Annotated in this window: 95 protein-coding genes, 1 tRNA gene, 1 other RNA gene and 1 pseudogene; 32 read left to right on the top strand and 66 right to left on the bottom strand. The window is 42.6% G+C overall.

Annotation, left to right across the window (positions count from 1 at the left end; all coding sequences use genetic code 11):
• Nucleotides 1-421: 421 nt before the first annotated feature.
• The 3 genes from AB5935_RS04725 to AB5935_RS04715 are packed head-to-tail and all read right to left on the bottom strand — an operon-like array spanning nucleotide 422 to nucleotide 3,080.
• Nucleotides 422-700 (bottom strand): helix-turn-helix domain-containing protein, encoded by a 279-nt coding sequence (locus AB5935_RS04725; protein ID WP_008772024.1) that lies wholly within the window; start codon nucleotides 698-700, stop codon nucleotides 422-424.
• 12 nt (nucleotides 701-712) lie between these two features.
• Nucleotides 713-2,758, bottom strand: coding sequence for an AAA family ATPase (locus AB5935_RS04720; RefSeq protein ID WP_008772025.1), 2,046 nt, complete (start codon nucleotides 2,756-2,758; stop codon nucleotides 713-715).
• Nucleotides 2,721-3,080, bottom strand: coding sequence for a helix-turn-helix domain-containing protein (locus tag AB5935_RS04715; RefSeq protein ID WP_038611244.1), 360 nt, complete (start codon nucleotides 3,078-3,080; stop codon nucleotides 2,721-2,723). The genes AB5935_RS04720 and AB5935_RS04715 overlap by 38 nt, the downstream gene beginning before the upstream one ends.
• A gap of 395 nt (nucleotides 3,081-3,475) precedes the next feature.
• Between AB5935_RS04715 and AB5935_RS04710 the strand changes: the two genes are divergently transcribed.
• Together AB5935_RS04710 and AB5935_RS04705 are read left to right on the top strand one after the other, a co-directional pair.
• Complete coding sequence (locus AB5935_RS04710; protein WP_038611246.1) at nucleotides 3,476-4,825, top strand: MATE family efflux transporter; 1,350 nt, start codon at nucleotides 3,476-3,478, stop codon at nucleotides 4,823-4,825.
• A 28-nt stretch (nucleotides 4,826-4,853) separates the two neighbouring features.
• Nucleotides 4,854-5,666: a helix-turn-helix domain-containing protein gene (locus AB5935_RS04705; RefSeq protein WP_038611248.1), complete on the top strand. Its 813-nt coding sequence runs from the start codon at nucleotides 4,854-4,856 to the stop codon at nucleotides 5,664-5,666.
• Between the two features lie 38 nt (nucleotides 5,667-5,704).
• Here AB5935_RS04705 and AB5935_RS04700 read toward each other — a convergent pair whose 3' ends face one another.
• From AB5935_RS04700 to AB5935_RS04675, 6 genes are all read right to left on the bottom strand, one after another.
• Nucleotides 5,705-6,553, bottom strand: a complete 849-nt coding sequence (locus AB5935_RS04700) for an RteC domain-containing protein (RefSeq protein WP_038611251.1) — start codon at nucleotides 6,551-6,553, stop codon at nucleotides 5,705-5,707.
• Nucleotides 6,554-6,587: 34 nt separating this feature from the next.
• Entirely contained in the window at nucleotides 6,588-7,193 is a 606-nt protein-coding gene (locus AB5935_RS04695) for a hypothetical protein (protein WP_038611254.1), read from the bottom strand.
• Entirely contained in the window at nucleotides 7,190-8,338 is a 1,149-nt protein-coding gene (locus AB5935_RS04690) for a GyrI-like domain-containing protein (protein ID WP_038611257.1), read from the bottom strand. Before AB5935_RS04690 ends, AB5935_RS04695 begins: the two co-directional genes overlap by 4 nt.
• Before the next feature lie 116 nt (nucleotides 8,339-8,454).
• Nucleotides 8,455-9,126, bottom strand: coding sequence for a zinc ribbon domain-containing protein (locus tag AB5935_RS04685; RefSeq protein WP_120053244.1), 672 nt, complete (start codon nucleotides 9,124-9,126; stop codon nucleotides 8,455-8,457).
• Nucleotides 9,127-9,174: 48 nt separating this feature from the next.
• Complete coding sequence (locus AB5935_RS04680) at nucleotides 9,175-9,822, bottom strand: HAD family hydrolase (RefSeq protein WP_038611260.1); 648 nt, start codon at nucleotides 9,820-9,822, stop codon at nucleotides 9,175-9,177.
• 2 nt (nucleotides 9,823-9,824) lie between these two features.
• Complete coding sequence (locus tag AB5935_RS04675; protein WP_038611264.1) at nucleotides 9,825-10,424, bottom strand: sugar O-acetyltransferase; 600 nt, start codon at nucleotides 10,422-10,424, stop codon at nucleotides 9,825-9,827.
• Between the two features lie 127 nt (nucleotides 10,425-10,551).
• Between AB5935_RS04675 and AB5935_RS04670 the strand changes: the two genes are divergently transcribed.
• Nucleotides 10,552-11,394, top strand: a complete 843-nt coding sequence (locus AB5935_RS04670) for an AraC family transcriptional regulator (RefSeq protein WP_038612578.1) — start codon at nucleotides 10,552-10,554, stop codon at nucleotides 11,392-11,394.
• A gap of 127 nt (nucleotides 11,395-11,521) precedes the next feature.
• Here AB5935_RS04670 and AB5935_RS04665 read toward each other — a convergent pair whose 3' ends face one another.
• The 46 genes and pseudogenes from AB5935_RS04665 to AB5935_RS04440 all read right to left on the bottom strand — a co-directional run bounded on the left by AB5935_RS04665 (nucleotide 11,522) and on the right by AB5935_RS04440 (nucleotide 59,901).
• On the bottom strand, nucleotides 11,522-12,148 hold the full coding sequence (locus AB5935_RS04665) for a hypothetical protein (protein ID WP_120053247.1): 627 nt from the start codon (nucleotides 12,146-12,148) through the stop codon (nucleotides 11,522-11,524).
• Nucleotides 12,149-13,093: 945 nt separating this feature from the next.
• On the bottom strand, nucleotides 13,094-13,714 hold the full coding sequence (locus AB5935_RS04660; protein WP_007838037.1) for a sugar transferase: 621 nt from the start codon (nucleotides 13,712-13,714) through the stop codon (nucleotides 13,094-13,096).
• Nucleotides 13,711-14,316 carry an acetyltransferase gene (locus AB5935_RS04655; protein WP_007838039.1) on the bottom strand — a complete coding sequence of 202 codons (606 nt, stop codon included), beginning with the start codon at nucleotides 14,314-14,316 and terminating at the stop codon, nucleotides 13,711-13,713. The genes AB5935_RS04660 and AB5935_RS04655 overlap by 4 nt, the downstream gene beginning before the upstream one ends.
• A gap of 11 nt (nucleotides 14,317-14,327) precedes the next feature.
• Entirely contained in the window at nucleotides 14,328-15,473 is a 1,146-nt protein-coding gene (locus AB5935_RS04650) for a glycosyltransferase family 4 protein (protein ID WP_007838041.1), read from the bottom strand.
• On the bottom strand, nucleotides 15,470-16,228 hold the full coding sequence (locus AB5935_RS04645; protein WP_007852552.1) for a YdcF family protein: 759 nt from the start codon (nucleotides 16,226-16,228) through the stop codon (nucleotides 15,470-15,472). The genes AB5935_RS04650 and AB5935_RS04645 overlap by 4 nt, the downstream gene beginning before the upstream one ends.
• 8 nt (nucleotides 16,229-16,236) lie before the next feature.
• Complete coding sequence (locus AB5935_RS04640; RefSeq protein WP_244058045.1) at nucleotides 16,237-17,010, bottom strand: hypothetical protein; 774 nt, start codon at nucleotides 17,008-17,010, stop codon at nucleotides 16,237-16,239.
• Nucleotides 17,011-17,101: 91 nt separating this feature from the next.
• Entirely contained in the window at nucleotides 17,102-18,211 is a 1,110-nt protein-coding gene (locus AB5935_RS04635) for an EpsG family protein (RefSeq protein WP_007838047.1), read from the bottom strand.
• 2 nt (nucleotides 18,212-18,213) lie between these two features.
• Nucleotides 18,214-19,230, bottom strand: coding sequence for a glycosyltransferase family 2 protein (locus tag AB5935_RS04630; RefSeq protein WP_038609207.1), 1,017 nt, complete (start codon nucleotides 19,228-19,230; stop codon nucleotides 18,214-18,216).
• Nucleotides 19,227-20,378, bottom strand: a complete 1,152-nt coding sequence (locus tag AB5935_RS04625; RefSeq protein WP_007838051.1) for a glycosyltransferase family 4 protein — start codon at nucleotides 20,376-20,378, stop codon at nucleotides 19,227-19,229. Before AB5935_RS04625 ends, AB5935_RS04630 begins: the two co-directional genes overlap by 4 nt.
• Entirely contained in the window at nucleotides 20,375-21,409 is a 1,035-nt protein-coding gene (locus tag AB5935_RS04620; protein WP_038609210.1) for a glycosyltransferase family 2 protein, read from the bottom strand. The genes AB5935_RS04625 and AB5935_RS04620 overlap by 4 nt, the downstream gene beginning before the upstream one ends.
• Nucleotides 21,406-22,317, bottom strand: a complete 912-nt coding sequence (locus AB5935_RS04615) for a glycosyltransferase family 2 protein (protein ID WP_007838055.1) — start codon at nucleotides 22,315-22,317, stop codon at nucleotides 21,406-21,408. The genes AB5935_RS04620 and AB5935_RS04615 overlap by 4 nt, the downstream gene beginning before the upstream one ends.
• Nucleotides 22,299-23,492 (bottom strand): glycosyltransferase family 1 protein, encoded by a 1,194-nt coding sequence (locus tag AB5935_RS04610; RefSeq protein WP_227191512.1) that lies wholly within the window; start codon nucleotides 23,490-23,492, stop codon nucleotides 22,299-22,301. Before AB5935_RS04610 ends, AB5935_RS04615 begins: the two co-directional genes overlap by 19 nt.
• Nucleotides 23,435-24,130: pseudogene (locus AB5935_RS04605) on the bottom strand (glycosyltransferase family 32 protein); the annotation flags it as partial. The gene AB5935_RS04610 and the pseudogene AB5935_RS04605, both read right to left, overlap by 58 nt.
• A 10-nt stretch (nucleotides 24,131-24,140) precedes the next feature.
• The gene (locus AB5935_RS04600) at nucleotides 24,141-25,418 is read right to left on the bottom strand and encodes a glycosyltransferase (RefSeq protein ID WP_007838061.1); all 1,278 of its coding nucleotides are present in this window, start codon (nucleotides 25,416-25,418) and stop codon (nucleotides 24,141-24,143) included.
• Nucleotides 25,390-26,826, bottom strand: a complete 1,437-nt coding sequence (locus AB5935_RS04595; protein WP_038609215.1) for a hypothetical protein — start codon at nucleotides 26,824-26,826, stop codon at nucleotides 25,390-25,392. Before AB5935_RS04595 ends, AB5935_RS04600 begins: the two co-directional genes overlap by 29 nt.
• Nucleotides 26,827-27,142: 316 nt before the next feature.
• Nucleotides 27,143-28,168, bottom strand: a complete 1,026-nt coding sequence (locus tag AB5935_RS04590) for a glycosyltransferase (RefSeq protein WP_007845051.1) — start codon at nucleotides 28,166-28,168, stop codon at nucleotides 27,143-27,145.
• Nucleotides 28,156-29,067 carry an SP_1767 family glycosyltransferase gene (locus AB5935_RS04585; protein WP_007845050.1) on the bottom strand — a complete coding sequence of 304 codons (912 nt, stop codon included), beginning with the start codon at nucleotides 29,065-29,067 and terminating at the stop codon, nucleotides 28,156-28,158. The genes AB5935_RS04590 and AB5935_RS04585 overlap by 13 nt, the downstream gene beginning before the upstream one ends.
• On the bottom strand, nucleotides 29,048-30,136 hold the full coding sequence (locus AB5935_RS04580) for a glycoside hydrolase family 88 protein (RefSeq protein WP_007845048.1): 1,089 nt from the start codon (nucleotides 30,134-30,136) through the stop codon (nucleotides 29,048-29,050). The genes AB5935_RS04585 and AB5935_RS04580 overlap by 20 nt, the downstream gene beginning before the upstream one ends.
• Nucleotides 30,133-31,278 (bottom strand): polysaccharide pyruvyl transferase family protein, encoded by a 1,146-nt coding sequence (locus AB5935_RS04575; RefSeq protein WP_007845046.1) that lies wholly within the window; start codon nucleotides 31,276-31,278, stop codon nucleotides 30,133-30,135. The genes AB5935_RS04580 and AB5935_RS04575 overlap by 4 nt, the downstream gene beginning before the upstream one ends.
• Nucleotides 31,275-32,255 (bottom strand): glycosyltransferase family 2 protein, encoded by a 981-nt coding sequence (locus AB5935_RS04570; protein WP_007845044.1) that lies wholly within the window; start codon nucleotides 32,253-32,255, stop codon nucleotides 31,275-31,277. The genes AB5935_RS04575 and AB5935_RS04570 overlap by 4 nt, the downstream gene beginning before the upstream one ends.
• Nucleotides 32,256-32,293: 38 nt before the next feature.
• Nucleotides 32,294-33,439, bottom strand: a complete 1,146-nt coding sequence (locus AB5935_RS04565; protein ID WP_007845042.1) for a glycosyltransferase — start codon at nucleotides 33,437-33,439, stop codon at nucleotides 32,294-32,296.
• Nucleotides 33,436-34,584, bottom strand: coding sequence for a glycosyltransferase (locus AB5935_RS04560; protein ID WP_007845040.1), 1,149 nt, complete (start codon nucleotides 34,582-34,584; stop codon nucleotides 33,436-33,438). The genes AB5935_RS04565 and AB5935_RS04560 overlap by 4 nt, the downstream gene beginning before the upstream one ends.
• Nucleotides 34,565-35,488 carry a glycosyltransferase family 2 protein gene (locus AB5935_RS04555; RefSeq protein WP_007845038.1) on the bottom strand — a complete coding sequence of 308 codons (924 nt, stop codon included), beginning with the start codon at nucleotides 35,486-35,488 and terminating at the stop codon, nucleotides 34,565-34,567. Before AB5935_RS04555 ends, AB5935_RS04560 begins: the two co-directional genes overlap by 20 nt.
• 188 nt (nucleotides 35,489-35,676) lie before the next feature.
• Nucleotides 35,677-35,877, bottom strand: a complete 201-nt coding sequence (locus tag AB5935_RS04550) for a glycosyltransferase (protein WP_227191514.1) — start codon at nucleotides 35,875-35,877, stop codon at nucleotides 35,677-35,679.
• A gap of 34 nt (nucleotides 35,878-35,911) precedes the next feature.
• Nucleotides 35,912-37,186 carry a polysaccharide ABC transporter ATP-binding protein gene (locus AB5935_RS04545; protein ID WP_038609218.1) on the bottom strand — a complete coding sequence of 425 codons (1,275 nt, stop codon included), beginning with the start codon at nucleotides 37,184-37,186 and terminating at the stop codon, nucleotides 35,912-35,914.
• Nucleotides 37,187-37,214: 28 nt separating this feature from the next.
• Complete coding sequence (locus tag AB5935_RS04540) at nucleotides 37,215-38,060, bottom strand: ABC transporter permease (RefSeq protein WP_022185931.1); 846 nt, start codon at nucleotides 38,058-38,060, stop codon at nucleotides 37,215-37,217.
• Nucleotides 38,061-38,078: 18 nt separating this feature from the next.
• Nucleotides 38,079-39,083 carry an endonuclease/exonuclease/phosphatase family protein gene (locus AB5935_RS04535; protein WP_038609221.1) on the bottom strand — a complete coding sequence of 335 codons (1,005 nt, stop codon included), beginning with the start codon at nucleotides 39,081-39,083 and terminating at the stop codon, nucleotides 38,079-38,081.
• The gene (locus AB5935_RS04530; RefSeq protein WP_007843782.1) at nucleotides 39,070-39,789 is read right to left on the bottom strand and encodes a tyrosine-protein phosphatase; all 720 of its coding nucleotides are present in this window, start codon (nucleotides 39,787-39,789) and stop codon (nucleotides 39,070-39,072) included. Before AB5935_RS04530 ends, AB5935_RS04535 begins: the two co-directional genes overlap by 14 nt.
• A 23-nt stretch (nucleotides 39,790-39,812) precedes the next feature.
• Nucleotides 39,813-42,224 carry a GumC family protein gene (locus AB5935_RS04525; protein ID WP_007852528.1) on the bottom strand — a complete coding sequence of 804 codons (2,412 nt, stop codon included), beginning with the start codon at nucleotides 42,222-42,224 and terminating at the stop codon, nucleotides 39,813-39,815.
• 12 nt (nucleotides 42,225-42,236) lie between these two features.
• Nucleotides 42,237-43,046 (bottom strand): polysaccharide biosynthesis/export family protein, encoded by an 810-nt coding sequence (locus AB5935_RS04520; protein WP_007838105.1) that lies wholly within the window; start codon nucleotides 43,044-43,046, stop codon nucleotides 42,237-42,239.
• Between the two features lie 21 nt (nucleotides 43,047-43,067).
• Entirely contained in the window at nucleotides 43,068-44,756 is a 1,689-nt protein-coding gene (locus AB5935_RS04515) for an ABC transporter ATP-binding protein (protein ID WP_007838106.1), read from the bottom strand.
• Nucleotides 44,753-45,805: a nucleotidyltransferase family protein gene (locus AB5935_RS04510; RefSeq protein ID WP_229057220.1), complete on the bottom strand. Its 1,053-nt coding sequence runs from the start codon at nucleotides 45,803-45,805 to the stop codon at nucleotides 44,753-44,755. The genes AB5935_RS04515 and AB5935_RS04510 overlap by 4 nt, the downstream gene beginning before the upstream one ends.
• A gap of 39 nt (nucleotides 45,806-45,844) precedes the next feature.
• On the bottom strand, nucleotides 45,845-46,114 hold the full coding sequence (locus AB5935_RS04505) for a PqqD family protein (protein ID WP_007838108.1): 270 nt from the start codon (nucleotides 46,112-46,114) through the stop codon (nucleotides 45,845-45,847).
• Nucleotides 46,115-46,350: 236 nt separating this feature from the next.
• On the bottom strand, nucleotides 46,351-46,632 hold the full coding sequence (locus tag AB5935_RS04500; RefSeq protein WP_007838109.1) for a PqqD family protein: 282 nt from the start codon (nucleotides 46,630-46,632) through the stop codon (nucleotides 46,351-46,353).
• Nucleotides 46,629-47,069: a S24/S26 family peptidase gene (locus AB5935_RS04495; protein WP_007845024.1), complete on the bottom strand. Its 441-nt coding sequence runs from the start codon at nucleotides 47,067-47,069 to the stop codon at nucleotides 46,629-46,631. Before AB5935_RS04495 ends, AB5935_RS04500 begins: the two co-directional genes overlap by 4 nt.
• Before the next feature lie 18 nt (nucleotides 47,070-47,087).
• Complete coding sequence (locus tag AB5935_RS04490; protein ID WP_007852523.1) at nucleotides 47,088-47,963, bottom strand: hypothetical protein; 876 nt, start codon at nucleotides 47,961-47,963, stop codon at nucleotides 47,088-47,090.
• Nucleotides 47,964-47,975: 12 nt separating this feature from the next.
• The gene (locus AB5935_RS04485; RefSeq protein ID WP_007838112.1) at nucleotides 47,976-49,082 is read right to left on the bottom strand and encodes a radical SAM protein; all 1,107 of its coding nucleotides are present in this window, start codon (nucleotides 49,080-49,082) and stop codon (nucleotides 47,976-47,978) included.
• A gap of 35 nt (nucleotides 49,083-49,117) precedes the next feature.
• Entirely contained in the window at nucleotides 49,118-50,221 is a 1,104-nt protein-coding gene (locus tag AB5935_RS04480; protein WP_032936523.1) for a radical SAM protein, read from the bottom strand.
• Between the two features lie 455 nt (nucleotides 50,222-50,676).
• Nucleotides 50,677-51,072 carry a hypothetical protein gene (locus AB5935_RS04475; RefSeq protein WP_038609225.1) on the bottom strand — a complete coding sequence of 132 codons (396 nt, stop codon included), beginning with the start codon at nucleotides 51,070-51,072 and terminating at the stop codon, nucleotides 50,677-50,679.
• A gap of 340 nt (nucleotides 51,073-51,412) precedes the next feature.
• Nucleotides 51,413-51,802, bottom strand: coding sequence for a hypothetical protein (locus AB5935_RS04470; protein ID WP_038606346.1), 390 nt, complete (start codon nucleotides 51,800-51,802; stop codon nucleotides 51,413-51,415).
• 300 nt (nucleotides 51,803-52,102) lie between these two features.
• The gene (locus AB5935_RS04465; protein ID WP_007838116.1) at nucleotides 52,103-53,248 is read right to left on the bottom strand and encodes a DegT/DnrJ/EryC1/StrS family aminotransferase; all 1,146 of its coding nucleotides are present in this window, start codon (nucleotides 53,246-53,248) and stop codon (nucleotides 52,103-52,105) included.
• A gap of 20 nt (nucleotides 53,249-53,268) precedes the next feature.
• Nucleotides 53,269-54,495 carry an OmpA family protein gene (locus AB5935_RS04460; protein WP_038606351.1) on the bottom strand — a complete coding sequence of 409 codons (1,227 nt, stop codon included), beginning with the start codon at nucleotides 54,493-54,495 and terminating at the stop codon, nucleotides 53,269-53,271.
• A 28-nt stretch (nucleotides 54,496-54,523) separates the two neighbouring features.
• Nucleotides 54,524-55,696 (bottom strand): hypothetical protein, encoded by a 1,173-nt coding sequence (locus AB5935_RS04455; protein ID WP_170267622.1) that lies wholly within the window; start codon nucleotides 55,694-55,696, stop codon nucleotides 54,524-54,526.
• 13 nt (nucleotides 55,697-55,709) lie between these two features.
• Nucleotides 55,710-57,668: a polysaccharide biosynthesis protein gene (locus AB5935_RS04450; RefSeq protein ID WP_007838121.1), complete on the bottom strand. Its 1,959-nt coding sequence runs from the start codon at nucleotides 57,666-57,668 to the stop codon at nucleotides 55,710-55,712.
• 6 nt (nucleotides 57,669-57,674) lie between these two features.
• The gene (locus tag AB5935_RS04445) at nucleotides 57,675-58,220 is read right to left on the bottom strand and encodes a UpxY family transcription antiterminator (protein ID WP_007843813.1); all 546 of its coding nucleotides are present in this window, start codon (nucleotides 58,218-58,220) and stop codon (nucleotides 57,675-57,677) included.
• Between the two features lie 484 nt (nucleotides 58,221-58,704).
• On the bottom strand, nucleotides 58,705-59,901 hold the full coding sequence (locus AB5935_RS04440) for a site-specific integrase (RefSeq protein WP_007838127.1): 1,197 nt from the start codon (nucleotides 59,899-59,901) through the stop codon (nucleotides 58,705-58,707).
• A 484-nt stretch (nucleotides 59,902-60,385) separates the two neighbouring features.
• Between AB5935_RS04440 and corA the strand changes: the two genes are divergently transcribed.
• Entirely contained in the window at nucleotides 60,386-61,426 is a 1,041-nt protein-coding gene (corA, locus tag AB5935_RS04435; protein ID WP_007843815.1) for a magnesium/cobalt transporter CorA, read from the top strand.
• 24 nt (nucleotides 61,427-61,450) lie between these two features.
• Here the strand turns inward: corA and AB5935_RS04430 are convergent, their stop codons facing one another.
• Nucleotides 61,451-61,921, bottom strand: coding sequence for an Lrp/AsnC family transcriptional regulator (locus AB5935_RS04430; RefSeq protein WP_008652383.1), 471 nt, complete (start codon nucleotides 61,919-61,921; stop codon nucleotides 61,451-61,453).
• Nucleotides 61,922-62,112: 191 nt separating this feature from the next.
• On the opposite strand from AB5935_RS04430, the gene AB5935_RS04425 reads away from it, so the two are divergent.
• The 9 genes from AB5935_RS04425 (at nucleotide 62,113) to AB5935_RS04385 (ending at nucleotide 71,559) form a co-directional block, all read left to right on the top strand.
• Nucleotides 62,113-62,538, top strand: a complete 426-nt coding sequence (locus AB5935_RS04425) for a hypothetical protein (RefSeq protein ID WP_007843817.1) — start codon at nucleotides 62,113-62,115, stop codon at nucleotides 62,536-62,538.
• 143 nt (nucleotides 62,539-62,681) lie between these two features.
• Complete coding sequence (locus AB5935_RS04420) at nucleotides 62,682-63,326, top strand: DedA family protein (RefSeq protein ID WP_007838133.1); 645 nt, start codon at nucleotides 62,682-62,684, stop codon at nucleotides 63,324-63,326.
• Nucleotides 63,327-63,365: 39 nt separating this feature from the next.
• Nucleotides 63,366-64,013 (top strand): DUF47 domain-containing protein, encoded by a 648-nt coding sequence (locus AB5935_RS04415; protein ID WP_368327338.1) that lies wholly within the window; start codon nucleotides 63,366-63,368, stop codon nucleotides 64,011-64,013.
• A 16-nt stretch (nucleotides 64,014-64,029) separates the two neighbouring features.
• On the top strand, nucleotides 64,030-65,049 hold the full coding sequence (locus tag AB5935_RS04410) for an inorganic phosphate transporter (protein ID WP_007838138.1): 1,020 nt from the start codon (nucleotides 64,030-64,032) through the stop codon (nucleotides 65,047-65,049).
• 133 nt (nucleotides 65,050-65,182) lie between these two features.
• A complete protein-coding gene (locus tag AB5935_RS04405; RefSeq protein WP_007843819.1) occupies nucleotides 65,183-65,545 on the top strand; it encodes a hypothetical protein in 363 nt (120 codons plus the stop codon).
• Between the two features lie 48 nt (nucleotides 65,546-65,593).
• Nucleotides 65,594-67,753, top strand: coding sequence for a TonB-dependent receptor (locus tag AB5935_RS04400; protein ID WP_038609229.1), 2,160 nt, complete (start codon nucleotides 65,594-65,596; stop codon nucleotides 67,751-67,753).
• Nucleotides 67,750-68,244: a DUF4625 domain-containing protein gene (locus tag AB5935_RS04395; protein WP_007852494.1), complete on the top strand. Its 495-nt coding sequence runs from the start codon at nucleotides 67,750-67,752 to the stop codon at nucleotides 68,242-68,244. The genes AB5935_RS04400 and AB5935_RS04395 overlap by 4 nt, the downstream gene beginning before the upstream one ends.
• 267 nt (nucleotides 68,245-68,511) lie before the next feature.
• The gene (locus AB5935_RS04390; RefSeq protein WP_038609232.1) at nucleotides 68,512-69,798 is read left to right on the top strand and encodes an O-acetylhomoserine aminocarboxypropyltransferase/cysteine synthase family protein; all 1,287 of its coding nucleotides are present in this window, start codon (nucleotides 68,512-68,514) and stop codon (nucleotides 69,796-69,798) included.
• 261 nt (nucleotides 69,799-70,059) lie between these two features.
• Nucleotides 70,060-71,559, top strand: coding sequence for an L-lactate permease (locus AB5935_RS04385; RefSeq protein WP_022185742.1), 1,500 nt, complete (start codon nucleotides 70,060-70,062; stop codon nucleotides 71,557-71,559).
• A 35-nt stretch (nucleotides 71,560-71,594) separates the two neighbouring features.
• Here the strand turns inward: AB5935_RS04385 and AB5935_RS04380 are convergent, their stop codons facing one another.
• On the bottom strand, nucleotides 71,595-71,978 hold the full coding sequence (locus AB5935_RS04380; protein ID WP_007838147.1) for a DUF3037 domain-containing protein: 384 nt from the start codon (nucleotides 71,976-71,978) through the stop codon (nucleotides 71,595-71,597).
• Nucleotides 71,956-72,738, bottom strand: a complete 783-nt coding sequence (locus tag AB5935_RS04375) for a HipA family kinase (protein ID WP_007843829.1) — start codon at nucleotides 72,736-72,738, stop codon at nucleotides 71,956-71,958. Before AB5935_RS04375 ends, AB5935_RS04380 begins: the two co-directional genes overlap by 23 nt.
• Nucleotides 72,739-72,978: 240 nt before the next feature.
• On the opposite strand from AB5935_RS04375, the gene AB5935_RS04370 reads away from it, so the two are divergent.
• The 8 genes from AB5935_RS04370 (at nucleotide 72,979) to AB5935_RS04335 (ending at nucleotide 82,901) form a co-directional block, all read left to right on the top strand.
• On the top strand, nucleotides 72,979-73,152 hold the full coding sequence (locus tag AB5935_RS04370) for a histone H1 (protein ID WP_005843810.1): 174 nt from the start codon (nucleotides 72,979-72,981) through the stop codon (nucleotides 73,150-73,152).
• A gap of 148 nt (nucleotides 73,153-73,300) precedes the next feature.
• Nucleotides 73,301-77,698, top strand: coding sequence for a DUF5113 domain-containing protein (locus AB5935_RS04365; protein WP_008652373.1), 4,398 nt, complete (start codon nucleotides 73,301-73,303; stop codon nucleotides 77,696-77,698).
• 29 nt (nucleotides 77,699-77,727) lie between these two features.
• Nucleotides 77,728-78,456, top strand: coding sequence for a DUF5932 domain-containing protein (locus AB5935_RS04360; RefSeq protein WP_007843833.1), 729 nt, complete (start codon nucleotides 77,728-77,730; stop codon nucleotides 78,454-78,456).
• Nucleotides 78,446-79,153, top strand: a complete 708-nt coding sequence (locus AB5935_RS04355; protein ID WP_007838162.1) for an AbgT family transporter — start codon at nucleotides 78,446-78,448, stop codon at nucleotides 79,151-79,153. Before AB5935_RS04360 ends, AB5935_RS04355 begins: the two co-directional genes overlap by 11 nt.
• A 78-nt stretch (nucleotides 79,154-79,231) precedes the next feature.
• Nucleotides 79,232-79,305 (top strand) — tRNA-Arg (locus AB5935_RS04350).
• A 142-nt stretch (nucleotides 79,306-79,447) separates the two neighbouring features.
• Nucleotides 79,448-79,570 carry a left-handed beta-roll domain-containing protein gene (locus AB5935_RS04345; RefSeq protein ID WP_080597217.1) on the top strand — a complete coding sequence of 41 codons (123 nt, stop codon included), beginning with the start codon at nucleotides 79,448-79,450 and terminating at the stop codon, nucleotides 79,568-79,570.
• A gap of 407 nt (nucleotides 79,571-79,977) precedes the next feature.
• Nucleotides 79,978-81,375, top strand: coding sequence for a glycoside hydrolase family 28 protein (locus AB5935_RS04340; protein WP_007838166.1), 1,398 nt, complete (start codon nucleotides 79,978-79,980; stop codon nucleotides 81,373-81,375).
• 176 nt (nucleotides 81,376-81,551) lie between these two features.
• Nucleotides 81,552-82,901, top strand: a complete 1,350-nt coding sequence (locus AB5935_RS04335; protein WP_368327337.1) for a mechanosensitive ion channel family protein — start codon at nucleotides 81,552-81,554, stop codon at nucleotides 82,899-82,901.
• A gap of 531 nt (nucleotides 82,902-83,432) precedes the next feature.
• On the opposite strand, the gene AB5935_RS04330 is transcribed toward AB5935_RS04335, so the two are convergent.
• Complete coding sequence (locus AB5935_RS04330; protein ID WP_008652358.1) at nucleotides 83,433-85,085, bottom strand: AMP-binding protein; 1,653 nt, start codon at nucleotides 85,083-85,085, stop codon at nucleotides 83,433-83,435.
• A gap of 6 nt (nucleotides 85,086-85,091) precedes the next feature.
• Nucleotides 85,092-85,667: a helix-turn-helix domain-containing protein gene (locus AB5935_RS04325; protein WP_007838175.1), complete on the bottom strand. Its 576-nt coding sequence runs from the start codon at nucleotides 85,665-85,667 to the stop codon at nucleotides 85,092-85,094.
• 204 nt (nucleotides 85,668-85,871) lie between these two features.
• Here AB5935_RS04325 and AB5935_RS04320 point away from each other — a divergent pair, with 204 nt between their 5' ends.
• A complete protein-coding gene (locus AB5935_RS04320) occupies nucleotides 85,872-86,474 on the top strand; it encodes a riboflavin synthase (RefSeq protein ID WP_005843829.1) in 603 nt (200 codons plus the stop codon).
• Between the two features lie 133 nt (nucleotides 86,475-86,607).
• Here AB5935_RS04320 and AB5935_RS04315 read toward each other — a convergent pair whose 3' ends face one another.
• The 4 genes from AB5935_RS04315 to AB5935_RS04300 form a co-directional block, all read right to left on the bottom strand.
• A complete protein-coding gene (locus AB5935_RS04315) occupies nucleotides 86,608-87,936 on the bottom strand; it encodes a YihY/virulence factor BrkB family protein (protein WP_007838176.1) in 1,329 nt (442 codons plus the stop codon).
• A gap of 25 nt (nucleotides 87,937-87,961) precedes the next feature.
• An RNA gene (gene rnpB / locus AB5935_RS04310) (RNase P RNA component class A) lies at nucleotides 87,962-88,331 on the bottom strand.
• A 276-nt stretch (nucleotides 88,332-88,607) separates the two neighbouring features.
• Nucleotides 88,608-88,895 (bottom strand): chaperone modulator CbpM, encoded by a 288-nt coding sequence (locus tag AB5935_RS04305; RefSeq protein ID WP_007838178.1) that lies wholly within the window; start codon nucleotides 88,893-88,895, stop codon nucleotides 88,608-88,610.
• Nucleotides 88,896-88,910: 15 nt separating this feature from the next.
• The gene (locus AB5935_RS04300) at nucleotides 88,911-89,882 is read right to left on the bottom strand and encodes a DnaJ C-terminal domain-containing protein (protein ID WP_007844996.1); all 972 of its coding nucleotides are present in this window, start codon (nucleotides 89,880-89,882) and stop codon (nucleotides 88,911-88,913) included.
• Between the two features lie 46 nt (nucleotides 89,883-89,928).
• Here AB5935_RS04300 and AB5935_RS04295 point away from each other — a divergent pair, with 46 nt between their 5' ends.
• From AB5935_RS04295 to AB5935_RS04280, 4 genes are all read left to right on the top strand, one after another.
• The gene (locus tag AB5935_RS04295; RefSeq protein ID WP_007843842.1) at nucleotides 89,929-91,938 is read left to right on the top strand and encodes a sensor histidine kinase; all 2,010 of its coding nucleotides are present in this window, start codon (nucleotides 89,929-89,931) and stop codon (nucleotides 91,936-91,938) included.
• A gap of 4 nt (nucleotides 91,939-91,942) precedes the next feature.
• The gene (locus AB5935_RS04290) at nucleotides 91,943-93,685 is read left to right on the top strand and encodes a bifunctional metallophosphatase/5'-nucleotidase (RefSeq protein WP_007838181.1); all 1,743 of its coding nucleotides are present in this window, start codon (nucleotides 91,943-91,945) and stop codon (nucleotides 93,683-93,685) included.
• Between the two features lie 3 nt (nucleotides 93,686-93,688).
• Nucleotides 93,689-94,027, top strand: a complete 339-nt coding sequence (locus tag AB5935_RS04285; protein WP_007838183.1) for a hypothetical protein — start codon at nucleotides 93,689-93,691, stop codon at nucleotides 94,025-94,027.
• A 131-nt stretch (nucleotides 94,028-94,158) separates the two neighbouring features.
• The gene (locus AB5935_RS04280) at nucleotides 94,159-96,492 is read left to right on the top strand and encodes a TonB-dependent receptor (protein WP_007843845.1); all 2,334 of its coding nucleotides are present in this window, start codon (nucleotides 94,159-94,161) and stop codon (nucleotides 96,490-96,492) included.
• Between the two features lie 88 nt (nucleotides 96,493-96,580).
• On the opposite strand, the gene AB5935_RS04275 is transcribed toward AB5935_RS04280, so the two are convergent.
• The gene (locus AB5935_RS04275) at nucleotides 96,581-98,692 is read right to left on the bottom strand and encodes a KamA family radical SAM protein (protein ID WP_368327336.1); all 2,112 of its coding nucleotides are present in this window, start codon (nucleotides 98,690-98,692) and stop codon (nucleotides 96,581-96,583) included.
• A 319-nt stretch (nucleotides 98,693-99,011) separates the two neighbouring features.
• On the opposite strand from AB5935_RS04275, the gene AB5935_RS04270 reads away from it, so the two are divergent.
• Genes AB5935_RS04270 through AB5935_RS04255 form a run of 4 tightly spaced genes read left to right on the top strand, consistent with a single transcriptional unit; the run spans nucleotide 99,012 to nucleotide 107,878 of the window.
• Nucleotides 99,012-102,323, top strand: coding sequence for an MGH1-like glycoside hydrolase domain-containing protein (locus tag AB5935_RS04270; RefSeq protein ID WP_007838188.1), 3,312 nt, complete (start codon nucleotides 99,012-99,014; stop codon nucleotides 102,321-102,323).
• Nucleotides 102,324-102,374: 51 nt separating this feature from the next.
• The gene (locus AB5935_RS04265; RefSeq protein WP_038609235.1) at nucleotides 102,375-105,131 is read left to right on the top strand and encodes a glycoside hydrolase family 78 protein; all 2,757 of its coding nucleotides are present in this window, start codon (nucleotides 102,375-102,377) and stop codon (nucleotides 105,129-105,131) included.
• A gap of 57 nt (nucleotides 105,132-105,188) precedes the next feature.
• A complete protein-coding gene (locus AB5935_RS04260; protein ID WP_038609238.1) occupies nucleotides 105,189-106,529 on the top strand; it encodes a glycoside hydrolase family 28 protein in 1,341 nt (446 codons plus the stop codon).
• 8 nt (nucleotides 106,530-106,537) lie between these two features.
• Nucleotides 106,538-107,878 (top strand): alpha/beta hydrolase family protein, encoded by a 1,341-nt coding sequence (locus AB5935_RS04255; RefSeq protein ID WP_038609240.1) that lies wholly within the window; start codon nucleotides 106,538-106,540, stop codon nucleotides 107,876-107,878.
• Between the two features lie 461 nt (nucleotides 107,879-108,339).
• Here the strand turns inward: AB5935_RS04255 and AB5935_RS04250 are convergent, their stop codons facing one another.
• Nucleotides 108,340-111,477, bottom strand: a complete 3,138-nt coding sequence (locus AB5935_RS04250) for an ATP-binding protein (protein WP_038609243.1) — start codon at nucleotides 111,475-111,477, stop codon at nucleotides 108,340-108,342.
• 315 nt (nucleotides 111,478-111,792) lie between these two features.
• Between AB5935_RS04250 and AB5935_RS04245 the strand changes: the two genes are divergently transcribed.
• Nucleotides 111,793-112,629 carry an AraC family transcriptional regulator gene (locus tag AB5935_RS04245; protein WP_007838194.1) on the top strand — a complete coding sequence of 279 codons (837 nt, stop codon included), beginning with the start codon at nucleotides 111,793-111,795 and terminating at the stop codon, nucleotides 112,627-112,629.
• Between the two features lie 92 nt (nucleotides 112,630-112,721).
• Nucleotides 112,722-113,312, top strand: a complete 591-nt coding sequence (locus AB5935_RS04240; RefSeq protein ID WP_007844979.1) for a DUF417 family protein — start codon at nucleotides 112,722-112,724, stop codon at nucleotides 113,310-113,312.
• The last annotated feature ends 390 nt before the right edge of the window (nucleotides 113,313-113,702 follow it).

The raw sequence follows: 113,702 nt of genomic DNA, 5'->3' as shown, positions 1-113,702 counted from the left end.
CCTTGATTGTTCATGGTACAAAGGTGCAAATTTTCTATAGAATTAAAGAATTTTCCCCCTGATTTATCGGGTGAGCCAAAAAAGAAGCGTGAACTTACACTGCTCCACTACGAGGTACTGGCATACCTAAATGACGAAACAGGCAAGCCCACGCTATGACGAAGCATAGCATAGACATTGCGCTGAAATCTCGTCATTTTTGAAAAGTGCCAGTTTTCGTAGTGAGATATTCGGCGAACGAATATGTTATATATAAAGACGAAATCACGACCGAAGCCGTTCAATCGCCGCTTATTCTCTTATTTACTTTTGCAAAGGTAGCGAAAATCAATGAAATAACCTTGCAAATCAATGAAATCCTGCCATATCATAATTACACGGCAGGATAACGGAAAGCATAAACGCTCTATTTGTAATATGTTTAATCTATCCGTTCACGGATTAGCCTGTGTATGTCGCTTGCCCGGTAGAAATATTTCCCGTCCAGCATGATATAGGGCAATATGCCTTTCTTGCGGTAACGCTGCAAGGTCTTGGTGCTTACTTTCAGCATAAAGCACAAATCCTGATTGTCAAGCAGTTTTTCACCGTTCAGGTAATTGTGTTCACTTAACAGACGGTCTATCTTCCTTTCCTGCATATCGAACCTGTCCATGATACGCTCCATCCATGCCACGAAGTTTTCTTTATCTATATACATAATGTTACCGGATTAAATAAGACCTATCATAAAATAACTTTGGTTTGCCGGGTCTTTAACGATAATGTCCCGTTCACGCATGAAGCGGATATAACTCTTTGCGGTACGCTCCTTTACGTCCAAGACCTGCTGCAACTGTTCGCAAAGGTCTATATAGGTGATATGTGTCTGCCGCCCGAAGATGTCACGGGCTACGTTCACCAGTTCCCTTTCCTTGCGCTTCTCCTTTTCCTCACGGGGCTTTTCCCCCTTGTACACGTGCATCCCGGCTTTCTTGTCCCACGCAAAGAGCATCAGCGGAACGTCCAGCGGACTACCGTCACGCACTTTCAGGGCTTTCACCACCGACTGCGTGGGTTCTTCGTCTTTCTCTATTGAAAGGATAGTAGCCGCCTTGCGTTGCAGTTCGCTGCCCAAATGCCCCCGTAACTTTAATCCATTAGGGACGAAGTGCAGCACACACAGAATACACGTGTTATAGATGCCTGCCAACCGATAGAGTTCATCTATCACCGCCACGCTTTCCGCTTCATCGTTGGCACTCTTTACAAGGTCGGCGATGCCGTCAATGACAACCAACTGGATGCCACCGTACTGGTAGTAGAACTTATCCATGCTCTGCACAATGGCGTGTAAACGCTCCTTGCGGGACATACCCGTCAGGCAGAACGCTTTCAGTTCTTCCGGTTTGTCCTGCTGTTTGGCTCTTGCCAGCAGGTTGCTTACATTCTTGAACAGCTGCACTTCCGACTGTTCGGTGTCATAGAGCAAGACCGCCTTGTGCCTGCCGTTGGTCGTTACCTGTATGCCCAGTGTATCAGTTTCCGTACCAGCCGGGCAGATGCAGCCCGCCACGATTGCGGCTACATAGTTGCTCTTTCCCGTTCCCTCGCCCCCGGTGATGCCGAACAGGTTGCCTTGCGTTCCCAATGGAACATCGCCCGCCGAAATGATAACCTGCGCTTTGGCGGGTGGGTTATTGAAATCTATCTCGCATGATTTTAGCATAATCAATGTGTCGCTATACAGGTTGTCTAAAAATTCGATAAACAGTTTTAGGAAATCTTCACGGGTGTTTCCGGCTTTGAAGTAGTCGGAAATGTCCTTTTCCTCTTTCGTACCCGGAAGCGGCAGGAGCAGGCGTTTCACTCCAAATTCTTCCAATAGTTTTTCCTGCTTGCATGAACTTTCCCTGCCCGTCTTGTCCATATCGAAAAGCAGAATGATATGCTTAAAGCGGAACGTCAGCCGATAGACCAGCGTGGGCGGTATCGTCACCGTTTCGCTGTTGAAACAGATAGCGTGAAAACCGTGTGCCGCCAGCGAAAGCACGTCTTTCTCGCCGCCCGTGATGAATAGCGTATCGCCTTTGGCTGGCAGTTGCTCCAGCCCGAAACAGTAGTTCTCGCCGAAACTGCCGCCGTAGAGGAAGCGGGGCGTGGAGAACGGGCGGTACAGCTTGATGTACTGTTTGCCCTTGTAGCCGTACATGGGTTCTGCCACCGATGAAGTGTAGGTGTACGGTTTGCCCTCTGCCGTTTCGCTGTCGTATTCCCGGAGCGAGCAGACCTTGTAACGTTCCAGCAGTTCGGGCGTGATGCCGTACTGCTGCCAATACACCAGTTCGGCAAGCGGGAATTTTTGTTCCCGGAACTGGTAGGGCTTGACGGGCTTTTCGGGTGCTTCTTCGGTTTTGTCCGGTACTGTCCGATTGTTTGTTGTTGTCGGAATGGCTATCGGAGTTCCTGCCACCAGTCCCAATCCCAAATCCCGGTCGATAATCTCCAGTATCTCCACGAAGTCAGCCGCACGGTTGCAATCCAATCCCTTCAGCTGCCCCACAAAGAAAAAGCAGTCGCCGCTGTAATTGTCGTTACCGAAGTCCTTCATCTTGTACATACCGCTATGGCGGTCGAAGTAGATGTTGCACGATGCTTTCTTATCCAGATAAAACGGATTAAGAAAATTCCGACCAATGCGCCAGTTGCCGGGTAGATAGTGCTTGAACACGGACAATCCGCTATTTGTCCTGCTTAGAATTTCGTCTTTCCTTAACATAAGCCTTGTGATTTGCAACTAAATTACGCATACATTCATCATTGCTTTTTATCAGCCGTTCTTCCAACAGGCGTTTCAACTCGCCTATCTTGTAATAACAACGCCCTCCAATATTGGAATAGGCGATAGTTCCATTAGCCCGTAAGCGTTGCAGGGTACGGTCGCTGATTTGAAGAAAGGTGCAAACCTCGTAACTGTCCACCCAAATTTCATCCTCATTCGTCCTGCTTTCGTCCAACTGGTTGAAGATGAAGTTTGCAATGGCGGTAATCTTATTGTCCAGTTCCTTGTAGGCTTTGGACTCGAATGTTATAATCTCCATATTGCTAACTTATTGATTTGCCGCAAAGTTCAGAAGAAGAAATAACCTAAAAGTCATGGTTGTACCTATCATGGTATTACTTTTTTTGAAGCTATTTTAGGGGAATATCGGCGTAAAAGCTTCCCAAAAATGTCATTTTCAAAGTATATTTCACCATAAAAAGAAAATACCATATTGGGGTGAACATGGTACTTCTACATATTGGAATACAGTAATTTATAGTTCATATCATTTTCATCCTTTTTTGAACCAACGTGAAATTGTCAAGAAACGGTTGCTAATATCTTGTAAGTATCGTATTTGCTTCTTGGATGTCATATAAAAACATCCATGTCGTTTTTATACAATTTGATATGAACCAAGTTAAGTAACTTTGCCGGATAAATGAAATGAGTATGAATATTACCTATATATCAATTTATAAAACCAGTCTGCCTGTATTGGTTAGTTTATTAATGGAATACTTGATAGGTTTTACCGATACAGCCTATTTAGGAAGAGTTGGAGAAACCGAATTGGCTGCATCAGCTATAGCTGGTACTTATTATATGATTATATACATGATTGGATTTGGGTTCAGCATAGGAGCGCAAATCTTAATAGCCCAATATAATGGGAACCAACAGTATAAAGAAACTGGAAAAATTCTCTCACAAGGCATATTGTTTTTGCTGATAATCGCAGCAATAGTAATATTGCTTTCTTCTATAATTTCACCAATTATATTAAAATCGATTATAGATTCTGAATCTGTACTCCAAGCAGTTTTGCAATATCTTGATTGGAGAATCTATGGTTTCTTTTTTTCTTTTACAATTATCATGTTTAGAGCTTTCTATATCGGAATAATACACACTTCCGCATTAAAGCTCAATTCCATAACTATGGTAGCAATTAATGTTATTCTGAATTATATCTTAATATTTGGAGCATTAGGTATTCCCGCATTAGGCATTTCTGGAGCAGCCATAGCGTCAGTCATTTCCGAAGCGGTTGCGGTAATTCATTTTATCATATATACCCAAAAGAACGTAAGTTCTTGCAAATATGGATTAAAAAGGCGAATAACCATAGATTGTACAATATTTAAAAAGATGCTATCTATTTCTATTTGGATGATGTTACAGCATGGATTAGTATTTGGCAGTTGGTTCGTTTTCTTCATTACAATGGAGCATTTTGGGGAGAGGTCATTAGCTATTACGAATATTGTGAGAAATATTTCGTCCTTTCTTTTTCTTTTCGTACAAGCTTTTGCATCTGTTGTTAGTTCTTTGGTTGGAAATCTCATAGGAGAGAATAAAAGTAGCTCTATTCTATATGTGTGTAAAAAAGTAATATTCTTATGTTATATGACTATTTTACCGATAATGTTACTGTTTCTGTTTTTCCCTTCATCTGTTTTGCGGATTTATAGTGACAATACAATATTGGTGTTTGAGGCTATCCCTACATTAAAGGTTATGCTGACTTCTTACTTGATTGCTGTACCTACATTCGTATTTTTTAGTGCAGTTTCGGGAATAGGTCATACTGTCGCTTCTTTATTGATAGCATTTATATCTTTAGTCGTTTACATAGTATATGTGGAAACAATTAGTCATTTTAGTTCGAGTGTCCCACTATTGTGGACATCGGAGCATGTTTACTTTTCATGCGTGTTTATACTTTCTCTTTATTATATACACCATTGGTGGATGAACTTTATCAATCAAGACAAAAAATTAATCACTAATATTTCTTAGAATCAGAGTTGATAATTATCTTTGTTATATGTATAAAGAGTATTCCCCATGTAGCGTATTAGCTCCTTTTATCTATCACTTTTGGGAATATAAAGGAGAAACAAGAAGTGGATTGAAATTCAACATTCCACCTCATGGTTGTTCTGACCTTGTTTTCATCGTGGGCAATGCCGCAGATTGCATCAGGAATAGCCTGATAATGAAACCTTATCATTCCTATTTCTTTGGACCGATGAATACATTTACAGAATTGGTTGCTCACACAAACTTCATTCATATTATAGGAGTACGGTTTCGCCCATGCGGACTTTTTCAATTTATAGAGATTCCGTTAAACGAATTGGCAAATCAAGGGATTGACAGCCAAGAATTTCCAGTTCTTTTTAGTCAATCTTTCATATATCAACTCTGCGAATCCAATCAAAATCCGATTGATATTATTGAACATGAATTGGTTAGACAAGTGTACAAAAACAACATGGACACAGAAAAGCAAATATCTTATGCTGTTTCCTTGATTAGTAGGCAGAAAGGTATTGTTTCGATTAAGGAGTTGGCAGCAGAAGCATGCTTATGCCTACGACAATTTGAGCGGAAGTTTAAATTTTACACAGGTTATTCGCCCAAAGAATATAGTAGAATCATCAAGTTTTGGAACGCTATTCACCTTTTAAAATCCAATACTTCATTCGATAACCTTTTGTCTGTCGCTATCCAAGCGGGATATTATGATACACCGCACCTATATAGGGAAGTAAAAAGACTTTCAGGCAATACGCCCAATGCTTTTCTTTCACTCCCAACAAATGAAAAAGTAGAAGTGTTGCATTTTGAATTATAGAAATACAGCAACAATGCTTTTTGTAATTATTTGTTGTGCTAACATTTCATATCATCCTCATTCATCCGTTTAATCAGGCTATCTATAAGATGATGAAGATATGCCGTCTGGTCTTTTCTCTCTTTCATGGCTATATAAGAAGCATAGTAATCGCCTAAATCTACTTGAAATACCGTACTAAGAAATTTCATCATTTCCTTTATTTCTACATTGCCGTTATTGATGTCGCCCGCAGATACAAGGGCATACCCTAATTCTATCAAAAAGACTTTTTTACCCGTGAAACGGAAAGGATATTTCAGATACTTTTGAAGATTGTCTTCTATCTGATTGTTAGTTTCCAGTTTCACTAATCGTTTGTTCAGATAAATACGCAGCATTTCATTGGCTATAATCTTAGCCACTTTATAGTCATATCCGGTTGAAAAATTCGGGTCTTTGTCGAATTGTGCGCTATCGGTGCATAAGCGTAAATCTGCATTCCCACGAACAAAATAATATTCATCGTACACCGTTGAATGTGAACGGTAGTATTGGTAAAAGTCCAAGTTGCGATTGAAGAAATAGGTCAGATTATCCAGTTCCCGATTGATATAACTTCTAATTACTTCATCGCTACCATTAGGACATTGTGTTTCTATCCGATAAATCTTATAGAAGAATAATAATCGGGCAAGTATTTCCGGTTTCTGCATCTTGAAGAATAGTATTTCATCCTCTTTGGTTGGAAAGACATAGGTTTGAACTCTCATCCTTAAATCATTAAGTATGCTTTGTAACTTATGCACCATTGAAAGAGAAGTTTCGATAATATCATAGCCGTAGAGGTCGATTTCTGATATATCGACCTCTATTAGCTCTAATATCTTATCTACTTCTTCTTTCATTGTATAAGTAGTTCATTTTATTTATTTCATTCGATTACTGTTCTTTTGATATATAAGGAGGATAATCATCTTTAGACAATCTTTTTTCCAATGTGTCAGGGGATATATCCCAAAGCGTTGGCAAATATTCAAATATGACTTTCCCGTTATCAAGATAAAAACGAACTTTGGAATGAAAGGCGACTGGTTTATATTTATCTTCCCCTATGGGATTATCTCTATATAGCAACTGATTTTCTTGCCATTTCAGTTCTTTCCCGTCAAAAGTCACATCAAATATTCCACAAACTACGGCTTCCATTGTGGAATCTTGAACTGTGGTTGAAACACAGCGCATATAACCTGTGATTTGCTTTGTGCTTTTCCGCATTGCCAATTCATAACAAAACACACTTGTTCCTGTGTAATCTTTGGCTATGGTGGTCCTTGTTCCTTTATCATCCAAATTGTAAACCAGTTCTTGGGTGACAGTTGTCATATTGAACTTAAAGCCGTTTTCTGTTGTTACCAAATTTGAGAATGTCATTTTGTCGTTATACACGCCTTCCAAATTTCCGTTCTCTAATTTATAAACTGCACCAGTAAGCAATGTTTTGCCAATGATATTCTCTCTTAAAAATTGAATTATTTCGTTTTTCATTTTATCTTTTGTTTTGCTTCAATGGGTAAATAAATTTCTGTCACCAATTCTTCCGTGCTGGTTTTATCGGGAGTATTGGCATATAATTCAAAAGTCATTTGTTCTCTTAAACGATACTTGCTATTTGGCAGCCAATCAAGGTAAATATTCCGGTAAATTTTGTTTAATTCTTGGTAGTTCCCTTTTATGTTGAATACAGAATATAACCCTGCTCGTATGTTCAAAGTCCCAAAGCCTTTAGGGATTTCCATTGAATAGGGAACAGTTACCCCTATCAAAAATCGGCATTTATCTATTTCCGTAATATCAAGACTATCCAAACTGATACTAACGTATTTGAAGCCTTTATCTGCCAAATTGTATTTCTTGGCAAATTCTATTATCTGACCCCACAAAGTAGAATATCCTTGCTTATTTCTATGTGTTCGCTCAAATTTCAAATATGCAACTTTGAATTCTTTAATCCTCTTTATTGAACAGTCAGGCTGTTTTATAATCTTATTTTCACAAGCAACATTTGAATATGCTTTCCTGAAAACAGGGATAGACATTTGGAAATGCTTTTTAAATGCCCTTGATAAAGTGTGTTTATTGTGAAAATTTATCTGTTCAAGCAGTTCCGATACCCTTGTGTTTGTTGAAATAAGTTTGAAAGCAATATATTCCAACCTTAACCTATGGATATAATCACCGACATTCTCTCCCACAACATCTTTGAATACTCTCCGAAAGTGATATATCGACATACAAGCGACACGAGATAATTTGTCAGAGTTTAAGTCCTCAAATAAATGCCGATTGATATATTCCTGAACATTTATTATAAGGGCATAGTGTATATGGGCAGTGTTTATTTTTTGCTTCCACCGCTTTAGATTAGGCAATCTGTTGGATAAAACATTTCTTAATTCCTCGCTTTTATAATTCGTACCTGCAATTTGATTATAGGAATCAGGGAAAAGCCCCCAAAGATAAATGAGGTATTCCATTGAGAAATCAAAAAGATATTTGCTGGAATTTAAACAACAGGAACAAAATTCCTGATTGAGCGTACCGTCAGAATTTGTTCCATATTCTGAAATACCCTCAATGTCTAATGGCATACCACAACTTTGGCAATATTTCTTTTCGTTATCTATATCCATAGTTCTCTTATTTGAAAGCAAATATACGGAATAAGCCAGAGAAAAAGTTACCCTAAATAGCTATTCTTGTTTTCGTATGATAAAACAAACTTTTCATACGAAAACAAGAATAGACATTATAACACGATGCGCTCAAATTTCCTGTCTATCCACAAAACTGCTTCTTCCGTATGGAAACAAAGAATGCAATAATCCGGGTCGTTTACACCTTGCGGGAAATAGTGCAGCATATAGTCTTGCCAAAAGCACTGACGGGTTTCCGTATCAGTAAGTATTTCTATTTTTCCGGTTAAAGTAACGCTGTCCGCTTCGTGAACAAAGCAAACTCCGGCTTTTGAATTCTGTCTGATATGTTTTACCTTTTCTGTGGATAAGGCTGTTGTCATCCATAAAGTTGATATACCGGTATGGCGCAATAGGTCAATAGCTACCGGACGGGGATAACCATTTTTACTGACAGTGGAAAGTATGATGTAGCCGCATTGTTCAAGCACCCATTCTGCCTGCTGCCGGATAGGCATCCAGCGTTTGAGCGTGGGCAGGAACTTGCGTAGTCCTTCGATAGCTTCTTCTTTGGTAAAATTACATCCTGACGCTTTGTTAAATGTAGCCAGACTTTCGGGTTGGGTATTCAGTTCGATTTGTTCCTCCAATGAATGATTGGTGAAAAATCCTTTTTGGAAGCAGTGGCAGCAATATTCAGTACACAAACATCCGTTACCGTGAGTGCCTAACAAATCATCAGTGGGCATAGACATACCACAACTTTGGCAAATTCTCTGTTTCATATTGTTCTGTTTTAATTGGGTTGGTAAAATTAACTGTAAATTAGACAATCACGTTCTCGCATTAAGATATTCGGATAAGGACAGTATCGAATAAAACACATTTTTAGGGTTACTGCTTTCTAAGGCTGTCACTTCATTTTGCGAAATACTCCAAGCGGCAGACAGGCACATCACATTGGCTTTCCTGCACTCCGTTATATCTGAAAGCGCATCCCCGACATATACAATTTCATTTGCAGCCAAATGATAATCATGTAAGAGACCTTTCAATGCTTCTGACTTGATGTTCCTTTCTGCATTTCCCGTAATGACCTTTGCAAAGCAAGTCTTCATCTTGAATTGCTTTAAGGTTATATCACAACTATTTATCCCCTTTCCGGTGATAAGTGCCACAATGATACCCTTTTGCTTTAACAAGGCTATCAACTCACGTATTCCCTCAAAAGGTGTCGGACACATTTCTTGATGCAATTCCTTATAAATCACATAAAAGTCATTCAATGCCTGTTGCCGATAGGGTTCATCAACGACACACCCAATCATACCTTTTTCATTTAAACCAAAAGTATGAACCATTTCTTCATCCGACAATTCATGTCCGATATATGGTTGTGTGGCTTTCTTGAAAGCCTGTATGCACATCGGCAAGGTATTGCCTATCGTGCCGTCCAAATCGAAAGCGACTAATTTAATCATGGCTATATGGAAGTATTGATTTCCCGAATTACTTTACATGGATTTCCTACGGCAAGGCTGTTTGCCGGAATGGATTTGGTGACAACACTTCCCGCTCCAATAACGCTTCCCCGACCGATAGTAACACCCGGCAGGATAATGACACCGCCGCCAATCCAACAACCGTCCTCAATGGTAACAGGCAAGGCATACGTGTGACGGATATATGCTGTCCCGTCCTCCGTTTCTGTCGGTGTTAGCCGCTCATTCAATTCAACAGGGTGGGTAGCCGTATAGATTTGCACATTGGGGGCTATCAATACATTGTTGCCGATAATGATTTTGTTGCAGTCCACAAAGGTGCATCCGGTGTTTATGCTGACATTATTACCTATACTGATGTTACAGCCATAATCGCATATAAAAGAATGTCCTACTGAAACTTTCTTGCCAACGCTTTCAAACATTTCTTTCAATAGCGCATACTTTTCCTCTTTATAATCATACGGCAATGAATTGTATTTCAGCAACAATTCATGCGTCTTTCTTTTAAACCCCATAAATACGGGAGCATGACAATCATACCATTCGCCCGACAAGCATTTTTCCAGTTCATTCTTCATACCTAATCATGATAAAAGTTACTGCTTTATCTTATTTGCGGCAAAGTTATACATATCTAGCCGTAAATATATGTATTATTTTTCTTTTTATTTGTATCTTTACACCCGAAATAACAAAAATCATAAGATGAAAAGGGAAAATCTACACCAGCCGTTTGAAATCTGTTTCAGTGAACTGGACGAATCGCAATTAAAGGAACACGACCATACTTTTTTTGAACTGGTCTATATTCTATCGGGAACAGGTATTCAGTGGATAAACAACAACAAATTTCCGTATCATGACGGACACCTTTTTATGATTACTCCCGGTGACATACATTCTTTCGACATTCACACTACCACTAAATTTGTTTATATAAAATTCAATGACATCTATATTCATTCGGCTGTCTTTGGAGCGGAGAACATTCAACGGTTGGAATTTATACTGCAACACGCCAATCACCGTCCCGGCTGTATATTGCGCAATCAAACCGATAAATTGCTGGTAAAACCTATGATAGAAGCGATTATCCGTGAATATGTGAACAGAAACATATACAGCAGTGAAATTATTACGCAGTTAATCAACACGATTGTTATTGTTGTCGCTCGCAACATTGCCATGTTCCTGCCTGAACAGATAAATGAAAACTCGGAAGAAAAGTCGCTGAACATCTTGCAATATATCCAATCCAACATTTGCTATCCCGAAAAGATAAAAGCCAAAGCGATAAGCCAGCATTTTGGTATTTCCCCTAATTATCTTGGGAGGTATTTCAAAAAACAGACCAACGAAACCATGCAACAGTATATCTTAAACTATAAGATGAAAATGGTGGAAAGTCGGCTTTTACACAGTGAAATGAGAATTAGCGAAATTGTGGAAGAACTGGGATTCACGGATGAAAGCCATTTGAATAGGCTATTCAAGAAATACAAAGATTGCAACCCTACTGATTTTAGGAAGAAGCATAGGGGGCAATAAGTTTTTTAGAATGCATAAGTACAGATTATTCATCCTTATATGTTTTAAATACAACATACAAGCAATATATAAATTTTAAACTGAAATCAAATATAAACTTACGTATATGAATATGATTTATTACTTATTAAATTATAGATAAAACCCCAAATATGATTGTCAAAACCATTCCGATAATTGCTAACGGAATAGACCATTTATTCAAATTTTCAATTTTCTTTTGTTGTTCATATCTGGTAATAATAACACTACTCAATTCACCTAGTTTTCTATTTATAGAATTTTGGTCTCCCAATTTATTAAATGCACTTAAATCATTAATTATATTTCGCTCTGTATCTGGTAAGTCTGCATAAGGATTAGTAGTTTCGTTTTCTTTGATGAAATTGGTAATTTTATCTTTTATTTCTATTACTTTATCTTGTGCTAAATCCTGTCCAACTTCTTTATTTATAAGTCTAGCAAGAGTCTCTCTAAGCCATTTATTTAAGTCCTGTCTGTTTGTTAAATCTTCGGGACTCAATTTTGTTATACCAGAATATATATTCAATAAATCAGTTGAATTTGCAATAGTATTATCTGATATACCCTTAATAAAAGTATTAATAAATACCTTTTTCCGTTCTAATCTTCGAGTCTTTATCTTTCCTAATAAGTGAATTACAGAAAATGAATATACAACAGTAAAAACAATGGTGAAGATAGCCAAAAGAAGATTCTCTTTTCCTAAAATATATTCGATTATCTCATTCATTTTTATATTAAATAAGTTTTAAGTTATCAAATGGTAATACATAAAATTCATCAAAATGCAAAAATACAAAAAAACAATTCTCCAACTACGAAATAGTTACTTTTACTTATAATCTAATTTAAGTGCAAGGTGCAAGTATATATCTATATATAGCTTGCACCTTGCACTAACCGTAGAATATTTATTTTCAATGATTTGCGTATTTGAAAATAATGTTGTATCTTTGAACCGAAGATAAAGGCAGACACAATCCCGACAAGGGAAGCCAAATGTTCTTTGAAAAAAGTGCCTAATTCGTACCCCTTAAAAGATAGAGGTGCGCTAAAATATTGATTTTAAGACTTGTGAACCGCTCGGTTCAAGACCCAAGCGGATCACTAGAAGGTCAGGGAGTTACATCAAAGTAATTCTCTGATTTTATGTTTATTACGCTAGTTTACCTGCTCCATGTAAACATGTAGATGTTAATTGGGGGGGCAGTAGAAATGAAGTGTGGATAGGGATTTTCCCCGTCCATACCTTTCTTTAGATTTATACACACATACAGAGTTGTGTGAAAGGAGCCGACAAGAGCTTTTCAATAAGTTTAATCTTTCCGTTACCATGAAATCCAAGGGACAGAGATTCTTAAAAAAGTAACAACCCCACCGGCGGAATAAAATGAATGCATATCACATTCCATTCTTATAGCCTAAGTCTTTTCTTTCTCCAGATTAAACCTTTTTATACGGATACTTTCTATCTCCATAAGCTTTGGAGTTAACTCCAAAGCTTATGGAGATAACTCCAAAGACTTGTGGAGATAAAACAAACAGGAAAAAAGACCTTAACCATACGGCAGGAAAGGTTTAGGGATACGAATAAGATCTTTTAGGGCGAGTCTGATTCCAAAGTCTCTTACACATTCCTTACGGATAAAAAGTCCCATTAAAATTCAACTCCTCCCTAATTGTTTCCGTCAAATGGTTTCGTGGTTGCCTCTCCCTTTTGGGATATGCCTTTGCGGCTGATAACGCATTTGAGTGTTTTGTAAAATATCATCATGTCTGTCATGAAGCAAACATGGTCTACGTACCAGATATCCAGTTCGAATTTCTTTTTCCAGCTGATTGCGTTTCTTCCATTTACTTGTGCCCATCCAGTGATGCCGGGGCGCACTTCATGTCTTCTTGCTTGCTCTTCATTGTATAGAGGCAGGTATTGTACCAATAATGGACGGGGGCCGATCAGAGCCATGTCTCCTTTCAATACGTTGAAAAGTTGAGGCAGTTCGTCAACGGAGGTGGCACGGACTATTTTCCCTATGGGGGTCATTCGTAAGCTGTCGGGTAAAAAGTTTCCGCGACAGTCTTTCCGGTCATTCATGGTTTTAAACTTGATGATCCTGAATATTTTTCCGTTCTTTCCCGGACGTTCCTGAAGGAAAAAAATGCCGCTACCCCTGTTGGCTATGGCAAGTAACAAGATGGTTGACAATAGGACAGGAGAGGTCAATAATATCAGAAAGGCGGCTATAAGACAGTCCAGCGGATATTTGAAATAACGGGTATATCTGCTCTTCTTCATGGTTGTGGATTATTTTTTATAATCCGGCACGGTGAACCACAGGCTGTCACTCCGTCAGGTATGTCTTTGCACACTACTGATCCTGATCCGATAATGGTCCATTTGCCTATTTTAACTCCGGGGTTGATCACTGCTCCGGCACCTATCCATGAGCCTTCCCCCACTTCCACATTGCCACATAATGTGGCGTGTGGCGAGACATGTACATAGTCTTCCAATATACATTCATGATCAATAGCGGCGCCAGTGTTGACAATGCAATGTTTACCTGTTTGGCAGCAACTTTGCAATATACTTCCTTGCATGACAACACTGCCTTCTCCTATTTTTGTATAGGGGGAGACAATGGCATGGATAGAGATGACCGTACCGAATACAGCGTTTTTTTTATACAATTGTTCCGCTATATTTTTTCGGATGCTGTTGTTTCCGATACTGATAAGTATCGGGAACATTCGTTTTGGATCGTAGGAAAGAACATGATATTCCATCCATTCCTGTATGTGGGGATTATCATCTATGATGCCCGTCAGTTCAGTGCTGTTTTCTTTCAGTATATCCATGATCACTTTGGCGTGTCCGCCGGCTCCGTATAAATACATATTGTCAGTCTTTATTTTGTTAGATTTGAAATCTGTTCTTGATAGACCTTTCGTAAGGCTTCCCATAGCGTCCGGCGGTCGTATTTTTGAACAATCTGTGGGCGGGCAGCCGAGGCCAATTGTTCTACGAGCCGTGGAGAAGAGAGAAATCCGCACATGGTGCGATATAGGTATTCGCTGTCATGAGGAGGAATAATGATACCGTTCTTTCCGTTTTCAATGATTTCGTTACATCCGTTGATGTTCGTTACGATGCAAGGTAATCCCATCGCTCCGGCTTGTAATATTACATTGGGGAATCCTTCCCGGTAACTGGGGAATACGAAGGCATCCGCAGCGGCTAAAAAAGGGCGGATATCCTCTTGCCATCCCATAAATTTTATGGCGGGATGTTTGTGTATATGTTCTGCTGTTTCAGGAGTTACCGGATCCAGTTCCGCTTCAAAGTCTCCCACTAGGCAAAGACGACAGTTTGTAAATTCCTGTTGTAGGCGGACAAAAGCTGAAACCAGTTCGTTGATACCTTTATCCCGCACCAATCGTCCGACGAAGCAAAAAGTGAAACAGGGGTTCCGGCGATAGATTTCCGCTTGTCTCATTACCTCCGGTGTCCGGTCAAAATAAGCAAGGTCAATTCCGTTGATGTTACCGTTTCCGATAAGATGCAATGCCCGGCTGGTGATATGGAAACGTTCCAGATCTCTCCTCACACCTTTCCCTTCCGGATTGAGGTAGGTCGCACAGGCACAAGTGAGTTTGTCTGTAGCAATTAATAACTGCTGTTTCCAACCTGTAGTTGAAGGGAATACTAGTCCTGTGAAAGTGTGGATCCGGATGGGAACCCTGCATATTCGGGCGGCCATCATGGCCAACAGCCCCGCCTTGGGTGTCAGCGAGTGGACTATCTGCGGTTTTTCTTTGCGGAACAGGATGATGAGCCTGATCAGTGCAATCAAGTCTTTCAAAGGGGCAATGTGGCGCTCCATCGGGATAGCGCAAGTTCTGACGCCTTCTCTTTCCGCTACTTTGTGTAATTCCTCTCCGGACGAAGAGACAGCTAATACTTCATAAGTTTCTGCCAACATCTTCAACTGTCCTTGCAGCAGGAGATGGAGCGAAAGGGGAACGGTGGATATGCGTATTACTTTGGGTTTCATACAGATGGTTTGTGTCGTAAACGATAATAAAGATACCCCACCCATTCGTGCGTTAGTTCTGGCCAGGAAGCCAAGACGTGCCAAGATGGCAGGAAATTCGTTTTTTCCCCCTTTATTTCGGGAAACGTATCGGTGATATATGTGTCCGGATTCAGCCCCGCTGCATGGAAGGTCCATAGCGACCTGCGCATGTGGGTCGCGGAGGTAATCAGCAGGGTCGATTCCGTTTTCATACTGTTACCGATCAGCTCTAACGTGAACGTTGCGTTTTCCCACGTGTTGTTTGCGCGGGTTTCCAAGATGACATCTTCCAACGGCATGCCCAAATCTGCCAGATATTGTTTCATGTCCGCGGCATTTCCTTGCAAACCTTTTCCGTCTTTGCTTTCGATGATCGAACCGTCTGAAGCTAACACCAGTTTCCGGATGCGTCCATGCTTGTACAGCCGGATGCCTTCTAATAACCGGTCGGCAATCTCGCTAAATTCGGGTCGGCTTCGTTTCCAGTCCCAATAGCTGTAGCCGCCCAGCACGATGCCGTATGTATATTGTTTCCTTTCAGGTAGGGGGCGGTCATATTCCTTGTACCATTGTTCGGCAATCCATTGATAGAGTGCACCGTTGGAGAATAAGAGAAAAAGCAAGGCTGACAAAGTGAGACAGAGCCTTTTCCATCGTTTAGATTTTAGGACCACCCCTAAGAGAAGAAAAATAACGATATAGGTTGTTGGATTGATAGCAAGTGAAATAAACATGAGATTTTTTATATATGTATAAGAATGAATGAAATTATTTTTTTAAGTAATCTAATTGGAATTTCTTTTTTAACTTGTTTCTTACATAGATCATATCGCATGTTGGAATCGTAGGCGGCAATTGCTTTTATAAAAGGATCTTCTAAAAATGCAGGATGATTTTGTACTTGCATGATATCCTTGTATATAGGGTCCTTTAACTCTTCCGAGATTCTGTTTTTTATTTCTTTAGGAGACCTGACTTTAAAAGCTATCATTTGGCAAATATCTGATTTTAGCACATTTTTCAGTTCTATTCGGATATAATCAGAAGCCTTATGATATTGATATTTGTCAATTAAAGCCTTTTTTATGTAATAAAGTTTTTTCAAATCAGGCAACAAACAGGTGTTATATCGAGTTGTCATACCACCGAATCGATAGTTATATCCACATTCTTTGAGTATGTAAATTTTAGATAAATATGGAAATAATTGGAGATTAAAGGCAAGGTCTTCCCCTGTAGTGATACCTGTTGGCTGTATATTGGCTGCATTTAATGAAGATTTTCGATAGAGTTTTCCCCACATATTAACGGATAAAATGTTGATTCCAAAAAAAGAAATATAGTATTTGTTAAATAGTTTTGGTTGTTGTATTAGTCCGTTAACAGGACTGAGTCCCGTTTTTTTACCACCCCATAGCGATCCATGACTCGTTGCATTCCCATTTCCACATAGTCTACTCCAGTTTTTTCTGCCGTTTCGTATATTGTTGTAAGTATTTTTTTTTTTTTTATTCACCAGCCAGTCATCCGAATATATTGTGCTATGTATTGTTCGGTGTTGCAAATTGGGATGATAATTGAAATCATGGTTATATGAATGTATTAATTTATTTCCAAATATTAAAATAAAACGTAAACGCATAGAACGTTAACAACGCATAGCCCAACATTTTTTCATGATTGACCCAAAAACGTTCCTTCATGAACGGATAAATCAATACCACCGGCATGATGAACCACGAAATCTGGGCGAAACGGTTGGAATAGGCGGCACGGATCACCAGCACCCAGAAAGCATTGGTGACAAGGAACGTATTATATATCCAATGGTAATACTCGTCCTTGAAGTTGCGGCGGAAGATGAAATAGTACCCCACCGCTACCCCCATGGCACTATATAACAGAAAGTCCCAGCGGAAAGTCATACTCATCTGAACGATCTCGCCCACCATGTTGTCACCTGTCAGATAGCCGGAAAAGCGGTCGTCTCCCCCCATCAGATTTGTTGCCGCCAAATATGCCTGGATACGTCCGCCTATGGCATACGATACGCCTACACATGCCATCCATCCTGCCAGATACCAATAGCTATTCTTGATGAACCAGGTCAGTGTGCCTGCTCCAACCATCAGATAGATGGATTTGTGGATTCCGGCTGCCAACACGCATAACCCGATCATTACGGGTGGACGGTTGACATACGTCATTGCCAAGATGAACAAGGAGGCTCCCATGCCATTCCGGATACCGTTTACTCCGTAACTCCAGAAAGTAAACATGCTGAGTATGACTAAGAAAGGAATATAGTAATACCCTTTGAAGATACGTTGCATAGCCAGCCACAATGAACCGATATAAACAGTGGCACATAGCAGGAAAAAAGTATGGATGTCGCTGTATCTGGCAAACCATTGCATAAGGTTGTAAAACAACCATTCGCCTTCCCATTGCCAGGAAAAGGGATCGCGTGAGTTGGCTGCAGTATAAAATCCTTTGGCGTAGTTTACCGTGTCTCCGAAATAAACGCTGACAGGACGTAGCCCCATATACAAGATCAGGATTAGTGTAAATAATACGCCCCACATGGCGTTGAGCGACACGGTCTCTTTTTTCAATACGCTTCCTGTGTGGCACTGCCATACGGCTGTCAGTACCATGCACAATACGGTGACATCGAAATAATGGGCATATTCACTTACGGGGATAAAGTCTATCATATTTATGGATGTTTTTTTCGTGCTTTTGTCTCGCACAGTTTCATGAATCCGCTGTACAGGGGCGGAATGTAATAGAAACTGAGGAGTGAAAGTTTTATATGAAAGGGGATATGTCTGTTTTTCAGGAACTCGTTGGCTGTTTGCTTTTTTAGTCTTTTCGCTGTAAGGTGTGCCAGATGCCGATAAGGCGTGTTTGACGCATGATATCTCACGTTGATCATCATCTTGAAAAGCTTTTCCAAACAACATCCCCGGTAAACTGTATTTTCTTTTGGAATGTTTTGCAAGCAGAGATAGTAGGAATCGGCACGGTCTATGTAACGGGGATTTACCTTTTGATGTGTGATACTCGTAGGTCGTTGTACCCAGTAGTACATGGGGATATCTATTATGACAGCTTGACAAGATTTTTGATAGATCCGGCAGTTGAACTCAGTATCTTCTGTACCGGTCTCTTGGAAAAACTCATTATCCAACAACTCCCGTTTATAAAGTTTGTTCCATACTACTTGCGCTTGAACTTCTTTTATTCCTTGCTGTGGGTGGATATGGTTGAATAAACTTTTTATCATTATTTCTTGTGTAAGAATGCTTTTTGTGTAAGCGGAAGGAATTGAATAAGATTTGTCATTGTCATATACCTGTTTTCCTAAAATCATGGAAAAGCTATAATTACCTTCCTGTAATGCTTCCAACAGCACTTCATACATTTGCGGATGGATATAATCATCACCGTCAATGAAAGAGATGTATTTTCCTTTGGCAGCTTTCATCCCGCTATTTCTAGCCGGAGACAATCCTGCGTTTTTCTGATGAATCACTTCAATGCGGGTGTCTTTCCGGGTATATTCATCGCAAATTTCTCCGGAATGGTCGGTGGAACCGTCATTCACTAATATGATTTGCAAGGTTGTATAAGTTGATGCCAATATGCTTTCGATGCATGGGCGGAGATAGGCTTCTACATTAAAAATAGGAACGATGACGCTTATTAAATCCGTTTCTATATCTTTTTTCATTTTCTTTTTTCGTTGATAAGCTGATTAAATAATTCCATCCACATAGGGATGATATTTTTTATATCATACTGTTCTGCTTTCAAACGGGCGGCTTTTCCCATTTCCTTACGAAGTTCTTTATCCTCTATCAACCGGCAGATTCTGTCAGCCAATACCTTCTCGTTATTAACGGGTACGAGAAATCCATCATGCCCGTCGGCTATGATGTCCTGCGGTCCGCAGGGGCAAGCGTATGAGACGACAGGAACTCCACAAGACATGGCTTCGATGATAACCAATGGGAGACCTTCAAAAAGCGAAGTTAATGTGAAAATTGACGCTTCATATAATGGGGAAAATATATCATAAGTATATCCTTTTAAGAAAATATTGTTTGTCAATTGATTGTTTCTTATTTGTTCTTCCAATTCAGTTCTTAATTCTCCTTCACCCCATATTTCTAAAGTCCAGTCAGCATGCCTTTCTATTACATACTTCCATGCGGAAATTAACGAGCTGAAATTTTTAGGAAATGCCAATCTTCCTACAGCAATTACTTTTTTATTTATTAATGAAGCTTTTTTCGAACCAAATGAAATAATAGGATTAGGAATGACACACACATCCACTTCTGTATTTTTTCCCCAATGGACAACTTTATCTTCTTTTGTAAGTACCACCGTCCGGTCATATTTTTTAAGGTGTATGCGATAATCAATGAAGTCTCCCAAAATGGCAAGGAGTTTGTCGAATACACTTTGGGCATGTAATGACCTGTAATTTTTATTGCTATGTATCTCTCTGATAAAAACCGGATGGGAGCTGACCGACAGGTAAGGTAAAAAGTTTTTCTCACTTGTTCCGGTAGATATGACAATATCCGGCTGTATTTGGTTCAGTATCTCTTTCAACCGTTTTTTATGTTGTTTCCTTTTATAGATAATACCTTTCAATATATAAAAACGGGATTTCCAGTCATCTTCAAAATAATTTATGTCACAATTTACCAAATGTACCTTAGTGGAAAGGGGGAATACTGGTTTGTCTTTATTGTCGGTCACAATAATCCAAACCTCATTCTTTAGAGCTAATTTATTTGCTTTGGCTATTGTGACTCTTTGAATCCCTCCTGCATAGCAAATACTATCTGTACAATATGCTATTTTCATCGTTCTATAATAAATTTTATAAGTTTCAATAGGCACAAGACTCCTGTGGTAGACCGGAATCGTGCCATTTCAAAAAATAGCCTCCAGTGTATCGGAAAATAGTTCATCGGTAACTGCCGGATACTTGTCCTATATTCATGTGAACTCAAAATTGCGGACAATGCACCGTGTTGTTTCATGAAGCTGACCGGTGAAAAGGTGATGTTCAATCCTTGTCCTATCAGGCTTAATGCCCGGCGATATGTTAAAGCCTTTTCAAGGTCTTCCCGGTGTAAGGGAGTTATCCATTCTTCTATTAACCGGAATAACAGGTTCCACTGTTCAGTCAGATGGGGTTTATACAGTTTGGTTAGCGAGGTGATGTTGTTTTTTCGATAATGGTAGAACAAGTCAGGCAGATAGATGGCTTTTTTTACCCAAGTGAAATAATACACATTGAAGAGTAAGTCCTCTGTACCGATTTGTCTGACAGGAACAAACCGAAGGCCATGTTCTTTGATGAGTGATGTCTTATATAGTTTTCCCCAAGCTGTAGACAAACTGTCTATCTTTCCGGGCAAATGCAATTCTTGATCGTTAGGAGCTATAAGTCGCGCATAGAGCCAGTGGATTGAAGATCCTTGATAAACCATCTTTTTGTCGCTGAACAGATATTGAGGAAAGGACTGGTTGGCAAATTCACGAATGTAAGAGAAAAGACAGACATCCGTTTGTTTGTCGGTGTGTGAAAGAAGTGTTTTGCAGCAGTCTGTTCCTATCCAGTCATCGCTGTCCACAAACATCACCCATTCTCCACGGGCACTCTCCAGACCTTTGTTACGAGCGCCTGATAGTCCTAGGTTCTCCTGATGGATAACAAGGATCCGGCTGTCCCTTTCCGCGTATGCTTTCAGAATATCCGGTGAATTATCCGTCGATCCGTCATTTACACAAATAATCTCAATGTCCCGATAAGTCTGGTTCACTAACGAATCCAGACATTGGGGCAGGTAAGGGGCTGTATTATAAACCGGTACAATGATACTGATCATGATAATTTTCGTGCTTTATACCGTATATATCCATACCAGGTTATTCCCGGAAGCAAAGCGGATAGGGTCAGCCATTTGCGTGGTGACTCCGATAGAAAATGGGGATTTCGTGCCAACAAACTGTCTGCCACATAGTGCATCGCTTCGATGAAACGTCGTTGTGAGGTAGGAGCCAGTTGCATGGAACTTTTGCGGATAAAAGCAAAGCCTCGCGGGTTACGTATGTATTGGCGGTACATGTTCAAGCTTGAACCGTCGGGGCGGTATTCTACGTTTACCAACACTTCGTTCAAGGCCAGTAAAGGGTAATCCTGATCTATCAATTGGTATTTATAACCGAGTGATACATATTTCTCTCCTTCAAAAATGGGATATTCGGGATATTGTTTGATGACATCCGTGCGATACACCAGTTTTTTGTCTCCCCGCCCGCCTTGTGCATAGAATCCGCCTAAAGTAGTCCGCCTGCATTCATAAGGAAAAGGCGTACCGATTAAATTTCCTTGGAAATCAGCATCCAGTCCGATGATTCCTGCTACTTCTTTTGAACCGTGTGCGTTCCAGAATGTGATAATCTTCTCCACTGCATCATCGGGCATATAATCATCCGAGTCGACGCAAGTGTTCAACTCTGTGTCGATCAACCGATAAGCCGTATTGTGTGCAGCATGCATTCCTTGGTTCTCCTGATAATGGTAGCGGATGTCTATTTTCCTCTCTGCTATCCATTTTTCCACCCATTCAAGGGTATCGTCGGTCGAACCGTCATCCACAATCAGCCAGATGAAATCTTTGCAGGTCTGCCGTGACAGGGCTTCGTAACCTAAATGCAGAGTATAGGCACGGTTATATGTCGGCGTGAAGATGGTCAGCGTCTTCTTATCTGTTTCTATCTTGTTTTGTTCCATTGTCCTAAATAATAATTCTGAAGCCATTCGGCGTTTTTCACAATGTCGTAACCGGCATCGGCTATTTGTTGGTAATAACCAGTGCGTCGGCTTGCCATACAGCGCACTCTCTCTATTTCGCATGCCCATTGTCGAGGAGCTGTTTCCAATGAGAGGAAGGAGACTTGGTCGGTCAAAGCCGCTTCGCGGGGAATGCGATCGGACACAACGCAGGGCAGGCCGGCACATTGCGCCTCAACCATAGAAACGGAAAGGCCTTCCATAAAAGAGGGGAACAAAAACAGATCCATCGCTTGCAACAGGCGGTTTACATCCGGACGTCCCCCCAACAAATGTACTTGGTCTGTCAAACGGAACTGTTGTACCTTTTTTTGAATGGCTTTTTGCAATTCCCCCGTACCAACCAGCAGCAGGTGTGCTGTGGGATTAAACTCCTGCACATATTTATGAAACACCTCCAAGAGGAACTCATGGTTCTTCTGTCGGTTGAAACGTCCGACGTGTCCCACGACCGTAACATCTTTGGACAAGTGAAGTTCTTGACGAACCTCCAGTCGCACCGCTTCATCAAACCTGTATAGGAACGTGTCGATGGCATTGCGTTGCAAAATCGCTTTTTTCCCCAACTCGTTTCCAAACAACCATCGGGCGGCTTCTTTCCCACAGGTAAACCCTTGGGTCAGGTAAGGGCGCATGGTATGCTTGAAATAGGTGCGGAAAAGCCATTTAGTATCGAATAAAGCGTGTGCGTTGTGTGCGTGCGCAATAATTACGGGTACTCTTCGCCCTGCTGCTTCCCGGTAAACGAAATATCCCGATTCCGAACAATGCCCATGGATAATCCGATACTCCGGATGTTGGTCGAAAAAGTCGGAAATTTGTTTTCTGTATGTATTGAAGGTGAACGGATGGAGGGGGATCATACGGTAGATCTTGCCACCCATTGCCTCTATTTCATCATCGTATGCGCCCCGTTCCTGCCGGTGTACCATGAAATCAAACTGAACCCGGTTGCGGTCTATGTGACGGTAGTAGTTCATGACCATCGTTTCGGCACCTCCCCGGTTCATGATGGTGAAAAGCATCAATATTCTGATAGGTTCTTCCATTGTGACATTTATTTCATTCGATTTCCTGTCAGCCGATGCATCCATTGGCTGAGCTTGTTTATCCATCGGCTTCGTTTGATCCATGTCTGGCTATACCAATGGATGGAATATGTATTTTCGGTGCGGTGTAACTGCCCGTCGATGTAATCATACGGACAGAAATAATCCGTAGGATAGAGAGTGATGTCTCCGAGCTGCTGAAAACTGCCGTCCTTTCTGAATCCGTAAACCTTTTCCAGTTTGCGGGTCAGCTCTTCTACGTTGGTGGTCTGGTCCGGTTTCCCATCCGGGGTGATGAAACAGCGATGATCGTATGACTTTAATAATTCAATGAAGAAAGAGTGGGAGGGTTCTGCTCCTATCAGGTTCGTTCCTACCCATTGAGTTCCTTCGAATCCTAAAAAGGCCTTATTCGTCAGTAACCTATCCAAGGGACGTACCAATTCTACATCCGTGTCCATATAGACACCTCCTTCGTGTACCAATGCCCACAAACGTGCCACATCGCTCACAAAAGCCCATTTCTTGGTAGCGTATGCCTCTTCGCAATAGCGGTTCAGACGGATGTCGAAGTTATTTTCGTTCCACTCCTTTATTTCGTAACCGGGACAATGTTTCTGCCAGTTCGCTATCATGCGGAGTACTTCAGCAGGCTTTTCCTTATCTCCAAACCAACAATAGTGTATTGTTCTCGGGATCATGTGTTTCCTCTTTTTATCCTTCTATTGCTGAATAAATTTTACCGACTTCTTTTTCGTTCCCATAATGGCGGATTCGTAGTTGTGCCTTGATGGCTTCTTGTTGTCGTTTGTCGGCAATGAACTGTGCCAATCCTTCAGCCGCTCCTTCCACATTGTTTGGGATGATAATGCCGTCCACCCCTTCTTCCAGTTGGCTTGAGGAGGTAGGAAAACGGGTAATGACCACCGGTTTTCCCAATATCTGCGCTTCACGCACCGTTACTGCTTTGCCTTCGTAACGCGAAGGCTGTACATAAATGTCACATGCCTTGATGTAAGGGTAGGGATTCATTTGCTTGCCAGCCAAAACGAAATGTTTTTCCATCCCCGTTTCCGCAATCGCTTTCCGTATCAACGGTTTATCTCCGCCATACCCTACGACATACCAACAAACGTCAATGCCCTGTTGCACCAATTGACGGCAGATGTACACTGCCCGGTCGATGGCTTTAGGATAAGAGAACCGTCCTACGGTACAGAGCAGAACAGGATGTTTTGTTTGTCCTTCTCGTCCTTCGAATGCTTGTAGGAAAGAAGTGTCGAAGGGCAGTTCCGCCTGTTCACGTATAAAAGTTTCGGACAGGATATTTTCCATCAGTATCAACTTGCATTCTAATGAAGGGAATTTTGAAAGAAAACCTTTGGAAACCGATTCAGAAATGGAGATGATGCGGCCGAAAGCTCCCCATACCGGCAATTCCCGGCGGGTATTGATGTCAATAAAGGAATAGTCGGTATGAATCCATGCCCATTTTTGCTGTGCCTTTACTTTGTCGCGCACAATGTTGTGCGGTGTAAGGAAACTGATGGCCAGGTCATACGTCCGGCCTTCGTTGATGGAGGGCAGGAATGGAGTAGTACAGTCTGCTACATATTGAAATATGGCCTGACTTTCTTTTGCCTTCCTCCGTTTCCTGTAACACCAGTCCAAAAGGTGTGCTGCGATGCGCCCGGCAGCAATGTCCCAATACCCTTCGCGGATAATTTTCCGGATAGGGCGGGTGAGGGTGGTGTACTTTTTTACTTCGGGCAGAAGATTCACTTCCTTGGGTATGAGGTTCATAAATTCCCCGCTATGCCGGTAGACAAACAGATCCACTTGGCAACGCGAATAGTCTAGGGCATTGAGCAAGCCGATCAGCGAGCGTTCTGCCCCGCCTATCTCCAGGTATTGGATGGCGATGAAAATACGGGGAGGCGTTGTGCCATGTTTGATTGGCTGTCTATTTTGATGTGATGACTGATTTTTCATCTTTCTCTATTAATAATGTAGAGTGTGCATTGATCACCTCTGGATGGTTTCGGCGGATATATCCCCCTATACTGTTGTATGTCAATCCCAGCCGGGTGGCAATGTCTTTCAGTGTTTCGGTGGTCGTCCCATACAGGCGGATCGCTTCAGCATATTTTTCTTTGCTTTGTCTGGACATCCGTTGCCCCTCAGAGGTCTGTACCATACCCTGTCGGTTTGCCAACTCCGGTTCATGTTTGTGCAGGTACTCTCTGAATGTCTCGGGATGGAGCCCGAACTCTTTGGCGGCGTGGGCTATCGGGCGGGGGTGTTTTCTCAGGCTTCCGATGGCTTTCTCGTATTTGGCGGCTACGGTTTTCATCCGCTTTTTCGATTTCCGCAAATCAAGACCCCCTTCTGCCTTGCCGGAAAGTCCTGCCCGTTCCCTCACTAAGTCGATATGCCATTTGTGCAGATAAGAACGAAGTCCTTCCGCTGTGACGTGTGTTCTTTCTGCGATTTCTTTTAGCGTGAGAGCCGTGTCCTTATAAAGAGACAAGGCTTTCGCATATTTATCTTCTGTACGGAGAGAGGGTTTGTAGGTCCTTCCGTTGCCGGATAGTTCGCCTCTCTTCTTCTCTGGTCTGGCCTGTGCTTCCGAACGTTTCTTTCTCTTTTGTTCCAGTATATTTTTGTGATAGAACCTCAGATGCTGTTTGAAACCGCTTGGTGAGACATGGCATGCCCCGGCTATTTCAGGGATCGTCATGTCTGTCTTTTTATAAAGCTCCACTGCTTCGGCGTATTGTTTGATGCAAGCCGGGGTCGCCCCACGATGGGTGTTGTCATTTATGCCCAACCAGTGGCGTACTTTCTCGCGCCAAGGAATGACTTCCGGTTCATGGATGCGCATGAAGTTGGCTAGTCCCGTTCCCTCCACTCCATGTTTGCGGGCTATCTGCGACACATTCAATTCGATATCCTCCAGAGACAAGCATGCATCTATAGCCTTTTTATATCTGGCATGCGACACCACATTGGGCTTTCCTTCGGACATGATCTTGACGGCATGGGGATTTTCTCCTTCCAAAGGAATGCGATGGCGGTGTAATACCAATTCGCGCCAGTAGCGGCGCAAGTAACTGCCGAGTCCTCCCGCTGAGACGTGACATTCCATAGCTATCGTTTTCAGTGGCATGTTTGTCTCCGCATAAAGGGCAACTGCCTTGTCGTATTTCTGATGAAGCGCGTGGCGCCGCAGCAGAGCGGATCGCTGTCTCGGAGTCAATCCTATAGGATCCGGAAACGGATTTTCTTTTTCCAGTTGTCCCATTGGATTCGCTTGTTCATTGCTTTGCTGGGGATTCCTCACCGGCTCCTTTGTGGGATAATCTCTGTCTTTCATCTCTTGGTGGAATTGAATAGCCATACCTTTTCCCTCATTAGTATAAGAGCTTTAGTGGAAAAGACAATAAAAATGCTCTGCTAAAAAGGAACATATCTTCGTAGGGCAAGTAATATATCTTACTTGGCCGAGTAAGATACTTAACTTGGTCCACGAACATATCTTACTTTGGTTCACGTAGGAAACATGAATTTTCCTCCTCGACTATCATCGCTCCGAACCTTCGTGAAGGTACTTGTTCCTGTATGTATAGGAGCATAATGTCCCTAATACCATAAAGACTACAGAAGGCTTGTGTAAGCTGTTTAATATATAGTGGGCCTCAATAAATTGACATTTATTATACTCTTTTTTCTGGTGTAAATATCTTGTTGTATTCATAACAAACCAATCGTGTAAATTTGAACTTCATGGCCAGATAGAATAAGTATTCTTTCCATGAAGGATAAATGTTGCGAAAACCTATAATACGGAAGGAATCTCGTATCATAGTCATTGATAAAATTTGTTGAATGCCCTGCTTCTTGTCCGGTTGATTAGAATTATTATATAGATTGTTGAAAAGCATCGGCAAATAACGCAGGATGATTTTTTCAGACAAGTCAGTTGTTATGGGGATGTAATGTTCAATATTGTATTTTCTGATAAGTCTTTTCTTTTCATCAACCAATTTTTGTAGATTGTTTGTTAAATAGGGCTTATAACGCAGCCTCATCAAACTACCTGCATTATTGATACGATATTGATATAATGCCTTTGGAATCATTATGATTGAAGACGCCTGTAGGACGCATTCATAATTAAAAACTGTATCTTCTCCGACATGCAGGTTTTTAATGAACCTTATTTTTTTATTGATAAGAAAATTACGTTTGAATACAAACCTCCAAGTATAACATAAATCGTTATTCATTTCTATTCTTGGATTCTTTTGAATAAAGTCCATAGGTTGCATGGCATGGTATGGTTTGAAATTCGGTATGTGTATCTGATGAGTGGGGAATGTAGAATAACCACATAAAGCCAAATCGGTTTTTTTATCCTCAATAGCATGAATTAATTCGGCATATAGATTATTTTCCACTTTATCATCTGGATCGAAAAAAGCAATATATTTTCCTTTAGCATATTTTATGCCGATGTTTCGAGTGGCACTTGGACCTTTGTTTTCTGATTGACGAATAAATTGTATTCTGTTGTCCTTTGCCTGGTATTCTTTCAGAATGTCGGGCGATGAGTCAGATGAACAATCGTCAACACAAATCACTTCTATGTCTTGAACTTCTTGCCTAAGTATGGAATCCAATCCTTCTCGTAGATAAGTTGCAACATTATATACAGGTACGATGATACTTAAAACCGGCATATAATTTCTTTTTTATATTTTTCATCATGGATGTCGCCCACTCCTACACCTGCATCGGCTTCATTGACATATTTGCTTGGAATGGGCACTTTGTGGCTCGCTCCCATTCTGTACCACTCGTATTCGATGTCGATATGACCGATGTCAATGGCTTGGTATCCTTTTTGGGCAAGGTTGTAAGCCATGACTGTGGCAGTAGGGCCTAAAGCCAGAAGAATGAGATATTCATTAGGAGAATATTTCTGAACTATTTTCATAATGGCATCATAGTGATCAAAGGCGTTTGTATTGGGTGCTAATATCCGTCGAATAGATTTGACATTGTCAAACAAATCATTACCGACACCTAATCGACTTTTTTCGCCTTCAATGAGCAGAATGTCTTTGTCTGCCCAGATTTGTTGTATGAGTTTAAAATAAAAGGCACACTGTGTTTTGTCGGCAAACATCATGTAACAACGGCTGATGAAAGCATTATGAAATATTCTTTTACGATTGATATACTTGTACCACGATTTCCTGTAAAATGCCAAATGAAGTTTCCAGTGGTTGCGCGCTTCTATATTGTAGAGGCTTAAGTCTGTAAATATATCCGGCAGGCATACGATGTGATTGGAAATAGGTACCGACAGTACCTCTTGCATTTTTTGTTGTAGTAACGGTTGTTGGGTTTGGAAAGCGAGTGCCTTTCCATTAGCTATCTTTATTTCGCCATCTCCTAAACGGCTGACCGAACAATGCGATTGGATGATGTATCGGATGGTTTCTTCAATGGATACAACGTGAGGAGCTATTACAACTTTTCGATATGGAATATCCATAAAGAGATAGAGTGAATTTCGAACTGTCAAGTAACAGTCGAATAAACAATTCCAAATGTCAACCAATAGTTTTTTCATATATATCTAATGTTTTAGATAAATACAGTCCCATTCCTTGTGCAAAAGGCATTCGATCAAATATTTGTGAATAAGAACCAATGCCTTTGGTATCTCCCTGTGCAAAATCTATCGTGCCATCTCGACGGGTAGCCTTCATAAGTGCTTTTTCAATTTTTATTGCGGCATTCAAGTAACGTTCATCACCAGACACTCGGTACGCATGAACGAACAACAATCCAAACAAGGCGCTGCCCGAAGATTCAAATCGTTCGTTAGGATTGAATACCAAACAACTGAATCCTCCATCTGCTTTCTGAAAAGGCAGCAGATGGTTACTCAAGTTTAGTATTCGTTTCTTGTTTCCAGGTAAATCGGCAGTTTCGATAAGTCCTAAGACATACCATCCCCATCCGCGTGCCCAATCAAATACTCCCAAGGGCTTATGTGAGGCTAAGTCGTATGCATGTGGGGGAAATACTTCTTCCCATAAGCAATGATCGTATTCTTCAATTTGTCGGATGGCTAAATCACTGAAATCGCATTGGTGTAAAAAGGGACAAACCAATCCGATGGTATCGACAAAGCGAATGTGAGGTAATGTTTTCCGATAAGGTATAGTCTGTTCAGTTTGTTGATAAGATATAAAGTGTTCTTTAATCTCTTTTTCTGTTTCCATATAAAGTGCATCTTTCTTTTTTAAGACATACGCCAATAGCGATTGGTCTATCTGCCAATTTTCTTTTATGAATAGCGAGGGGTGGCGTTTGACATACTCTTGGGCGTCCTGTTCGGGCAAGGATAAAAGGAGTCCGGCATCCTGCCAGCTTTGTATGGTGGTGGAACGATAGTTCCCTTTTAGCATATCCCAAAGGACTAACCGATCTTGATCCGTAATCTGTACGGTAGGGCTTTTGTATAGCCATTGGCGTGCCTTTTTTTCAACAGCTTGCTGCCATGCTTTGCGGTCTGTCCATCTACCAATGTGGATGCGACTTTGCCATTTGTATAGTTCAATAGTCCAATCAACGGAAAAGAATATAAGGGCTATTGTCCCTATTAAGGTGAGTATGTAAACCATTAGAATCATAATGTTTGAAGCAATTGTCCGGCTTGGAATGTCTTGGATAAGTATCCCGGCATGAATGTACGGTAGTGTTTTCTAATCTCGTCCTCGTGTGTTTGCAACCATTGAAATGCTTTGAGCAGGTCGTTTCCCTGTTGCAGAGACTGCACGGGCAAGACATAATGCTCTTCGTTACCAAACAGGTCGCGGGCTATGCCACGTGCCTTTACCGAATAACCCATCACCAAAGTAGGTATTTGAGTGGAGTAGGCTGCAATGGAAGCGTGTGTGCGTGAGGCTACCAAAAAACGGCAACGGGAGATGAAACCTTTTAGTTCCTCGGCGTTATGATCTTCGATAAGAACGACACGACCGGTCCCTTTGAATTCGTTGTAGAGGAATTGCAATGGGATCCGATCGTCGTTATAGTTCCATACTACATGAGGAATCAATGCAATTTGCATATCCGTGGTGGCAATAATATAACGAATTAATTGTCGATAGTTCAGAAGTGTCATCCCTTTCGCCTTTTCGTGTTTTATAATCATAGGACTGACGTTAATGCCTACCGTATTACCTTCTGCAAAACCCTCGGGTAAAGTAAGGTCTGTACGGTTAAGCTGAAAAGCCGGATCAGGAAAGAGAGAGAGTTGTTGTATCCCTTTTTCTTTCATGGCTTCATACGTGATGCTTTCACGGGCAAAGATATGGGTGTAGGAACGTAAATCATTCAGTATATCGCCTTTTAGAACTTCCGGCTCAACGGAACATCCCCACAAGATAGTCTTTATCCCTTGTTTTCGAAGCTGTTTGTTGACCAAATAAATGAAAACAGGCACTCCGTAGCAATAATTGTCCCCACCGATAGACAAAGCATAACTATCTGAGTTGGCTTCTTGAAAAATAGAGCGAAAACTGGTACGGTCGAACGCTTCTTTGTCTCCGAAGCGATAACGTATAAAGGCTTTCCAGTACGCCAAACTGAGATGAGACATTGGTGCTTGTGCTGCCCGAAGAGTACAGATGGCGTCCAGACCGTATCTTTTGTCTTCATCCGGGTTGCTGGAAAATAGAGTAGCTGTCGGTATCATTTTTAGTGTCGAACGTACAATAGCTTCACATCCGTGGTTGCCACTACCTCCGTGAGGATATAATAAAAGTTTCATCTTTTGGCAATGATTGAAAAATAAATATAGAATATAGGATATAACCGATACAGAATGGACTGCTTGATCCAATTGCTGCACGAAAAGCATTGTGTAAAATCTTTCAATTTTTTTATTTCCGGTATCGCAAGAATAGTTCGTAGATAAGAGATTTTTTTATTTTGCAGACGTGGATAGAGAAAAATTCCATCGTATAGAATACCCCACAGTCGTTTGTACAGATAAGTCTGAGCCGTTGATGACCATAAATGATGTCTTTGATAAAAAGACTGTAATATCTTCCATTGTTGATAGTCTGTATCAAATTGTTTGGGACGAAACTTACTAGATAAGGTTCCGCTACCTAATATGCGATAATGATAATGACTTTCGTTTATGCACGCAATGGTGTGTGCATATTCCAAATATTGGTAGTTGAATAAAAGGTCTTCACCGTATGAAACTTGTGGGTCAAACAAAATTTGATGATGCTGTATGATGTTGTTTTTGTATAGTTTCACAATTGGTCCGTACAATAAGTTCTGTTCATTCAGCATTACAAAATAGTTTGTATGATTGCAGCCTAACTCGAAATTTAGTGACTGTTGAGGTATATAATCTATGCAATTCCCGTCTTTGAATTCCTGAGTCAATCCACATATTATCAAATCAGTTTCTTTCTCTTTCAAATTGTTTATCATTGCCGAAAGATAATCAACATCTACCCAGTCATCGCTATCAATAAAACAGATATATTCTCCCTTTGCTTGTTCCAATCCTTTGTTTCGAGCGGATGATACTCCTCCATTGGGTTGATGGACAATTATAATCCGGTTATCTTTTTCTGCCCATTGGTCACATATTTCACTACTACCATCCGTAGAACCATCATCCACTAAGATACATTCAAAATCTGTATAGCTTTGTTGGATAACCGATTGAATACAATTGTCTAAGTAGAGTTTTACGTTATATACAGGTATTATGATAGAAATCATCGTACGAATCCGATAGAATGAGTTTTTTGTTCTTTTTACTACAATTTCTCGTAGACTTTTTGTTCTAAATTCTTTAGAGCAAATTGTCTACCTTTTTCTTGAGATTTTTGTTTGTAATGCATTAAGCAGGTATTACTTGACAATAGGGTTTTAAGTCCTTCGTATAGCGATGTGCCATTGTTGTCAACGATAAGTCCAAACTCACCATTTTCTCCTAATAATTCTTGCATACCAGCACAGCGAGTTGTAATAATGGGCAAGCCTAAAATTAATGCTTCTGTGATTACTGTACTATATCCTTCTGCCCGCGATGAACAGACAAATAAATCGGCTTTTGCCAAGTAAGGATAGGGGTTGGTGTGAAATCCGCTTAGTCGGACACATGTTTCTAAATGGTGTTGCTTGATGTACTGTTCCAATTTTTCCCTGTCGGTTCCTTCTCCCAAAATATTTAGTGAGAAACGAAAACCTTCGTCTTTTAATCTTTTGATGATAGGAAGCAATCGGTCGTAACCTTTTTGTGGTACTAATCTTCCCATAGTGACCATTATCAATCCTTGTTCTAACCAGCAAATTGGATTGATAGATTTGTCTGCTAGTAGTTTTATTTTGTTTTCATCAATAGGATTGTAAGTGACTGTGCTGTTGGGATGGGAAAACAATAGGTCGAAACTTGTTTTTACATCCAAAGAGACAGAAGTAACCTCGTCGAATTGTTGATAGGACTCTTGTTCTTCTTGACAGCTTCTGTATGCTATAGTTGTCCAATGATTGTTTTTTAAATCAGTATGTACCCAAGCGATCTTTTTAGATCGCTTGTTGTTAGATCCAGAAACGATTCGGGTGGCATATCCTTCAATAAAGGCTACTTCGGTGTCGTAATTCCCTTTGACAAAAAGAGCGTAAAACAATTTGGCAGAAAAGTGATGATAGATTAGGTGTTTGAATTTATTAATGATCTTTTTAGTTATTCGTCTCCAGCAATTGTCTTGGTCGCTAATTGGATGGAAGATGTAGTTGTAATGAATTTGCTCGGGATACTCTTTTGTTACATCATCTTTGGTCAGACTATATAATGTAATGTTGAACAATGTATAATCAATATGAGTTAATAGCGTCAGCAGAATTTGTTCAGCTCCTCCACCATAAAGTCCGTTAGTAAAGAAAAGGATCTTTTTTTTCATCGAGTTAATAATGTTTCAATTGGTTTCATCAATACTTCCAAAGTAAATTCCTTCCCTCGTTTGATTACCTTCTCTTTGTAATGTGACAATTGCTCTGGATGGTCGAGTAGTTGTTTAATACCTTCAAACAAGGTCGCTTCCGAATTCTCTGTAATGATGCCATACTTTTCTCCTTGCAGAAGTTCATTCATACCGGAGCAATCAGTGGTCACAACCGGAAGCCCCAAAATAAGTGCTTCAGTTACCGCAGTACTATACCCTTCGCTGATTGAAGAACAGACAAACAAGTCGGATTGTGTCATAAAGGCGTATGGATTTGTTTGGAATCCCCATAGAGTAACACAATCTTCCAACTGTTTTTTGCAGATATAATGTTGAAGCATTTCACGTTCTTCACCATCTCCCAATATCCATAGTTCGAAAGCGTATCCGGATTGCTTCAAACGTAAAGCGATGTGGAGCAACCGGCTGTATGCTTTAACTTTGGTCAGTCTGCCAATGCTGATTAATCGTATTTTGCTTTTGGAAGGCAAAGGTTCGTATTGCTTTCCTTTTTTTATAATGTCTTCGTGATCTATAGGGTTATAAATGATTTTTACTAAACTTTTTACTAAAGGGAAAGCTTTTATAAAGGCTTTTTGGACAGTAACAGAAACTGTGACAATTTGGTGATATCGGCTATATGTCTGTTCTTCATTCTGTTTATTCTTAAATATAACATTAGTCCAATGATGTTTTTCAAAATCAGTGTGTACCCAAGCGATCTTTTTGGCCTGTTTATTAGTAGAATGTGCCAATAGTTTAGTTGCAAATCCTTCCACAAAAGCGATCTCCACGTCTGCATGATGTGGAACAAACCATTTGTAAACCAATCGTAACGGAAGCCACGAATAGATTAATTTGTATTTGAGTTGATAAATCAGTTTCCTTATTCCTTTTATTTGTTCTGGATTGGGCAATATAGAAGTATAGTGAACGTATGGCTTTACATCGTTTACATATTTCCCGCAATCTACGATGCAACATAGTGTGACATCAAATTTGTTCGAGTCGAGATGTTGCAACAAGGTGGTCAATACCTTTTCTGCCCCACCGCCAGATAGGGATTCGATGAGGAAAAGAAGATTATTTAATTTGCTTTGCATAAGAATTTAATATGAACTTGTAAAGACATAATAATTTCTTTTTCCAATTCCAAATGTTGACTGGAATACAATTTAATATTTGGATAGATTGATGAATATTTAATGCTGCTGAAAAATAAGTATACAAATCAAAATCAAGTCTTTGTTGTATTATTTGCTCATCTTGTTGTTTCATGGGGAATTCATCAATAATCCATTGATAATACTTTAAAGCAGCTTTGGATTTTTCTACATTCCAACATGAGCTTGAAGAAATGTTATTTTCACTTTTTCTATAAACTATTAGGCTTTCTTCTGTTGATGCAATTCCATTGTTGTTGCAGAAAAGTAAGATGGAAGCATCATCAGCATAATAACCTGCCGGATAAATTTGATACCCTCCTAATTGTTGAATATGTTGTGTCCTATAAAAAAATTCCGATATTGTATGTTTTCTTTTTCCAATAATAGTATTTGAAAGGAAATCAGCAAATGTTTCATATTTAGGAAACAAGGGAGATTTTCCTATGTTTGTATTGGTTTTACTGTCAATAAGGAGCGTTCTTGTTTTAAAGACATTGCATTGTGGATGGCTTTTAACTAAACCAAGCATCGTTGCAATGAAATTCGGTAGCATAATGTCATCATCGCATAGTAGTACAAAAAAATCACCATTAGCATAGGAAAGACATTTGTTCCAATTTAGGACAATGGAGGTTTTCCCTAAATTGTCCTCATTTTTATAGTATCTGATACGTTTGTCGTTATATGTAGAAATAATTTCCTCTATGTTCTCAGGAGATTTGTCATTGACTATGATCAGTTCGAACTTTGTGTAAGTTTGATTTAAAACAGAGTCAATGGCTTCTTTTAAATATGTAGCTTTGTATGCAGGTATTCCAATCGATACGAGATCTTTTGTCATTTTTTATAATTTGAAATAAGTGTGAGAAATTTGTATCTTCAATATGGTTTCCTTTTTAATCTTTCCTTAATTATGAATTCATATGTCCAATCTCCCAAAAGTATAGATGGTTGAAGTTTATTCCATTTATTATAAAAACTCAGCGACATGAAAAATACTATATTGTGAATTAGGATATTGTGACTTTTTTATCTTTCTATTAGTTGAAAAACGATTAATAAATGAACGTTCATAACTGAAAGAATGATTTTTTGTCGTATCTTTAATTCTTTAATTAGTTGTATAGTGTTATCTTGAGATCGATCATCGCAAATAATTATTTCATCTATAGGTAATGTTTGATTTAGAATAAATTCTAATTGTTTTTTTATATATTTTTCATCATTAATAGGTGCAAAGTGCGACAGATAATTTCATGCTGATTTAATATGTTTTAATTTCTTTCAACCAATTTTCTCTGATAAGAGAAGACTTAATGGGAATATCTTCTGCAAATACATTACCGAAGCAATCTTCCCCTTGAAGTACATTGAATGTCAATTGCGACTTTTTTGTTGTGTAGCACTTTACATTTCTTTCCGCCACATCAAAAACAATTTTATATTCTCCATTGGATAGGGTGTAAGGAGGAATCTCGAAAGTAAAGTGGTAACTTCCCGGTTCTAGCGATGTCTTTTTGTTCTCATCATTGTAGTCGGCTCGTGCCAGTGGGTATTGGAAGATGCTATATAGATTAAATCCAATAACCAAAGAAGGAATATGTTTCTTTACGCATATTTCAAATTCTATTTTAATAGTAGAAGAATTGTAGAATATGTTTCCATCGCTGGATGAAACAGAGGCTTTTTTCAAATAGAGTATTTGTTTGTTTCCGTCAGTTCCTTCAAATGAGTTTTGAATGATTTCATCACTTTGATAAGTACGGATGGTATCGGATATGCTTCCCATATATTTAACCTTCCCATTTTCCAATAATACTCCACGTGAACATAGCCGTTGCATACTACCCATATTATGACTCACAAACAACACCGTCCTCCCTTCGCCTTTCGACACGTCCTGCATCTTGCCGATAGCTTTCTTCTGGAATTCGGCATCACCTACGGCAAGTACCTCATCTACTACCAGTATTTCCGGTTCCAGAAAAGCGGCTACGGCAAAGCCCAGACGGACGGTCATGCCGCTGGAATAGCGTTTTACGGGGGTATCTACATAGCGTTTCACACCGGCAAAGTCGACTATCTCGTCCAACTTGTGGGAGATTTCGTGGCGAGTCATGCCCATGATGGAGCCGTTCATGTAGATGTTCTCACGGCCGGTCAGTTCCGGATGGAAACCGGTACCGACTTCCAAGAGAGAGGCAATGCGGCCACGGGCACGGATGGCTCCGGTGGTAGGGGAGGTGACACGCGACAGAAGTTTCAACAAGGTGGACTTCCCGGCACCGTTTTTTCCGATAATGCCTACTACATCGCCTTGATGCACATCGAAGGTGATGTCTTTCAACGCCCAGACATATTCCGACGCGCCTTTCTTGCTGCGGTCGTTGGTTTCGCCTATCTTCAGATAGGGGTCTTCCTGGCGGAGAATGGTCGTTTTCCACCAGCGGTTGAGGTCGTGGCTCAGTGTGCCGGTGCCGACCAGACCGAGTTTGTAGAGTTTGCCCACATGGTCAAACCGGATTGCTATATCGTTCATTCTTATTCTCTTTTTTTAATTCTGCTGCTTACACTGTATCCATAAAATTGCGTTCCACCCGGCTGAAGATGACTACTGAGCAGAACAGGGTGGAGAGCATAAACAAAGTGCTATATGCCAATCCGCCCCAATCAAGTGAACCACACCCCATGCAGCTGTATTTAAAGGTCTCGAATATGGGGGTCAACGGGTTGAGCGCGATGATGTCACGGTATTTTTCCGGAGCTGCGTTTAGCGGATAAATGACCGGAGTGGCATACATGAACAGTTGCAGGCCGAAGGTGACCAACTGGGTGAGGTCACGGTATTTGGTGGTCAGCGCCGATACGATCAACCCCCACGACATGGCATGGAATGCAATCAGAAATGTCAGGAACGGAAACAACAGCAGGGCGGCATTGACATGCAGTGAAGCTCCTTTCACATAAAAATAGAGATACATGGCAATGAACAACAACAATTGTATTCCGAACTTGATTAGGTTGGAGGTGATGCCGGACAACGGCACGACCAGACGGGGGAAGTAGACTTTGCCGAACACGCCCGCATTAGCCGTGAACACATTGGAGGATACGTTGAACGCGGAACTGAAATAATTCCACAGCATGATACCTGCCATGTAGAATAAAGGCTGTGGTACTCCGTCCGTCGAGATACCTGCCAGGCCACCGAATATGAACATATACATCACGGTAGTGAAGATCGGTTGGATGAGGAACCAGAGAGGACCCAGAATAGTTTGTTTGTACACGGTGACAATGTCGCGTTTCACGTACATATAGTATAGGTCACGGTACCGCCATATACCTTTCAGATCTATATCCAGCCATTTTTTCTTTGGCTTTATTTCTATTGTCCAGTTTTCTTTAGTCATTTTTTGAAATCTTGTTTTTTAGTAGCGTTTGTCCAGATAGAGCACACAGTGCTGCTGTTTGTGGTCGCTCCAGGGATTGGAAACCAGTTGGTAACAATTCACTTGGAATGCAGGTGAACAGAGCGTATAATCTATTCGTAAAAAATCGCCCCAGCGTTGGTAGCTGCCTTTCCATGTCCGGCCGGCCTGGAGGAAGCAATCCTGCAGTGACCGGCTGATTTTCCGGTAAACATACGAAGCCGGTGTATCGTTGAAATCACCGCACACGATGACCGGATAAGGACTCTCGGCAATGGCGTTTGCCAAGAGATCGGCTTGCCGGTTACGCCGGATGGCGTGGTGGCGCATCGTCTGGAGTCTGTCTTTCATTGAGGATGATTCATTCATGCCGGTAGTTTGCAGATGGACGTTGAATAACCGGAAAGTTTGCCCTATCATCCGGATATCCGCTTGAAGCATCTTATTGTAGCTGTCCGGGAAGTAGTACTCTTGAACGTTTCCGACAGGCCAGCGGCTGAAGACGGCCAGATTAAGAATTTCATCCTCCCGCGAGTTGACGATGCAATAGGGGTAATCGGGAAAAGCAGCTCGGATGGTGTCCCATGCCAGAAGATTGGTATGGGGACGTTCCTGCAGGCAGACGATGCCGGGCTGCAGGATACGAATGCTATGGATGGCCTTCGCCAGGGTGTCTTTGTTCAGTCTGAACCCTTCGGCATTCCAGCAAACCAGTTTTAGCTGATTGGAATCTGGCACTTCTTCTCTATGTAGGAAATGAAGCGGAAAGTAACCGGATAGAATAGGTGAACTACCTAATAGCAAAAGCAAGTAAAGCATCCACCAACGATTATGTTTCCAAAGCAGAATCGCGAAAATAATCCCATCGGCTATACATATAGGAATCGCCGATAGACTGATGAAGATAAGATTTCCGGCCCACTCGGGAGTGAAGCAGGGGAGAAATATCAACAGCAGTGTCAGACCGCACAGGATACCTCCCGACAGACAGTTAAATACGCGCATTGTTAGCAATCAGACCTTCTAAAGCTTCGAGTTGTCTTCGGGTCAACCTCAATTGGTCAAGCATGGGCCGGTAACGCTCCAAATGGTGCAGGTCCGTACCCACAAAATCGTACATTTTTTGTTTTAACAGCTTTTCGCTGACCACTTTGGGGTGCGGGCCATAGTAACCGCTCAGTGACATCAGATTGAGTTGAAAGCTGTAACCTTTCTCTTTCAGCAGAAGGTAATCTTTTTCTTCCATGTACAGGTAACGCTCCGGGTGGGCGATGACCGGTTGATAACCGGCATTCCATACTTTCATCAGGATATCCGGCAAACCGGGAGGAGGGTACATGTAGGATGTCTCGACCAGCAGGTGGCTGCTGCCCAAAGGCAGCACTTCTCCATCCAGCTTGTTTGTAAAAGCGGCATCCATCATATATTCGGAAGACAGCCGTAGATCCAACGGGCCGGAATAGGCCGCCTTCAACACGTCGAGCTGTTGTCGCAGCTTCTTGTTCGGTGTGGGATAATCTTCCATGATATGGGGGGTGAGCCACACTTTCCGCAACCCTATGGATTCCATATAGCGCAGCAGGGATAGACTGGCATTTATGTCGGGCGAACCGTCGTCCACTCCCGGAAGAACATGGGAATGGACATCGGTCATACCCTTCATTAAACCAGAATTAATCAAATTGTATTTGGACTTGAATATACCAAACATCCTACTTCTTTTTTGGGGGGATTTTAGGATTTCTTTCTGAACAGCCGTTTCCAGCATGATTCGGAACCATCCACATAACCATAGCCGTAGCCGTAACCATATCCATAGCCTCCGTATCCGCCTGTCTTTACTATGGCCCCGTTAAGTACCAACGACATGTTGTTCAGTTGTCCGCTGCGATAAATTTTTTCCACTTCCGGTAACATGCGGCGGTCCAGTTTGCCAACCCGTACCACGAAGATGGTCAGGTCGGCTATGCGGTTGGTGATGGCGGCATCGGCCACCACTCCTACAGGCACATTGTCGACAAAGATATAGTCATAACGGTTGCGCAGTTCGGTTATCAGTACTTCCAGTTGTTCGCTGAGCAATAGCTCTGACGGGTTGGGGGCGATGGGACCGGCCGGAATGAAATCCAGATTTTCACAGATCTCGTTGTGCTTGATGATTTCATCCGTTGTGGCCTTGCCTGCCAGAAAAGAGGTCATTCCTTTTTCCTTTGTGTGGAGGCGGGTATGTGAAGTCAAAGTCCCTTTACGGATATCCATGTCAATCAGGATGACCTTCTTGTCGGTTTGCGCGAAGCTGGCTGCCAGATTGCTGGATACGTATGTCTTGCCGGCACCCGGTCCGAACGAGCTGAAAGTGACGACTTGCATGTTCTTTGACTTGACACGCATAAAATCCATGTTGGTGCGTATTATGCGGAAGGCTTCCGATACAATGTCACGCCCTTGGGCACGGACAGCAATGCCATGTGCCGTTTCTTTATTCTCTGTTTTCCCTTTGGATGAATCCTTGGGTATTTCGCCCAGGAAAGGAACGGTTACAGCATCCTCGATGTCCTTGCGGTTGCGTATACGGGTATCGAAGAACAGGAACAATAGCAGGACAATGGCCGGCAGGGCGATTCCTTTCATGACACCTGCCATGATCATGCTGCGTCCGTTGGGAGAAATCGGAGCATCCCCTCCTCCAGCAGGATCGAGCACACGGGCGTCAGTTTCGGTGGTGGCCTGGCTCAGCGCATTTTCTTCGCGTTTGTTCAGTAGATAGAGGTAAAGTTCCTCTTTGATGCGTTGCTGACGTTCGATAGAAAGCATTTGCTGCTGTTGTCTAGGTATGTTGGTTACCCGCCACTGGGCTTCTCCGGCCCTGCTTCGTGCCTCGTTCAGTTTCACATCGATGCTGACAATCATATTGTCGATGGCCCGGATGATATTCTGCCGCATGGCAATCAGATTCTTGTTCAGTTCCTGGACGATGGGATTCTTGTCGCTGCTTCCTTCTATCAGTTTGTCTCGTTTCAACTTGTTGGCATTATAGGCCGTTATCTGGGTTTCAATGTTGATGTCGGCTATGCCGGTGTTTGAAGGGATAAGCTCGGTTTCTTTGGACGGGTCCACCAGGTAGCTCTTGATGTAGCGTGCCATGCGTGCCTGTAATTCCAGTTCCTGAGTGGTCGAGCTGTACTGCCGTTTGTCTGACATGGACATGGAAGCGGCTGAACCGATATCGATGATGTCATTGTTCTGTTTGTAGGACTGAAGTTCGTTTTCCACGCCTCCCAGTTCTTTTTCGATGATGACCAGACGCTCGTTGATGAAGCTGGAGGTATTGATGGCTATCTGGTTCTTGTCTTTGATAGTCTCTTCATTATACACTGTAATCAGCATATTGAGCACATCTTCGGCACGGGCGGTGGAGTAATCACGGAGTGACAGGTAGAGGATGGAGGCGTCATTCTCAGCTTGGCTGATGTTCAGGTTGCTTCTGAATAGGCTGGCCATTGTGTCCGTACTCTGCCGGCGTATCGTAATCGGTGTGTTGAACCACTTGTCTGTATAATATAAGGTGGGTGAGACCACTATTTTTCCTACGGGCGACTGGATAGTGTCACCCAGATTGGCCGTCAGCGTTATACTTGTGGCGTCTGTCGAGAAATCGGATAACCGGACTTGCTTCCTGTTCAGGATTCTGACTGTCAGGCTGAAATCAAGATGATCCTCTTCTTCCGGGAATGAAACCTTGACAGGGGCTTGCGTATAAAGTTCCTCCTCACGCAAGTCATCCATGATGAGGTAGCATACATTGGCGTGAAGACGGTTCACCACATCGCGCATGAGTTTGTGTGACTGGAATTGCAGGATCTCATTGGATACATTGGTATATGAATAGGTGTTAAAACGGTCCAGCCCGCGACCGATGTTGTTTGAATAGGCGTCCTTTATCATGACGGTGGCTGACCGTGAATAGATAAAGGGAAGTTTGGCATATTGATACCATGCATATCCGCCGAACAGACTGACCGACAATACAAACCAGTACCATTTGGACAACAGGTACATGATGATGTCAACGGGGTTGATATTGAATCCTCCCCCGCTTAAGGTCTTATCTCCCGACATATCTTTTTGTTCACTCATTCTTATCATGTCGTTTCTTTTTTATTTAGTAGTTAACAACACCAGTGAGGTGATTGTGGTGATGAAGGACAGGATCATACTCCACGTGCTCAGTTTTCTCTGGGCCTGTTCGGTGGCCTTCATGTTGGTGGGTTCTACGTAAACGATGTCATTCTGTTGCAGGTAATAGTAAGGCGATGTGAAGATGTCTTTACTGCGGATGTCGTGGAACAGGATTCGTCGCTTGTTCCCATATTCGCGGATGACGGCGATACGGTCCAGACGGGATCGGGGGGTCAGGTCTCCGGCCATGGCAAGAGCCTCCAGAAGAGTGATGCGGTCGCCTTTCACTTCAAAGGTTCCTACATGTCCAACTTCTCCCAGCACGGAAAATTTGAAGTTAAGGAAATTGACGGTGACCATAGGATCTTTCAGCAATTCTTCGTTGATCAGTCGTTTCTTGATCAGTTCGGTTAATTGTCGGCGGGTCAGTCCTTCCACATGCAGTTGTCCCAGCACAGGAAAGTCTATATTCCCGTTGATATCCACTAAATAACCTTTTTCTTTTTCATCACTTAATACCCCCACTTCATTGTTGGAAATGCTTCCGTCTGCTTCTACAGAATAGCTTCTGCTTCCGGACATATTGAAAGGCAGGGACAGTTCTGGGTTTTTGCTGTTCACAATAATACTCAATCTGTCATCCCTATGGATGATGGCTTCATATTTTTGAACCATAGGATATTCCTGTAGTTCATCCATATCTTGTAAATAGACAAAATCTTTGCGTGAAGCGCACGAACTAAAAATGATTATTGCCAACAGACAGGCCAGTTTGATTGTTTTATCCATTGTTTTATAATTAATTGTTTTTTATTCCTTTATATGAATCACTTGGTCACATCGTTCCATCAGTCGTGAATCGTGTGTCACAAATATTAATGTGTTATTCTTTCCCCATTGCAACAAATTGTCCATGAGGTGTGTGGTGGTCTCGGTGTCAAGTGCCGATGATGCTTCATCAAACAGCCAGATCCGCCCGGGACGCAACAGTGCGCGGGCTATTGCAATCCGTTGGGCTTGTCCTTCAGACAAGCCATATCCATGTTCCCCTATCTTGGTATCTAGTCCTTCCGGCAGACTGAACACAAATTCAGCGCAGGCCAGCCGGATGACTTTATGCAGAGCCTCTTCGTCTGCTCCCGGACTACCCAGCCATAAATTCTCCCGGATGGTACCGCTCAGCAACGTATTTCCTTGGGGCACATAGACGAAGTTGATGCGTAAATCGGGGGTCACACTGAGTGTCCGTCCGTCATCAGTTGTCAAATCGATGCGTCCCTTTTCCGGATAAACCAAAGCCAGTATCAGCCGGATAATGGTCGTTTTTCCTGTTCCGGTAGGTCCGGCTATGGCGGTGGAACTTCCCGGATGAAAGGCAGCTGTAAACCGGTCGAGTACCGGCTGTCCCTCTTCATAGCCAAAAGACACTTTCCGAAAGTTCAGTGTCAGTGGTTGGTCTATGTAGACCGGGTGTTCGTCCGGTTCTACATCTTCAAAGAGGGCCATTAACCGTTCCACGGAGGTCCATCCCCGTATCAGACTGGGAGGGATGGATATTAACCCTAAAAAAGGTCCCTGTACCTGTCCGACCAGTTGAAGAAAGGCTGTCATTGTTCCGAATGTTATCTCGTGGTTATGCAGTTGGAAAATACCCCAAAGGAATGCACATAAGTACCCTCCTCCAAATGTAAATCCCATGACCCCTTGCGTAAAAGTGGAAAATTTGATTTGTTCCATTCCCAATTTGAACAACTTCTCTTGTGTTTCATGTAATTTCTGTTTCCGGTAGTTGGTGGCTCCGAGCGAGCGGACTAGAATCCGTTTGGACAGATTTTCTTGCATGACGGTACCCATCTCGCTGTTCATCTTTTTTTGGGCACAGCTCAGTTCCCGGACCTTTCTGAAATAAATCTTTGACAATAAAACAAGAGGGGTGACTCCCAGTATGAACCAAGCTAAACGCGCGTCAAGAATCCACAAGTAGATAAAAGAGCTTGCCAATTGCAAGCCGGTAACCAGCAGGTTGGGTAGAATGCCCATTCCCATTCCCAACACTTCGGAAGCGTCACTGCTGATACGGGTCAGCAGGTCGCCTGTGTGCCATTTCCCTGCTCCTTTCCATGAACACATCATTAGGGCGTCGGACAGCGAATTTTGCATGCGGATACTGATGCGCATGTTGATCTTGCCAAAAATCCAGGGAGATACAAGTTTTATCCCCATACCCAGCAGGAAGGATAAGGCTACTATTGTGGCTACCAGGTAAATATTCCCTTCCTGTGCTCCGGTAGCTACATCGATGATCCATTTGGACATGGCCACATTGACCAATGACATGACCACTCCGAAAATACCCGAAAAGATAGAGAAGGTGATGAGCCAATGGTATCCTTCTGTTACCTGCATAACCCATTTGAAAGCTTTCCATCCTAACTGACATGTATTGCTCAGATTCTCCCGTGTGAGCTTCTGCAAAAATTTTTTCAGCAATTCTTTCATTTCTTTTTTATCATTTCCTTGAAACGTAAGAGGGCTAATCCGGCCAGCCACCAGAAAGTTTCGTCGAAAGCATAACCTAACGATAAGTGCATTTTGTGAAAGATCCGCTTCAACGTGTATCGTTTGTTCGCCCATTTCCCGGTGGGACGTTCACCGTAACGTTCGTCTCCATGTCCAAAATTGCCACTTTCCCAAATCTCTTGCATTAACTTGTCCGGACAGAGACTGGTACTGAATGGTAAAAGGTCGGCCGGCACGCCAAGATATTTTATCAATAGGGCATAAAGTAACCGGTTCCACCGGTGAATGTGCCATTTGCGACAGATACACTCTAATTCGTTTTTGTTTGTAACAGAATGTAATGCGTTAAAAGCCATGGCTATATCACACAATTGTCGTAGTCCGATCCCTTCATTGATAAGATGCTTCAATATGTGGGTGGAAAGTAATAGATGATTCGCTTCGCTCGGAAGTTTGCCTTGGCTGTTGGTAAAGACCCCCGCTTCCCATTGGCGGATTTCTTTTTGGAGGAAAGGGTTGTGCAACTCTATCAGCCTGCTGTGATGTTCAATCAGAACTCTGTTTATCAGACAGGAAGCCTCACCATTGGTTCCTCTTTTTACCGGTAATCCTAATTTTTCCATCCGTTGGTTGGCTTGTTCGGTTTGTGTCTTGTTTCCGAACCACAGGTCGATGTCTCCGGCTATGCGATGTTCCGGATGAGGGTAGAAGTCAGCTGTCCCTATCCCTTTTAGCAGCAGGAAAGGGATAGAAGGTGATTGTACATAAATCTGTTGGAGGGCTTTAATCGTTTCCCGGTGTTGCCGGTTCACCCGTTCCAAGGTGTCAACTTCCACCATCCAGCCAAGCAATACCTTCCGGGGAGGTACGGCTTCAGTCGGCAACAGGCGGATGCCATCGTAAATAATGCCTTGTACGGTTTGTTTTCTTGCCATGCTGTGAATTTCATTCCATTCCTTTTCATCTAGAGGAAAAAGGGCGGAACAGTCTTCCTGCCGGTCCCACAGTCCTTGCCTTAGCAAAAGCATGAAAGCCTTTTGTAATGGGGCTGAGATCATCTTTTTGTCTTATTCTATGGCTAACCCAGTTTCTAACCATTGTCGGCACAGCTCGTTGGCATCGTTTCGGGCTGTATCTTTATTTACTTCATATTCATTGCACAGCAGTGCTCCGGCTTCATCTACCGTGAATTCCTTGTTTTCCAATTGTTTCCATAACCAGGCGGCTGTTTCATTCAAGGAATAGACCTGTGCCATATCCATGGTTTCAGAAAACGGATTGACAATCATATATTCTCCACCTACTTGGCGAAGAATTAAATTAGAATTGAGTCTCATTGTCTTTATATTATTGCATTATCCTATTTATAGTTAAAATTACATCGACCTTCACAGGCAGATGTAATGGGGAATAAAATGTAAGTTCATTCTATTATCCGCTGATAACATAGGGTCTTGAACTTACCTGATCTAACATTTTTTACAGATCCGGCGCTTCTCGCGAAGAAAACGAATCTCTCTTCTAACATTTCTTATTGTATTGTTTGTCATATCTGAATTGAACAGATTACTGTTTACCAGTTTATACCTGTGGGACGGATCATGCCGGCTTGCAGCAGTTGCATGATAAATCCTGCGGCATCTTGCGATGCGGTGTCTTTATCCACTTCGTATTCCTCCAGAATCAACAGTACTAGATGGTTGAAGCTTTCTGCTTCTTCGATATGCTCCCAGATAAATTCTCCGGTTTCGGTCAGGGTGACCATTCCGTTGAACTCTCGGGCGGTCTGTCCGGAAGGAACCAGTACGATTTCTCCGGCTATGTTTCGTTTGATAAATTCTTTGGTTCTTTTCATCTTTTGAAAAAACGATATGTTTTAATGATGGTCCTGCGTAAAGGAATTATGTTCGGCCATATGTGGGCGAAGAATTTCCACTGGAAATCTTCTGGAACTATCCATTTCCCTTTTCGCTTCACCTTGATAATGATGGCGAAAATCTGTTCTCTTTGAATTGGACCTTCGATGACAGTCTGGGCGTCACCGATAAGATAATATTCTTCATTTTTAACATTATAAATACGGTGCATGACATATTCACCGTTGCTTCGCTGATAGAACACCATATCTCCTTTCCGAAGTTCACCGGAGGGGCTTTTCAGGTAGATGTGGTCTCTTGCGTGGATCAGGAATGGAGCCATGCTGCTGCCCGAGATGATCATGCTCACCTGCTTTCCTTCCTCAATGAGGGTACGCAGCATGGATATATATTCTTTCGTATCGACAGTCTTCATAATGGGGCGTATTTCACATTATCGGATAATTTCCAGTTTGGTCAGATACCTGTGCAGGGTGAAGGCTGCTTCCGGATTCATGTTGCACGCATAGGTGCTGATGCTTGTCTGTCTGGTCAAAACCTGTAGATCGTCGAGTGCTTTGCCGGTGAGCTTTGGATTCCACCAGTTGATTGTAACCTGCGAGCAGAGAGCTTTGAAATGCTTCATGGCTGTCTGGGGACGGATGGTGTTATCAGATGCCTGTTCGATGAATACAATGGCCTCCAACGGGCGGCGTTCATTGTGACAGATACCGCTGGAACCGCATACAGGCCATCCCGTTATCTCGTAGTCGCCGTTTGGAAGTGGACAGAGCAGGGCACGGTCGCCATTGAGTACCTGGGTGCCGGGAATATGCCGGCACCACAGGTTGGCATGCGTCGATTTGCCAATGCCGCTAGGACCACTGAATAAGATGGCTTGCCCACGATAATCCAGAAAAGTACAATGTAGTATGTAACATCCCTGGACAGATAAAGGACGTTCCAGGCACAGGCAGGAAATGAACAGGGTATCTGTTTGCAGTTCTCTTTTCAGACCTTCGATGAAATAGATGTTGGCATCTCTTTCGTTTCTTTCCTGATAGAGAGCATAGCAGGCATTCAGGTTTCCTACAGCCAGCAGGCGTGTTTCTTGTTCTTCCTTCCGGAAAACTACGATGTCGTTGCGTTGGAATGTGATCTGCCAGTCGTTGGACGGCAAAGGCAGACGGTTGACAAAATAGAATGTATAGTACCGGTCCGCTTCTTTGGTAGCGGGTTTATGGTCGAGAAACAAACGGCTGTTAACAGGAATCTCCTGTTCTGTCACTCCTGACAATTCAATCGTTAGCGGGCCGATATTCAGTCTCACAATCTTCAGTTTTTAATGTATTACGGGGGGATAATTCGTAATGATCCGTTCTTTGGCTTTCGCCATCTGGCAAAGATAGTCCATGCTTCCGGTGATTGTTTTTTCACAGTGTGCGGCGGCATAGCATACGTTGCATACGGGACGAAGGTGGCAACCCTCGCATTCGGTATGGGATACCAGTTCCTTGGCTTCTTCTAAAAGTTGTTGCCATGCAGTTGTCATCGGAATCTTTTTCAGGTCAACGGCCGGTTGATCCAGCATCACACAGGGGGTGAGGATGCCTTGCCAGTTGATCCAGCATGAACTCTTGGCAGCTCTGCACTCCAAAGAGCAGGCTCGTGTTCCTTCCACATGGGCAAGCGTATATTTCAAGTCGTGCATGTATCGTGCCATGTCATTCCCTTTTTTGTACTCCATATATTGCATCTCGATGCGGGCCGCCTCGTCGGCATCCAGTCTTTCAGTTAGAATGTTACGCAGACTTCCGCATTCGGGGCGTGAGAGAGGAAACATGTATGAGTTTACTTCTGCCGGAATGTCCAGATGCTGGGCCAGACGGATGATCTCGTCGTAATCTTTTTCATTCTTTCGTACGATACTTACGTTCAGTTTCACATCAATGTCTGCCTTTTTCAACCGTTTCAGGGCTTCCATGCACAGGGTGTATCCTTGCGGATTGTGGCACAAGCGTCCGTAAGTTTCTCTGCTGTCTCCATACAGGGTGACGTTTATCCGCCGCGGCTTGTGGGTCTGCAAGATGCGTACCATTTCGTTGTCGATGAGTGTGCCGTTCGTATTGAGAGTCAGGATGAATCCCATTTCGCGCAGCCGGGTGTACAGCTCCTTGAAGTGTGGATAGAGCATCGGTTCACCTCCGGTGAGAAGGATGAAGAGTGTACCCATGTCTTGAAGTTGTTCTGCCCAGTCGAGCCATTGTTGCAAAGGCGATAAACCTCCGTGCCGTTCCACCACGCTGCGTTCGGTGCGTATGAAGCACATGTCGCAGTTGAGCGTACAGGTGGGAGTCAGCTCGAAGTTGGTAGTGATCGGGACACGGCTCTGATTGGCTTTGTCCACCAATGCCCGTTCCAAAAGGTTGGCATCGTGAAGATGATCCATAACTTGGAATGTATATGTATTTATGAGAAAAGTCTTTATAGACTTCCTTTCATTTGTTTCTTTTTACTTTTTGCAATGCGGCAAAGGTAGCCGATGCCGCCGCATTGCCCTTTTTCATTGCGGGCATTGGCATAGCAGACATCACAGATAGAGCGTAAGGTACAACCTGCGCATTCTTTATGGAACGGAAGTTGTTCGCATTTGGTTACTATTTGTTTCCAGGCATCGCTTACGGTTGTGGAAAGTAGCGAAACGGCTGGTGTTTCCATATCGACGCACGGAGTCATGACGCCCTGCCAGTTGATCCATGCGGAACTTTTACCTGCCCGGCAGGCAAGTCCGATGCCTTCAGCAGGTACGGGAGATTCTCCACGTTCCAATTGCTGGAGGACATGAGTGGCGTATGATGTGTATTCCTTGCCATATTTATGTTCCAGTGCCTCAACCTCGGCATGTGCCACTTCATCCGGTACGGGGCGGCACGTATCAAGGGGTAGCGTGGTGGCGCATCCCGGCCGTGAATAGACTGAAATGTAACTGTTGGTCAGCATAGGTAAGTCCCATTCGTCAGCTAGTTCCAGCATTTGCCGGTGTTCTTTTATATTTTGTCGTGTCAAGGTGAGGTTCAGTTTGGTATCTATGCCATATTCTTTTAATCGTTTCAGTCCTTCCAGGCAACGGTCGAAACCGTTTGTCGCGTGGCACAGATTGAGATAAGTTCCGTTGGTCACACCATATAACGAGACATTCACCCTCCGGGGTTTCAAACGTTGAAACAGACGTACTGTTTCGTCATCTATCAAAGTCGCGTTTGTATTGATGGTGAGGATGAATCCTTTTTCTTTCAGCCGGATATATAATTCTTTGAAATCAGGATAGAGTAGGGGCTCGCCTCCTGTCAGTAAGATGAAGAGCGTTCCTATTTCCTGTAGCTGGTCGGCAATGTGCAGCCATTCCTCTATGCTCCGTAATCCTCCTCTTTTCTCGGCTTGTGACTTCTCCATGCGGATATAGCACATATCACAACGGAAATTGCACGTCGGTGTCAATTCAATAGTGGCATTGATCGGAGTACGGTTTGCCGTCGCTTTGTTCACCAATGCCCGTTCCACAGGGTTTATGTCTTGCAGGGATTCCACTAGGATAATGATTTTTTTTCAAAGAAAAGTTTTTGAGTCTAGTGTATTGGATTTCATTTACTTCCGTGGTCGTATATGTTACCGAAATTTGTCTCGATGGAAAATATATAGATTATCTTCCCTTTTTGAAGCCCAACAAAAGTTAATACTTAATTTAGAGCATATCCTTTTTATAAGGCACCAGAATTGGCATCTCACAAAAAGATATTATCAAATTCGATTGATTTTTAACTATTGGCATACAACCAAGTCTATATTTTACGATGATAGACCCAAAGATAGGGAAAGTAGAATCTTTCAAGGTCTTCATTGCTTTGCATAATTCGTAAATTTTGATTCGCAGCGAAGATAGATATTTTAGAACCCTAATTTGAGAGGTTTACAGTATAGACTTTACTTTTAAGGTCCAAGTCTATACTGTTATTTGATGCGAATTTCATAAATAGGGGAATGTCTTAAGAGTGGTTAGGACGACCTGGTATTTCTTCAACAGCAGATCTGATTTCACCCCAACCTTGATGATTGTATTCTCCAGTGTTATTTACTGTATCATAGCTAGTCCACTTGATGCCTTTAATCTTGTCACCTACTTTTGCGTCACTTAAATCGAATCCATTCCAATCAATATTGAGAATAGGTATACCCCATTTTTCTATAGTCCCTTCGTGCCCTGTAGCATGGATACCATTAATATCTACATAGGTTGTAGCGCATGGTTTTCCATGATTGTTTGTATTGTTTTCTCCATAATGACAATGAAATAGTGCTTTAAAGTTATAGCATGCAGCTACATATTCGTTCGGAATGAACTCTTCGCTAATAAGCATCGGTTTTTGATAATCTTTCTTCATACTATTTTTTTCTTTTTTGATTCCTGTTTCGGAGGAAAGGAAATCAGAAAAGGTTTGAAGCGAAATAGTGATTGGGTCCCGGAGAAACTCCGGTGTGAAAGAATTTTGAAATAATTGATATATTGCGATTTACCATCTACAATATGATCCTTTCATTTTCCTTTTCATTACACTAATTCTTTGCAGCTCAAACGATATTCTGACTTAGTTCCTCCAGTAGTCTGATCATATATTATTTAATCTCTATTTCTATTAATGAGAATCAATAAATTTATCTAAGCGTTAGGAATCAAGATTGAAATAAATGAATAAGATTGCGATTTACTGTTTTATTTACCGATTAGGATTTAGCAGTTTCCCAAGAATTTATGTCAAGGTTCTTGGTGGCGTGACCCTCCCAGCCCTTTTGTCCTCTCCAAACAATGACTAATTCACTTTTCTCAAATTTCTGATTATAGTTGTAATCAACATATCCCCAATAAAAACCAGATTGGGCTTCGGCTTCATGAAATGCACTACATGGATGATAGTTTCCTAGCCAAATACCTCGATTTCCTATAGTGGGTTGTGAACCAGAAGCAGGCTTATCTCTAAAATAATACAACGTTCCTCTTGGTGCATCACAAGTAAACTTATAAACAGTTCCACTATCTCCACAAGCAGCCACATGCGTTTGCGGCACGAAAGCCTCGCTTTTCAGCTCCGGCTTTGTATAAACTTTCTTTGTCATCTTTTTTTTCTTATTTTGCCAGACTTCTTATTCTGTAAGAGGGCAAAAGTTTGAAAAGAGAAAAACATGACCGAGTTCTGCAAGAACTTGGCTATATGAAAGTTTCATAGTAAAGAGAAAATTGTAAGATGTTAGGAATTTGGAGATGGAACGTGAACAAGCCGAAAGCGACATGTCACATCCGGATATTTATCTCCGTAAATCGGTAAAGACTGTAAATCACAGTCGTTTCATCCTTTTTATTCTTGATTCTTATTGATTGAGTTCTTGCAGAACTCTGTCTGTTATTAAATAAATTATCTATCTCATACTCCGTATCGCATCCGCTACACGCATCACATCCTCGCACGTCATCATTGATCCCGAAGGCAGACAGAGTCCACAGTTGAACAGGGCTTCCGATACTCCGTTGACGTAGGTGGGGGAGGATGAGAATACGGGTTGCAGGTGTAACGGTTTCCAAAGCGGACGGGTCTCGATGTCGGCTTTTGCCAAGTGCTGCATCAGCTGCAAGGCGCTGAAACTGGTTTCGTTACTGTCCACTTTAATTGTAGTCAGCCAATAATTGGGTAGAAATATGGTAGATTTCTTGGGTTCTACCACAGTGATACCCGGAAGTCCTGCCAGCAGCTCGGTGTATAGCCGATGGATGGCACGGCGGTGTGCGATATGGTTGTCCACTACACGCATCTGCCCGCGTCCGATACCAGCCGACACATTGCTGAGCCGGTAATTGTATCCGATCTGTTCGTGCTGGTACCAGGGGAACGGTTCACGTGCCTGGGTAGCATAGAACTTCACTCTCTGGGCTTCCTCTTCCGTATGGCATAATAAGGCGCCGCCACCGCTGGTGGTGATCATCTTGTTGCCGTTAAAAGAGAAAATCCCATATTGACCGAAGGTCCCGCAATAGCGTCCGTTGTAAACGGCCCCCATTGCTTCGGCAGCGTCTTCCACCACGGGGATGCCGTAGCGGGAGGCAATGTCACAGATTTCGTTCATGCGGGCAGGCGTGCCGTAAAGGTGTACTGGAAGAATGGCTTTGGGCTTGAGGCCGGTCTGTTTCATACGGTCGCAGATGGCCTGTTCAAGCAGTATAGGATCCATATTCCAAGTATCAGGCTCACTGTCCACGAAAATGGGGGTAGCACCCTGATAACAAATGGGGTTGGCTGACGCAGCAAAGGTGAAACTTTGGCAGATCACTTCGTCTCCTTTGCTTACGCCCAGCATGATCAATGCCAAGTGGATGGCTGCCGTACCTGATGATAATGCCACGGCGTGTACCTCCTGGTCGCAATGCGTTGAAAGCCACTGTGACAAGTCATGCTCGAAGCCATCTACATTCGGCCCTAAGGGAACTACCCAATTGGTTTCGAAAGCCTCACGGACGAACTCTTGTTCGGATCCGCCCATGTGTGCCAATGACAACCAAATCTTACTCATTTTCAGTTATGAACAAAAAATTATTTGTTGCGTGCTTCGGTGATGAACACTACAACACGGTTCCACTCGTTCTTCAGCTGGTATGGTTGCAGGCTATCACCTTTGTAATCCACCCGGATGCGGCTTGGATCCACACCGAACTCTTTCACCATCATGTTGCAGACAGCTTCGGCACGGCGCTGGCTCAATTTCAAATTGTAGGCCGGATTACCAGTCTGTACGTCGGCATAACCTGTTATGATCAGGTTGACTTCCGGATGGTCTTCCAAATACTTGGCAGCTTCTGCCACATTCTTTTTCTGGATATCGGTAATATTGTACTTGTCGATAATGAATGATACGGTCATACCCAACATTTCGTTCTTCACTACCTCTTTCTTCACTTCTGTGACGACTGGTGCCGGTACCGGCTTGTTACGCTCTTCATTGATCTTGCGGTTCAATTCGTCAACCCATGCCTGGTCGTTCACCTCTGTGTAGCGGAAGCGGCGATCGCCGTACTGGTCCTTGAAATGATAGGTGAGACCTAACATGACGTTGGCGTATGAATCCCATTTGCGGTCGTAACGCGTACCGTTGAAAGCATCGTCCGTTGCGTTGAAGGTCGCTTCCAGATTGATGTCAAGCGCATTGCTCAACATATAATTGAACTGGAGGCCTGCGCGTAGAGAGAAAAACGTTTTGTTGTCAGTGCTGATTTGGTAGGGGGCAAACTCCTCACTGGGGGATTTGTCCCACTCTTTGACTTTATCATCGAATCCGAAACTGGAGTTGAATCCCATACCCAAGATACCTACTACATTGAAACGGATATCTTCGTCATATTGGGCGAAAATATTGTGCAGGTTGAACAATCCGTCCAAATAACCGTTGAACATATTGAAACCGTAGTTCCCTTTGCCATACACCTCGGGAAAGGCTTCAATCACTTCGCTGTTGGCGCGTGACATTTGTTTCAAATAAGCGAGTTGCACACGTGCTCCGATGGCGGGTGAGAAGTATTTACCGACCGAGAGGGCTATGCTTGGTCTGGTCATGGCGCCGAAAGATCCGAAGCGGCTGTTCTCGGACAGCGAATGATTGGCGCCGACCTGAATTCCGATGAACCAGTTGTCACCGGCCTTGTAATGCTTTAGCGCCCGTACAGTGTCGGTCTTTAATTTCCAAGTTGCATCGTCTTCTATTGTTTGTGCCCATAAAGATACAGAACAAAAGAAGACCACAAATAATATAGCTATTTTTTTCATGCCAAATTATACTTTTAAAATGGGTCGTTTATTCATTGATGTACACTATGACGCAGCTCTTTTGTGGATCGAGCGATGCAATGACAGCAGGGTTTTTCTCTATAAAAATACGTCCGGCCGGAATGTTGTATGTGTTGGCTAGCACATTGCGGATGGATTGTGCCCGTGCCATGAACAATTCGGTGTCTCTTACTTCTTTGGTTGAAGTGATATAGAGGTCGCCATCGGCTAGCTTCTTTATATTTTCTGCTGCTGTGTAAACGTTTACTTCCTGTAGTTTGTTGATTGCGGCGGAAGCATTGTCAAACGAGATAAACGAACGGATATGATTGCTTTCCACCACTTCTGTCTCAATCTTTGTGACAGGAGGAGCTGCCGCTTTGTTGGCTTCACGCAGGCGGTTGATTTCGGCGTTTGCTTCGTCATATTTCGACATGTCGCGGCGGGCGTAGGTGAATTGCCGTGAGCCGTTATGATTTTTGAAACGGTAGCTGACACCTGCCAATATGTTGACATGGCCATCCCAGCGGTCGTTTGAACCTTCGCCTTCCCAACCGTCGAATGAGTCGTCAAGCAAACTGTTCGTGATTTCAAGATTAAAGTCCCACGCTTTACCGAGGCGGAATTTCGCCATCAGACCCAGGCGGATGGACAGCAGGTCTTGCGATTCGGTATTGTATATTCCGTCGTTCCAGGTACGCTTGCTGAAGTTGGCGGTGTGTTCGTAACCGGCTCCCAAGATACCGATCAGGTTGAAGGTCCGGTCTTCTTCATACCCGCAAAAGAGGTTGGTGAAGTTGAACAATCCGTCTAGGCCTACCCCCATGGCGTCCCAATAGTAGGGCTTGTCGTTGCTTGCTCGTCCGGCATTGCTTCCATAGAAACCTTGGAGGCGGATACCTCCGGCAGGAGCGATCCACTTGCCTATGGACAACGCACCGGCGGGACGGAACTGGTCGAAGAATCCAGAACTGGAAGTATGGGTCCCCCAGGAATAAAAGGCGCCGGCCTGCAATCCGACAAACCAGTTGTCTCTGAATTTAGACTTGTTTAAGAGCCGTTTGTCCCCGCTTGCAGGGTCTGTCCAGTAAGAGATCTCCTTTGTATCCTGTTTGACAGGAACATCTTGAGCCGCTTCTTGTGCAAATCCCGTAGCCAAGGTTAGAAATGGCATCATAAACGCAATGAAATGTTTTTTCATTTTGCGATTCATTTTAGTTAAACATTATATTGGATTTCATTTTTTTGGATATATATGTTTTTTCATCCAGCGCCTCATATACGGAGTTCATACTTTTGAACTCCGGTACAATTTGCTTCAACTGATATACGGTCTCTTTTTTATTGTCCGTCTGGGCAACCTCAACCAATTGTTGCAGGGCGGGCTTTATTTTATCGTAATCTTGTTTTAAACTGATACCTTTGAATATTTTCGGATTAAGGGTAGGAGTAGAGTTCTCTTCATTATAGAGTAATTCCTCATATAGTTTCTCGCCCGGTCGCAGACCGGTATAGACGATTTCAATGTCTTTGTCCGGTTGTAAACCTGCCAGTTTTATCATCCGGCATGCCATGTCGGTTATTTTTACGGGTTTACCCATGTCGAAAATAAAGATATCGTTTCCTTGTCCCATAAAAGCGGCCTCTAGAACCAGTCGGCAAGCTTCGGGAATAGTCATGAAATAACGGATGATGTCCGGATGCGTGACTGTTACAGGCCCCCCTTCCATAATCTGTTGGCGGAAAAGGGGGATTACACTGCCGTTGCTGCCCAGCACATTGCCGAAACGGGTGGTTATAAAAGAGGTTTTACCAATTATATTTCCTTCTTGGATAGCACTCCCGAGGCTTTGTACGTACATCTCTGCCAGTCGTTTGGTAGCACCCATCACACTGCTGGGATTTACAGCTTTGTCTGTGGAGATCATGATGAATTTCTTTACGCCATATTTCAATGCCGTATCTGCCATGATGCTTGTACCCAGGACATTGGTACGTACCGCCTCGCATGGATATTTTTCCATCATGGGTACATGTTTGTATGCGGCTGCATGAAAGATGATGTCGGGGTGGTAGAGTCTTGTCTGCGACTCCACACGGTCACGGTTGCGTACATCACCTATGATAGGCAGGATGGAGCGGTCTGGAAATCTTTTCTTCAACTCCATATCTACTTCGTAAGTGGCGGTTTCCGAAAAATCAAACAAGATGAGCTGCTTCAGGTTGAAACAACATAATTGTCGGCACAATTCGCTCCCGATACTTCCTGCCGCTCCGGTCACCATGATAACACTTCCGGACAATTCATTGCGGATATTATCCAAGTCGATGTTTATTTCTTCCCGGCTTAAAAGATCTTCTATCTGTATATTGCGTAATTGTATTTTACTCCATTGTGTTTGTTCTGTCAAAAATGGTGCAATGCGCAGGCAGATGTGGTTCTCCAGACCGTATTGCACTATTTCTTCATCGTTACGGAGATCTGTGTGGCTTAGAAATAATATACAATTGACTTTTAAGGTGCTGAATAATTTTCGCAGACTATTTTCTTCGTCAATTAAATATATCTGATATCCCACAAGCCGGTATTTCTTGTTTTCGGGTTTTCGGGTGATAAATCCGAAAACATTATAAGGATTGTTTTCACTTCGTAGATAATTAGCCAGACTGATTCCCCTTTCGGAGATACCATATATTAAAGTTGCTTGTCTAGGTTTTTTTAAAAGCTGTAATAAATGATAGTAGAAATTGACGGTTAATATCCGTGTACACATGAGCAGGAAAACGGAACTGATAAAATCTGTTATAATGATGGAATAAATGAACAATCCGATGTAATCCAGTGTTATATATGCAAACAAAACAAATGTGAGAGCTTTCAGCAGCATGGCATAAATGATACGTGTCAGTTCTACTAAGGTGGAATAACGTATAATTCCCTCGTAGGTCTTACAAATTCCAGTCCATACGATACTGGAAATGACCGCTATCAGCAGAATATAACGCTGCTGGTTGAAATGGATGCTGATATTAATCAAATAGTGGAAAAATAAAAAGATAGAAAATGAGGATATGACAGATAAAAAAACATCGATACACCATATTATATAGGGATGTATATAATCTGTCTGCAAAAATTTATTGCGTATTTTATTCTTTAATAGGGAAAGCATAGGTCGTTAAGGTATTTTTTTCAAGAAGGCTTGCGGAATATAAGAGGTGGCTACAGCACATACACCATGGACTGTTATAATAAGCCGGTGGTTCTTTTTAATGCGACAGATATACCCTTCTGCACCTTTGAATGTTCCGTCAATGACTTTTACGTGGTCTCCTTGATAAAATTTAGGATTATCTGTGTCAAAATATTCTAGACCTTTTTCGCCTGACGAGGTAACGAGCATGAAGATGTTCATCTCTCTCTCGGGAATGGCTAAAGGAATTTTTTTAAAATCTATTTGCCGAGTATAGAGAATTACTTTATCGGTCAAGATCTTCTGTATCTCTTTTGCTATGTAAGTTTCCGAATGGAAAAAAAGCAATGAATTGATAACTGGTTTTCGTACGTTTTTTTTTGTTCCATCTTGTTTTAAAACCTTTACGGTTTCGCAGGGAATATAACATTTTATCTTTTTCTTCAAAAGAAGTTCTTCAATGGCAAAAACCTTATTATAGAATACTTTTAATGCAAACCAGTGTTTTTTCGAATTATTGTTTGATGTCATTTTTATCTTTAATACTTTAAAAATGGAAGGACATTCCTTCCATTCCTGCATGTTATATAACACACAGTAATCAGAGTTAAACTAACTTTTTTCTATAATTTGAAAACTTTAGCACGCAGCATTTTTCCTGATCCAAGAAAAATAAACTGTAACTCCAAATTCATACTGTCTCTAAGTAAGAGATGGTATAATATTATAATGTGAATATAATCAGCATGATAGGATATACCTACCAAGCTGATTTTTCAAACTTTTGTAACTTGTCTTTAGCCCTTCGTTTTTTATTTTTAACAACTTATTTTTTATTTTTATTTTGTAATGTTATTGTATTTAACAATTTTTCTATCATAGTATCGTAAAGTATTAAATATTAGACACAAGCATAATTATTATATATAGATAGAGAAAAAAAATGTTATCTATTTTGTTAATCAATAAAAAACAAGTATCTTTGCATCGAATTTATACCGTCTCTTACTTAGAACTACTGTTTTATCGAATCGATAATAGCTTTATTTACTTCATCTATAATTGAATTGTCTATCTTTGTCAAATAAATCAGTGTGGTTTTTTCCGAACTATGTCCCATGCCTGCACTGATGATTGACAAAGGTACATTTTTATTGCGTGCGGTTGTAGCCCAGGTATGTCTTGGAGTATAAGAGGATAAATTAATATTCGGTTCTAAAAGTTTGGAAAGACGTTTCAGTTGGCGATTATAGTAATTGAGCGCTATTTCATATTGTGAGTAGGCTTTATTCTCATCTTCTGTATTTAATATCGGGAACAAATATGGTGAGTCTTTTTTTTCATACTGGTTGATTATATTTTGTAGTCTGGTTTCAATCCTTATAGTTAATTCTTGACCAGTTTTATGTCTGACGTAGGTAATATATCCATTCTGTATATTCGATTTTTTTAAGTAGACGATATCGACAAAAGCCATTCCACGAGCATAAAAACTGAAAATGAACAAATCTCGTGCAAATTGCAGAGCCTTGGACTTTTTTAGGTCTATGGAGAGAAGCTGAGAGATCACCGTTTCTGTAACAGCACGTTTTCGGGTTCTATCCACTCCTGTATAGACGTTTTTGAATGGAAAAGTTTGTTCTATGATTTTTTGGGTTACAGCTTTGTTATATACAGAACGGAATATGCGCATGTAGAATGAAATGGTGTTTCGTACAACACCCCGTTGAATTAAAAAGGTGTTGTAACTTTCCACAAATTGTTCAGTTACAATATTGAACGTTGAATCTGTATTTTTCATAAATGCCTTCAGGCTTTTTAAGGTTTTGCTGTAATTACGAGCGGTTCCTCGTCGATTGTCATTTTTCAGCTTTTGAATTTGTTGGGTGAAAAAATCAGTAATACTGTAATCGGCGGTTGTTTGATAGAATTTTTCAATTATTTCATTAACTGTATAGTTTGCACATTCAGCATCTATTTTGTAGATGATTTTTTTTAGCCGGTCTAAATCCCTGTCTATTTTACACTGAAGTAAGTATGAGGTTGAGTCTGTGAAAATGATTTGTGCTTTATTGCTATCCCAATCTTGTGGATGAAGATGTATCTTCGTAGTGATTTGTTTAACCTGACGAAGATGTGTCAGTTGATAATAGATAGTTCCGGCCTTACCTGGAACAGTTGACGGACGTAATTTTACTTTTACAGTTGCCATAATTCTTAACAATTTTATTTATGCAATTCATTTAATTAAATAATAATAGTTGAATATACTATTTTGCCCTATTTCCTGTTGCTAAGATTGATAATCATCTCTCTTGCTTCAGTAGATCATGTCTTTCTAGGAGTCGGACTGGTATAATCTGAGAAATAGGGTATACTTGCCTTCTTTTTATTTAATTTTTACCGTATTGTAATTTGTCTTGAAGAAGGACTTGAAATATTGAACCATTTCGATCCTTGTATGTTCATCTGATGCAGTATAATTAGGAATAAGTCATATTACGCAAAAGGATATGGTATAGTCTGCAAGCGTAAACGGTATAACTCCTGGAAATTACGATATTAGTTTTCCAAATCTATGCTGTTAGTTTGAAAAAACGTTGAGGACTGTCGGGGAAAATTTTTTCTTTTTTGGGTTAGGAGCACGGTTGAATTTTAAAAAAAGAATTATATTTGTACTACTCATTACCGAAACTATGGCAAAGAATAATTTACTAAGTGAGCAACTTGCTTATATTGGTGTCAGTTGTACTCCTACGCATCTGCATTTGTGCAGTTATAATGCTGAAAGTATTTGTATGCAGGATGGGAAAGATATAGATAGTTTAATCCCTTATTTGAATAAGAATGCTATAAACTGGATACAAATTCATGGTTTTCAGAATACGGAGGTCATACAGCATGTCTGTCAGAATTTTAATGTCGACTTTTTGACGATACAAGATATTTTGAACTCCAACCATCAGACTAAGATAGAACAGCATGATACATATAATGTAGTGATTTTGAAGTTACTTTTTTCTAATGATGATGGCTATGTGCCACAACAAATAGCCATTGTGCAAGGTGGAAATTATCTGTTGACCTTTATGGAGAAGGAAACAGACTTTCTGAATGATATAAATACGGCATTGGAAAAGAATGTGTTGAAAATACGTAACCGGCAGTCTGATTTCCTGCTCAGTGTTATTCTAAACAGTGTGATGGCCAGCTTTATATCCATCATTTCGGAATTGGAAGATGGATTAGAGGATTTAGAAGAGCAATTGCTTTCACCGGAACAGACTGATATGCCTGGTATTGAAAATATACAGCAATACCGCCGTAATTTTCGTGTAATAAAGAAATGTATTTTGCCATTAAAGGAGGAAATCAGCAAGTTGTTGCATACTACTGATAATGATCTGTTGCACAAAGCAAGCCGTCCTTTCTTTAATGATGTCAATGATCATTTGCAGTTTGTATTGCAAACTTTAGATGGTTGCCGTGACATGATTTCAGCTTTGGTAGATATTTACCTTTCCAATAATGACCGGCGGATGAACAGCATCATGAAACAGTTGACTGTTGTTTCTACTATATTTATTCCGTTGACTTTTCTAGCAGGAATCTGGGGAATGAACTTCCAATGGATGCCTGAACTGGGGTGGCGGTATGGCTATGTATTTGCATGGACATTGATGTTAATACTAGTAGCAGTTATCTACTTCTATTTTAAGCGTAAAAAATGGTATTGATGGGAGAGGATGGATGGGATTTACTTAAATGTGAATCCCATATTCATGTTTTACTTCATTCATTACAAAGGTGCTTTCCAGTGAGCCCAAACTGTCAATCGTACCCAAGACATTGAGGATAAATTCCTGATAATACTTCATATTAGGGGAGTGTATTTTAAGCAAATAGTCATAACTGCCTGATATGTTGTAGCACTCTGTTACTTCAGGGATATCCTGAATTATTCGTGTAAATTCCGCAGCAATGTCCCGATTCAGTCTTCTTAGTTTGACACTGCAAAATACCACGAAGCCTTGGTTTAGTTTCTCAGCGTCCAATACGGCGATATATTTTTTTATATATCCTCCATTTTCCAATCGTTTGAGGCGTTCGAACACCGGAGTGGAGGAAAGGCTTACCCGTGCAGCCAGTTCTTTGGTGGTCAGTCGGGCATTTTCTTGCAAGGTACGTAGTATCTGCAAATCTACTTTGTCAAGTTTCTCTAAAGTACTCATAGAATAATATTCTTTCAAGAGGTTGATATTATTTTCATATCTGTCAATACAAATATATTGCATTTATCTTAGATTCCGGAGAATTTTTCGGGAAATGTAGTACAGAGTTATATTCTTTTTTTGCCAGAGAATGCAAGAAAAAGGCAGAATGATTTTATCTCTCAAAAATACTTTTTATCTTTGCAGCCACTATGACAAAGTATATATATCTTTTTTATATCTTGTTAGGTGTATGTCTGTTGGCGGGCTTTGGTTCCGCATTTGGTAGCGGACAGGAGCACGATGTAGTTCGTACAGTTGATTTGGAAAACAGTGCGGTGGCGTTGTGCAACATATCTGAAAGCAATAACGGGCAGGAAAAAAAAGAGATAAATAATGAAAGCTACCATTTTTATAAAGTCGGTATCGGCGGTGCAGCTACTTCTTTTTCTTTTCGCACCTTGTGCTCCTCCAAAATTCTGCGAACTCATTCCTCTGCTTCCGTCATAGCCAAGTTGGCTAGATTCTTGAAAGTACTTCTTCCTGAAGAAAAACAAATTTCTTTTTCACCTATTCTTTATTTTACCCAATATTCCAGTGAATACTATATTTATCAGTTGAGGCGTATTCTTATTTAGCTTATTTTTCTTTTCGGCAAGGCCTATTTTTTTATGCCTTATATTTCTTTTGTTTTTATATTTTCATAATGGGAACTGGGGTGGATGCTTGTTCCTTTTATATGAATGGTGTTATATGTTAATGTATTAATAACTAATGTATAATGGAATTTTTATTGGACTTTATACTTCACATTGACCAATATATGATAGATATTGTTCAAGAATATCATACTTGGGCTTATGTCATACTGTTTATAATCATTTTTTGCGAAACGGGATTGGTTGTCACTCCATTCCTCCCCGGAGATTCTTTGCTTTTTGTCGCGGGAGCTATTTCGGCTTTGCCCGATATGCCTTTGGAAGTTAATATTCTCGCTTTGGTTTTATTTATTTCGGCTGTGCTGGGCGATTCCTGTAATTATATGATAGGACACTTTTTTGGACGTAAACTTTTCAATAATCCCGATTCCCGTATATTTAGGCAAAGTCATTTGGAAAAGACACATGAATTTTATAAAAAATACGGAGGAAAGACAATCATTATTGCCCGTTTTGTACCTATAGTCCGTACATTTGCTCCTTTTGTTGCGGGTATGGGTAAAATGCATTATTATTATTTTATGGTGTATAATCTGATAGGGGGAACTTTGTGGGTCGGTATTTTCTGTTATGCCGGTTATTTTTTCGGCGATCTTCCATTTGTACAGAAGAATCTGAAATTGCTGATTGTGGCTATTATTGTCGTTTCTATATTGCCTGCCGTCATAGAAGTAGGCAGGAATAAGTGGAAAACTCGCAATTACTAAAATCAAACATATCAAAAACAATTTATTCAAATTACATTTATGAAAAATTCTTTTTTTAGTCGATTCACACATCAGGAACCTAAGTTTTTCCCTATGTTGAAACGTTTGTCTGAAATCATGACCTCATCATCGGATTTATTGGTAGAAAGCATGCAGCATGATAAGCCGGAAGAGAGAGCGAACTATTATAAACGCATCAAAGATATGGAACGTGAAGGTGACAAGCAGACTCATTTAATTTTTGACGAATTGGGAAAAACTTTCATAACCCCTTTTGATCGTGAGGATATTCACGATTTGGCATCGACTATGGATGATGTAATAGACGGGATTAACAGTTGCGCCAAACGCATAACGATCTATAATCCCCATCCCATTGCTAATAGTGGAAAAGAGTTGAGTTTGTTGATACAGCAAGCGGCTGTTTATATAAGTAAGGCAATGGATGAATTGGAAATTTTCCGTAAAAAGCCTACTGAATTAAGAGCATGTTGTACAAAATTGCATGATATTGAGAATCAAGCGGATGATGTATATGAACTCTTTGTTAAGAAACTATTTGAGGAAGAAAAGGATTGCATAGAACTGATTAAGATCAAGGAGATAATGCATGAATTGGAGAAAACGACCGATGCGGCAGAACGGGTAGGGAAAATCTTGAGAAACCTGATTGTGAAATACGCATAAAAGCAGAAAGTACAACATGGAATTATTAGTGATTATTATTACGTTGGCTTTGATTTTTGACTATATTAACGGATTTCATGATGCAGCCAATTCAATAGCCACCATTGTGTCAACCAAGGTTCTTACTCCGTTCCAAGCGGTGATATGGGCGGCATTTTTTAATTTTGTTGCGTTCTTTATTGCTAAATGTATAATCGGAGGATTCGGAATAGCCAATACTGTATCCAAGACAGTAGTGGAACAGTATATTTCCTTGCCGATTATTCTTTCAGGGGTTATTGCAGCTATTGTATGGAATCTGTTTACATGGTGGAAGGGGATTCCTTCTTCTTCTTCGCATACGCTGATTGGAGGTTTTGCTGGTGCTGCTATTATGGCTCATGGTTTTGATGCCATTCAGCTCAATATTATATTGAAGATTGCTGCTTTTATCTTTTTGGCACCATTTATAGGGATGGTTGTTGCCTTTGGATTCACGTTGCTTGTCCTCCACATTTGTCGTCGTGCACATCCGCATACGGCTGAGATGTGGTTTAAGAAATTGCAGCTTGTTTCTTCGGCTTTGTTCAGTATTGGTCATGGGTTGAATGATTCCCAGAAGGTAATGGGTATTATTGCTGCTGCCATGATCGCCGCTCATTCGGAAGGGTTAGGAATGGGGATAAATAGTATCAATGATTTGCCGGATTGGGTGGCATTTTCTTGTTTTACTGCCATTTCTTTAGGAACGATGTCAGGTGGATGGAAGATTGTGAAAACCATGGGAACTAAGATTACCAAAGTAACTCCTTTGGAGGGGGTTATTGCGGAAACTGCTGGAGCATTTACATTGTATCTGACAGAATATCTGAAAATACCTGTAAGTACGACCCACACCATTACAGGAGCTATTATCGGGGTGGGCGCTACTAAGCGTCTTTCAGCCGTCCGGTGGGGAATAACAAGAAGCCTGATGACGGCTTGGGTGTTGACTATTCCTGTCAGTGGAATATTGGCCGCTGCCATTTACGGAGTGGTTGGTCTCTTTTTAGGATGACCGGATTGTAGGCTGTTCTAGAAAATAAAGATCTGCCGTGACCGAGGTGACTGGGAAGCTACCTCGGTTTTGTATATGTACCTATTTGTAGGTAAAAAGTGGATGAAACAGATAATAAATATAAAATGTTATTGTGATTTTGTTATTTGTTTCTATTTTTGCAGTGGACTTACTGAACACAAAAATGAGAGAAAACGCAAAAGGCAGGATTTTTATAGCATGGCTGTTGTTTATGACGCTTATGCCATTTTTCATGGTGAAGACTTTTCACTACCATGAAGAAGATGCTGTTTGCCATTCTGATAGTGGAAATTCTCATGACTCCTCTCATCAGTGTCCCGTGTGTAACTTCACACTTTCACCTTTTACGCAAGTTGAAACATTACAACTTCATATTGTTCTTCCGGTTTTTGATTATCAGCCGGAAATAACGGTGGATAAGGTTTGCCAGGTTAAATCTTATCCTTATTATCTACGTGCGCCTCCCGTTTGCTGATTTACATAGTATCTTTTATTTATTCACAACATCAAATGATTGTAATTTATGCGTATCAGATATGTTTCGGGTACGCTGGGAATGTTTTTTGCCTTGTATTCAAATGCACAGGTAGTTTCTGATACGATTAAAAGTGTAGATTTATCCGAAGTGGTGGTGACGGGATCTTACCGACATGCTCAGGAGAAAAAGACTACCCTGACACTTGAGTTGTTTCAGAAAGATTATTTGAACCGGCATTTTACCGGTAATTTGGTACAGACTTTGAAAAATGTTCCCGGTGTACACTCGATGGATATCGGTGCGGGGTTCTCCAAACCTATGATTCGTGGTTTGGGATTCAACCGTATTGCCGTATCCGAAAATGGAATAAAACAAGAGGGGCAACAATGGGGAGCCGATCATGGGCTGGAAATTGATGCTTTTAATGTAGACGAGGTACGGATTCTGAAAGGTCCGTCTTCACTGTTCTACGGTAGTGATGCGATGGGAGGTGTCATCGAAATCCTTCCTTTGCTGCCACAAAAAGAGAACCGGTTTTTTGGTGAGGCTGCCTTATTGGGAAAATCAGTGAACGGCACTGTGGGCGGTTCACTGATGCTAGGTATTGAGAAGAATGCATGGCTGGTCAGAGTACGTTTCTCAGAACAGCACTATGGAGATTATCATGTACCGGCAGATACCATTGTATATCTTACCCAGTTGGTGCCTGTTTACGGTCATAAGCTGAAAAACACCGCTGGGTTCGAGCGCAATGTTTCTGCCATGGGAGATTATAGAAAGAAGTTTTATCAGATGAATATTGCTGTGAACAATGTTTATCAGAAGATGGGCTTCTTTCCTGGTGCTCATGGCATTCCTGATATTTCCCGTTTGGAGGATGATGGGAACAGCCGTAATATTGACTTGCCCTATAGCAAAGTGAACCATCTTAAAGTAACCACGCATCAACAGTATCTTTGGAATGGGGTACAACTTTCAGGTGATTTCGGCTATCAGTTCAATCATCGGGAGGAATGGAGTGCTTTCCATACCCACTATGACACTCAGGTGATGCCTGCAAAGGATCCGGATAGGGAACTGGTGTTCAAACTGCATACATTCAGCTCCTCTCTGAAGCTGCGGTTGTTCAATTCCTCTTCCTGGGAGCATATGGCAGGGTGGAATATGCAGATACAGAAAAATGCGATTGGCGGATATTCTTTTCTGCTACCGGAATACAAGCGTTTTATTACCGGAGCTTTTTGGCTGACGACTTTCCGACTGGATAATCAGTTGTCTGTAACTGGTGGGATACGTTATGATCGGGGAAGGATTGATATAACAGCATTCGAAGATCCTTATTTGGTGGAGTATCTACACAGACAAGGATATGAAGAAGAGGTAATACAGGCATATCGTTGGCGAAGTTATCCGGTGGACAGGGCTTATGGTAATTACTCCTGTTCGGCGGGAGTAGTGTGGACACCCGCTGCCGGTCATCTTCTGAAGATGAATGTGGGACGTAGCTTCCGTTTGCCGGGGGGCAATGAATTAGCATCCAACGGAGTACATCACGGAACTTTCCGTCATGAAAAAGGAGATGTCACTCTTTCTTCGGAACAAGGATGGCAGATTGATGCTTCCTATACCTTGGCTTATAAAAAAATGGAACTGGTTGTTTCATCTTTTGCCGGTTGGTTTGATAATTATATTTATTTGCGTCCTACGGGAGAATGGTCTGTATTGCCCCATGCCGGACAGATTTATCAATATAGTGGCGCACGTGCTTTGTTCATGGGTGGTGAGATAAATTTCAATATGGATTTTCTACGTCATTTTAATTATCGTTTGGTTGGTGAGTATGTCTATACTTATAATCGTGACGAACATACGGCTTTAAGTTTTTCACCTCCTGTATCCATGCGGAACATTCTAACATGGAATAAAAAGGATTTTCAGTTGTATGCTGAATTTCAAAGTATAGCTTCACAGAACCGTATAGCGAGAAATGAAGACCGCACATCCGGAGCTTGTTTGATTCATCTGGGTGGGAGTATTCATATACCTATGGCCAAGGCGGATATTGAAATATCTTTGGGTATTCGTAATTTGTCGGATGTGAAATATTACAATCATTTGAGTTTTTATAGGAAAGTGGAAATCCCTGAACCGGGAAGAAACTTTCAGATTTCGATTAAAGTACCATTTAAACAATTATTAAAATGAAAACAAAATTTTATTTTCTTGTAATCAGCCTATTGGCTATATGCTCTGTTTGTCTGCCTGCGTGTGATAATGATGAAAAAGGGGATGTAACAAAGCCCGTGATCGATTTGATAGAACCCGAAGAGGGAGCGGTGTTGAAAATTGGTAATGAGAAAGGGGTACATTTTGAAATGAATTTGTCAGATGATGTGATGTTGAAATCGTATAAAATCAATATTCATAATAATTTTGACCACCACGGACATGATTCCCGGGCAGCCGGACAGAAAAACATAGCTTTTACTTTTGACAAGGTATATGATGTTTCCGGTTTGAAGAATACAAAAGTACATCATCATGATATTGTTATTCCGGCTGATGCTGCTCCCGGAGATTATCATCTGATGGTATGGTGTACCGATGCGGCGGGCAATCAGACAGAAATGGCTCGTAATATTGTCTTGAGTGCGGACGGAGGTACTGAAACGGAACATGATCATGACCATGAGTGATCTTTTGTATCAATCGTATTGTGTGTATTAATTGTCTGATGGCGGTCGATGTGAATCGGCCGTCACTTTATTTTGTTGGATGTCGCCAAAGAATAATTTTCTTCCAGGAGGTAATAATCCGTTTGTAAATAGAATATTTGTTCTGTAAATAGTGATGATTGTAGCTCTATTTTCTTTATTTTTAGTATATCTTGTTTGATATAACTACCTTTAATACCTTTGCAACAGGTAAAAACAGAAATATATAACTCTAAAAAGATAAAGATTATGGCTACAAAAAAATTACATTTCGAAACATTACAACTTCACGTAGGACAGGAACAACCAGACTCGGCTACGGATGCTCGTGCAGTTCCTATTTATCAGACTACATCTTATGTATTTCATAACTCGGCACATGCAGCCGCACGTTTTGGTTTACAAGATCCGGGTAATATTTATGGGCGTCTGACTAATTCCACTCAAGCTGTTTTTGAACAGCGTGTGGCTGCATTGGAAGGAGGAGTGGCAGGACTTGCCGTAGCTTCCGGGGCTGCTGCCATTACTTATGCGTTTCAGAACATTACTCGTGCAGGTGATCATGTTGTAGCTGCAAAGACTATTTACGGAGGTACTTATAACCTGCTGGCTCATACGTTGCCGACTTATGGTGTGACTGCTACATTTGTGGACCCTAGTGATCTTTCTAATTTTGAGAAAGCTATTCAAGAGAATACAAAGGCGGTGTTTATCGAGACTTTAGGGAATCCTAATTCGAATATTATAGATATAGAGGCTGTGGCGGAAATAGCACATCGCCATCACATACCTTTGATTATTGATAACACTTTTGGTACTCCTTATCTAATTCGTCCCATTGAGCATGGAGCGGATATTGTGGTACATTCCGCTACAAAATTTATTGGTGGTCATGGAACTTCACTGGGTGGCGTGATTGTTGATTCAGGTAAATTTGACTGGGTGGCATCAGGTAAATTTCCTCAACTGACAGAACCAGATCCTTGCTATCATGGGGTGCGTTTTGTAGAGGCGGCAGGTCCGGCCGCTTATGCTGTCCGTATTCGTGCTATTTTATTGCGTGATACTGGCGCGACTATCAGTCCGTTTAATGCTTTTATTCTGTTGCAGGGATTGGAGACACTTTCATTGCGTGTGGAACGTCATGTAGAGAATGCGTTGAAAGTGGTGGAGCATTTGAAAAATCATCCGAAGATCAAGAAAGTAAATCATCCTTCCTTGCCGGAACATCCTGACCATGCTCTGTATCAGCGTTATTTCCCCAATGGAGCCAGTTCTATTTTCACTATCGAGGTGAAAGGTGGTCAGGAAGAAGCACATCGTTTTATCGATAGTCTGGAAGTTTTTTCTTTGTTGGCCAATGTCGCTGATGTGAAGTCATTGGTTATCCATCCTGCCAGTACCACTCACTCTCAGTTGAATGCGGAAGAATTGGCGGAACAGGGTATTTATCCGGGGACAGTGCGTTTATCAATAGGTACGGAACATATAGATGATTTGCTGGCCGATTTGGATCAGGCATTAGCTGGAATTTAATAAGATATATTAATAGAATAAGGAATATTACTACAATATAAAATCAATATATGGATAAGAAGTGTATGCCGGAGGTTTGTGTAAAGATACATTATACATGCTTCTGGCATTACTTTATTTTTACTAATAAAAAAGGATAGATCATTAATCCAAATAGGATTCTTTTTTGTTATTAAAAAAAGAATCTTTGCGGAAGTGGGGTTTCAAAGGCTTAATTTAAGAGTTTATGGATACCGTTTCTTTAACTTAAATACAATGGTTATGAATCTAGTCCTTGCTATTATTCCGGTATTGCTATTAATTATCCTGATGGCGTTTTTTAAAATGTCCGGTGACAAAAGTAGTGTGATTTCCCTTGTCGTTACTATGCTGATTGCTTTTTTCGGCTTTCATTTTCCGGTAGACGATTTGCTGTTTTCTTTTCTGTACGGTGCATTGAAAGCTGTTTCTCCTATTCTGATTATTATTTTGATGGCGATATTCAGCTATAATGTTTTATTGAAGACTGAAAAAATGGAGATTATCAAGCAACAGTTTTCTTCTATTTCTACCGATAAAAGTATTCAGGTATTGCTGTTGACATGGGGATTTGGTGGCTTGCTTGAAGCTATGGCAGGATTTGGTACGGCAGTGGCTATACCGGCGGCGATTCTTATCAGCCTCGGATTCAAACCGGTATTTTCGGCAACAGTCAGTTTGATTGCCAATAGTGTGGCTACTGCTTTTGGGGCTATTGGTACACCGGTCTTGGTATTGGCGAAAGAAACGAATCTGGATGTATTGGTGCTAAGCGCCAATGTCGTGTTGCAGCTTTCGGTACTGATGTTTCTCATTCCTTTCGTATTGCTGTTCCTGACCGATTCGAAATTAAAATCCTTACCTAAAAATATTTTCCTGTCTTTGTTGGTCGGTGGTGTCTCATTAGGCAGCCAGTATATTGCCGCCCGCTATATGGGGGCGGAGTCTCCGGCTATTATTGGAAGTATTTTATCTATCATTGTTATTGTAGCCTATGGCAAACTGACTGCTTCTAAAAAGGAAAAAGCAAGGAAAAGCACATTGAAAGGGCTCGAGGTACTGAACGCGTGGAGTATCTATCTTCTTATCTTGTTCTTGATTATTCTGACTAGTCCGTTGTTTCCCGGTTTGCGTACAACACTTGAAAATAATTGGGTGACCCGTATCAGTCTTCCGATTAATGATTCAACTATGAATTATACGGTTTCTTGGCTGACCCATGCGGGAGTTTTACTTTTTGTGGGCACGTTTGTCGGTGGGCTGATACAAGGAGCCAAGATATGGGAGCTGTTTGCTGTACTCTGGAATACGGTAAAGCAGTTAAAGAAAACTTTTATCACGGTAATTTGTCTGGTGAGTTTGTCCACTATCATGGATACGGCAGGTATGATTTCAGTTATAGCCACTGCTTTGGCGGTTGCTACAGGAAGCCTTTATCCGTTGTTTGCCCCTGTTATTGGTTGCCTGGGTACCTTTATTACGGGCAGTGATACTTCTTCAAATATTTTGTTCGGCAAATTACAGGCTAATGTGGCCGGGCATATTCAAGTAAGTCCCGACTGGTTGTCGGCAGCCAATACGGTGGGGGCGACAGGTGGAAAAATAATTTCTCCGCAAAGCATCGCTATTGCCACTTCTGCCGGAAACCAACAGGGAAAAGAAGGGGAAATCCTAAAATCCGCCATTCCATATGCACTGGCGTATGTGGTAATAACCGGAGTGATTGTTTATATTTTCAGCTAATCTTTTCCGGTACATAGGGTGCGCCGGACGATAGCTTATAGTACCAATTCCTTGAACAACTGTTGTAAGGTAGCATCCAGGTTCATGGAAAATCCGGGATGAGGCCGTGAAGTCTGTATACAGGCACTACGTACAGCGGTCAGCCAACGGAACCGGTCCGGAATTTCCATTTGTGCTATGCTTCCTCCCTCTTTCTTTCCTTGGCATACCTTATCAAATACCTGTAGTGCATTCTTTAGGCATTCCATATCTACTTCCGTAGAAAATACTCGCAACTTCTGTTCATTCAGTACATAGATTGCATTCAGGTATCTGGCTTGTTTGGAGAACAAGACTATTCCTATATTAAGAAACTCCTCACGCTCTACTTTGGGGACAAAGCGGATTACTGCATATTCATATAAGTGCTTTTCTGGCATTTTGTGCTTCTTTTACAAATAGTTCGGAATGGTGAACCCTTTCTTTTAAAAAATGAAAATATACCTCTCTCAGATCTTGTATTGTTTCTCCTTCTTCTGCCCAAGTAAGCCAGTCATCGGGTATGGCATCTGTTATTTCCTGTAGTTTTTCTTCGGTCAGTATTTGTTTGAACCGGTTATCCGCTTCTTCCAACTGGCTGGCATAAGGCAGAAGTACATGGTCTTTTATTCTTAGAAAAGGATTGACAGCCTGTTTCTGCCAGTTTTCCCATGAATGATGAAAGTAAAGTGCTGCGCCGTGATCTATCAGCCACAGTTCTTTATGCCACATCAGCATATTGGTATTCTTGATGGTACGGTCTACGTTGGTGAGCAGAGCGTCCAGCCATACTACTTGTGAAGCGGTTTGTACGTCTACCTGATGTACGATGGGGTCAAAAGTCAGTGCGCCCGACAAGAAATGAAGTCCTAGATTCAGCCCACGGCTCCATTGCAACAAGTCTTGTATCTCTTCATCTGCTTCTGTCCGGCCAAATGCTTCGTCCAGTTGCAGAAAGACGATTTCGGGTACGCGGAAATGAAGGGCACGGGCTATTTCTCCACCTATCAGTTCAGCGATAAGCGCCTTGGTTCCGTGGCCTGCTCCCCTAAATTTGACGACATATTTAAAATCATCATCCGCTTCGGCCAATGCGGGCAAGGAACCTCCCTCACGCAGGGGCATAATGTAGCGAGTGACATTAACTGTACGTAAATCCATTTAAACCTCCTTGATTATAGGGAATAAAGATACGATGTTTTTGGGTATTAGGAATAAAAATAGTCCGTAAATTGGGAATTATAGCACTAATTTAGCATTTAAGATACTTCCAAATCTGCTGAAATATGCTGCAACCAGGGATAAACTGTTGAAAAATCGTAAAAAAAGAGATAGATAGGAGATTTATTGCCAAAAAAGAATTTAATTTGAACAGTTTTATAATTTATAAAAAAAAAGAACATGAACGAATTAATTGCTAAAATCAAAGAATTGAACGAAGCTTTTATGTCTGATGCTGCATTGCAGATTGAAAAAGGTAACAAAGCTGCAGGAACACGTGCGCGTAAAGCATCATTGGAATTGGAAAAACTGATGAAAGAATTTAGAAAAGCATCTTTGGAAGCTTCTAAGTAATCTTTTATTCGTCTTTTAAAGATTTTTATAAGCCATCCTTCGGGGTGGCTTTCTTATTTTCTACTAAGTTTTGCTTTTATTTCGGGGGATAATTGATATTTTTGTATTTTTATTGGTGGGTGGTTAACCTAAAGGAGAAGGGATGTTTATGAAGAATATGTGTCTATTGCCTGTATGGGCGGTTTTATTGATTATAGCAGGGACTTTCTTTTCTTGTGAAAAGAAGAAGGATATGGCTATATACCGTCAGGCGGATTCTTTGAACTTGCTTTCTTATCATATGCGCTATAAGAATTTGGACACAGCGTGTAAAGCAGCGCATGACGCCTACAAACTGGCGGATGGATTCCCCTCCCTGCGTGCCGGGGCATTGAATAATCAGGGTTTCTGCGCCTTTATCCACATGGACTTTGAAAAAGCCGAAGATCTTTTTCTTCGCGTATATGAGGAGTCAAACAATGAATTGGAATGTCTGATAGCAGATATCGGTATGATGAAAATTTGTCAGCGTACCGCCATGAACAAGGAGTTCTATGATTATCGTAACAGTGCGTTACGGCGTATGAAACGTATCAGCGATGACCGTTCTGCTATAACTGATCCCGGAGAGCTGGAACGGCTTAATTATGCCCGTTCTGAGTTTTCCATTGCTTCTGCCATTTATTACTATTATTTGCAGCAGGAACAGCAGTCCTTGGAGGCGATTAATGAAATAAAAGTAGACGAGGCGCTGGAAAGTGATACTGCCCAATTGCTCTATTATTATTATATGAAAGGGTCTGGCGGTATGTATGAAGCGGATACACCGCAGGATGTGGTATTGGGTGAGTTTAACTATCTGATAGAATGTCTGGGTATCAGCAGGGAACACGGGTATATCTATTTCGAGGCGAATGCATCTCAGGCAATGGCAGAATTGCTGAAAGAGAGGAAAAATTTCGATTTAATTATGGAAAGGCGTCCCAATGTGATGCGTGCCATCAATAGCGAGGACTTGCCGTGGGAGGAACTGACCATGCGTTTTGCCTGGCAGGCTTTGGATTTGTTCAAAAAATATGGAGATTTGTATCAGATTTCGGGTACATACCGCACTTTGGCGTCGTGCAGCAACGAGCAAGGCAGGTATGAAGACGCGCTGCATTACTTGTCGGAAGCGCTAGGGTACGTCAACCGGCATCACGAAAAATATTACCATTGTACGGATACCATGGACAGGCTTCGTCCGTATGTTCCCATGGCTACCACTTCCATTGAACTGGAATGGATTAATGACGATGGTATAAAAAGTGTCCCCGAATGGATCGCCCGTTTCCGTGAACAATTGAGTGTAACATATGCGGCGTTAGGAATGAAACCCCAGTCGGATTATAATCGTAATATTTATCTGGATATTTTGGACTACACCCGCCAGGACAAAGAATTGGAGAGTCGTTATAATGCGTTGGAGAAGGAATCGGAAGCCTTGAACGGACTTCTGGTGGTAGTGGTGATTGGTATCGCTGTCCTTATCATTCTATTTTGGATATTGAATAAAAGATGGCGTGTGCGGAATGCTCTTTACATTGATAAGTTGAAACGTACTTTGGAAATATGTCGTAAGATAACGGCTTCCGTACCCATTGATGCGGGGGAGATAGAGGATGTGACAAAAGCGGTAGTTGCCTCGGTGAAAGAGGATATTCTTCCGTTGGTGGGAGCCACGGACTTCCGTATTGTGGCTGAAAATGGAGAGGGAAGAGAGGTGTCGGGACAAGGGATTTGTACAAGTTTTATCTTGAATATTCCAAGCAGGGAACAACCTTTGGGCGAGGTGCATCTGTATTCGGAGCACAAAATGAAGAAAGATGATAAAGCACTGATGAGGGTCATTACACCTTACATTTCGTGGACACTGGAGAATGGACTGGCTTTTATTTCGTTGGGCGATGAACGGAAACGGCTGGAAAAGGAGCAATATGTCCATGAACAGCATTTGGCGGAGAATAAACGGCAGAATCTGGTGAAGAAAGCCTGTTTGTTTATTGTCACAGGCATTATGCCTTATATAGACCGCATCATGAATGAAGTGCATAAACTAACCGTACACAACTATATTCAGAACGAAGAAATAAAAGAAAGCAAATACCGTTATATCGACGAACTGATTACCCGTATTAATGAGTATAATGATATTCTGGCCTTATGGATTAAGATGAGGCAGGGGACACTGAGCTTGAATATAGAGAATTTTGAGTTGAATTCCCTTTTCGATGTACTGGTGAAAGGGCGTAAGACTTTCGAGATGAAACAACAGACCCTGACCATAGAGCCGACTGCCGCCATTGTGAAAGCGGATAAGGCTCTGACGCTTTTCATGATAAATACGTTGACAGAAAATGCCCGTAAATATACGCAGCCGGGAGGAAATGTTTCTGTTTATGCGCAGGAAACAGAATCTTACGTGGAGATTTCGGTGAAAGATGACGGTCCGGGGCTTTCACAGGAAGATGTGGAGCGTATTCTGAGTGAGAAAGTTTATGATTCAGGTAAAATCGGATTGCAGACCAGCGAAAATGTCAGCGAATTGCAGAAGAATAAAGGTCATGGTTTCGGTTTGATGAATTGCAAAGGCATTATTGATAAATATAAGAAGACCAATGAAATATTCCGGGTCTGCCTGTTCCGGATAGAAAGTGAATTGGGGAAAGGCAGCCGTTTCTATTTTCGTCTGCCCAAAGGAGTGCGCAAAACGTTGATGTTGGTACTGGTCGCTTTTCTTTCTGTCCTGACAGGATGTAATGAGGGGAGAGAGAAAGACGGGAAAGCGGAACAACTCACTCTTAATGATTCCATTCAGCGATATGATAAATTATTGGCTGTTGCGAATGAATATGCATACGATGTTTACAATTGTAACATTGATGGACTATACCAACAGGCATTGTGTTATGCGGACAGTGCTCTACATTGTTTGAATAAGCATTATATTATGTATTCGGGCAGCAAAGGGCCTTTGTTGGAATTGGAAGGAGAGGGGGCTGCAGCGGATTTAGATTGGTTCAACCGGCATTTTGATACCGATTACTATGCCTTGCTGGATGTTCGCAACGAGGCAGCAGTCGCTTTTTTGGCTTTAGGTAATCTGGAGGCTTATCGTTATAACAATAATGCTTATACGGCGCTGTACAAACAAATCAGTGAGGACACCTCATTGGAGCAATATTGCCGTCAGATGCAGCTTTCTGCCAATAATAAGACGGTGGCTATCATTCTTTGTGTGGTTATTCTGTTGGTATTGCTGGTGGGTTATTATATTCTGTATTTCCGCCACCGTTTGATTTATCGTTATAACTTGGAACAGGTGTTGGAAATCAACAAGCAGGTGTTTTCGGCCTCTTTGCTTGACGGAAGAACCGACCGGGATATTGCTGCAAGTCTGGTCAATGATATGTTTGAGACGGTGAATGAGTTGCTGCCCATTGATGTGTTGGGCGTAGCGGTTTATAGTGAAGACAACCATAGCTTGAATTATGCTTTTTCACCGGTGGAGGATGAGAACGAAGAAATGCGTGAGATGATGGCCCGTAGCTTTGACGCGAAGACATCTTATTGGCGTGAGAAAGATAGGTTAAAATGTTTGCCCTTGTGGGTGGAAGCAGGTAACGAGAATCGTTGCACGGGTGTGCTGGCATTGAAAATCGCTTTGCCTGTGGAGCGTGAGGACGACCGCTTGATGTTGGAGCTTGTGGCCGGATATGTAGCCATCATTGTATATAATGCAGTGGTACTGATGGCACAGAAATATCGGGATATAGAAAGTGCGCAGGATGATGCGCGCCGAGCTATACGGGAGGAAAACCAGTTGCATGTGCAAAATTTGGTATTGGACAATTGCTTGTCAACCATTAAGCATGAGACAATCTATTATCCTAACCGGATAAAACAGATTATCGACAGGTTGAACACCCGTCAGGCAGGAGAAAACGAAGCTGTGCAAGTAGAGACGATTGGTGAGTTGATCAGTTATTATAAGGATATATTTACTTTGCTGAGTTCATGCGCCGCACGTCAGTTGGAAGAAATTACTTTCCGCAGAGGTGTTGTGAAAGCCGGCGAGCTGGCCGATTATGCGGCACGGTATATAAAACGTGCTGGAAAACGTATGCCGCATCGGGTAGAACTGAGGACGGAGGTGGAACATGTTTCCGTACTGGGAGATGTCATTCAGCTGAAGTTTATGTTGGAGAATCTGATAGATGAAGCGCTATCATACGAGGTGGATGGCCTTTTGGAATTGTGTATTTATAAGGATAAGGATTTTGTGCGGTTTGATTTCCGCGATACGCGTCGCGAAAAGTCGCAGGAAGAGTTGAACTTGTTGTTCTACCCACATCTGTCTCGTATGAAGCAGGGGCAGGAAGGAGTTCTGACCGGTACGGAATACCTTATTTGTAAGCAGGTGATTCGTGACCATGATGAATTTGCCGGAAGACGCGGTTGCCGTATCAATGCGCAGCCTGCCGCTGAGGGAGGGTTCACCGTATGGTTCACCCTGCCTGCCCGTTGAATGTAGAATGTAAAAAAACAATGCATATTATGGAGAATAATAGATTTAAAGTCATCATTGTAGAGGATGTCAAACTGGAATTAAAAGGAACGGAAGAGATATTCAGACACGAAATTCCAAATGCGGAAGTCATCGGAACGGCCATGACTGAGAATGAGTTTTGGGAATTGCTGAAAGTGCAGTTGCCCGATATGGTTTTATTGGACTTGGGCTTGGGGGGATCGACTACCATCGGTGTGGAAATCTGTTCTTCTTTACGGAAGAACTATCCGGATATGAAGGTGCTGATTTTCACTGGTGAGGTGTTGAACGAAAAGTTATGGGTGGATGCGCTGAATGCGGGTGCGGATGGTATAATCCTGAAGACGGGAGAGTTGCTGACTGCCACAGATGTACAGGCGGTGATGGATGGTAAGAGACTGGTTTTCAATTATCCCATTCTGGAGAAAATAGTGGCACGTTTCAAGCAGTCGGTGGCTCAGGAGCAGCGTAGGCAGGAAGCTGTCATCGATTATGATATTGATGAATATGATGAGCGTTTGCTTCGCCATCTGGCCTTGGGGTATACCAAAGAAATGATTACTAATCTGAAAGGGATGCCTTTCGGGGTCAAGTCCATAGAGAAACGTCAGAATGAATTAATAAACCGTTTGTTCACATTGGATGAAAGAAATGGTGTCAATGCCTGTCGCTTGGTGACCCGTGCTTTCGAGTTGCGGATTCTTGATATTGATAATTTGGAACCGGATGAAGAGTAAATATTATTTCCCTCATACCGCTACTGTATTTTTTCTGCTGACAGTAGCTGTAGCCTTGTTCTCATGGATAGGAAGTATTTATGGGCTGGGGAAGGTGCAAAGCCTGCTCAGCCCCGAAGGAATCCGGTGGGAATTGAGGCATGCTATGGGGAATTTTGTCCAGACACCGGCATTGGGCATAGTAATGATGCTTTTTTTAGGGTTCGGCATTACGGTTCATTCCGGGGTATGGGGCACGTTGGGGAGAATAGTGAAAAGAGGAAAGCCCATTTCCCGTAAGGAAAAGCGTGCGTTGATATTGGCAGGTTGTATGCTGCTTGTTTATATCATAATGATTATTGGCACCACTTTTGCCCCATGGACTATGTTGCGTAGCGTGACGGGATCTCTCACGAATTCTCCGTTTCAAAAAGGGATTTATTATCTCATTTCGTTTGGTGTGGGATTATCGGGTATGGCTTTCGGCTATGCATCGGGACGTTTTCGGGATGATAAGGATATAATAAGAGGGATGTCCTGTCTCTTTTCTCGTTTTGCCGATTACTTTGTGGTGCTTTTTTTTATAGTTCAGTTCTTTTCCTCATTGATGTATACGAATTTGGTGGAATGGGTTGGAATAGATTCATATATAGTGTCTTACGTTTTTCATATTTGTTGCTATTTACCTTTCGCTTGGATGTTGAATAGAAAAAAATAGGTTGTTAATGCAAAAAAAGTTACGGATTCTTTTGGTAATTTCAATAAAAACCGTACCTTTGCACTCGCAATTAAGGATGGTTCCGTAGCTCAGCTGGATAGAGCAACGCCCTTCTAAGGCGTGGGTCTTGCGTTCGAATCGCAACGGAATCACATAAAGAAACTGTATCTCTTTCGGGGGGTACAGCTTTTTTTATGGAAATATTTAAAAAGGATTCATCTAAAAGCAGGGCTATGGAAAAGATCTTGTCCATATCTCTAAACCTTTCCCATTGGATAGTTAAGGGTTTTCTTCCTGCTTGTTCTATCTCCGCAAGCCTTTGGAGTTAACTCCATAGCCTTTGGAGATAACTCCAAAGCTTATGGAGATAACTCCAAGGGCTATGGAGATAGAATACATCCGTATAAAAAGGTTTAACCTGGAAAGAGAAAAGGCTTATGCAACAGGGATGGATGCGATACATTGTTATTTAATTCCGATGGCGGGTTATTACTTTTTCTCAGTTTCTTCGTCCTTTGGACCTCACGGCAGCGGAAAGATTGAACCGGTTAAAAAGTCATGTTAACCCTTTTTGCATGCAGAAGATGTATATACTGAATCTAAAGAAAGGTATGAACCGGAAAATAAGAAGTAGTTCCCGTTAAATTTCTACTATCCCTTAGAAACGGAACTTTCTTCTTTTCTGAACAAAAAATCCCACTCATTCGTCATATTTTCCTCTTTTACATCAGAATATATTTGTACTTTTGGTCCGGATGCCCCAAGGAAAGAACATTTTCTTTGTCAGGCTTGTCTGAAAATCATAAATAAAACAACTACCGACTATGACAACACAAAAGTACAAAAGCCTATTGGTGATAATATGGGCACTATGGGCTTTTCATCCTTGTTTGGCTATTGACGATGTGCTCCGTACAGCCAAACGTGATGCTATTTTAGCACAAATTACAGGAGCCGTTCGTCCGAAAAAGCAGATTTCACTTATTTCGTTTGGTGCGAAAGGAGATGGGAAAAAAGATTGTAAACCTGCATTTGATAAAGCGATGAAGCGTGCTGCCCATATGGGAGGAGCACATATTGTGGTTCCCGCAGGGGAATATCTTTTGAATGGTCCTATTCATTTTGTAAGTAATGTATGTTTGGAACTTCAGGAAGGGGCGACCTTGAAATTTTCATCTGAACCGGCTTTTTATCTCCCTCTGGTGAAAACCAGTTGGGAAGGAACTTTCCTTCAGAATTACAGTCCTTTTATTTATGGATATCAGTTGGAAAATGTTTCCATCATCGGCAAAGGAGTGATAGATGGAAATGCGGGGACTACTTTTGCCACTTGGAAAAGTAAGCAGAAGATAGGGCAGCAGCTTAGTCGTGAAATGAATCATAAAGAAGTGCCGGTAGCCGAACGGAACTTCGGTGAGGGGTATTGGTTGCGTCCGCATCTGGTGCAATTCTTTGATTGTAAGAATATTACAATTGAGGATGTGTTTATTACGAATGCGCCTTTCTGGTGTATTCATTTACTGAAATCGGAGAATATTATCTGCCGTGGCATACGTTATGATGCAAAATTGGTCAACAATGATGGCATCGACCCTGAGTACACCCGTAATTTGCTGATTGAAAATATTGAATTTAATAATGGAGATGACAATGTGGCCATTAAATGCGGACGGGATAATGACGGATGGAAAACCAGTTGTCCTTCGGAAAATATTATTATTCGTAACTGTAAGTTCAAAGGGCTTCATGGTGTGGTGTTGGGCAGTGAGATGTCATCGGGAATACAGCATGTTTTCGTAGAGAATTGCACTTACGGAGGCTATTGTAAACGAGGTATTTTTATCAAGACGAATCCGGACCGCGGAGGTTTTATTCGTGATATTTATGTGAATAATTGTGAGTTTGGTGAAGTGGAGGATCTTTTTTATGTAACTTCCATGTATGCAGGCGAGGGGATGGATAACCATCATTTTACTGAGGTGCATGATATTTATGTAAAGGATTTGAAATGCAAAAAGGTGAATGTAGCTGCATTGGTGCTTCAAGGTACAGAGGCAAAGCCTATTTATAATGTGACTTTTGATAACGTGGATGTGGATAAAGCAGGGATAGGTCTTAGTTTTTCGAATACGAAGACAATTGGGGTTTCTAATTGTAATTTGGGAGGTTATGTTGGGGTGCCGTCTACAGCCAGTGCGAAAGATGGTATATTCAATAAATAGATTTGTTTGACTTCTTGGTTCACTTCGCCGATTCCTTGAGAAAGTCTTGTTACGCTGGAATGACAGAGTAAAAGGAAAGCAGGAAACTGTTTTCGTACAGACTGGGGAGGATTTTTCATCCCTCAACTAAACAAATGTTTTTATAGATGGTTCTATAAGTAAAAAAGACGATAATTATGAATACAAATGAATTTGCCCGAATTTTATTGACTTGGATTAAGAGTTTTCTATCATGGATAGGCATCCCGCGCGATAGGTTGAATGAACTGGATGAGATTATTTTCTTGATCCTGATTGTAGTTATTGCTTTTGCTGTAGGAGCTGTATTTCATTATTTATCTGTGCGTTTCACACGGAAGGTGTTGAAATATAAAAATATCAGTTTTTTAAGTTCGCTGATAGAATACAATGCTTTGCGGAAAATGTCTGCGGTCATTCCGCCGCTTATTATATCCGCTTTGTTGCCGTTTGCGTTCGATTATCGTTCTACTTGGTTTACTGCCAGTGAAAAAATCACTTGGATTTATTTATTTATCGCTTTGTTGTTTTCGGTCAATGCCGTGTTAAATTCGGTGGGTAATGTGCTGATGAACAAGGAGCAGTTACAGAATCGTCCGATGAAAGGTTTCATACAAATCTTTCAAGTGATTTTTTCGTGTATTGCCATCATTGTCATCATTTCTATATTGATTAATAAGTCGCCTCTCAATCTGATTACCGGACTGGGTGCTTTTGCTGCCGTGCTGATGTTGATTTTCAAAGATACCATCCTTGGCTTTGTGGCGGGGGTGCTGCTTTCCGAGAATGATATGGTGCATATCGGCGATTGGATTGAGATGGCTCAGAATAATGTGAATGGGGTGGTGATGGATATCACTCTGAACATTGTGAAGGTTCAGAATTTCGATAATACTATTGTCACTATACCTCCTTATTCATTAGTTTCCGGTTCATTTATCAATTGGCGTGGGATGACTGAATCGGGCGGACGGCGTATTATGCGCGAGTATGCGTTGAAACTGGATTACATACAACCCTGTACTCCTGAATTTTTGGAGAAAATGAAGAAGTTTGATGCTGATTTGGCCGACTTTATCACAGAAAAGCAGAAACAGGCGGCCGAAGGAAAGGTAGCGAATACTGACAATCCGGCCGGATTGGTAAATGGAACCATTGATACGAATGTAGGGCTGCTTCGTGCTTATATGACTCTCTATCTGAAGCGCCATCCTTTTATCAGTAAGGACCTGTTGCTGATGGTACGCACGTTGGCTCCTACGGAGAATGGTCTGCCTGTACAAATTTATTGTTTCTCGGCCAATAAGAACTGGCCTAGTTATGAATCTATCCAGGCGGAAATCATGGAGCATTTTGTTTCTGTTCTTCCCGAGTTTGGATTGTATCCGTTCCAGAATCCTACTGCCAGAGATTATGTAATCAGTGGTTTGATAGAGTCTGGCAAGGACCTTTCTACTGTAGACGGAATTCCTTGGCATTCGGTCTTGCCAAAGGAAGAAAAGGTATAGTTAGGGATTTAAACATTTATTAATGACTTGCGGTTGAACAATTCTTGTTGCCACCGTGTTATATAAATGTGTTTTTCATAGTATTAGATTAAAGGTTGAAGATTGCAATCGGCTTGAGAGAAGTAGTTGCATCTGAAGTAGAAGCGTCTACTATAAAAAATATAGAAAGGTTGTTCCTTACGGGACAGCCTTTTTGTTTTGTTAAAAGAAACCATTCGCATTAACTTGAAATGTTAAAGGATTTGTTGCTTTTATTAAACAATACTATAATTTCTCCTTAACGCTTCCTTAAATTTGCAGATAGCAGGAAAGTGCGTATATTTGTATGTGTGTTTTTCATAGTATTAGATTTAAGGTTAACAAAAGGTTGGAGCAAGGCGTTGCTCCTTTTTTTATGGAATAACGTGAGGCTTACATCTGCTGTCCGGTTCCGATACCCAATACAGAACCACAGAGAAGAATCCGTGCAATGTATTCCTCTCCGTGATTGTGTAACTTAATTCTGCTCTTTAATGCAAGGAGAAGGCTGAATTAAATAATCTCGATGCCTTGTTTCCGGCATAACTCCAATCCCACATCCTTTAACTTGAATTTCTGTATCTTTCCGCTGCCCGTCATAGGGAACTCATCAACAAAGAAGATATATTTAGGAATTTTGTAACGGGCTATCTTGCCATCGCAAAAGTCACGTACATCGAATTCGTTCATTTCCACCCCTTCGTGCAAGATGATGAATGCGCCTACCGCTTCTCCGTATTTCTTGGAGGGGATACCGGCTACCTGTACATCTTTTATTCCTTCCATCTGATACAGGAACTCTTCTATTTCCCGTGGATAGATATTCTCTCCGCCACGGATAATCATGTCTTTTATTCTTCCTGTGATACGATAATTACCTTCTTCGTCTTTCACTCCCAAATCCCCTGAGTGGAGAAAGCCGTTCCGGTCTATCACTTCGGCGGTTGCTTCGGGGTTTTTGTAATACCCCTTCATGGTGTTATACCCTTTGTTGCACATCTCGCCTTGTACGCCTATGGGACATTCTTCGCCTGTTTCCGGATCGATCACTTTTACTTCCGTAAACTCGAAATCACGGCCCACTGTGTTGCAGCGTACATCAAACGAATCGTCGATGCGGGAGGCTGTCATGCCGGGAGAAGCTTCTGTAAGCCCGTATACACTGGTGACCTTCATAAACATTTTCTCTTCTACACGTTTCATCAGTTCTACCGGACAGAGTGAGCCTGCCATAATGCCGGTACGCAGACTGGACATATCGAACATATCAAACATGGGATGGTTCAGCTCGGCAATGAACATGGTAGGAACCCCGTATAAGGCCGTGCAGCGTTCCTTGTGGACGGAGGCAAGTACCAGCAGTGGGTCAAAGCGTTCCACCATTACCTGCGTACACCCGTGTGTAAGGCAGTTCATGGTGGCTAACACCACTCCGAAGCAATGGAACAGGGGTACGCAGACACATAGTTTGTCATCGGAAGTGAATTTCATGTGCTCGCCCGTCAGGAAACCGTTATTGCTGATGTTGTAATGGGTGAGCATGACTCCTTTGGGGAAACCGGTCGTGCCCGAAGTGTACTGCATGTTCACTGTGTCGTGGCAGTCCACCTTCGCTTTCGCTTCCAGCAGCTCGTCATCGTCTATGTTGCATCCCAGAAGCAGAATCTCGGCGGTGTTGTACATACCCCGGTATTTCTCGGGGCCGATGTAAATCACGTTCTTCATGCAGGGGAAGCGTTTGCTCTTCAGATATCCGCGCTGGCTGGTCTTTAGTTCGGGCAGCATGGCGTAGACCATATTTACATAGTCGTCATTGCCACGGTCTCCGTTTACGATACACAGCGTGTGCATGTCCGAGTTCTGGCAGAGGTATTCCAGTTCTGCCTGTTTGTAGTTGGTATTTACTGTTACGGCCACGGCACCGATTTTGGCGCAAGCGTACAGAAAGGTCAGCCAGTCGGGCACATTACCCGCCCAGATTCCTACATGGGTTCCCCGCTTCACGCCGATGGCTAGCAGTCCTTTGGCCATGTGGTCTACACGTTCGTTAAATTGTTTCCAGGTGAAACGCAGATTACGGTCGGAATATACGATATATTCTTTATTGGGGGTGGTGAGGGCCCAATGTTCAAGCCAGTCACCAAGGGTTCTTGTGCTTAATTCCATCATAAATCAAATAGGGGTATAGATAACGGCCAATATTTTGGCGGCTTGTCCTTGATATCCGTGTACGTGGTGCGGAACAATAGAATCATAATAAATACTGTCTCCGGCTTTGATCAGATGGCATTTTTTACCATGGCATACTTCGATGGTGCCTTCCATGACATAGATAAACTCTTCGCCTTCATGCGAGGAGAGCGAGAAGTGGGTTTCCTCTGTCGGTTCTACGTCCACGATGAATGGTTCCATATGCCTGTCCGCTTTTGATTTTGACAGTGAGTGGTAGCGCATATGTGTACGCAGGTCCATTGCATTGTTCGAGAAACTGATGGTATCCTCACTCTCTTGTTTCCGGCAGATTACTGCTCCTTGTTCTTCCTGGTCGTCCAGAAAAGTGCCCAGACGTACCCCTAACGCACGGGCTATCTTGATGAGGGGAGCCAATGAAGGAAGATCTACATTATTCTCTATTCGTTCTATTTGTTCTTCGGCAAGGCCTGAGCGTACGGCCAGTTCGGCTACACTGATTTCTTTTGTTTCACGTAGTGATTTTATTTTTTCACCAACAATCTTTGTGCTGTCCATGGTTTGTTTTTAATAAGTTTGCAAAGTATAAAGTGCAAATATATAATAAAAAAGAATTGGACAGTCTATTTTTGTTCTGAATATGTAAAAAAGGTAAGTTAGTGACGAATTGCCGGTCATTTATCATTAATAGTCGGTAAGTTTCGAATATTTGTGTTTTTTGTTCTATCTTTGTTCTCGAAACTTAATTAAAGACTAAAACTTATGTTCTCAGGGATTGTAGAAGAATATGCGGAGGTGGTGCGTATTGTAAAGGAGCAGGAAAATCTGCACCTCACCTTGAAATGTTCGTTTGTGGACGAACTGAAAATAGACCAGAGTATCTCTCATAACGGCGTGTGCCTGACTGTTGTCAGTTTGCAGGATGGCACGTACACGGTTACCGCCATGAAAGAAACGATAGAGCGTTCCAACATCGGCTTGTTGAAAGTGGGAGATAAAGTGAATGTGGAACGCAGTATGATGATGAACGGGCGGCTGGACGGTCATATTGTGCAAGGGCATGTGGATCAGACTGCCGAATGTATGGATATAAAGGATGCTGAAGGGAGCTGGTATTTTACTTTCAGATATGCGTTTGACAAGGAAATGGCGAAGCGCGGTTACATCACGGTGGACAAAGGCTCGGTTACGGTGAACGGTGTGAGTCTGACCGTTTGTAACCCTACGGAGGATACTTTCCAGGTTGCCATTATTCCTTATACTTACGAACATACCAATTTCCATACTTTTAAAGTGGGAAGCATTGTGAATATAGAGTTTGATATCATCGGCAAATATTTAAGCCGCATGATGCAGTTCTCCTGATTCTTTCACCGCAGGTTGCACAGATGATTGTTAAAGATGAAAAAAAGGTTCTTTGTGGAAATCCGGAATTATCCGCATCGGCTTTTGAACAAAAAAAGAATCTGTGCAATCTGTGGTAAAACAAATATCAGAATTATAAATCTTTTAGCAATATCTTACTGGTGCTTTTATAATATTCTTCGCGGGCATTGGTCAATGCCTCCCAAGGACCGCTATATCGTTCCCGGTCTATTTTGAAGGCTTCTGTTCCGGCTATGTCCAGTCTGTTCAGCAGCATAGCCACGTTCATCCGGTTGATATCTACTGACGGCAAATAGCCTATGCTTTCATCGTCACCGTCCATAGAAGTTTCGTAAACCATGTGCATGTCCTGTAGTTCGTATAGGATTTTCTTAGTGAGTCTTATCGGGATTTTATGTTCGTCGCTGAGTGTCTCGGCGGTATAAGGAGTCTCTTCCGTTTCAAATCGTTTGCATATCAGAGACATGATGAGGATGCACAGAAAGTCGTGATAACGGCGGCTGATATTTGCCGTCTCTTTGCTGAAGCTGTAGTTGCGAAGATTCTGTGCCACATAGCAAAGCTCTGCGCCATACAGGCAGATTCCCCATGAAATTTGCGCCCATAACAAGAACATTGGAATAGCGGCGAAACTACCATAGATTGCATTGTATCTTGATACCCATATCTGACTGCCGATATACAAGTATTGAAAAGCCTGAAAGGCAGTGCCTGCGATGATACCCGGAATGATGGCATATTTCAGTTTCACTTTAGTATTGGGCATAAAGACGAACAGCCCCGTGAACATGGCCCAAGTCAGGATGAAAGGAACCAGGCGTACCAGAAATTTCATCAGGGGTGCCAGTAATACGAAGTCCTCCATGTTTTTCACCATGGTGGACATAAAGATGGTAAGACCACTGGAAAGTACGATAAGTAGGGGTAACAAGAGCAGGATGGAGAAATAATCCGTCATTTTGCGATACAGCGTACGGGGTTTCTTCACTTGCCATATATAATTGAAGGTACGTTCTATGTTATAGGTTAGGCTCAAAATGGTCCAGAACAACATTACCAGACCCACTCCGATAAAAACCCCGCTTTTGGCGTGCACCAGATAAGAGTCAATCAGGCCGAGAATGGTTTCGGCAGCCGCACTCTGTCCTTCAAGACCGCTACGGAACTGGGTTTCCAGCAGGTTGGAGAAACCAAATCCACGTGCGATGGCGAATAGAATGGCCAAAATGGGAATGATAGAAAGCAGGGTGCTGTATGTCAGTGCGGATGCTTTATTCAAAATACGTCCCTGAGTGAACTCACGAATAGAAAGAGTGGCGATTTTTATTGCATTATAGAGTATTCCTCGGGATTTGCTAACCTCGTCTTCTGTCACTCGCCATATATCATCTTTGAGAAACGATTGCAGACCTTTCAGTTTTTCCTTGTTCATGGTACTCATAAGCTCTTTATTAGGATATATGAAAAAAAGCAGCCGGCCTGTAAGCCGGGTTCTGTTCCTCGCCTTGCGGCGAAGTGCCTGCCATTTATCTACGCCTGTTGTCACCAACAGGCTCTAGCGGTCTACCCTCCGACGTGGGGCGAGCAACCCTCATAATGTCGGTTTACATGACCTTACAACTCCTAAGACGTACAGCCCGTCATGTCACCATGCGGCTGGTGGGCTCTTACCCCACCTTCTCACCCTTACCCCGTTTCCCGTAGGAATTGTGGCGGTTGTTTTCTTCTACGTTACTCCACCTTCGCAGATGGCTTTCTGTTAGGAAGTAGGATGCTCTGCGTTGCCCGGACTTTCCTCTTTCGCCTTGCGACGTCAGCGGCAGACCGGCCGGCTGCTTTTAAGTTTACAAAGATAGCGATTTTAGGTTAAACGTAGGATAATAAAGCGGAAAAAAGTAAGAAAATAAATGAAAAAACAAAGAAAGAGCGGAACAGCCCATTACTTTTTCTTGGTATATATAATAAAGAGGAGAAAATCAGTGATGCTTGGTTCGGCACTCCTGCTTATTGTATAGAAACAACGGTAAAAACAGGAAGAATATTTAAAATAAATGAACTGTGCCGGAAAGAGAAGTGGGTGCTGTTTTCACTTTCCCTCTCCGGACACGGAATTTAGCGGTAGAATCCCAATTCGTTTCTCAATGAACGCACTTCCTGTTGCAAAAGTTCTATACGTTCCAGCATGTGGTGGATGGCGTCGATTCCTGCAATATTGATGGATAAGTCATAATATAAATGCGTGTAACGCTCCAGCTCCGCTAGTTGGGATGCGGGGAGGTAGCGTTCCTCGTCAATCACCCGGACTTCGATCAGTCCGTCTTCTTCCAGTTCCGTAATGAACGACGGGTCCACATGGCAACGGTCGCAAAAATCGTTGATAATAATTAAATCGCTCTGCATAATCCTTCTCTTTTTTTAATTGCTACTATCTTTTAATTGGCGGAACAACTCTTTCTGATGTTCGGTAAGGTTGCTAGGAATGGTGACATTATAAGTTACTATCAGATCGCCAAATTTGCCTTCTTCCTTGTAAACAGGAAAGCCTTTGCCTTTCAAACGGACTTTGGTTCCGTTCTGGGTTTCAGGTTTTACTTTCAGTTTTACCTTGCCGTTCAGTGTGTCCACGGTTTCTTCACCACCCAGTACGGCGGTGTAGAGGCTAAGCGGAGCATTGATATATAAATCATTCCCCAGACGTTTGAATACAGGATCGTCTGGAATGATAAAGGTGATGTACAGATCGCCTGCAGGACCACCGTTTACTCCCGGTGCACCATGACCACGCAATTTGATAGTCTGTCCGTTGGCTATACCTGCCGGAACAGTGATACGTATGTTCTTTCCGTTTACATTAAGCACTTGTTTGTGTGTTTCGGCGGCTTCACGCAATGAAAGTTGTAATTCAGCATTATAGTCCTGTCCACGGAATCCGGCACTTCGTCCGCCGTTTGCACCGCCACGATGTCCGAACAGTTCTTCAAAGAAATCAGAGAAGCCACCTGTGCTGCCACCGAAATGTGCACCGCTGAATTCTTCTCCTCCATTGCCGGAATACCAGTAACTGCCGTTACCGTCCGTACCGAATCCGCTTCCGGCTCCACCAAATCCTCCGAATCCACCGGCTCCTCCATATTGTTGCTTTTGTTTTTCAAATTCGTCGGCATGTTTCCAGTGTTCACCGTATTCGTCGTATTTCTTACGTTTTTCCGGGTCACTCAGTACTTCGTTGGCTTCATTTATCTCCTGAAACTTATCTTTGGCCCCAGGGTCATTCGGATTCAGGTCAGGATGGTATTTGCGGGCCAGCTTACGGAAAGCCTTCTTGATATCATCTTGGGTGGCGCTTTTGTCCACTCCCAATACTTTGTAATAGTCTATGTAAGCCATATTATATATTTGTTAAATTTCATCTGCTTTAAGGGAAACAAAATACATGCCAATTGGTTGTGTTCTGTTTTTATTTTATTATCTTTGCAGCGAATTTTTAGAAATTATTCTAAAGGAAATGAGGGGATTGGCAATCATATTCAGGTTTTTTATGCTATTAGTCCTGCTGCTTCCTGTGGTTGCTCTGTGTCCTGTGAAGGCGGAAACAACCCCGGAAGGGCCTATCCTTATTGTCACTTCTTATAACCCCGAAACTCGTAGTATTTCTGACAACCTGTCTGCTTTTATGGATGAATACCGACAGCGTGGCGGCAAGTATACTCCGATCATAGAGAGTATGAACTGCAAGAATTTGTCCGAGGCTTATCTGTGGAAATCGCGTATGGCCTCCATCCTTGGTAAGTATAAAGGGAAAAACCGTCCGTCACTGGTTATATTGCTGGGGCAGGAGGCATGGTCGGCTTATATTTCACAAGACACGGAGATAGCTAAAAAGACTCCGTCCATCTGTGGTATGGTCAGTGTCAACGGACTGGTATTGCCTGATGATAGTATCGACACACGGGTATGGGAACCTGAAAGTAAGAATATTTATACGGATTTCGGCGATTATAATATTGTTGCCGGTTATGTATATGAATATGATGTCGATAAAAACATAGAGTTGATGCGTCGCTTTTATCCTGATATGCGCCGTGTGGCATTTATATCGGATAATACCTATGGCGGGCTGTCTATGCAAGCCTTGGTTAAAAAGGAGATGGAGAAGTACCCTGATTTAGAGACGATTTGGCTGGACGGTCGTACGGAAACCTTTATGGAAGTGAGTGAAAGGATGCGCAGATTGCCTCAAAATACGTGTGTATTGTTGGGAACATGGCGTGTGGACTGTACGGAGAGTTATGTTATTGGTAATACGACTTATATGCTGCGTGATGCGAATCCTACCCTGCCTGTGTTTACTATCGCATCTGTGGGATTGGGACATTGGGCATTGGGAGGATATACTCCCGAATACCATGCGGTAGGAAAGAATATAGGCGCGGTTACTTATGATTTTTTGGATAAAGGAGATAGAGAAGGGGTGGACTTGGTGACTATTCCCGGAAACTATACTTTTGATATAAAGCGTTTGCATGAATTCAAATTGGATTCATTGAATCTTCCTCAGGGAGCGGTGTTGGTGAACAAGACTCCTTCGCTTTATGAGCAGTATAAATATTGGGTCATAGGGGTTGTTTCGGCGTTCATGTTCCTGATAGCCTGTTTCTTGATAGCCATATATTATATTATCCGTATCAACCACTTGAAACATCATCTGGAAGTGTCTGGCGAGGAGTTGTTGGTAGCCAAGGAGAAAGCGGAAGAATCCAACAGGCTGAAGACAGCTTTTCTGGCCAATATGAGCCACGAGATACGCACTCCGTTGAATGCTATTGTGGGATTTTCCAGCGTGTTGGTCAGTGATGATTCCTCTCCTGCCGAGAAGGCGCAGTATTGTGATATCATTCAGAAGAATTCCGATTTGTTGTTGCACCTCATAAATGATATTCTGGACATCTCGCGCATGGAATCCGGAAAAATAAAATTCGTATGGGAGGAATGTGATGTAGTAGAGTTGTGTCAGACGGCTTTGTCTACAGCGGAGTATGGACGCAAGACCAGCGCTTTGTTTCTGTTCGAAACTCCTGTAGCTTCGCTGGTTATCAAGACGGATGCCCAGCGCCTGAAGCAAGTATTGATTAATTTGTTGTCCAATGCCGCTAAATTTACCCCGTCCGGTTCTATTAAATTGGCGATTGCCATAGACAAACAGCATCAACAGTTGGAATTGTCTGTGTCGGATACCGGTTGCGGTATTCCGTCCGATAAGAGCGACAGGGTTTTTGAACGTTTCGAGAAATTGAATGAATATTCCCAAGGTACAGGGCTGGGATTGGCCATCAGCAGGCTGATAGTCGAGAATTTGGGAGGTAAGATATGGGTGGACAAGGATTATACCGAAGGCGCCCGGTTTGTATTCACGCATCCTTTAACTAAAAAAGAAAAAGAATAGAGATATGAAATATAGAATATGTATCAGCGCCCTGCTGTTGTGGGCGGGTATGCAGGTGTCTGCATCCAATAATCAGAAAGAAGTGGTTATCAAGATTATAGAAACCAGTGATGTGCACGGGAATTTCTTTCCGTATAACTTTATCGAACGGAAAGAATGGAGTGGAAGTCTTGCCCGTGTTCATTCCTTTGTGAAAGAGCAGCGTGAGAAATATGGGGATAATTGCCTGTTGATGGATAATGGGGATATCCTGCAAGGTCAGCCTACAGCTTACTATTATAATTTTATGGATACCGTGTCTACCCATGTGGCGGCGGATATGATGAATTATATGGGATGTGTGGTAGGCAATATGGGTAATCATGACGTAGAGACCGGGCATGCGGTGTACGACCGTTGGATAAAACAGTGCGATTTTCCGGTACTGGGGGCTAACATTATAGACAATGCCACCGGAAAACCTTATCTGAAACCCTACGAGGTGTTGGAGCGTGACGGAGTGAGGATAGCGGTTCTGGGTATGATTACTCCGGCCATTCCTTCATGGTTGCCGGAGAAGTTATGGAGTGGCCTGCATTTTGAGGAAATGGAGCCCTGCGCACGTAAGTGGGTGAAGATTATAAAGGAAAAAGAGAACCCCGATGTCATTGTGGGATTGTTTCATGCCGGAAAGTCGGGCAACGTGTTGGGACAGGTGGTGGAAGATGCCTCTATGGATGTTGCCAAACGGGTCCCGGGCTTTGATGTGGTGCTGATGGGGCACGACCATACAAGGGAATGTGTAAAGGTGCAGAATGTGGCAGGAGACAGTGTGTTGGTCATTGATCCGGCAAACAATGCCAATGTGGTTTCGGATGTGACCCTGACCGTAACAAAGAAAGACGGGAAAGTGGTGGCGAAGTCGGTGGAGGGCAGATTGGCGGATATGAACAAGTATCCTGTCAGCCAGGAGTTTATGGATAAATTCGCTCCTCAATATAAGGCTGTAAATGACTTCGTATCCCGTAAAATCGGTACTATTTCACGTACCATCACAGCGAAGGATGCTTATTTCGGTTCTTCTCCTTTCATAGACCTGATTCATCAGTTGCAATTGGAAATTTCGGGTGCTGAAGTGTCCTTCTGTGCTCCGTTGTCCTTCCGGGCAGAGATTAAAGAAGGAGACATCTATGTGAGTGATATGTTTAATTTGTACAAGTACGAGAACATGCTGTATGTGATGGAACTCTCGGGCAAGGAAATTAAAGATTTCCTGGAAATGGCATACGCCATCTGGACTAATCAGATGAAGAGTCCCGAGGACCACCTGATGCTTTTCAAGGAGCCGGTAGAGGAGGGAAAGCGTGCTAATTTCAAGAATTTCAGCTTTAACTTTGATTCTGCCGCAGGTATTAATTATACGGTGGACGTGACCAAGCCGGCAGGAGAGAAAATCACGATTCAAAGCATGTCGGACGGGACTCCCTTCAGTATGGATAAGGTTTATAAAGTGGCTTTGAATTCTTACCGTGGGAACGGTGGCGGAGATTTATTGACCCTTGGAGCAGGAATTTCCAAGGAAGATTTGGCAAAACGTATTATTTTTGCAACCGATAAGGATTTGCGTTATTATCTGATGCAATATATTGAGCAGGAAAAAGTGCTGCATCCTCATGCCATGCACCAGTGGAAGTTTATTCCGGAGGAATGGACTGTGCCTGCCGCAAAAAAAGACTATCAATTGCTGTTTGGCGAGGAAAAGAAATAATAGTTGAGCAAGAGAAGGTACATAATAGCCCCGTTATTACTGCTGACGCTGTTTTTAACGTATCAGGTAAGCATCACCTTGTTTACCCACGTTCATATTGTGAACGGGGTGATGATTGTGCACTCTCATCCTTCGTCCGGCAAACACCATACGCATACCACAGGACAGGTTATTTCTATTGCTCATCTGAGCACTATTCATACTTTGGAGGCCGAGGTTCAGGCCGAGATGACTGTATTCCGTCCTTTGTTGTATGTTTTGGAATATAAGATAAATACTTTCCGCGCGAAAGCGCTTTGCGCGCAATGTATCCATTTGCGCGCTCCTCCTTTTCATTGCTGAAACAAAGGTATATCTGTTGATGGAATACATTCGGACAATCCCTTTAACAGATGGGAATGTGTTTTTGCCATAGGGCTACACACATTCTTTATTGAATAAACCGAAACATTTTAGTAATAGAAAAAAAATAGATGAAACAATATATTCTGTTACTCGTGCTCATGGTGATGGGTGCGGGTATCAATGCGTATGCAGAAGATGTAAATCCTGTGAAGGAAGGCAATGTGATTTCAGGTCATGTAGTGGAAAAAGGCACGGAGAACAGCCTTCCGTATGCTGCCATATTGATTGTGGAAACCGGGCAGGGTACGGTGAGTAACGAGGACGGTGAGTTCCGTTTCAAGAAGGTTCCGGCAGGAAAGTACACATTGAGGGTTCAGTTACTGGGCTATGAGACACAGGAAAAGAAAGTGACCGTCAGTAACGACTTCACGGTAGATGTTCATTTTTTGATGAGTGATGAAAGTATTATGACGGACGAGGTGGTTGTATCGGCCAATCGCAATGAGACAAGTCGCAAGGTGGCTCCGGTGGTAGTCAATGTGATGAATGCCAAGCTGTTCGAATCGGTGAACTCTACCGATTTGGCTAAATCCTTGAATTACCAGTCGGGGCTGCGTGTGGAGAACAACTGCCAGAACTGCGGCTTCCCTCAAGTACGTATCAATGGGCTGGAAGGACCTTATTCGCAAATTCTTATCAATAGCCGTCCGGTAGTCAGTGCTCTGTCCGGTGTATATGGCTTGGAGCAGATTCCGGTGAATATGATAGAGCGTGTAGAGGTTGTCCGCGGAGGAGGGTCGGCCTTGTTTGGTGCTAATGCAGTGGGCGGAACCATCAATATCATCACGAAAGACCCCATCAACAATTCATTTCAAGTTTCTTCAACAATGTCCAATATGAACGGCAAGGTGTGGGAACAGTATATGGGAGCCAACGCCTCTTTGGTGTCAAAAGACAATACATATGGCATCGCTTTGTATCAGTCTTATCGGAACCGTAATCCGTATGATGCGGACGGGGACGGTTTCTCGGAGTTGGGAAAGCTGAACATGAATACGTTCGGGCTGCGTACCTATTACCGTCCTACGCAGTTCAGCCGTATCAGTCTGGAATATCATACCACGAATGAGTTCCGTCGCGGAGGGAATAAATTTGATTTGCAGCCGCACGAAACGGATATCACCGAACAGACCAAGCATGTCATCAATAGTGGCGGATTGAGTTATGATCTGTTTTGGAAAGAATACAAGCATAAGCTTTCTTTCTATTCTTCCATCCAGCATACCGACCGTAACAGTTATTATGGTGCGCAACAGGATGCGAATGCATACGGAAAGACGAAAGACCTGACTTGGGTGGCAGGTGGCATGTATGTGGGTAATTTTGAGAAAGTTTTATTCTCTCCTGCTACTTTTACCGCCGGGTTGGAGTATCAGAACAACTCCCTGCACGATGTTATGACCGGTTATCACCGTGATATGAAACAGGATGTGCGTATTGCCAGCGCTTTTGTGCAGAACGAATGGAAAATGAATCAGTTTGTATTCCTGGCCGGGTTCCGTCTGGATGACCATAACCTGATTGACAATCCTATCTTCAGCCCCCGTCTGAACCTGCTCTACAAACCGAGTGACAAACTACAGGCACGTATTACCTGGTCTACCGGTTTCCGTGCGCCGCAGGCATACGATGAGGATTTGCATGTTACCGCAGTAGGAGGTGAGGGCGTGCTTATCAAGTTGGCGGAAGGGCTGAAACCGGAGCATTCCAACAGCATCAGCGGCTCCATTGACTGGACGGCGAATATCGGTCATTTCCAGACCAATTTGTTATTGGAAGGGTTCTATACCGGATTGGATGACGTGTTTGTTCTGGAGGATATGGGCCATGACGAGAACGGTAACAAGGTGAAGGAGCGTCGCAACGGTAACGGGGCACGTGTGTATGGCGTGAATCTGGACGGAAAGATTGCACATGGACGTGATGCGGCTTTACAGGTGGGCTTCACGGTGCAGCGCAGCGAATATACCGAGCTGGAGGCATGGAGTGAGAATCCTGAGGTAGCGCCGGTGAAGCGGATGCCCCGTACTCCTGACTATTACGGTTATTTCACATTGACATCTGCTCCGTTCAAGAATTTCGACTGCTCCTTGTCCGGTGTGTACACAGGCCGGATGCATGTGCCGCATTTCGCACCGACAGAGTTGCCCGAGGAATATATAGGACAATATATCGCTAAAGATGAAATGGTGCATACTCCTGATTTCTTTGATTTGAATGTGAAACTGAATTACACATTTGTATTGAATGACCATATCAAATTGCAGTTAAACGGTGGAGTACAGAATATTTTTAATGCTTTCCAAAAGGATTTGGACAAAGGTGGTTATCGTGACTCGGGTTATTTCTATGGGCCTACACAGCCTAGAACGTATTTTGTGGGGATCAAGATTACGAATTGAATAATCTGCTGATTTGTCAATGTGCTAATATGTCAATGGGGTACGCTTTGTTCCGCATGGCACATTAGCACATTGTCACATTGACAAATTAACAGATTGATTTATTACCAACTACTGACAAGTGACTATACTTTTCTGTAATCCGGAATCCCGGATCGGGATAATTATATAAGGGGAAGCGGTGTTCTGTTTCTCCTTCCATATATTTCCACAGACTGGCATATTCTTCTTTCTTCTCGCCCATTTCCTGCAATTGCAGCATATATTGCCAGATAGACTTGTTTTCCTTGATGTATATTTTTTCCATCTGATGAATAATCGGACTATGCTGGCGGGTTGGGTCATGGTCAAATTCCAGTATCCGTTTTCCCTCTTTTGTCATACCGATAGTTACGAAAGTCATGCTCTTGCCTATACCCGGCAGGTTCAGTACGCTGCGGTCTGTTGCTACGAAAGGAATCTGATGGAAGGTGCAGAAACGCTGTACGGCTGCCGCACGGTCTTTACTGTTTCTCAACAGGTTCAAAAACTCCTTTTCTTGCTCTGCGGAAAGTTTTCCCCATCTTTTTTCCTCTTCTTTCTCCTGTAAGGAACGGCTGTTCGGTGTGAATACCGCATAGTTCTCTTCAAAACCTTTTACCGAGAAAGTGTAGTAACACAATACACCCAATCCGTTCAATACTTTGCGCAGCTTGGCGGTATGTCCGCGACGGGAAGCCGCCACATTATATACTAGCTGGTTGGTGATAGTCCACCCGGCTGCCAGTATCTTGCGGATAGCTTCACGCGCTTCGGGTGTTACTTCCAGTGGAGTCTGGAAATGCGTTTGAATCAGAAATTGTCTGACCCCTACGGCAGATGCCTTTTCTTTGAACTCACGTAAGATATCCAATAGTTCGTCATTGATTCGCATGGGCAGATATACCGGGAGCCGGCTGCCCAGGCGTACTCGTTGCAGTTCCGCATATTTCTCTCCTTCGGCGCGTTGCAGGTTTGCGTTTCGTTTGCGGACAGCCATTTTGTAGACGGCTTCCAATATATTGCGCAAGGTCTTGTTCTGGCTCATCAATGCATCGCCTCCCGTAATCAGGATATCCCTGAGCTGAGTGTCGTTCTCGAAATATTCCATCAGTTTTCTCAACCTCTTGTCCCAGCTCTCTTTCGGTTTCAATTCCTCGAAGTTGAAGTTCAGACGTTCACTTTGGAAGTCGTACATGCGCTGGCAGGATGCACACAGGCCGCCGCATGCACGTCCCATCGAGTCGGGGATAAGAATGGCCACATCGGGATAACGGCGGTGAATGTTGTGTCCGTCCGGCAGCAGCCATCCTGCAGCGTTAGGCTTTCCGTCCTCCACAGCATCTTCTTTTTCCCATGCGTGGATGTTACCGTATGTTTCCACCAGTTGGGGAGAGTACAGAATATAGCTTCGTATGGCTGTATCATCATATCCTTTCCCCGTAGGATTCAACAAAGACAGATAGTAAGGGGTGATAAAGACAGGCATTCCTTTCTTGCGTGCTTTGTGATAAAGCTGCAAGGTCTCTTCGGATAGGGAGTTGCCTAGCATTCGGTTCAGTTCGGTAGGGCTTTTTATGGCCATTGCCAGATGAAAACGGGCTTCGTTCCACCATTGGCAGACCAGCTGGCGTTTGTCCTCTTCCGTGCTTCCTTCGGGAAAAAGATAGCGGCTGGAGGGCGCGTGTCTGTTTTCTATTTTCTGGATAAGAAGGGAGATAATACGCTCTTTGTTTTGTCGGCGGATAGCCCGGACATCCTCATTCAGTCCGCTGGGCCAGCGTTTCATCCATTGTTGCACTTGTTTTTCATTAGGTAGTTCCTCCTCTTCGTGATAAAGCCGGTCAAACTGGTGATACAGGTCAATCCATAAATCAACGGAAATCTCTTCATTGATGATACTATTCGTTAAAAACTTCCAAAGCAGTGAGATGGTTTCTATTTTAATCTCCTGTTCTGTAGAGGCTTCGTAAATGGTTTTTCCATCGTTATCTATCAGTCTTTTAATTTGCCTTGCGGCAGCAGGATTGTAAATAGGACCGGATAATAGATAATCGTTCAGCTTGTTTTTGAAAGCTGTTTCATCCTGGCTTTCTGAAGCCAATGAAGTGAGTTGGGTTAATCGGGTTTCGAATAGTGTTTTAATGCCATGGGTGGATAACATCTTATTCTTTTGTTTCATAAGCAAACGGTTGTTAAAAAAGTGAATACTATAAATAACATATTTCTCGTAGAAAAGTTATCAAACTGTTAACTTCATGCTGCTAAGATAGTAAAAAAGCTTCTTTTATGCAAATTCCTTAACAAAAAGACGTTTTTTATAAATAGCATTATTTTATAGAGTACATTTGCTTTGTGCTTTCGTCTTTTTTTAAAGCCCGGAGCTTTTATCGGGAAACGAAGAAATTCGTAATTTTGTAGAGCTTTGCTTGTTTGCAGGCCAATCAAGCTGAAGAGAAACCTCATTTTAATAGATGGAAAAACAACATAGAAGTAAATAAATGGAACTGAAACAACTTTTTACCTTTGCAGCAGCCTGTTCGCTGGCACTTTCGGTGTCGGCTCAAGATAGAGTACACTATACAGGCACAGAGCTGTCTAACCCTACCTATCATGACGGACAATTATCACCTGTGGTAGGAGTACACAATATTCAGGTGATGCGCGCCAACCGGGAACATCCTGCACCCGATAACGGCAATGGATGGACATACAATCATCAGTCCATGTTGGCTTATTGGAACGGACAATTCTATATGCATTATCTTTCCGATCCATCAGACGAGCATATTCCTCCCTCACAGACTTTCCTGATGACTTCAAAAGATGGATACCACTGGACAAATCCGGTGACTCTTTTCCCTATCTACCGGGTTCCCGATGGCTATACCAAGCCCGGACGTACAGACAAGGCGAAAGATCTGGATGCCATCATGCATCAGCGTGTAGGCTTCTATGTATCAAAAAGCGGCAGGTTGATAGCTATGGGAAACTATGGCGTAGCTCTGGACAAGAAAGATGACCCGAATGACGGGAACGGAATAGGCCGTGTGGTTCGCGAGATTAAGAAAGACGGTTCGTTCGGTCCCATTTATTTTATTTACTATAACCATGCGTTTAATGAAAAGAATACATCCTATCCTTATTTTAAACGCAGCAAAGACAAGGAATTTGTAAAAGCCTGTCAGGAGATTCTGGACAATCCTCGTTACCGTATGCAGTGGGTGGAGGAAGCTGACCGTAATGACCCGTTGATTCCTTTACACAAAGAATACAAAGCGTATTGTGACTATACTTTGCCCGACGGTCGTTTGGTAAGCTTGTGGAAACATGCCCTGACTTCCATCAGCGAGGATGGTGGAAATACGTGGGCGCAACCGGTGGAACGTGCGAAAGGCTTTGTTAACAGTAATGCGAAGATTTGGGGGCAGCGTTTGAGTGACGGTACATACGCCACGGTGTATAATCCTTCCGAGTTCCGTTGGCCGCTGGCTATCTCGCTCAGTAAGGACGGGCTGGAATATACGACCTTGAATTTGGTGCATGGCGAAATTACACCGATGCGTTACGGAGGTAATTATAAATCATTCGGGCCTCAGTATGTACGGGGTATTCAGGAAGGTAACGGAACTCCTCCCGATGGTGATTTGTGGGTGACTTACAGTGTGAACAAGGAGGACATGTGGGTTTCTCATATCCCTGTGCCCGTCCGCGCACATGCCAGTGCACATGCTGACGATAATTTTGCCAACTATAAAGATTTGAATGAACTGACCGACTGGAATTTGTATTCTTTGCAGTGGGCTCCCGTATCATTGGATGGAAAATGGTTGGTGCTGCAAGATAAGGATTTGTTCGATTATGCCCGTGTGGAGCGTAAGATACCTGCTACAAAAGAGCTTAAAGTTTCTTTCGAACTGATGGCGGAGCAGAACGATAAGGGCCTTTTGCAAATAGAATTCCTAGATGAAAACGGTATTGCCTGTTCTCGTTTGGAATTGACTTCCGACGGACTTTTCCGTGCCAAAGGAGGTGCGCGGTTTGGTAATTTGTTGAAGTATGAACCGGGCAAGACGTATAAGGTAGAAGTGGAACTTTCTGTTGCTAACCGTATGGTAACCGTTTACGTGGATGGAAAGAAAGCAGGACAACGTATGTTCTTTGCTCCCGTTCCGGCCATTGAGAGAGTGATGTTCCGCACCGGAGCGCAACGGACTTATCCTACGGTGGATACCCCGGCAGACTGGTATGGCATTCTGCCGAATGCAGGTGAGCAAGAACCTTTGTGCACCTATCGTATAGCCAATTTCAAGACGACTTCTGCTGATAAGGATGCCGGTGCGGCTTTCTTGAAATATAAGGATTTCAAGCCCTACGTGGATTATTTCAACAGCATGGAGGATGAGAATATAGCCCAGGCTGTTCCCAATGCCCGCGCATCTCAATGGATGGAAGAAAACATACCTCTTTTCGAGTGCTCTCAAAAGAACTTCGAGGAAATGTATTATTATCGTTGGTGGACGCTGCGCAAGCACATCAAGGAAACTCCGGTGGGCTATGGTATGACCGAATTCTTGGTAAACCGTTCGTATGCCGATAAATACAATCTGATAGCTTGTGCCATCGGTCATCATATTTATGAGAGCCGCTGGTTGCGTAACCCGGAATACTTGAATCAGATTATCCATACTTGGTATCGGGGTAACGAAGGAGGCCCGATGGCCAAAATGACCAAGTTTAGCTCGTGGAATGCGGATGCGGTACTGGGACGTTACATGGTCGATGGAAACAAGGAATTCTTGTTGGATATGGTAAAGGATTTGGAAGCGGAATATGCCCGTTGGGAAAAGACAAACCGCCTGTCCAATGGACTTTACTGGCAGGGAGATGTGCAGGATGGCATGGAGGAATCTATCAGTGGAGGTCGTCGTAAGCAATATGCCCGTCCTACTATCAACAGTTATATGTATGGCAACGCCAAAGCGCTCTCTCTTATCGGCATCATGACAGGAGATGAGGGCATGGCCATGAAATATGGATTGAAAGCCGACTCCATTAAAACGTTGGTACAGGATAAGTTGTGGAACACAGACCACCATTTCTTTGAAACGATGCGTGGAGATGCGTCCGCCGAGGTACGCGAGGCTATCGGCTATATCCCTTGGTATTTCAATTTGCCGGATGCTTCTTCCCAATACGATGTGGCATGGAAGGAAGTGATGGACGAGAAAGGTTTTTCCGCACCTTACGGACTTACCACTGCCGAGCGCCGTCATCCTGAGTTCCGTACGCATGGCGTAGGTAAGTGTGAATGGGATGGGGCTATCTGGCCGTTTGCATCTGCACAGACTTTGACTGCAATGGCCAATTTCATGAATAATTATCCTCAGACTGTATTGACAGACAGCGTGTATTTCCATCAAATGGAACGCTATGTGGAGTCGCAACATCATCGTGGGCGTCCCTACATCGGCGAGTATCTGGATGAGGTAACCGGTTATTGGTTGAAAGGGGATCAGGAACGCAGCCGTTATTACAATCATTCTACTTTTAATGATTTGATGATTACCGGTTTGATAGGACTCCGTCCGCGCATGGATAACACAGTGGAGGTGAATCCGTTGATTCCCGAAGGAAAATGGGATTATTTCTGTTTGGATAATGTGTTGTATCATGGCCGTAACCTCACTATTTTGTGGGATAAGGACGGTAGCCGTTACCAGCGTGGAAAAGGTCTGCATATCTATGTGGATGGAAAGGAAGTAGGACATGCCGATACATTGACCCGTGTTCTTTGTGAGAATGTGCTATAATTTTGAATAAAGGGGATGTCTTAAGATAATAAATAGACTGTTGAAAGAAAAATGAATTACAGAAAATTCTTAATAGCCGCTTTGTTAGTTATGTCTTTCTCCGTGCAGGCGAAAGACATAACTATTACCCGCCTGACGTGTGAGATGCGCGAAGGAAGAGTGACCATCTCTGATGCCCCTCGTTTGGGATGGCAGATGAGTTCGCCGGAAAATGGCACGCGGCAGACTGCTTATGAGATAGAGGTTCGGGATGTATGGGCAGGAAAAGTAGTCTGGAACAGCGGCAAAGTAAAATCCGCTCGAAGCCAGTTGGTTTCCTGTGCGGATGCGGCCTTGGCGAAGGACAGGCATTATACTTGGCGTGTCCGTGTCTGGGATGAGGCTGATACGCCTTCGGCATGGAGTGCGCCCTCTGATTTCAGTATCCTGACTTCCGAAGCGGCTTTCGCCGGCAGTGAATGGATTGGGGCCATTACCCGTAAGGATGCCCGCATACCCGAAGGCCGGAAATATCATGGCAGTGAACTGAAAAAGCCTGAGGCAAAGGCCGCCTGGGCTGCTGTGGATACTTTGGCAAAGAAAAGTATTTATCTGCGTCGCGAGTTCCATGTGGCAAAGAAAGTGAAAGACGCCACAGCGTATGTATGTGGCTTGGGCTTTTATGAATTTTCGCTGAATGGAGAAAAAGTGGGAGACAGCGAATTTGCCCCCCTTTGGAGCGACTATGACAAAAGTGTCTATTATAATACTTATGATGTCACCTCGCAAGTGAAGAAAGGCGGTAACGCTATCGGAGTCCTGCTGGGAAATGGATTTTACAATGTGCAAGGCGGCCGCTATCGTAAACTGCAAATCAGTTTCGGCGCTCCCACGCTTCGTTTCCGGATGGTGGTGAATTATGAAGACGGAACCAGTGAAACGATTGTTTCCGGAAAGGACTGGAAGTACGATTTCAGTCCCGTACTGTTCAATTGCATCTATGGCGGAGAAGATTATGACGCTCGCCGTGAGCAGAAAGGCTGGAACATGTTCGGTTTTAAAGAGCAGGATTGGCGTCCTGTCGTGATTCAGGAAGCCCCCAAAGGGGTGCTTCGTCCGCAGATAGCGCAACCGGTGAAGATTATGGAGCGTTATGATATCCGGAAAATGACCAAGCTCACCGCTGAACAGATAACAGCTGCCTGCAAGTCAACCAAACGGACAGTAGATCCGTCTGCCTTTGTGCTGGATATGGGACAGAACCTGGCCGGTTTCCCCGAAATTACCGTCCGTGGAAGGAAAGGGCAGAAAATAACTCTGCTTGTATCCGAATCCCTGTCGGATGAAGGAGCTTGCAATCAGCGTCAGACCGGCAGACAACATTATTATGAATATACCCTGAAAGGGGAAGGAGTGGAAACTTGGCATCCTCGTTTTTCTTACTATGGTTTCCGGTATATTCAGGTGGAAGGCGCTGTGCTGAAAGGGCAAAAAAACACCTTGCATCTTCCGGTGATCCAGAAGATACAATCGTGCTTTGTTTATAATTCGGCTCCTAAGGTATCCACATTCCAATGTTCCAATCGTATATTCAATGAGGCCCATCGGCTGATAGAGAAGGCGGTGCGAAGTAATATGCAGTCCGTGTTTACCGATTGTCCTCATCGCGAGAAACTGGGTTGGTTGGAACAAGATCATTTGTGTGGTCCCGGTTTGCTTTACAATTATGATTTGACAGGCTTTCTTCCTCAGACTCTTCAGAACATAGCCGATGCACAGCATGCCAATGGCGCGGTTCCTACTACTGCTCCGGAATATGTGGTGTTCGAGGGTCCCGGTATGGATGCTTTTGCCGAATCTCCCGAATGGGGATGTACCTTTGTGGTATTGCCTTTCATGTATTATGAGACGTATGGGGATGATTCATTGATTAGAAAATACTATAACGGAATGCGCCGTTACATTGATTATATGACTACCCGTGCCAATGATGGAATCGTTTCTTTCGGACTGGGCGATTGGTATGATTATGGAGATTTCCGGGCCGGATTTTCTCGTAATACGCCTGTTCCTTTAGTAGCTACCGCCCATTATTATATGGTTGTTCGCTATTTGGTGGAGGCGGCACGTATGCTGGATAATAGGTATGATGTAGCATATTACACTCATTTGGGTGAAGAAATTAATAAAGCATTCCATCGGGAGTTTTATCATAAGGATACTCGTCAGTATGGTACGGGAAGTCAGTGCAGTAATGCCCTGCCGTTGTTTCTCGGAATGGTTCCTGCCGAAGATAAACAGGCGGTACTTGATAACTTGGTAGCGGATATAAAACGTCATGGTAACCGGCTGACTACTGGTGATGTGGGAAATCGTTATTTGTTCCAGACGCTAGCCCGTAACGGACTGAATGAGTTGATGTACACCATGCATAACCATGAAGAGGCCCCGGGGTATGGTTTCCAACTGAAATTTGGAGCTACCACGCTGACCGAGCAATGGGATCCGCGACAAGGTTCTTCGTGGAATCACTTTATGATGGGACAGATTGATGAATGGTTCTTCAACTCGCTGGCGGGTATCCGCACCGTTGAGGGAAAACCGGGAATGAAGGAAATAGAAATACGTCCCCGTCCGGTAGGCGATTTGACATACGTCCGGGCTTCGACTGAAACTCTCTATGGAAAGGTTGCAGTAGACTGGACACGCGAGAATGGAGTCTTTACATTGAAAGTAACGATACCTGTAGGGTGTACGGCACGCGTATTCCTTCCCAATGAGAAAGAGCCGAAGATAGTGGAAAGCGGAACTTATTCTTTTAAGAAATAAACGCAGCTTTCATAGGAAAAGCCCCCTGGGGGTGTTTGGTAAAACTAAAATCAATTAATGAACGATATGAATAAACGTACCTTTTTAAGTCTGTTGTTATGTGTTTGCAGTTTGTCTTTTCTGCATGCCGAGCGTGTGGATATGCAGCAAGCCGGTGCCGATATACAAGGCCGGAAATTAAACACGACATTGATTAATTTTACCATCGACCGCTTGAATGCCAATGGTGGCGGAACACTCTTTTTCCCCGCAGGAACTTATCTCACCGGTTCCATCCACATGAAAAGTAATATTACATTAGAATTGGAAGCAGGAGCCACCTTGAAATTCTCGGAGAACTTTGACGACTTCCTCCCTTATGTCGAAGTGCGTCACGAGGGAATCATGATGAAAAGTTTCCAACCGTTGATTTACGCCGTGGATGCAGAAAATATTACCATCAAGGGAGAAGGAACTCTGGATGGACAGGGTAAGGCATGGTGGACTGAATTTTTCCGTGTACTGGTAGACCTTAGAGATAACGGCAAGAGAAACATCAACAAGTACCAGCCCATGTTCGAGAAGGAAAACGACCTGAAAGCCCTTTACGCTGAAACCAATGAAGACTGGCATGGCACACTGGACCGTCGCTTTTTCCGTCCTCCTTTCATACATCCCATCCGTTGTAAGAATGTACGGGTAGAGGGCGTGAAGATTATCAACTCTCCCTTCTGGACTGTAAATCCTGAATTTTGCGACAATGTGACTATTAAAGGCATTACCATCCACAATGTGCCTTCCCCCAACACGGATGGCATCAACCCCGAGTCTTGTAAGAATGTACACATCAGCGACTGCCACATTTCGGTAGGCGATGACTGCATCACCATCAAATCCGGACGTGACTTGCAAGCGCGTAAACTGGGTGTTCCTTGCGAGAATATCACCATTACCAATTGCACCATGTTGAGCGGACACGGTGGTGTGGTTATCGGCAGCGAGATGAGTGGGGGAGTGAAGAAAGTGACCATCAGCAATTGTGTCTTTGATGGTACAGACCGAGGGATTCGTCTGAAATCCACTCGTGGCCGCGGAGGCATTGTGGAGGATATCCGTGTAAGCAATATTGTGATGAGTAATATCAAGAAAGAAGCTATTGTTCTCAATCTGAAATATAGCAAGATGCCTGCCGAACCGAAGAGTGACCGCACTCCGGAATTTCGTAACATCTATGTTTCGGGTGTGACGGTCCGTGATGTGAATACCCCCATTATGGTGGTGGGCCTGCCCGAAGCGCCTATTACCGGTATTGTGATGCGTGATGTGTATATTCAGAATGCCAAGCAACGCTGTGTCTTTGAAGATTGTAAGGACTTGGTGCTGGATGATGTGTATGTGGATGGTAAAGAAATAAAATAGACTGCCCGATGAAAAAACAGATGCTTTTGTGCATGGCGGCACTCTCTTTTTCCGCTGTGTCTGCACAAACTTATGAAACTCGGTTCGCACGTCCGTTATCCGATGTGTTGAATGACGTTGCCGCCCGTTTCCAGGTCCGCTTGAAGTATGATATTGATACGGTGGGGCGTATCCTTCCGTATGCCGATTTCCGTATCCGTCCCTATTCATTGGAAGAAACCCTGACTAATGTGCTTTCTCCTTTCGATTATAAATTCGTGAAGCAAAGTGATACCGTGTACAAGTTGAAACCATACGAGTATGCACGCCGCACGGATGTTGATGGAGAAAAAATGTTGTCATATCTTAGTGGCTTGTATACTGATAAAGATCAGTGGGAACAGCGCAGGGAGATACTCCGAAAGGAAGTGCGCCAACGTCTGGGATTGGATGATATGCTGAAAGGAACAGTGAAGGATGCAAAGCCTATTCTCTCGAAAGTACGGAAATTCGATGGATATACCGTGCAGAATTTTGCATTGGAGACCTTGCCGGGGCTTTATGTTTGCGGTTCGGTTTATGCACCGCGTTCCAAAGGTAAACATGCACTTATTATTTGCCCCAATGGCCATTTTGGACAGGGACGTTACCGGAAGGACCAACAGCAACGTATGGCTACATTGGCGCGTATGGGGGCTATTTGTGTGGACTATGACTTGTATGGTTGGGGAGAATCCGCCTTGCAGGTGGGTGCGGAAGCGCACCATACCAGTGATGCGCACACCATTCAGGCTATGAACGGATTGCTGATACTGGATGATATGCTGGCAAACCGTAAAGATATAGATCCTGCACGCATCGGCGTGAACGGTGGTTCCGGCGGAGGAACGCAGACGGTGTTGCTTACCGTTTTGGACGACCGTTTTACAGCTGCTGCCCCTGTGGTCAGTCTGGCTTCTCACTTTGATGGCGGTTGCCCGTGTGAAAGTGGCAAGCCCATCCAGCTGGCAGGTGGAGGAACTTGCAATGCGGAACTGGCCGCCCTGTTTGCTCCGCGTCCCATGCTGGTGGTTTCCGACGGAGGAGACTGGACAGCCACGGTTCCTCGTTTGGAATATCCTTACTTGCAACGCATCTACGGTTTTTATGGTGCGACGGACAAGGTGAGCAATGTACATTTGCCGCAAGAACGTCATGATTTCGGTCCGAACAAGCGGAATGCGGTTTATGATTTCTTTATAAACGTGTTCGGCCTTGACCGGAGAATGCTGGATGAAAGTAAAGTAACCATTGAATCGGAAAACGCATTGAAGAGCTTTGGTGAGAAAGGTGAGAAACTGCCAGCCGGAGCCTTAAGATATAAAGAATGATTTTGTCGTTTATTTATTAGGTTAAGAGTTAGTGTAGAATCTCCCTCTTGCATAGCCTGTGAAGGTGAGCAAGGGGGAGTTTTTTTTAGGTATGGGGGTTAATACTTTTTGTCGGGTATATCAGGTCTTGTCATACGGACTGTTAAGTCTTTTTGTGCGGACTGTTACTATAGTCTTCGGCAGTGGACCGTACAGTCTGCTACAGTGGACTGTACGGTCTGCCGTAGTGAAACATACGGACTACTGTCGTAGTCTGTAAAAGGTAACCGTAAGAAATGCTTTAATGGTACTGAAAAAAAGACTTAATGGAGCTGAAGCGATGAATTAACTCTGCATTTATGTTATAATCATCTTTAATTCTCCATCCTTGTGGCGCTTTCGGTTGTTTTCTTGTTTATAGTTGCGGATTCAAACCGGTTTCTAAATCGGATTTCAGCCGGGTATAATGGAAAAAGCGGAGGTTATAATAAGATAATGCGTTTCTGTAATATGGCAGCAATCTGTTGTCTCAGTTGTGGGGCGCTGATGGGCTTGGCCATATAGCCGTCGAAGCCATTTTCCATAACCCGTTGTTCATCACTGGCATAGGCGAAAGCGGTAACGGCGATGATAGGCACATCCAAGGATAGCTTTCGTATTTCCCGGGTGGCCTCATAGCCATCCATCACCGGCATATTGATATCCATCAGAATTATCTGAGGATTATGGAGTTTATACAAATTGACCGCCTCTTTTCCATCCCAAGCATGAACCAGGTTATATTCTCGTTTCAAGATAGATTGGAACAGCCGGTAATTACTCTCATTGTCTTCGGCAACTAGAATGGTCAGCTTGTCTTTCTGCACGGAGATGGGCTGATGTTTGTCTTCCTTTTTGTTATCCGCATCAGCGGGCTGGTAGGGAATGGTGAACCAGAAAGTGGATCCTTTTCCTTCTTCAGATTCTACGCCGATGCGTCCTCCCATGTGCTCTACAATCGTCTGGCAAATGGATAATCCCAGTCCTGTACCCTGTACAAAAGAGTTCAGTTTGACGAAACGTCCGAATATGGAGTTCACTTTGTCGGCTGGAATGCCGCAACCGGTATCTTTAACATAGAAATAAAGTTCTCTGCCGCATAGTTTGTAGCCGAAGGTGATGCTTCCTTGTGAGGTAAACTTGCTGGCGTTGTTCAGCAAATTATTCAAAACTTGCATCAGGCGGTTCTTTTCTGTCTTTATGGGGCAAGAGGGAAGTCCTTTGTGTGCAATCAGTTGAATGCCGCTGGTTTCCGTCCGGTAACGGACCACGCTTTCTATTTCGGAAAGGATATCATTCAGTTCCACGTTGGAATAACTGAAATCCAGTGTGCCGGCCTCTATTTTTGATAAGTCCAGTATGTCGCTGATTAATTGCAGCAGTAACGTATTGTTACTTTCAATGATATTGATATATTCCTGCTTTTCCTGTTCCTCTTCTGCAGTAGCAAGGATGTTTGAGAAACCGATGATAGCATTTAGCGGAGTGCGTATTTCGTGGCTCATATTGGCAAGGAAAGCGGACTTCAGCCGGTTGGATTCTTCCGCGCGGTCCTTGGCTGAAAGCAGTTCGTTTTCCATTGTTTTCCGTTCGTTGATAATCAGTGAGGAACCGACTAAAGTCAGCGGCTTTCCGTTTTTGTCTCTTGTTTCTACGGCTGCTTGTGCTTCTACCCAGTCTATTTTCCAATGTTTTCCATCATTGGCCAGTACACGGTACTCTTCTTTCACTTTCTCTATTTTTCCGTCTGCCAGGTCGCGGTAGGCCTGTATCACGCGTGGACGGTCTTCTTTGATAATTTTGGCGAAATATTGTTTGTCCGATACGCTCAACTGATCTTCGCTGATGCTGCCCGGCATGGCTGCCATGGCAATGGGGCGGTTAAGGTCGCACAAGATGGTATGGTCTTTCAAGTTCCATTTCCAAGGTACAATGTTGGCTACTTCCAGTGCCATGGAAAGTTTATGGTTCGTGGCGCTTAGCATTTGCTGTGCATTGTGCAACTCGGTGCTGTCCATGCAGAACACATCGACCATATCCGGTTCAGTGGAGCAATTCAGGACAACATCATAGAAGGTGTTGACGGTTTTAAAATAATATGGGAATGTGATCGATTTCTTTTCTTTCAAGGTGATACTCATGAAATGGGTGAATTCCGGTAAAGATTCGGGAAAGATTTCGGAGGCCCTTTTCCCTATTATATCGGATTTTTTAAAAAAACATCGTTCGAAATAACGGTTGACATCCTGATAAATGCTGTCTATAATATTTCCTTCTTTATCCCATATTACTTGTTCCTTCATGTAAAGAATCGGCATATTATCCACCAGGTTGATATATTGTGCGTTTGTTTCTATTTCATTTTGTTGGGCTCGTCTCAGGACTTTCAGCATCTGAATGCGTTTTTGTTGTGTTACAGCCATCAGTGCGAAGGCCATGAGCACAATCAGGATAAACCATTTGTATTTGTTCAGAAAGTGGACAGGCTTGTCATAGAAAATGGTGTCATCGGGGCATCGCTTGGGGTCGAGCCCTTTATTTATGAGTCTGGTATAGTTGAAGGTGGGGTGTGCTTCCTGAGGCTCATAGAAAGGAATGTCACTGGCTCTTTTTCCACCGAGGATGTCGTCAATTGTTTTCAATAATTGCTTGGTGAAGGCTTGTTCATTGTACATGTATCCTCCTACCATACCTCCGTCGTCCATACCTGCATAGCGGATGGTGAAAAGAGGGGCGGAGATGCTGGAAATGCTTCTGTAAGCGTTTATCAGAAAGCTGTCCGAGGTGAAGGATTCGGTGAACCAAGTGGATACCAGAAAGCCTGTAGTCTTGTCTGCCTTACGTACAGCATTATATAACTGGTGCAGAGTATTGGTGCGTGAAGAGATGTATTTATATTCCAGTTGCGGATATTTTGTTTGGATCAATTCCCGCAGTCGTTGGTCATATTCGGGATTGGGATAAATCCCGTCTCCCAAAAAGATGAGTCTTTTCATGCCGGGAATCATTTGCAGCATCAGTTCCACACTTTCTTCCAGATAGATAGGGGTATGCATGTAGGTGAAATTGTATTCTTGGGCCAGTTCGCTCATGTGTGTCTTTTCTTTGGGAGTGACTGTATCTCTCTGCCTGTAGAATATTTCAGGATACACATAGGGGTCTGCCCCGCAGACAATAGTAGGTACGGTACCCCATAAAGCTTGTATCTCTTCTCTGAAAATCAGACTCATGCTTCCTACAAATACCAATAGACGGGGAGGGGTGGAGCCATATCTTGAGGAAAGTGTTTCTGAAAACTTTTCTATTTTAGCAGAATCGCCTACCATGAATAAATTCAGATGTTCTATGTAGGCGTCTATATTTTTGGTTCCGGCTAGTTTATGGACAATGGGGGTGGTAATGCTGTTGCTCCATGGAGAAGATTCGTTATAGCTGTTTAAAATCAGCACATATTCTTCGTTCCCGGTACGATCCTGTGCATTGGCAGCTTCACAGGTGAATGAGAAGATGGTACATATATAGGTATATATCAGCAGCCATTGAATATAGCCTATACGGATTCTCCTACGATTTTTATCCATTATTGTTTTCTACTCTTCTTTAAATATATCGCTCTGATGCTTGTGATGAAACAAATGTACTATTAAATCAGGGAGTGGACGAAGAAAAATAAATGTTTAACAAATATTAAAAGAAACGCACTGAAGTGGGGAACTTCCTGTATGTCCAGGTGTGAACATTTTAAACGGGAACTTTGGCCAACTTATATGGCAATGATTTAAAATGCCGGTGAAAGGCAGGAAAAGAGGGAGGATGAGAAATATCTTTTGCGTTATCTCTTTTATATCTGAAGAGATAGCTTTATATTTATCCCCTCATCTTATTTTAAGGTAGTTATGGAATATCACTTAAGTACTAAATTGAATGGAAATATAGCAATGACTTCCTGTTTCCATGAAAACTCCTTTTTGCAACGTGACGGGAGTCTTTATAAATTTATATGGGTGCGGCATGGAACGCTGGATGTGGAAGTGGATCATGTGGTGATGCATCTGGAAAAAGAGGAAATGATTTCGCTCACTCCTTTGCATCATGTGCAGATAAGGGGAGTGGACGGTGAATACCTCACTTTTTTATTCAATAGTAACTTTTATTGTATTTACGGGCATGACAGCGAGGTGTCTTGTAACGGATTCCTGTTTAACGGTTCTTCCCGTGTCATGCGTTTGAAGCTTTCGCCTTCCCAGTCGGCCCGTCTTGACAGTATTGTCGATATTTTCAGAGGGGAGTGTGAAATACAAGACAACTTGCAGGAAGAAATGTTGCGTATTATTCTGAAACGTTTCATTATCACTTGTACCCGCATAGCCCGTGAAATGTTTGATGTAGACCCGGGGCGTGAGAACACGTTTGATGTGATTCGTCAGTTTTATGTGCTGGTTGACAGTCATTTTAAGGAGAAGAAGCAAGTGCAGGATTATGCTGATATGTTGTGTCGTTCTCCCAAGACCATTTCCAATCTCTTTTCCCTTTACAGGCTTTCTTCTCCTTTGCGTGTCATTCATGAACGCGTGGATGCGGAAGCCAAGCGCCTGTTGCTTTATACGGGCAAGAGTGCGAAGGAAATCAGTGAGATTCTGGGATTTGAGGATTTGGCTACATTTAGCCGGTTCTTTAAGAAAATGAACAAGGAGAGCCTTTCGGAATACCGGAAAAGAGAGAAACGGGAATAATTGCCAACCTATATGGGGGAATTGCCATTTACTGGAGAGGGAAAACTGCCGACCTTTGCACCAGGAAGTTAAATCTTTTAATAATGAAAGCAATGATGACAAAATTAAAATCTCTGTTTGTTGCGTTTTTAACAATAGCAGCATCTGCCCAAAAACTGGGTATCAATCTTATCCGTGTGGCAATCCTTGTAATTTTTGTATGGATTGGCGGTCTGAAATTCTGGAATTATGAAGCCGAAGGAATTGTGCCTTTTGTGGCGAACAGTCCCTTTATGAGTTTCTTTTATACCAAGGACGCTCCTGAATATAAAGAATATAAGCTGAAAGAAGGCGAATTCGATGAAGCGAAGCACCAGTGGCATGAAGAGAACAATACTTATGGGTTTTCTCATGGATTGGGTATTTTGATTATGGGAATCGGTATCTTGACGTTTTTAGGTATCTTCTCTCCAAAAATCGGTTTGGTAGGGGCCGGACTGGCTATTGTCATGACACTGGGCACTTTGTCTTTCCTTGTGACAACGCCTGAGGTGTGGGTCCCCGATTTGGGAAGTGGCGAACAGGGGTTCCCTCTGCTGACGGGCGCCGGCCGTCTGGTCATTAAAGATACTGCTATTTTGGCAGGAGCTGTTGTTGTTCTTTCGGATAGTGCGAGAAGGGTATTGAACCAGTTGAAAAAGTAAAGTTAGAAAGACCGGTCACGGACATGCCCTTTTATAGGGGTGTATATGGATGTATTTCAGCGGGAGGCAAGTATTTCCTGCAAGACATAACTATCTATGAGGCAAGTTGTATCCTGTGTCATCTTGCTGTCTGTCAGCTATTGATAATGAATGCAAATTTGGCAGATTCTGCGGTTAACCCCTGTTAAGTGCTTATCTATCTGTGTTAAAAGAGGAAAAAAATCTCTGACAAACGGTACAACCGTACAATATTTGTCATTACATTAGCGTCAGAAATGTTAAACCAAACTTGAAATTAACAAATTAATAGATATTAAGTTATGAAACAAGCAACTAAAATGGTACTAGGCGCAGCAGCAATTGTAGCAGTCAGCGCAGGCTGTCTCTTAT

Origin of the sequence: Phocaeicola sp. RTP21198st1_B8_RTP21198_201120 (assembly GCF_040929485.1) — a bacterium.
GTDB lineage: Bacteria > Bacteroidota > Bacteroidia > Bacteroidales > Bacteroidaceae > Phocaeicola > Phocaeicola dorei.
Note: the sequence above shows the minus strand (reverse complement) of the source record. Positions and strands in the feature narration are given on the sequence as shown.

Bases quoted from the DNA above. Each gene is read 5' to 3' on its own strand.
- AB5935_RS04245 (WP_007838194.1), top strand. From the start codon at position 111,793: ATGGAATATCACTTAAGTACTAAATTGAATGGAAATATAGCAATGACT.
- AB5935_RS04505 (WP_007838108.1), bottom strand. From the start codon at position 46,114: ATGAGACTCAATTCTAATTTAATTCTTCGCCAAGTAGGTGGAGAATAT.
- AB5935_RS04440 (WP_007838127.1), bottom strand. From the start codon at position 59,901: ATGGCAACTGTAAAAGTAAAATTACGTCCGTCAACTGTTCCAGGTAAG.
- AB5935_RS04320 (WP_005843829.1), top strand. From the start codon at position 85,872: ATGTTCTCAGGGATTGTAGAAGAATATGCGGAGGTGGTGCGTATTGTA.
- AB5935_RS04355 (WP_007838162.1), top strand. From the start codon at position 78,446: ATGAAGAGTAAATATTATTTCCCTCATACCGCTACTGTATTTTTTCTG.
- AB5935_RS04265 (WP_038609235.1), top strand. From the start codon at position 102,375: ATGAATTACAGAAAATTCTTAATAGCCGCTTTGTTAGTTATGTCTTTC.
- AB5935_RS04400 (WP_038609229.1), top strand. From the start codon at position 65,594: ATGCGTATCAGATATGTTTCGGGTACGCTGGGAATGTTTTTTGCCTTG.
- AB5935_RS04500 (WP_007838109.1), bottom strand. From the start codon at position 46,632: ATGAAAAGAACCAAAGAATTTATCAAACGAAACATAGCCGGAGAAATC.
- AB5935_RS04710 (WP_038611246.1), top strand. From the start codon at position 3,476: ATGAATATTACCTATATATCAATTTATAAAACCAGTCTGCCTGTATTG.
- AB5935_RS04515 (WP_007838106.1), bottom strand. From the start codon at position 44,756: ATGAAAGAATTGCTGAAAAAATTTTTGCAGAAGCTCACACGGGAGAAT.
- AB5935_RS04620 (WP_038609210.1), bottom strand. From the start codon at position 21,409: ATGATCAGTATCATTGTACCGGTTTATAATACAGCCCCTTACCTGCCC.
- AB5935_RS04675 (WP_038611264.1), bottom strand. From the start codon at position 10,424: ATGAAGAATGAACTGGAAAAATGCTTGTCGGGCGAATGGTATGATTGT.
- AB5935_RS04650 (WP_007838041.1), bottom strand. From the start codon at position 15,473: ATGAAACCCAAAGTAATACGCATATCCACCGTTCCCCTTTCGCTCCAT.
- AB5935_RS04240 (WP_007844979.1), top strand. From the start codon at position 112,722: ATGATGACAAAATTAAAATCTCTGTTTGTTGCGTTTTTAACAATAGCA.
- AB5935_RS04600 (WP_007838061.1), bottom strand. From the start codon at position 25,418: ATGAAAAATCAGTCATCACATCAAAATAGACAGCCAATCAAACATGGC.
- AB5935_RS04565 (WP_007845042.1), bottom strand. From the start codon at position 33,439: ATGAAAAAAAAGATCCTTTTCTTTACTAACGGACTTTATGGTGGAGGA.
- AB5935_RS04255 (WP_038609240.1), top strand. From the start codon at position 106,538: ATGAAAAAACAGATGCTTTTGTGCATGGCGGCACTCTCTTTTTCCGCT.
- AB5935_RS04445 (WP_007843813.1), bottom strand. From the start codon at position 58,220: ATGACATCAAACAATAATTCGAAAAAACACTGGTTTGCATTAAAAGTA.
- AB5935_RS04525 (WP_007852528.1), bottom strand. From the start codon at position 42,224: ATGATAAGAATGAGTGAACAAAAAGATATGTCGGGAGATAAGACCTTA.
- AB5935_RS04670 (WP_038612578.1), top strand. From the start codon at position 10,552: ATGAAAAGGGAAAATCTACACCAGCCGTTTGAAATCTGTTTCAGTGAA.
- AB5935_RS04570 (WP_007845044.1), bottom strand. From the start codon at position 32,255: ATGATTTCTATCATAATACCTGTATATAACGTAAAACTCTACTTAGAC.
- AB5935_RS04340 (WP_007838166.1), top strand. From the start codon at position 79,978: ATGACAACACAAAAGTACAAAAGCCTATTGGTGATAATATGGGCACTA.
- AB5935_RS04720 (WP_008772025.1), bottom strand. From the start codon at position 2,758: ATGTTAAGGAAAGACGAAATTCTAAGCAGGACAAATAGCGGATTGTCC.
- AB5935_RS04410 (WP_007838138.1), top strand. From the start codon at position 64,030: ATGGAATTATTAGTGATTATTATTACGTTGGCTTTGATTTTTGACTAT.
- AB5935_RS04560 (WP_007845040.1), bottom strand. From the start codon at position 34,584: ATGCAAAGCAAATTAAATAATCTTCTTTTCCTCATCGAATCCCTATCT.
- AB5935_RS04520 (WP_007838105.1), bottom strand. From the start codon at position 43,046: ATGGATAAAACAATCAAACTGGCCTGTCTGTTGGCAATAATCATTTTT.
- AB5935_RS04300 (WP_007844996.1), bottom strand. From the start codon at position 89,882: ATGGCTTACATAGACTATTACAAAGTATTGGGAGTGGACAAAAGCGCC.
- AB5935_RS04430 (WP_008652383.1), bottom strand. From the start codon at position 61,921: ATGAGTACTTTAGAGAAACTTGACAAAGTAGATTTGCAGATACTACGT.
- AB5935_RS04330 (WP_008652358.1), bottom strand. From the start codon at position 85,085: ATGGAATTAAGCACAAGAACCCTTGGTGACTGGCTTGAACATTGGGCC.
- AB5935_RS04545 (WP_038609218.1), bottom strand. From the start codon at position 37,186: ATGAACGATATAGCAATCCGGTTTGACCATGTGGGCAAACTCTACAAA.
- AB5935_RS04580 (WP_007845048.1), bottom strand. From the start codon at position 30,136: ATGATTCTAATGGTTTACATACTCACCTTAATAGGGACAATAGCCCTT.
- AB5935_RS04725 (WP_008772024.1), bottom strand. From the start codon at position 700: ATGTATATAGATAAAGAAAACTTCGTGGCATGGATGGAGCGTATCATG.
- AB5935_RS04690 (WP_038611257.1), bottom strand. From the start codon at position 8,338: ATGGATATAGATAACGAAAAGAAATATTGCCAAAGTTGTGGTATGCCA.
- AB5935_RS04295 (WP_007843842.1), top strand. From the start codon at position 89,929: ATGCCAATTGGTTGTGTTCTGTTTTTATTTTATTATCTTTGCAGCGAA.
- corA (WP_007843815.1), top strand. From the start codon at position 60,386: ATGGCAAAGAATAATTTACTAAGTGAGCAACTTGCTTATATTGGTGTC.
- AB5935_RS04530 (WP_007843782.1), bottom strand. From the start codon at position 39,789: ATGTTTGGTATATTCAAGTCCAAATACAATTTGATTAATTCTGGTTTA.
- AB5935_RS04425 (WP_007843817.1), top strand. From the start codon at position 62,113: ATGACAAAGTATATATATCTTTTTTATATCTTGTTAGGTGTATGTCTG.
- AB5935_RS04630 (WP_038609207.1), bottom strand. From the start codon at position 19,230: ATGAAAAAAGATATAGAAACGGATTTAATAAGCGTCATCGTTCCTATT.
- AB5935_RS04595 (WP_038609215.1), bottom strand. From the start codon at position 26,826: ATGGCTATTCAATTCCACCAAGAGATGAAAGACAGAGATTATCCCACA.
- AB5935_RS04270 (WP_007838188.1), top strand. From the start codon at position 99,012: ATGGAACTGAAACAACTTTTTACCTTTGCAGCAGCCTGTTCGCTGGCA.
- AB5935_RS04370 (WP_005843810.1), top strand. From the start codon at position 72,979: ATGAACGAATTAATTGCTAAAATCAAAGAATTGAACGAAGCTTTTATG.
- AB5935_RS04700 (WP_038611251.1), bottom strand. From the start codon at position 6,553: ATGAAAGAAGAAGTAGATAAGATATTAGAGCTAATAGAGGTCGATATA.
- AB5935_RS04305 (WP_007838178.1), bottom strand. From the start codon at position 88,895: ATGCAGAGCGATTTAATTATTATCAACGATTTTTGCGACCGTTGCCAT.
- AB5935_RS04365 (WP_008652373.1), top strand. From the start codon at position 73,301: ATGAAGAATATGTGTCTATTGCCTGTATGGGCGGTTTTATTGATTATA.
- AB5935_RS04375 (WP_007843829.1), bottom strand. From the start codon at position 72,738: ATGGATTTACGTACAGTTAATGTCACTCGCTACATTATGCCCCTGCGT.
- AB5935_RS04685 (WP_120053244.1), bottom strand. From the start codon at position 9,126: ATGAAACAGAGAATTTGCCAAAGTTGTGGTATGTCTATGCCCACTGAT.
- AB5935_RS04615 (WP_007838055.1), bottom strand. From the start codon at position 22,317: ATGGAACAAAACAAGATAGAAACAGATAAGAAGACGCTGACCATCTTC.
- AB5935_RS04325 (WP_007838175.1), bottom strand. From the start codon at position 85,667: ATGGACAGCACAAAGATTGTTGGTGAAAAAATAAAATCACTACGTGAA.
- AB5935_RS04495 (WP_007845024.1), bottom strand. From the start codon at position 47,069: ATGAAGACTGTCGATACGAAAGAATATATATCCATGCTGCGTACCCTC.
- AB5935_RS04585 (WP_007845050.1), bottom strand. From the start codon at position 29,067: ATGAAAAAACTATTGGTTGACATTTGGAATTGTTTATTCGACTGTTAC.
- AB5935_RS04250 (WP_038609243.1), bottom strand. From the start codon at position 111,477: ATGGATAAAAATCGTAGGAGAATCCGTATAGGCTATATTCAATGGCTG.
- AB5935_RS04465 (WP_007838116.1), bottom strand. From the start codon at position 53,248: ATGAGTAAGATTTGGTTGTCATTGGCACACATGGGCGGATCCGAACAA.
- AB5935_RS04315 (WP_007838176.1), bottom strand. From the start codon at position 87,936: ATGAGTACCATGAACAAGGAAAAACTGAAAGGTCTGCAATCGTTTCTC.
- AB5935_RS04260 (WP_038609238.1), top strand. From the start codon at position 105,189: ATGAACGATATGAATAAACGTACCTTTTTAAGTCTGTTGTTATGTGTT.
- AB5935_RS04695 (WP_038611254.1), bottom strand. From the start codon at position 7,193: ATGAAAAACGAAATAATTCAATTTTTAAGAGAGAATATCATTGGCAAA.
- AB5935_RS04510 (WP_229057220.1), bottom strand. From the start codon at position 45,805: ATGCTTTTGCTAAGGCAAGGACTGTGGGACCGGCAGGAAGACTGTTCC.
- AB5935_RS04665 (WP_120053247.1), bottom strand. From the start codon at position 12,148: ATGAATGAGATAATCGAATATATTTTAGGAAAAGAGAATCTTCTTTTG.
- AB5935_RS04635 (WP_007838047.1), bottom strand. From the start codon at position 18,211: ATGATAGACTTTATCCCCGTAAGTGAATATGCCCATTATTTCGATGTC.
- AB5935_RS04660 (WP_007838037.1), bottom strand. From the start codon at position 13,714: ATGAAGAAGAGCAGATATACCCGTTATTTCAAATATCCGCTGGACTGT.
- AB5935_RS04450 (WP_007838121.1), bottom strand. From the start codon at position 57,668: ATGCTTTCCCTATTAAAGAATAAAATACGCAATAAATTTTTGCAGACA.
- AB5935_RS04680 (WP_038611260.1), bottom strand. From the start codon at position 9,822: ATGATTAAATTAGTCGCTTTCGATTTGGACGGCACGATAGGCAATACC.
- AB5935_RS04555 (WP_007845038.1), bottom strand. From the start codon at position 35,488: ATGACAAAAGATCTCGTATCGATTGGAATACCTGCATACAAAGCTACA.
- AB5935_RS04385 (WP_022185742.1), top strand. From the start codon at position 70,060: ATGAATCTAGTCCTTGCTATTATTCCGGTATTGCTATTAATTATCCTG.
- AB5935_RS04395 (WP_007852494.1), top strand. From the start codon at position 67,750: ATGAAAACAAAATTTTATTTTCTTGTAATCAGCCTATTGGCTATATGC.
- AB5935_RS04390 (WP_038609232.1), top strand. From the start codon at position 68,512: ATGGCTACAAAAAAATTACATTTCGAAACATTACAACTTCACGTAGGA.
- AB5935_RS04485 (WP_007838112.1), bottom strand. From the start codon at position 49,082: ATGGATCATCTTCACGATGCCAACCTTTTGGAACGGGCATTGGTGGAC.
- AB5935_RS04470 (WP_038606346.1), bottom strand. From the start codon at position 51,802: ATGACAAAGAAAGTTTATACAAAGCCGGAGCTGAAAAGCGAGGCTTTC.
- AB5935_RS04335 (WP_368327337.1), top strand. From the start codon at position 81,552: ATGAATACAAATGAATTTGCCCGAATTTTATTGACTTGGATTAAGAGT.
- AB5935_RS04610 (WP_227191512.1), bottom strand. From the start codon at position 23,492: ATGGATAAACAAGCTCAGCCAATGGATGCATCGGCTGACAGGAAATCG.
- AB5935_RS04715 (WP_038611244.1), bottom strand. From the start codon at position 3,080: ATGGAGATTATAACATTCGAGTCCAAAGCCTACAAGGAACTGGACAAT.
- AB5935_RS04280 (WP_007843845.1), top strand. From the start codon at position 94,159: ATGAAACAATATATTCTGTTACTCGTGCTCATGGTGATGGGTGCGGGT.
- AB5935_RS04360 (WP_007843833.1), top strand. From the start codon at position 77,728: ATGGAGAATAATAGATTTAAAGTCATCATTGTAGAGGATGTCAAACTG.
- AB5935_RS04655 (WP_007838039.1), bottom strand. From the start codon at position 14,316: ATGTATTTATACGGAGCCGGCGGACACGCCAAAGTGATCATGGATATA.
- AB5935_RS04475 (WP_038609225.1), bottom strand. From the start codon at position 51,072: ATGAAGAAAGATTATCAAAAACCGATGCTTATTAGCGAAGAGTTCATT.
- AB5935_RS04645 (WP_007852552.1), bottom strand. From the start codon at position 16,228: ATGTTTATTTCACTTGCTATCAATCCAACAACCTATATCGTTATTTTT.
- AB5935_RS04455 (WP_170267622.1), bottom strand. From the start codon at position 55,696: ATGAAAAAACATTTCATTGCGTTTATGATGCCATTTCTAACCTTGGCT.
- AB5935_RS04575 (WP_007845046.1), bottom strand. From the start codon at position 31,278: ATGAAACTTTTATTATATCCTCACGGAGGTAGTGGCAACCACGGATGT.
- AB5935_RS04590 (WP_007845051.1), bottom strand. From the start codon at position 28,168: ATGCCGGTTTTAAGTATCATCGTACCTGTATATAATGTTGCAACTTAT.
- AB5935_RS04380 (WP_007838147.1), bottom strand. From the start codon at position 71,978: ATGCCAGAAAAGCACTTATATGAATATGCAGTAATCCGCTTTGTCCCC.
- AB5935_RS04420 (WP_007838133.1), top strand. From the start codon at position 62,682: ATGGAATTTTTATTGGACTTTATACTTCACATTGACCAATATATGATA.
- AB5935_RS04625 (WP_007838051.1), bottom strand. From the start codon at position 20,378: ATGAAAATAGCATATTGTACAGATAGTATTTGCTATGCAGGAGGGATT.
- AB5935_RS04460 (WP_038606351.1), bottom strand. From the start codon at position 54,495: ATGAAAAAAATAGCTATATTATTTGTGGTCTTCTTTTGTTCTGTATCT.
- AB5935_RS04275 (WP_368327336.1), bottom strand. From the start codon at position 98,692: ATGAAACAAAAGAATAAGATGTTATCCACCCATGGCATTAAAACACTA.
- AB5935_RS04540 (WP_022185931.1), bottom strand. From the start codon at position 38,060: ATGACTAAAGAAAACTGGACAATAGAAATAAAGCCAAAGAAAAAATGG.
- AB5935_RS04415 (WP_368327338.1), top strand. From the start codon at position 63,366: ATGAAAAATTCTTTTTTTAGTCGATTCACACATCAGGAACCTAAGTTT.
- AB5935_RS04705 (WP_038611248.1), top strand. From the start codon at position 4,854: ATGTATAAAGAGTATTCCCCATGTAGCGTATTAGCTCCTTTTATCTAT.
- AB5935_RS04290 (WP_007838181.1), top strand. From the start codon at position 91,943: ATGAAATATAGAATATGTATCAGCGCCCTGCTGTTGTGGGCGGGTATG.
- AB5935_RS04535 (WP_038609221.1), bottom strand. From the start codon at position 39,083: ATGCGCGTATTTAACTGTCTGTCGGGAGGTATCCTGTGCGGTCTGACA.